This is a genomic window from Methanosarcina mazei S-6 (assembly GCF_000970205.1).
Lineage (GTDB): Archaea > Halobacteriota > Methanosarcinia > Methanosarcinales > Methanosarcinaceae > Methanosarcina > Methanosarcina mazei.
In genome coordinates this window covers 2,362,064-2,477,406 of sequence record NZ_CP009512.1, presented here as the reverse complement: position 1 = coordinate 2,477,406, position 115,343 = coordinate 2,362,064, and the positions used below count along the sequence as shown (strand labels likewise).

Annotated in this window: 95 protein-coding genes and 4 pseudogenes (1 of these 99 cut by a window edge); 45 read left to right on the top strand and 54 right to left on the bottom strand. The window is 41.8% G+C overall.

The window, feature by feature from the left end; genetic code table 11:
* The 11 genes from MSMAS_RS10585 to MSMAS_RS17900 form a co-directional block, all read right to left on the bottom strand.
* A protein-coding gene (locus MSMAS_RS10585) for a hypothetical protein (RefSeq protein WP_011034641.1) crosses the window boundary here: on the bottom strand, positions 1–25 show its start. 599 nt of this gene lie to the left of the window's left edge; the window shows 25 of its 624 coding nt (coding positions 1–25); it begins with the start codon at positions 23–25; its stop codon lies off the left edge, out of view.
* Positions 26–138: 113 nt separating this feature from the next.
* Positions 139–3,345 (bottom strand): type I restriction endonuclease subunit R, encoded by a 3,207-nt coding sequence (locus tag MSMAS_RS10580; RefSeq protein ID WP_011034642.1) that lies wholly within the window; start codon positions 3,343–3,345, stop codon positions 139–141.
* Positions 3,346–3,570: 225 nt separating this feature from the next.
* Complete coding sequence (locus tag MSMAS_RS10575) at positions 3,571–3,873, bottom strand: hypothetical protein (RefSeq protein WP_011034643.1); 303 nt, start codon at positions 3,871–3,873, stop codon at positions 3,571–3,573.
* A 332-nt stretch (positions 3,874–4,205) separates the two neighbouring features.
* On the bottom strand, positions 4,206–4,757 hold the full coding sequence (locus MSMAS_RS10565) for a hypothetical protein (protein WP_011034645.1): 552 nt from the start codon (positions 4,755–4,757) through the stop codon (positions 4,206–4,208).
* A gap of 48 nt (positions 4,758–4,805) precedes the next feature.
* Positions 4,806–4,970, bottom strand: coding sequence for a hypothetical protein (locus tag MSMAS_RS18875; protein ID WP_155395244.1), 165 nt, complete (start codon positions 4,968–4,970; stop codon positions 4,806–4,808).
* Positions 4,960–5,553 (bottom strand): hypothetical protein, encoded by a 594-nt coding sequence (locus MSMAS_RS10560; protein ID WP_011034646.1) that lies wholly within the window; start codon positions 5,551–5,553, stop codon positions 4,960–4,962. Before MSMAS_RS10560 ends, MSMAS_RS18875 begins: the two co-directional genes overlap by 11 nt.
* A gap of 76 nt (positions 5,554–5,629) precedes the next feature.
* Positions 5,630–6,145 (bottom strand): hypothetical protein, encoded by a 516-nt coding sequence (locus MSMAS_RS10555; RefSeq protein WP_011034647.1) that lies wholly within the window; start codon positions 6,143–6,145, stop codon positions 5,630–5,632.
* Positions 6,146–6,167: 22 nt separating this feature from the next.
* Positions 6,168–7,388 carry a restriction endonuclease subunit S gene (locus MSMAS_RS10550; RefSeq protein ID WP_011034648.1) on the bottom strand — a complete coding sequence of 407 codons (1,221 nt, stop codon included), beginning with the start codon at positions 7,386–7,388 and terminating at the stop codon, positions 6,168–6,170.
* Positions 7,388–8,914: a type I restriction-modification system subunit M gene (locus tag MSMAS_RS10545; protein WP_011034649.1), complete on the bottom strand. Its 1,527-nt coding sequence runs from the start codon at positions 8,912–8,914 to the stop codon at positions 7,388–7,390. The genes MSMAS_RS10550 and MSMAS_RS10545 overlap by 1 nt, the downstream gene beginning before the upstream one ends.
* Before the next feature lie 376 nt (positions 8,915–9,290).
* Positions 9,291–10,385: a hypothetical protein gene (locus tag MSMAS_RS10540; protein ID WP_011034650.1), complete on the bottom strand. Its 1,095-nt coding sequence runs from the start codon at positions 10,383–10,385 to the stop codon at positions 9,291–9,293.
* A gap of 25 nt (positions 10,386–10,410) precedes the next feature.
* Positions 10,411–12,717 (bottom strand): PEGA domain-containing protein, encoded by a 2,307-nt coding sequence (locus tag MSMAS_RS17900; RefSeq protein WP_011034651.1) that lies wholly within the window; start codon positions 12,715–12,717, stop codon positions 10,411–10,413.
* Positions 12,718–13,340: 623 nt separating this feature from the next.
* Here MSMAS_RS17900 and MSMAS_RS10530 point away from each other — a divergent pair.
* Positions 13,341–13,715, top strand: coding sequence for an NUDIX domain-containing protein (locus MSMAS_RS10530; protein WP_137726658.1), 375 nt, complete (start codon positions 13,341–13,343; stop codon positions 13,713–13,715).
* Between the two features lie 119 nt (positions 13,716–13,834).
* On the opposite strand, the gene MSMAS_RS10525 is transcribed toward MSMAS_RS10530, so the two are convergent.
* The 3 genes from MSMAS_RS10525 to MSMAS_RS10515 form a co-directional block, all read right to left on the bottom strand.
* Positions 13,835–14,905 (bottom strand): hypothetical protein, encoded by a 1,071-nt coding sequence (locus tag MSMAS_RS10525; protein WP_048036886.1) that lies wholly within the window; start codon positions 14,903–14,905, stop codon positions 13,835–13,837.
* 253 nt (positions 14,906–15,158) lie between these two features.
* Positions 15,159–16,280, bottom strand: a complete 1,122-nt coding sequence (locus MSMAS_RS10520; protein WP_011034654.1) for a hypothetical protein — start codon at positions 16,278–16,280, stop codon at positions 15,159–15,161.
* A gap of 499 nt (positions 16,281–16,779) precedes the next feature.
* Positions 16,780–18,021: a hypothetical protein gene (locus MSMAS_RS10515; protein ID WP_048046547.1), complete on the bottom strand. Its 1,242-nt coding sequence runs from the start codon at positions 18,019–18,021 to the stop codon at positions 16,780–16,782.
* A 527-nt stretch (positions 18,022–18,548) separates the two neighbouring features.
* Here MSMAS_RS10515 and MSMAS_RS10510 point away from each other — a divergent pair.
* The 3 genes from MSMAS_RS10510 (at position 18,549) to pepD (ending at position 25,382) form a co-directional block, all read left to right on the top strand.
* On the top strand, positions 18,549–19,799 hold the full coding sequence (locus MSMAS_RS10510) for a hypothetical protein (RefSeq protein ID WP_048040639.1): 1,251 nt from the start codon (positions 18,549–18,551) through the stop codon (positions 19,797–19,799).
* 958 nt (positions 19,800–20,757) lie between these two features.
* A complete protein-coding gene (locus MSMAS_RS10500) occupies positions 20,758–23,646 on the top strand; it encodes a PocR ligand-binding domain-containing protein (protein WP_011034657.1) in 2,889 nt (962 codons plus the stop codon).
* Between the two features lie 215 nt (positions 23,647–23,861).
* A complete protein-coding gene (gene pepD / locus MSMAS_RS10495) occupies positions 23,862–25,382 on the top strand; it encodes an aminoacyl-histidine dipeptidase (protein ID WP_015412777.1) in 1,521 nt (506 codons plus the stop codon).
* Between the two features lie 82 nt (positions 25,383–25,464).
* Here the strand turns inward: pepD and MSMAS_RS10490 are convergent, their stop codons facing one another.
* From MSMAS_RS10490 to MSMAS_RS10470, 5 genes are all read right to left on the bottom strand, one after another.
* Positions 25,465–26,031 (bottom strand): YqhA family protein, encoded by a 567-nt coding sequence (locus tag MSMAS_RS10490; RefSeq protein ID WP_152558027.1) that lies wholly within the window; start codon positions 26,029–26,031, stop codon positions 25,465–25,467.
* Positions 26,032–26,145: 114 nt separating this feature from the next.
* Complete coding sequence (locus MSMAS_RS10485; protein WP_011034660.1) at positions 26,146–26,634, bottom strand: DUF1269 domain-containing protein; 489 nt, start codon at positions 26,632–26,634, stop codon at positions 26,146–26,148.
* A 401-nt stretch (positions 26,635–27,035) separates the two neighbouring features.
* On the bottom strand, positions 27,036–28,127 hold the full coding sequence (locus tag MSMAS_RS10480) for an AI-2E family transporter (RefSeq protein ID WP_048036664.1): 1,092 nt from the start codon (positions 28,125–28,127) through the stop codon (positions 27,036–27,038).
* A gap of 48 nt (positions 28,128–28,175) precedes the next feature.
* Positions 28,176–28,700 carry an LURP-one-related/scramblase family protein gene (locus tag MSMAS_RS10475; RefSeq protein ID WP_048036662.1) on the bottom strand — a complete coding sequence of 175 codons (525 nt, stop codon included), beginning with the start codon at positions 28,698–28,700 and terminating at the stop codon, positions 28,176–28,178.
* A gap of 260 nt (positions 28,701–28,960) precedes the next feature.
* Positions 28,961–30,121, bottom strand: a complete 1,161-nt coding sequence (locus MSMAS_RS10470) for an iron-containing alcohol dehydrogenase (RefSeq protein ID WP_048036660.1) — start codon at positions 30,119–30,121, stop codon at positions 28,961–28,963.
* Positions 30,122–30,397: 276 nt separating this feature from the next.
* On the opposite strand from MSMAS_RS10470, the gene MSMAS_RS10465 reads away from it, so the two are divergent.
* The 3 genes from MSMAS_RS10465 (at position 30,398) to MSMAS_RS10455 (ending at position 34,046) form a co-directional block, all read left to right on the top strand.
* Positions 30,398–32,377: an amylo-alpha-1,6-glucosidase gene (locus tag MSMAS_RS10465; protein ID WP_015412784.1), complete on the top strand. Its 1,980-nt coding sequence runs from the start codon at positions 30,398–30,400 to the stop codon at positions 32,375–32,377.
* Positions 32,378–32,461: 84 nt separating this feature from the next.
* The gene (locus MSMAS_RS10460) at positions 32,462–33,481 is read left to right on the top strand and encodes a glycoside hydrolase family 130 protein (RefSeq protein WP_011034680.1); all 1,020 of its coding nucleotides are present in this window, start codon (positions 32,462–32,464) and stop codon (positions 33,479–33,481) included.
* Positions 33,482–33,764: 283 nt separating this feature from the next.
* Complete coding sequence (locus MSMAS_RS10455) at positions 33,765–34,046, top strand: MarR family transcriptional regulator (protein ID WP_011034681.1); 282 nt, start codon at positions 33,765–33,767, stop codon at positions 34,044–34,046.
* Between the two features lie 360 nt (positions 34,047–34,406).
* On the opposite strand, the gene MSMAS_RS18310 is transcribed toward MSMAS_RS10455, so the two are convergent.
* Positions 34,407–36,830, bottom strand: a complete 2,424-nt coding sequence (locus MSMAS_RS18310) for a PAS domain-containing sensor histidine kinase (RefSeq protein ID WP_080942078.1) — start codon at positions 36,828–36,830, stop codon at positions 34,407–34,409.
* Between the two features lie 452 nt (positions 36,831–37,282).
* Between MSMAS_RS18310 and MSMAS_RS10445 the strand changes: the two genes are divergently transcribed.
* Entirely contained in the window at positions 37,283–37,768 is a 486-nt protein-coding gene (locus MSMAS_RS10445) for a hypothetical protein (RefSeq protein WP_011034683.1), read from the top strand.
* A gap of 253 nt (positions 37,769–38,021) precedes the next feature.
* Positions 38,022–38,756 (top strand): PrsW family intramembrane metalloprotease, encoded by a 735-nt coding sequence (locus MSMAS_RS10440; RefSeq protein WP_230626407.1) that lies wholly within the window; start codon positions 38,022–38,024, stop codon positions 38,754–38,756.
* Between the two features lie 373 nt (positions 38,757–39,129).
* Here the strand turns inward: MSMAS_RS10440 and MSMAS_RS10435 are convergent, their stop codons facing one another.
* The gene (locus MSMAS_RS10435; protein WP_048046544.1) at positions 39,130–39,342 is read right to left on the bottom strand and encodes a hypothetical protein; all 213 of its coding nucleotides are present in this window, start codon (positions 39,340–39,342) and stop codon (positions 39,130–39,132) included.
* Between the two features lie 404 nt (positions 39,343–39,746).
* Here MSMAS_RS10435 and MSMAS_RS10430 point away from each other — a divergent pair, with 404 nt between their 5' ends.
* Positions 39,747–40,028, top strand: coding sequence for an acylphosphatase (locus tag MSMAS_RS10430; RefSeq protein ID WP_048046543.1), 282 nt, complete (start codon positions 39,747–39,749; stop codon positions 40,026–40,028).
* An 88-nt stretch (positions 40,029–40,116) separates the two neighbouring features.
* On the opposite strand, the gene MSMAS_RS10425 is transcribed toward MSMAS_RS10430, so the two are convergent.
* Positions 40,117–41,115, bottom strand: coding sequence for a cation diffusion facilitator family transporter (locus MSMAS_RS10425; protein ID WP_230633236.1), 999 nt, complete (start codon positions 41,113–41,115; stop codon positions 40,117–40,119).
* A 522-nt stretch (positions 41,116–41,637) separates the two neighbouring features.
* The gene (locus tag MSMAS_RS10420; protein ID WP_048046541.1) at positions 41,638–43,152 is read right to left on the bottom strand and encodes a sulfatase-like hydrolase/transferase; all 1,515 of its coding nucleotides are present in this window, start codon (positions 43,150–43,152) and stop codon (positions 41,638–41,640) included.
* A 245-nt stretch (positions 43,153–43,397) separates the two neighbouring features.
* On the opposite strand from MSMAS_RS10420, the gene MSMAS_RS10415 reads away from it, so the two are divergent.
* From MSMAS_RS10415 to MSMAS_RS10390, 6 genes are all read left to right on the top strand, one after another.
* Positions 43,398–44,279, top strand: a complete 882-nt coding sequence (locus tag MSMAS_RS10415; RefSeq protein WP_011034689.1) for a damage-control phosphatase ARMT1 family protein — start codon at positions 43,398–43,400, stop codon at positions 44,277–44,279.
* A 131-nt stretch (positions 44,280–44,410) separates the two neighbouring features.
* On the top strand, positions 44,411–44,599 hold the full coding sequence (locus MSMAS_RS10410; RefSeq protein ID WP_011034690.1) for a CooT family nickel-binding protein: 189 nt from the start codon (positions 44,411–44,413) through the stop codon (positions 44,597–44,599).
* A 913-nt stretch (positions 44,600–45,512) separates the two neighbouring features.
* Entirely contained in the window at positions 45,513–46,520 is a 1,008-nt protein-coding gene (locus tag MSMAS_RS10405) for a type II glyceraldehyde-3-phosphate dehydrogenase (RefSeq protein WP_011034691.1), read from the top strand.
* Between the two features lie 176 nt (positions 46,521–46,696).
* Entirely contained in the window at positions 46,697–47,500 is an 804-nt protein-coding gene (locus MSMAS_RS10400) for a bifunctional fructose-bisphosphatase/inositol-phosphate phosphatase (protein ID WP_011034692.1), read from the top strand.
* 1 nt (position 47,501) lies between these two features.
* The gene (locus MSMAS_RS10395) at positions 47,502–48,329 is read left to right on the top strand and encodes an NAD(+)/NADH kinase (RefSeq protein ID WP_048040635.1); all 828 of its coding nucleotides are present in this window, start codon (positions 47,502–47,504) and stop codon (positions 48,327–48,329) included.
* 456 nt (positions 48,330–48,785) lie between these two features.
* Positions 48,786–50,003 carry a homocitrate synthase family protein gene (locus MSMAS_RS10390; RefSeq protein WP_048046540.1) on the top strand — a complete coding sequence of 406 codons (1,218 nt, stop codon included), beginning with the start codon at positions 48,786–48,788 and terminating at the stop codon, positions 50,001–50,003.
* Between the two features lie 206 nt (positions 50,004–50,209).
* Here the strand turns inward: MSMAS_RS10390 and MSMAS_RS10385 are convergent, their stop codons facing one another.
* The 8 genes from MSMAS_RS10385 to radC all read right to left on the bottom strand — a co-directional run bounded on the left by MSMAS_RS10385 (position 50,210) and on the right by radC (position 59,089).
* Positions 50,210–50,695, bottom strand: coding sequence for a hypothetical protein (locus MSMAS_RS10385; protein ID WP_048043378.1), 486 nt, complete (start codon positions 50,693–50,695; stop codon positions 50,210–50,212).
* A 35-nt stretch (positions 50,696–50,730) separates the two neighbouring features.
* Positions 50,731–50,883, bottom strand: coding sequence for a hypothetical protein (locus MSMAS_RS19250; protein ID WP_015412794.1), 153 nt, complete (start codon positions 50,881–50,883; stop codon positions 50,731–50,733).
* A gap of 206 nt (positions 50,884–51,089) precedes the next feature.
* Positions 51,090–53,429, bottom strand: a complete 2,340-nt coding sequence (locus tag MSMAS_RS10380) for a DUF3160 domain-containing protein (RefSeq protein ID WP_048046539.1) — start codon at positions 53,427–53,429, stop codon at positions 51,090–51,092.
* Between the two features lie 228 nt (positions 53,430–53,657).
* Positions 53,658–53,822 carry a hypothetical protein gene (locus tag MSMAS_RS18870; protein WP_015412796.1) on the bottom strand — a complete coding sequence of 55 codons (165 nt, stop codon included), beginning with the start codon at positions 53,820–53,822 and terminating at the stop codon, positions 53,658–53,660.
* 498 nt (positions 53,823–54,320) lie between these two features.
* Positions 54,321–56,072, bottom strand: coding sequence for a thiamine pyrophosphate-dependent enzyme (locus MSMAS_RS10375; RefSeq protein WP_011034697.1), 1,752 nt, complete (start codon positions 56,070–56,072; stop codon positions 54,321–54,323).
* A 65-nt stretch (positions 56,073–56,137) separates the two neighbouring features.
* Complete coding sequence (gene mmp11, locus MSMAS_RS10370; RefSeq protein ID WP_011034698.1) at positions 56,138–57,178, bottom strand: methanogenesis marker protein 11; 1,041 nt, start codon at positions 57,176–57,178, stop codon at positions 56,138–56,140.
* A gap of 328 nt (positions 57,179–57,506) precedes the next feature.
* Positions 57,507–58,076, bottom strand: a complete 570-nt coding sequence (locus tag MSMAS_RS10365; RefSeq protein WP_048043375.1) for a flavodoxin family protein — start codon at positions 58,074–58,076, stop codon at positions 57,507–57,509.
* 323 nt (positions 58,077–58,399) lie between these two features.
* Positions 58,400–59,089, bottom strand: a complete 690-nt coding sequence (radC, locus tag MSMAS_RS10360; protein WP_011034700.1) for a RadC family protein — start codon at positions 59,087–59,089, stop codon at positions 58,400–58,402.
* A gap of 328 nt (positions 59,090–59,417) precedes the next feature.
* On the opposite strand from radC, the gene MSMAS_RS10355 reads away from it, so the two are divergent.
* On the top strand, positions 59,418–60,254 hold the full coding sequence (locus tag MSMAS_RS10355; protein WP_011034701.1) for a molybdopterin synthase: 837 nt from the start codon (positions 59,418–59,420) through the stop codon (positions 60,252–60,254).
* A gap of 125 nt (positions 60,255–60,379) precedes the next feature.
* Positions 60,380–61,054 carry a molybdenum cofactor guanylyltransferase gene (locus tag MSMAS_RS10350; RefSeq protein WP_011034702.1) on the top strand — a complete coding sequence of 225 codons (675 nt, stop codon included), beginning with the start codon at positions 60,380–60,382 and terminating at the stop codon, positions 61,052–61,054.
* A 205-nt stretch (positions 61,055–61,259) separates the two neighbouring features.
* Here MSMAS_RS10350 and MSMAS_RS10345 read toward each other — a convergent pair whose 3' ends face one another.
* Complete coding sequence (locus MSMAS_RS10345) at positions 61,260–61,835, bottom strand: hypothetical protein (protein WP_011034703.1); 576 nt, start codon at positions 61,833–61,835, stop codon at positions 61,260–61,262.
* Between the two features lie 82 nt (positions 61,836–61,917).
* On the opposite strand from MSMAS_RS10345, the gene MSMAS_RS10340 reads away from it, so the two are divergent.
* Positions 61,918–62,943 (top strand): DUF7847 domain-containing protein, encoded by a 1,026-nt coding sequence (locus MSMAS_RS10340; RefSeq protein ID WP_015412802.1) that lies wholly within the window; start codon positions 61,918–61,920, stop codon positions 62,941–62,943.
* Between the two features lie 386 nt (positions 62,944–63,329).
* Here MSMAS_RS10340 and MSMAS_RS10335 read toward each other — a convergent pair whose 3' ends face one another.
* Entirely contained in the window at positions 63,330–64,238 is a 909-nt protein-coding gene (locus MSMAS_RS10335) for a TIGR00269 family protein (protein ID WP_048046538.1), read from the bottom strand.
* Positions 64,239–64,717: 479 nt separating this feature from the next.
* Between MSMAS_RS10335 and MSMAS_RS10330 the strand changes: the two genes are divergently transcribed.
* A complete protein-coding gene (locus MSMAS_RS10330; protein ID WP_048046537.1) occupies positions 64,718–65,452 on the top strand; it encodes a pirin family protein in 735 nt (244 codons plus the stop codon).
* 233 nt (positions 65,453–65,685) lie between these two features.
* Positions 65,686–65,859: a hypothetical protein gene (locus MSMAS_RS18865; RefSeq protein WP_155395243.1), complete on the top strand. Its 174-nt coding sequence runs from the start codon at positions 65,686–65,688 to the stop codon at positions 65,857–65,859.
* Between the two features lie 319 nt (positions 65,860–66,178).
* Here MSMAS_RS18865 and MSMAS_RS18860 read toward each other — a convergent pair whose 3' ends face one another.
* Positions 66,179–66,451, bottom strand: a complete 273-nt coding sequence (locus MSMAS_RS18860) for a hypothetical protein (protein ID WP_155395242.1) — start codon at positions 66,449–66,451, stop codon at positions 66,179–66,181.
* Between the two features lie 667 nt (positions 66,452–67,118).
* Here MSMAS_RS18860 and MSMAS_RS10325 point away from each other — a divergent pair.
* The 4 genes from MSMAS_RS10325 (at position 67,119) to MSMAS_RS10305 (ending at position 71,576) form a co-directional block, all read left to right on the top strand.
* A complete protein-coding gene (locus MSMAS_RS10325) occupies positions 67,119–68,528 on the top strand; it encodes a tripartite tricarboxylate transporter permease (RefSeq protein ID WP_011034707.1) in 1,410 nt (469 codons plus the stop codon).
* A gap of 481 nt (positions 68,529–69,009) precedes the next feature.
* On the top strand, positions 69,010–69,519 hold the full coding sequence (locus tag MSMAS_RS10315) for a PASTA domain-containing protein (protein ID WP_048046536.1): 510 nt from the start codon (positions 69,010–69,012) through the stop codon (positions 69,517–69,519).
* Positions 69,520–69,612: 93 nt separating this feature from the next.
* Positions 69,613–70,797, top strand: a complete 1,185-nt coding sequence (locus MSMAS_RS10310; RefSeq protein ID WP_230633234.1) for a tetratricopeptide repeat protein — start codon at positions 69,613–69,615, stop codon at positions 70,795–70,797.
* Between the two features lie 203 nt (positions 70,798–71,000).
* Positions 71,001–71,576, top strand: coding sequence for a tetratricopeptide repeat protein (locus tag MSMAS_RS10305; RefSeq protein WP_011034710.1), 576 nt, complete (start codon positions 71,001–71,003; stop codon positions 71,574–71,576).
* A 124-nt stretch (positions 71,577–71,700) separates the two neighbouring features.
* Here MSMAS_RS10305 and MSMAS_RS10300 read toward each other — a convergent pair whose 3' ends face one another.
* Positions 71,701–72,426 (bottom strand): ATP-binding protein, encoded by a 726-nt coding sequence (locus MSMAS_RS10300; protein WP_226987758.1) that lies wholly within the window; start codon positions 72,424–72,426, stop codon positions 71,701–71,703.
* Here MSMAS_RS10300 and MSMAS_RS19535 point away from each other — a divergent pair.
* Positions 72,365–72,505, top strand: a complete 141-nt coding sequence (locus MSMAS_RS19535) for a hypothetical protein (protein WP_226987613.1) — start codon at positions 72,365–72,367, stop codon at positions 72,503–72,505. The genes MSMAS_RS10300 and MSMAS_RS19535 overlap by 62 nt on opposite strands.
* A gap of 177 nt (positions 72,506–72,682) precedes the next feature.
* On the opposite strand, the gene MSMAS_RS10295 is transcribed toward MSMAS_RS19535, so the two are convergent.
* Positions 72,683–74,779, bottom strand: coding sequence for a disaggregatase related repeat-containing protein (locus MSMAS_RS10295; RefSeq protein WP_052273708.1), 2,097 nt, complete (start codon positions 74,777–74,779; stop codon positions 72,683–72,685).
* 481 nt (positions 74,780–75,260) lie between these two features.
* On the bottom strand, positions 75,261–76,778 hold the full coding sequence (locus MSMAS_RS10290) for an asparagine synthetase B family protein (RefSeq protein ID WP_230625146.1): 1,518 nt from the start codon (positions 76,776–76,778) through the stop codon (positions 75,261–75,263).
* A gap of 559 nt (positions 76,779–77,337) precedes the next feature.
* Here MSMAS_RS10290 and MSMAS_RS10285 point away from each other — a divergent pair.
* From MSMAS_RS10285 to purQ, 3 genes are all read left to right on the top strand, one after another.
* Positions 77,338–77,613 carry a hypothetical protein gene (locus tag MSMAS_RS10285; protein WP_155395241.1) on the top strand — a complete coding sequence of 92 codons (276 nt, stop codon included), beginning with the start codon at positions 77,338–77,340 and terminating at the stop codon, positions 77,611–77,613.
* A 342-nt stretch (positions 77,614–77,955) separates the two neighbouring features.
* Entirely contained in the window at positions 77,956–78,207 is a 252-nt protein-coding gene (gene purS / locus MSMAS_RS10280; RefSeq protein WP_011034714.1) for a phosphoribosylformylglycinamidine synthase subunit PurS, read from the top strand.
* A gap of 85 nt (positions 78,208–78,292) precedes the next feature.
* Positions 78,293–78,991 (top strand): phosphoribosylformylglycinamidine synthase subunit PurQ, encoded by a 699-nt coding sequence (gene purQ, locus MSMAS_RS10275; protein ID WP_011034715.1) that lies wholly within the window; start codon positions 78,293–78,295, stop codon positions 78,989–78,991.
* 614 nt (positions 78,992–79,605) lie between these two features.
* On the opposite strand, the gene MSMAS_RS10270 is transcribed toward purQ, so the two are convergent.
* Both MSMAS_RS10270 and MSMAS_RS19245 read right to left on the bottom strand, forming a co-directional pair.
* Entirely contained in the window at positions 79,606–80,409 is an 804-nt protein-coding gene (locus tag MSMAS_RS10270) for a formylglycine-generating enzyme family protein (RefSeq protein WP_230633232.1), read from the bottom strand.
* 335 nt (positions 80,410–80,744) lie between these two features.
* Positions 80,745–80,897, bottom strand: coding sequence for a hypothetical protein (locus tag MSMAS_RS19245; protein ID WP_015412815.1), 153 nt, complete (start codon positions 80,895–80,897; stop codon positions 80,745–80,747).
* A gap of 118 nt (positions 80,898–81,015) precedes the next feature.
* On the opposite strand from MSMAS_RS19245, the gene MSMAS_RS10265 reads away from it, so the two are divergent.
* On the top strand, positions 81,016–81,864 hold the full coding sequence (locus MSMAS_RS10265; protein ID WP_015412816.1) for a helix-turn-helix transcriptional regulator: 849 nt from the start codon (positions 81,016–81,018) through the stop codon (positions 81,862–81,864).
* A 117-nt stretch (positions 81,865–81,981) separates the two neighbouring features.
* Here MSMAS_RS10265 and MSMAS_RS10260 read toward each other — a convergent pair whose 3' ends face one another.
* Positions 81,982–82,773 carry a DUF429 domain-containing protein gene (locus tag MSMAS_RS10260; protein WP_048046534.1) on the bottom strand — a complete coding sequence of 264 codons (792 nt, stop codon included), beginning with the start codon at positions 82,771–82,773 and terminating at the stop codon, positions 81,982–81,984.
* A gap of 170 nt (positions 82,774–82,943) precedes the next feature.
* Here MSMAS_RS10260 and MSMAS_RS10255 point away from each other — a divergent pair, with 170 nt between their 5' ends.
* Positions 82,944–83,570: a restriction endonuclease gene (locus MSMAS_RS10255; protein WP_011034719.1), complete on the top strand. Its 627-nt coding sequence runs from the start codon at positions 82,944–82,946 to the stop codon at positions 83,568–83,570.
* 52 nt (positions 83,571–83,622) lie between these two features.
* On the opposite strand, the gene pheT is transcribed toward MSMAS_RS10255, so the two are convergent.
* Complete coding sequence (gene pheT / locus MSMAS_RS10250; RefSeq protein WP_048043452.1) at positions 83,623–85,260, bottom strand: phenylalanine--tRNA ligase subunit beta; 1,638 nt, start codon at positions 85,258–85,260, stop codon at positions 83,623–83,625.
* Between the two features lie 203 nt (positions 85,261–85,463).
* Between pheT and MSMAS_RS10245 the strand changes: the two are divergent.
* Both MSMAS_RS10245 and rnhB read left to right on the top strand, forming a co-directional pair.
* Positions 85,464–86,306: pseudogene (locus MSMAS_RS10245) on the top strand (Dph6-related ATP pyrophosphatase).
* 100 nt (positions 86,307–86,406) lie between these two features.
* The gene (gene rnhB / locus MSMAS_RS10240) at positions 86,407–87,069 is read left to right on the top strand and encodes a ribonuclease HII (protein ID WP_011034722.1); all 663 of its coding nucleotides are present in this window, start codon (positions 86,407–86,409) and stop codon (positions 87,067–87,069) included.
* Positions 87,070–87,194: 125 nt separating this feature from the next.
* Here rnhB and MSMAS_RS10235 read toward each other — a convergent pair whose 3' ends face one another.
* A complete protein-coding gene (locus MSMAS_RS10235) occupies positions 87,195–88,037 on the bottom strand; it encodes an MBL fold metallo-hydrolase (RefSeq protein WP_011034723.1) in 843 nt (280 codons plus the stop codon).
* Positions 88,038–88,376: 339 nt separating this feature from the next.
* Here MSMAS_RS10235 and MSMAS_RS10230 point away from each other — a divergent pair, with 339 nt between their 5' ends.
* Positions 88,377–89,123: a hypothetical protein gene (locus MSMAS_RS10230; protein ID WP_011034724.1), complete on the top strand. Its 747-nt coding sequence runs from the start codon at positions 88,377–88,379 to the stop codon at positions 89,121–89,123.
* A 138-nt stretch (positions 89,124–89,261) separates the two neighbouring features.
* Here the strand turns inward: MSMAS_RS10230 and MSMAS_RS10225 are convergent, their stop codons facing one another.
* From MSMAS_RS10225 to MSMAS_RS10195, 7 genes are all read right to left on the bottom strand, one after another.
* The gene (locus MSMAS_RS10225) at positions 89,262–89,864 is read right to left on the bottom strand and encodes an aminodeoxychorismate/anthranilate synthase component II (RefSeq protein ID WP_196296695.1); all 603 of its coding nucleotides are present in this window, start codon (positions 89,862–89,864) and stop codon (positions 89,262–89,264) included.
* 45 nt (positions 89,865–89,909) lie between these two features.
* Positions 89,910–91,748, bottom strand: a complete 1,839-nt coding sequence (gene trpE, locus MSMAS_RS10220; RefSeq protein ID WP_048040631.1) for an anthranilate synthase component I — start codon at positions 91,746–91,748, stop codon at positions 89,910–89,912.
* Positions 91,735–92,439, bottom strand: coding sequence for a phosphoribosylanthranilate isomerase (locus tag MSMAS_RS10215; RefSeq protein WP_011034727.1), 705 nt, complete (start codon positions 92,437–92,439; stop codon positions 91,735–91,737). The genes trpE and MSMAS_RS10215 overlap by 14 nt, the downstream gene beginning before the upstream one ends.
* On the bottom strand, positions 92,436–93,548 hold the full coding sequence (trpD, locus tag MSMAS_RS10210; RefSeq protein ID WP_011034728.1) for an anthranilate phosphoribosyltransferase: 1,113 nt from the start codon (positions 93,546–93,548) through the stop codon (positions 92,436–92,438). The genes MSMAS_RS10215 and trpD overlap by 4 nt, the downstream gene beginning before the upstream one ends.
* Before the next feature lie 32 nt (positions 93,549–93,580).
* Positions 93,581–94,396 carry a tryptophan synthase subunit alpha gene (gene trpA / locus MSMAS_RS10205; protein WP_011034729.1) on the bottom strand — a complete coding sequence of 272 codons (816 nt, stop codon included), beginning with the start codon at positions 94,394–94,396 and terminating at the stop codon, positions 93,581–93,583.
* Between the two features lies 1 nt (position 94,397).
* Entirely contained in the window at positions 94,398–95,609 is a 1,212-nt protein-coding gene (gene trpB, locus MSMAS_RS10200; protein ID WP_011034730.1) for a tryptophan synthase subunit beta, read from the bottom strand.
* A 148-nt stretch (positions 95,610–95,757) separates the two neighbouring features.
* Positions 95,758–96,561, bottom strand: coding sequence for an indole-3-glycerol-phosphate synthase (locus tag MSMAS_RS10195; protein WP_011034731.1), 804 nt, complete (start codon positions 96,559–96,561; stop codon positions 95,758–95,760).
* A gap of 562 nt (positions 96,562–97,123) precedes the next feature.
* On the opposite strand from MSMAS_RS10195, the gene MSMAS_RS10190 reads away from it, so the two are divergent.
* From MSMAS_RS10190 to MSMAS_RS10180, 3 genes are all read left to right on the top strand, one after another.
* Positions 97,124–98,041 carry a TIGR03885 family FMN-dependent LLM class oxidoreductase gene (locus MSMAS_RS10190; protein ID WP_080503077.1) on the top strand — a complete coding sequence of 306 codons (918 nt, stop codon included), beginning with the start codon at positions 97,124–97,126 and terminating at the stop codon, positions 98,039–98,041.
* A gap of 206 nt (positions 98,042–98,247) precedes the next feature.
* Positions 98,248–98,868, top strand: a complete 621-nt coding sequence (locus MSMAS_RS10185; RefSeq protein ID WP_048040630.1) for a cyclase family protein — start codon at positions 98,248–98,250, stop codon at positions 98,866–98,868.
* A 187-nt stretch (positions 98,869–99,055) separates the two neighbouring features.
* Positions 99,056–101,125 carry an amylo-alpha-1,6-glucosidase gene (locus MSMAS_RS10180; RefSeq protein WP_080942077.1) on the top strand — a complete coding sequence of 690 codons (2,070 nt, stop codon included), beginning with the start codon at positions 99,056–99,058 and terminating at the stop codon, positions 101,123–101,125.
* A 149-nt stretch (positions 101,126–101,274) separates the two neighbouring features.
* Here MSMAS_RS10180 and MSMAS_RS10175 read toward each other — a convergent pair whose 3' ends face one another.
* On the bottom strand, positions 101,275–101,841 hold the full coding sequence (locus MSMAS_RS10175) for a hypothetical protein (RefSeq protein WP_011034736.1): 567 nt from the start codon (positions 101,839–101,841) through the stop codon (positions 101,275–101,277).
* A gap of 962 nt (positions 101,842–102,803) precedes the next feature.
* On the opposite strand from MSMAS_RS10175, the gene MSMAS_RS10165 reads away from it, so the two are divergent.
* The 6 genes from MSMAS_RS10165 to MSMAS_RS10140 all read left to right on the top strand — a co-directional run bounded on the left by MSMAS_RS10165 (position 102,804) and on the right by MSMAS_RS10140 (position 109,031).
* Positions 102,804–103,271 carry a peptidylprolyl isomerase gene (locus MSMAS_RS10165; RefSeq protein ID WP_011034737.1) on the top strand — a complete coding sequence of 156 codons (468 nt, stop codon included), beginning with the start codon at positions 102,804–102,806 and terminating at the stop codon, positions 103,269–103,271.
* A gap of 582 nt (positions 103,272–103,853) precedes the next feature.
* The gene (locus tag MSMAS_RS10160) at positions 103,854–105,515 is read left to right on the top strand and encodes an adenosylcobalamin-dependent ribonucleoside-diphosphate reductase (RefSeq protein WP_011034738.1); all 1,662 of its coding nucleotides are present in this window, start codon (positions 103,854–103,856) and stop codon (positions 105,513–105,515) included.
* A 158-nt stretch (positions 105,516–105,673) separates the two neighbouring features.
* Entirely contained in the window at positions 105,674–106,639 is a 966-nt protein-coding gene (locus MSMAS_RS10155; protein ID WP_011034739.1) for a DMT family transporter, read from the top strand.
* 103 nt (positions 106,640–106,742) lie between these two features.
* Positions 106,743–107,660, top strand: coding sequence for a DMT family transporter (locus MSMAS_RS10150; RefSeq protein ID WP_011034740.1), 918 nt, complete (start codon positions 106,743–106,745; stop codon positions 107,658–107,660).
* 222 nt (positions 107,661–107,882) lie between these two features.
* Positions 107,883–108,566 carry an ABC transporter ATP-binding protein gene (locus tag MSMAS_RS10145; RefSeq protein WP_011034741.1) on the top strand — a complete coding sequence of 228 codons (684 nt, stop codon included), beginning with the start codon at positions 107,883–107,885 and terminating at the stop codon, positions 108,564–108,566.
* 9 nt (positions 108,567–108,575) lie between these two features.
* Positions 108,576–109,031: a PPC domain-containing DNA-binding protein gene (locus MSMAS_RS10140; RefSeq protein WP_011034742.1), complete on the top strand. Its 456-nt coding sequence runs from the start codon at positions 108,576–108,578 to the stop codon at positions 109,029–109,031.
* 160 nt (positions 109,032–109,191) lie between these two features.
* Here MSMAS_RS10140 and MSMAS_RS10135 read toward each other — a convergent pair whose 3' ends face one another.
* The gene (locus MSMAS_RS10135; RefSeq protein ID WP_011034743.1) at positions 109,192–109,581 is read right to left on the bottom strand and encodes a transcriptional regulator; all 390 of its coding nucleotides are present in this window, start codon (positions 109,579–109,581) and stop codon (positions 109,192–109,194) included.
* 682 nt (positions 109,582–110,263) lie between these two features.
* On the opposite strand from MSMAS_RS10135, the gene eno reads away from it, so the two are divergent.
* The gene (gene eno, locus MSMAS_RS10125) at positions 110,264–111,550 is read left to right on the top strand and encodes a phosphopyruvate hydratase (protein WP_011034744.1); all 1,287 of its coding nucleotides are present in this window, start codon (positions 110,264–110,266) and stop codon (positions 111,548–111,550) included.
* Between the two features lie 93 nt (positions 111,551–111,643).
* Here eno and MSMAS_RS10120 read toward each other — a convergent pair whose 3' ends face one another.
* Together MSMAS_RS10120 and MSMAS_RS10115 are read right to left on the bottom strand one after the other, a co-directional pair.
* Positions 111,644–111,835, bottom strand: a complete 192-nt coding sequence (locus MSMAS_RS10120) for a hypothetical protein (protein WP_048046533.1) — start codon at positions 111,833–111,835, stop codon at positions 111,644–111,646.
* Positions 111,835–112,670 (bottom strand): annotated as a pseudogene (locus tag MSMAS_RS10115) (IS110-like element ISMma5 family transposase); the annotation flags it as partial. The gene MSMAS_RS10120 and the pseudogene MSMAS_RS10115, both read right to left, overlap by 1 nt.
* Positions 112,671–112,763: 93 nt before the next feature.
* Here MSMAS_RS10115 and MSMAS_RS10105 point away from each other — a divergent pair.
* Positions 112,764–114,221 (top strand): annotated as a pseudogene (locus tag MSMAS_RS10105) (IS66-like element ISMma15 family transposase).
* Positions 114,222–114,226: 5 nt separating this feature from the next.
* Here MSMAS_RS10105 and MSMAS_RS10100 read toward each other — a convergent pair.
* Positions 114,227–114,649, bottom strand: a pseudogene (locus tag MSMAS_RS10100) (IS110 family transposase); the annotation flags it as partial.
* Positions 114,650–115,343 lie beyond the last annotated feature (694 nt).

The window sequence follows — 115,343 nt, the reverse complement described above, 5'->3', positions numbered from 1 at the left end:
GGGATAGAGACCAGGAGGCAGCCATGAAGAATAAATCAGATCCTGGATATAAAAAAATGTTTGTAATTTATGATGGTGTTACTTTTGAAAGAAAAATAATATTTTTTATGGAGCATCCTTTTCTAATCTAAAGGAAGTTCAGGCTGTCGCTTCAAAGATGCTATGGTTATCCTCAGCGTAAGAATCGTAAATATGCTGGAATACTAAATTACATTTTTCGTTATATATTTCAGGAATGTATGAATCAGGCAACTCCTGATCCAGTTTGTCTTCAATTTCTTTTTTAACTGCGGCAACTGCCTGCTGCTTTTTTCTCCAGTCAAGAACAAGTTTTTCAGTCTTTAATGTGCTAAGTAGCTCTTTAGCGACTTTCTTTACCTGCCTTCTTTCTTTTTCGTTCAGGTCAGGTTTTCTAAGCTTATCAAAGAGGGAGAGTTCTTCTTCAGTTAAGTTTTCCATTATTGCTCTCTCATCTTCTTTTTTCAGCTCTTTCGCAAAGTCGATCAATTCTTTATAAGAATGATCTACATTAGCAGAACCTGAATTATACATTTCAATCAGGGTTTCGAATTTCTTCTGGTAGTCAAGGCGGCTGGGGTTTAATTTAATCATTTCTTTTAGCTTGTAAGAAACAAGATTTTTTAACCATTCAAACTCTGTGTTCTTATGCTGTTTATCAAATCTGTCTGCCAGAGCATTGAAGTCAATCTCTTTAAGAGAAATCATTCTGCCTTTCTTTGACTCTTCAATAATGTATTCTCTGGACTTGATCGATTTATCCAGAATTCCCTGTATGCTGTCCATTACTCTCGAAATGTCAATTTCTGGGTCTAAAGAGTGAATTTCGTTTATCAGCTCCTCGTAAAGAGTTATCTGTGAGAGAAACTCTGAAGCCCGCCTGTGGGGGAGTATGGACTTATAGATTTTGAGAGCGGTTCCGGCTTCGGTTAAAAACTTCTTTTTTGTTGATTCGTTTTTGAGAATGGCGTCAGTGGCATTTTTTAAGAGCCTTATTTTCTCAAAACCCGACTTTGTCTTAATGATCTTTTGGGAATCTACACGAAGGCTGGACAGGAATTTATTTATCTCTTTGATTTTCTGTTCGAGGGCATCAAGAAGTTTTTCTTTCGGCTTAATTGGGACTTCAACTCCACCAGATTTGGGAGTGGCATAAATCTTAAGGGCCTGTTCAAGATTTCTGAAAATGCCGGCATAGTCAACAATGAAGCCCCCATCTTTATTTTCAAAGACTCTGTTTGCCCTGGCAATAGTTTGCATGAGACTGTGATCTTTCATGGGCCTGTCAAGGTAAATAGTGGTAAGCGAGGGAACGTCGAATCCTTCTCTCCATTTACTGCATACGAAAACAATTTTGAGCCTGCTCTTTGAGTCTTTGAAAATCTCTTCTAAATTTTCCTCATTCACTCTTTTTCTGTGAGGCTTTATATCCAGCCTATTTTTCTCAAATTTCCTTACTTCATCCTGTCCTTCACTTATGACAACAGCCATGTCCACGTTTTCAAATTCCGAGATCAATTTTTCAAGATCTTTTGCTTCTTCGCTTTCTGTTATAGCTTTTCTTTGCTCTTTTAGCTCTTCGATATACTGGTTCCAGTATTTCTGCACTTTATCGTGCATTTTTACCGTTGTGAGCTTATCTATTGATACAACAAGGGCTTTTCCTGAATAACCTCTTGTGACATAGTGTTCTACAATGTCTTTTGCAATTGTTTCCAGGCGTTTTTCTCTTACAATGATATGATATTCCTTAGAAAACTCCGTGGCAAGCCTTGTTTCTTCTTCATCGTTCAGGCCTGCTTTTTCGATTTCTCTATAAATATCATCGTTAAGGCTCTCGTTGTGTAACTGGACTTCAGGCACACGATTTTCATAATAGAGAGGAACGGTTGCCCCGTCTTCGATTGATTGTATAAAATTATATATGCTTACGTAATCCCCGAATGTGTCTCTGGTTTTTTCTTCACCTTCCATTAACGGTGTACCTGTAAAACCTATAAAGCTTGCATTTGGTAGGGCATCTCTCATGTTTTGTGCCAGGGTGTCATACTGCGTCCTGTGAGCTTCGTCCGCAATTACTATGATATCGTCTCGATCCGAAAGCAGAGGATGTTTTACTCCTTTGTTGGTCCCGAATTTATGGATCAGAGTAAAAACCAGCCTGTGGTCTTCTGTAAGCAGTTGTTTGAGATGCCTGCCACTTCTGGCTCGCACACCTATTTCTGTTACCACACCTGCGTTCTGGAAGTTTTTATGGATCTGCTCATCCAGCTCATCCCTGTCGGTTACGATCACAAAGGTATAATTGCCCGAAAATTTCCGCAGGATCTTTTGTGCAAAAAAGATCATCGAATAGCTTTTCCCAGAGCCCGGAGTGTGCCAGAAGACTCCGATCTTTCCATCATTTTCTTTGCGATTCTTGAAGGATTCTATTGAATTGTTGACTCCGAGGTACTGGTGGTTTCTAGCAATAATCTTTACAGGGTGACCTTCCGTGCTTGAGAAAAGAGTGAAATTTTCCAGAATATCGAGAAGGCGGCTTTTTTCGCAGGCCCCTTTTATCATCGTATCCAGAATGGTGTCCCCGGTTTCATCCTCATCTTCAATCCTTTTCCATTCTCCAAAGTGTTCAAACCCGCTCGTAACAGTCCCTATTTTTGATTCCCTGCCATTGGAGAGTATTATGAAGGCATTATACCAGAAAAGCTGGGTAGCCGCTTTTCGATAATCTGTTATGTTCTTATCAAAAGCCTCTTTCACCCTTTTTCCAGGAGCTTTTAATTCAATGAGGACCAGGGGAATTCCATTTACAAATCCTAATAAATCGGTTCGTATAGGATGTATCTCTCCGGTTATCCAGAACTGCGAAGCCAGAAAGAAGTCGTTATTTTTTGGATTCTCAAAATCGATGATTTTTATAGTCTGGTCTTCAATTTCCCCTTTTTCATTCCTGACTTTGACCTTGACTCCGTTTTTGATTAGCGAATAAACTTCCTGATTTGCTTTTACAGAGCTCAGCCTGCTCCTGTCCTTTGCCAGTTCTTGGATTGCCTGCTCTTCAGCCTCGTCGCAAATGTCAGGGTTGAGCTTTTTGATTGCTTCTCTCAGTTTTTGGAAAAGCAGCACTTCTGATTTCGTTTTTCTCCCGAGAGTCCCTTTACCGTCAAGCTCTACTTTTTCATTGAAACAGTTCAGGTGAATGTAACCCAGCTTTTTGAATTCAAGAATTGCAGACTTTTCTACAAGAGAGTCTTCGCTGTAATCGGAATATATTTCAAAACTTTCTTCCTGAGTTGTTATCCGGTCTGCTAGAGTTACTTTTTGCATCTTATCATCTTTTTTTCCAGCCAGGGTCCAAACAGGTTTTACGCTGGAGAGTATAAATATCGAAAAATATGTTCAGGTCTGTTAACACTTTTTAGATTACTCTATTATTTAAATGAGATTGATTTGAAGCTTCAAATCTGAAAAAAAGGAAAAAATATGAAATCTGAGTATGAAACATGAAGAATGAAGCTTAAACAAGTATCAAAAAAAGGTAAGAGCTGACGATCAATTGTCCTGCAGGTCTTCTTCGAAAAAGTTGTCATCAGGATTAGAGATATCGTCAACCAGATTGGAGATATAATATCGTAAATTGTCTCCAATCCCGTAAGGGCTATCTTCCGAATCACGGTATAGTTTATGAAGCCTCTCCCTGAAGTATGGGTAAAATTTTTGGCCTTCTTCAGTCCTGCCCAGTTCACAAAACTTTTCCATCATGTCAGATCCACCAACGCGAGACGCTTCGTCAATGCCTGAGAACTTGCGGATATACTTCATCACGTTTTCTACAAGGGTAAGTGCCAGGTCCATTGTCCCCTTAATATCTCCGGAAGCCGCAGAATAGTCGTTGATAGTTTTTTTGCTACTGAATAACGAGGCATGCTAGCCGCTCCCCGCGGGTGATAGTAAACATTTATGACTTTTTTCCGGTAGGCCTCAAGGATTTTGTTCTCGTCTCCTGCCTTTACGTATCTGGCAGTAATGAACCTGCGGTTTTCAACGGAATTTTTATACAGATCGTGGAGCAGGTTGATAAGTTCTTTCTGATCTGTTTCTTGAAACAATTTCTTCAATTCAGACCATTTTTAAGTTGCTTCTTCTGCCATGCTTTTACCACAATTCGTTCTCATTACTTCTGTTCTTCAAAAAAAATCTTCAACATCTTCCACAAAAATAGCGATATCGTCCCCAAACCCATAACCGAAATCGTCCGATTCACTGCGGAGTTTGAGCAGCCGTGTTTTAAAATGGGGGTAGAAGCTTTGTCCGTCCGGGGTTTTGATAAGTTCACAGAACTTCCTAAGCATTTCATACGCTACATCATAGAATTCCTCGTCAATATCCCCGTATTCATTGATGAACTCAACGACGTTTTCTACAAAAAAAAGCATCAGTTCCATTGTCCCTGCGAGATCTCCCGAGCCTTCTGAATAATCCAGGACCGCTTTCCTCACCACGTCCGACTGAAGCCCTCCATATCCTTTGTCAGAGAAAAACTCATTCCTGATTACCCGCTGGAAACTCTCCAGGACCCAGTCGCTCTTTTTCCCCTTAGCGTGCCTGGAAATGATTATCTGGCGGTTCTCAGCCGAGTGCCTGTAAAGTTCCCGGATGAGGACGATGAGATCTTTTTTGTCAGTATCCTGAAGGGTTTTCTCCACTTCTGCCCATTTTACGGAATCTTCTTTTGCCATATCTATTCCCTCATTCTTCAAGGTGCCTGCTAAGCTCATAAGAATATCTCAAAACTTTACCCCGAATTTCTTTTCAAATTCGCTTCCCGAAATAGTCCCCTCTTTTTTGATCTCATCCAGTCTCTCAAGGTATTCTTTTCTTACAGGATGCAGTTCGCTGTCAATTAGCTCAAGTCTTTCCTCTATTTCGAGATTTTTGGTGTTATGTGTCATTCTTATCTTCTTCAAAACGCTCTTCAAAAAACTCTTCAATATCTGCTACGAGGATGCAAATTGCATCTTCGAAACCCCATCCGATGTTTTCCAAGCCCGTGCCGGCCTTAAGCAGCCGTTCCCTGAAAAGAGGATAATATTTCTGTCCTTCCTTAGTTTTTAATTGTTCACAGAGCCTATCTAGCATCCCTTCAATGCTGTCATAGAACTCATCGCCTATGACTCCAAAAATCCTGGCAAATTGGACCCCTTCTTCAACATATGTGAGCATCAGGTCAAGCGTCCCCACAAAGTCTCCTGAAGCATTAGAATAGTCACTGATAGCCCTTTCCGCTACGGAGTAATGGATTTTTGCTAACTTCTTTTCCGTCAGGAACTCTTCCTTAATGATTTTCCGGTACTTCTCCAGCATCGTATTCATTTCCTGCTTTGCTCCCTCTCCAAGGTATCTGGAATTTATGAGCATACGGTCTCCAACCGAGTGTTTGTACAGTTCCTGAATAAGACCAATGAGTTCCTTTTTCTCGGCCTTCTGCAGGATTTCCTCCACTTTTGTCCACTTTGCGGATTCTTCTTTTTCCATGAAAAATCACCTGAACTTTGTTATGAATCCTTCTGCTCTTCCTCAAAAAACTCCTCAATTTCTTTCACACGCAGCTTTATCCCGTCTCCAAACCCCCATCCCATTCCTCTTGTTTTCCTGCGGATCTCAAAAAGCCTTTCCCTGAAATGGGCATAAAGTGTTTGCCTTCAGGTGTTTTTAACTGGGTGCAGAACTTTTCTAACATACCATAAATTTTGAGATAGAACTCCTCATCTATGTCCCCGTATTTACTGGTAAATTCCACCCCATTTTCCACATAAAAAAACATCAATTCCATCGTCCCTGCAAAATCCCCTGAAGCTTCCGAATAGTCGTTAATAGCCTTTTCCGCTACAGAATATCGAAGTTCTCCATAACCCCTTTTCGGGAAAAACTCATTTTTAATTATATCCCGGTACTCTTCCATAACTCCGGCAGCCTCTTCCCTATCAATGCACCTGGCAAGCAGATACCTGCGGTTGTCCTCAGAATACCTGTAGAGTTTCTGGATGATGTTGATAAGCCCCTCCGTGTCTGATTTCTGAAGTGATTTTTTCAGGTCGGACCACTTTAAATCTGAATCCTTTTTCATCTTATGGCTCCCGAAGGTTGAATTACGATTCCTGAACCCCGTTTCTTATGTGAATATCCAGATCAGAAACATCTATTTCCCCTGAGATAAGTTTTGGAAGAAGGAGGTCGCGGGTCTTGCGGAGATTTTGATTTTTGTGTTCAAGTAAAGTTATTTGTTTAAACAAAGGGTTTACTACATTTACAAAGTCCATTGCTAGGGGAACATCAGGCAAAACAACTCTTTTAGCTTGTAACTCATTCCAATGCCTTTTGTATTCTTTCGTCTGAACCAAGTTTTTAATCAGGAAAAATACAAATATCTCAGGGTAATCTTCAGATCTAAAAGGTATAACGTTCGGTCCTACTGAAAAAGGTTCAATAAGTATTTTTATCTTACAGGTGTGATCTCCGAATATCATTATTGGATTTTTTAAACTGGCACTATGATCCGCAATATCATTATGAAATCCTAATATTTCTTTTTCAGACTGGTCAATTACCGGAATCAAACCTTCTTCTAAAACATTATCTTGTGTGTACTTTTTACCAGCTTTAAATCTTTTCAGAATTTCGGAGACTTCTCTAACCTTCCATCTCTTCGGAATCTCCCCCAAATCTGAAGGAACCATTTTTACATTTTCATGCCCCGGAAACCTGAACTTAACAAACCATTCCTCATAAACAAGCTTTGCCATCTGTTCAAGGATTTCTATTCGCCGGGTGTTGTTTTCGATTAGGTCGTCGTAGCTGGAGAGAATATAGGCTATTTTTTTTTGTGTAGTTAAAGAAGGATAAGTGATCGGGATACTACGGATTATGCTTGTATTCAAGTTTGGCATCGTCGCTCCGATTGCCTGATTGTATATCCATGATACAATCTCTGGTTGTCCTAAATAATAATATAGAAATGAAGGCTCAAGTATACTAGCGTTCTTCAGGCTGATTTTAATGCAACCTGTTCCACATAGCCATCCAGCCTGTTCTCCTTTTATAAGAGCTCGACGACCAATATCACCTCTACGCCCGTAAACAATATCTCCTTTTTGAAGTTTATGCTGAGAAAGACGTTCAACATCTTTTTTTCCAATTCGAGCAATTTCTTCAATTGAGATCTTATCTTCAATAATGTTCTTTGGCATCACAACTGGAATTCCTTCATCCTTGTAGTCGGACTTATGTAACTGTGAACCAAAGGGACCTGTTTGAACAATTCCTTTAACCTCATCACAAATATCGCCAAGAGTACGCTTTGTGAATTCCATTAAATCGATCCCCTTAAAAGTCTAGTCACATTTTCAGAAATCTGTTCTTCTAGTTCCTTTGCCTCAACATTTAGCCCTTCAAGCTCCTCATTCAACTCTTCCAGCCTCTCGATAAAATCAAAATCTTCTTGAACGGTTTCAGCAACCCCAACATATCTTCCCGGATTCAGAGAATATCCCTGCTCTCTGACCTCATCAAGAGTTGCAACCTTACACAAACCCTTGACATCCTCATAAGGTTCACTTCCTTCTTCTTCGCGGTAGCTCCTGACGATTCCAGCGATTTTTTCAATCTGCTCGGCTGTAAACTCTCTGTGCGCCCTGTCGACCTGCGTGAAAATTTCCCTGGCGTCAATGAAGAGAATCTTATCTTTTCTGTCGGTGCTGGCTTTGCTTTTGTCCAGGAACCAGAGAGCGCAGGGGAGGGTGACGGTGTAGAAAAAGTTTGAGCCGATAGAAACCATTATGTCAACTGCATTGCTTTCGATAAGCTGTTTTCTGATTTCGGCTTCTGTGCCTCTGGCATCCGAGGCTGAGTTTGCCATAACGAAGCCTGCTCTGCCTTTTTCGTTTAAGGCTGACCAGAAGTGCTGGATCCAGAGGTAGTTTGCGTTATCAGTCGAAGGGGTGCCAAGTGGAAGCCTTTTGTCTCCTTTGACCTTTTCAAAATCGACTTTTTTCACGTTGAAAGGGGGATTTGCCATTACGAAATCAAAAGCATCTACCGAATTGTGAATGTTTTCATAATAGGTGTTGCCTTCTTTAATGTCCCCTGAGAGGCCGTGGACTGCAAGGTTCATTTTGCAGAGCCGGACGGTATCGGCTACCTTTTCCTGGCCGTAGACTGAGATTTCGGAACTGGCTTTTCGGTGGTGATTTTCCACAAAATGGGCGCTCTGGACGAACATGCCGCCTGACCCGCAGGCAGGGTCAAGGATTTTTCCGTGGTAGGGCTCGATGATTTCAACTATCAGCTTGACAAGGGATATAGGGGTAAAGAATTCCCCGCCTTTCTGGCCTTCGGCCATCGCGAATTTGCCGAGGAAGTATTCGTAGATCTTGCCGAAAGCGTCTCCCTGAATGTCCGTGGGCAGTTTAAAGGCTTTTAAAAGGGCAATGAGCAGGTCATTTTCAAAAGATGTGTAGTTTTTTGGCAGGATGTCGGTCAGTTCCGGATTTTCGGCTTCAATTGCTTCCATTGCCTCATTGACGGCTTTTCCTGTGTTTTCACTTTCCGGCAGATCCAGTAAATAGGAGTATCTGGCTTTTTCAGGAAGGTAGAGGACTCCTTTTGCCTGATAATCCACTTTTGAGATTTCATTTTTTCTTCTCCGGCTGGATGAGTTATTTTCCAGTTCCAGCTTTAGTTCCTGTTCTGCCTGAGCGAATTTGAATTCAGCATACCTTAGAAAAATAAGTCCGAGCACGGGGACAGAATATTCCGAGGCTTTCAAGCCGGAATTTGCCCGGAGTTCATTAGCCACGTCCCATAACCTTTTTTCAGTTTCGTTATTGTTGCCTGCCATTTTTCATCATCTTTTGAACTTGTTTTTAGTTCTCATCACTGAATTAGAATATATAGGTTGCTAAAATTGGTGAAAGTTGAATAAGTAAATCTGCTGGTAAATGTTTAGAGGTTTGGACTACAGTTCTGAGTTATTTATATATTTTTTATCAGATTAGTAAATAAAATTAAAGAGCTTGGGGAATTAATATGAAAACTGATTTTATTCAAAAAGTAGTTGTCTACGAGGATAAATGTTGAAGAGGATCTTAAAGAGTGATTGAAAAAACCTATTAACTAACTGGCACGAAGGTCTGAAATTTTTATTTGATCATTCTTCAGATAATATAAAATAGTTCTAAAACTTTACTAATTTTTTGTGGTAAATTTGCTTGAGATCATTGATTCATTATTTCATTTATTTCCTTAATTAAAGTAATTATTGATGGCAGAGTAGTTATGATAAAGACGCTTATCGTTTTGGGATCAAATTCTTTGCTTAATATTTCCTTTATCCTTATTTCTTTTTTTTCAAAAAAGTTCATCTTTATATTTAAGTTTTCGAGTTCTCTTTTGTTCTCATCGTCATTTAAATTCGAATTAATTTCAAGTATTTTATCATAAATTTCTTTATAGTTCCTGTATATTTCATTTAACTCATAATTTACATTTTTATCAATCAAGTGGCTTATTAATTTTTGCTCCTTTAAGAAAATAATCAAACCTATCAGAATCATTAGGCTCAGTATGATGATCTCACATGGAATTATTGCTTTGTGACGTAACATAACGTTGGAAAACATGGACTCAATTAGTGATTCATACGAGATTATAACTAATGTTAAAGTTATGAAGTAACGGCTCACGATCGATAGGACAAAATTTCTCAGAGGCTTAAGTCCTCCTATCTCACGGCTGTCAAATACATTGATACATATTGAATATTTTTTATCCAGTTCATTTAAAATTGTAGCTAACTCTATCATTATCCAGATAATTACTGCCAAAAAGAGAAGCAACGAATATTGAATTATAGTATTAATTATATCAAGCGAAAAGGACCAAAATGTTTTTTCAAATAAATAAAAGTAAGGGGGTGTAGATCCATTAAAGAATTTATACTTCAATATATCGGTTAACTCCAATGCTAGAAATGGGAGCACGACAACAGTTATCGTCAAGTAAAACTGCCAGGATCTGTGTAGTTTTTTCTTCAGATCATGTGAAAATATCTGATATTGTTTTTCTGGAAATGAAGGCTCAAGTTCTCTAAATATCAGATATATGTTTGAAAAAAAATATTTTATTGTTGCATATTCATATCCTATCAAAATGCTCACTGCTGCTGTAATAAGTAAGGAAGTAAAATCATAATTATAAGATTCTATTTTAGATATCAAAAATGAAAATGTTAAAAAAATTACTCCAGATAATAAAAGAGAAGTAAGCCAATAGTTTGTTGTAAATTTATTGTATATTTCTCTGATCTCCAATTTCTCACAAACTCCAATTATGATCTTATTTTTTTCTCAAAATTAAGTATCCGCAAATTAAAGCCAACAAAGCTGGAATTGTCAGAAAGTTTGGGCCTTCCTCTTCTGTTAGAGTTGGTGTTATTTTTTCTTGTTTAGATGGAGTCAGAGATGTAGGAATAGGCTGTAATTCATATTTCATTTCTTTTTTGTTCTCTCCTGAAAGAAAAAAGTCGTCTTTATAATCATTGTATCCTTCTTTTTTTAGGCAGAGTGAATGTTCATTTATATTTTCGATTGGAATTTGTGCCGGGGTTCTTCCAATGTATCTTCCATCAATCAATATCTCTGCCCCTTCTGGAATTGAAGAGATATTGATGTAACGAGATTCGGAGGCAGGAGAAGTAATTGTTGTGGGTATAGGCTGTTTTTCAGTCAAGAGAGCTTCTACTTGCACTTCGGATTTATTGGATGCCTGAACTTCACTTTTTTGTTCCCATCTCTCATATCCTTCCAGTTCTAAACAGATTAAATATGTTCTCAAATCGGTTATTTTAGTTTCCTTTGGAGTTTTACCTATGTATTCTCCATCAAGTAATATATTCGCTCCTTCGGGAATAGAAGTAATTCTTAGTTTTTTAAATGGATTTGGTCCTCCTATTGCAAATTTTAAATGTGGAGGTGTAATACAAATATTTATGTAGTTGCCATCAGAATCCTGGGATATATCTTCGATAATTATATCAAGCCAACTAGGTTTGCCACTCTCATTTACTGAATAGCTTATTTTATAAAACATAACTATATCGTGTTTTTTCACTCTCATTTCATTAACTGTACGTTCGTCTAACTTTATTTCCATCAAAGTTTCGTTGTTTGCGGGATCTATTTGCTTTATTAATAGTATATATCCATCTCCAAAATCAATACTATCTGCAGATCTCTTTTTTAGTGAATAATTCCCAGAGAAAGTGATTTTATTTCCTGCGGTCAGATTTTTAGTTTCAAAAACAGGTGTTTCATATCCATTTACTGGCTCATAATTTATCATATATGTGCCTGCAGATGCATTAAATTTAGTCCAGTCTGACCCATTTCCTATATACGTCTCATCTGGCCCTGATATGGCAAAAGTCGCATTATCTAAAGGAACTGCTGAGTCAGGATTCCAGGACATACTTATATCTACATTTATTTCACTAATCTGAGATGATTGATTGGTAGTGATCGGGATTTCTTTGGAATTTGTGATATTGTACATGTAGATGTCAGATAAATTTCGAGAATCCATCCATACTATTCTATCCGAGTAGAGAAAAGGAAAATCCTGATCTAATTCATTAGTGGTTATCTGGATTTCTGTGGAAGTGGAAAGATCGTACATGTAGATGTCGGAGTTACTATTCATGTAGAATTCGCCACTTTTATCACTATTGCGCTCATCCACCCATACTATCCTATCACCGTAAATTTCAGGTCTAAACTGATTAGATTTGTTGCTGGTAATTTGAGTTTCTGTAGAAGTTGACAGATCATACATGTAGATATCGGAGTTACTATTCATGTAGAAGGTGCTACTTTCTTTACTATTGCGATAATCTGTCCATACTATTCTGTTGCCGTAGATAGCCGGGTCCTCTTGACTTGATTCATTGATTGTAATCCGCGTTTCTTTTTCAGTAGAGAGGTTGTACATGTAGATATCAGAATTTCCATCCCTCTCGTCCTGCCACACTATCCTATCACCATAAATTGCAGGAGAACCATACTCGCTTGCGGATCCATTGGTAGTAATCTGAGTTTCCTTGGTAGTGGAGATATTATACACGTAAATATCCTGTTTTCCGTTGCGATCATCAATCCATATTATCCTATCACCATAGATTTCAGGACCCGACTTGATTGATTCGTTGGTTGTAATCTGAGTCTCTCTTTCAGCAGAGAGATTATACATGTATATATGGTTGTTTTCATTACGATAATCAGTCCAGACTACTTTATCCTCGTAAATAGCAGGATAATTAGCTTTTCCACTTGTGGTGATCTGAGTTTCCTTAGAAGTAGAGACATTGTACATGTAGATATCGTTATTAGACCCCTCATTGCGAATAATTTCCCACACTACTCTATCACCGTAGATTGCAGGAGAGCATCGACTCGCAATCTGACTTGAGTTATTATTGATGCTCAGGATTTCAGCAATCGGAGATTGACTATCTTTGGGTTGAGTTTGCTGAAAATCAACATTCGAATTATTTTCTGTAGTAGTCCCCCCTGCAGATGCAAGATCGTAAACATCAAAAATGAGAAAGATTGCAGCCGCTAAAAGAATGATTGTTCTGTTTATCAGCATTTGCTACTTCTCCCCTCTTACTCAGAAAAAATTAATAGGATCCTATGCAAGACCATATATAAGGATTAATAGATTTTATTTATGGGATTATATATAATTTTATTGCTTATTTAATAAAAATAGAATTAGTTAGTAATTATTAATTAATTTAAAAGATTAAAAATTTCTAATTTTAATTTTCAAGACTTTTTATTTCTTAGTTTAACTTAGTTTCTATTTCAGATATTTCTGACTCTTCATTTTTTTGGAAGTTGAGAGTAGTGTTCTCATTTAGAAGAATATATTACAAAAAGCATCGACTTGTGGATCAAGAGAGTTGCATATAAAGCTGGAATTTTAAATGATGAAATGAAAAAAATGAAGAATTGATAAGAAATAATATTGTTGAAGCCTGTTTGGGGTCAGGAGTTTCAGCAATAAAATTCAATCAGGGAGCCTGGCACTTATGGTATAATTCGTTCAATATTCTCATGGAAAAATTAAAAGAAAAATAAAAAATTTCATTAGTCGTGAACAAAGAAAGTAGTCAGCCGGATTGTGGAAGTTTTAAGTAATTCAGGAAACAAACTCCTGTTAACAATAGAAACCTGTAGTAAACACAACCTTTTCAAGGGGGTAAAAATATTCCAAGCGCATACGACAACCGCAGAGGCTCGGTAATTGTTGAAACCGAAGAAGGAGTCCTGCTCGTGAGCAGTTCGGGGTCTTATTATCGGCTTCCCGGAGGAAAACCGGAAAAAGGGGAAGCGAGCATCGAAGCTGCAATTCGGGAGCTCAGGGAAGAGACCGGGCTTCGGGCTTACGACGTCAGGTACCTTTTCAAGTTTCATGCGTCCAAGATCTTCAGGATTAAGGCGAAGGGCGAACCAGAGCCGGGAAGCGAGATTCACCATTTTGCGTATTTCAGGCCAGGCAAGGATATGGAAGTACAGGTTTCTGAGAATACGCTCAAAATACTGGATAAGTATTATGAGCTGAAGGAGAAGGAGAGTAAGTAAAAAGTTATGTTTTAGTTCGTGAGCAGCCTTTTCTGTATCTTTATGATTTTTACTTATCTGAAAAAGGGCTGAATTTCTTTCTTAACGGCTTCAATTTTTCTGTCCTGCTTTTTCAAAAATCACTTTTTATTATTGTAACTCCAGATATGCGTGCGCCTGTACCTGTCATAAAGGGTGACGTTAAGGGTAAGGAGGAGGACAAAAAATAGGGTGTCTAACAGGTCGATCGAACCATTGAGTGAGGGTAGCAGGAAATCGAAGAGCAGGATCAGGCCGAAATTTACAACTGACATTACGACAAATTCCTGAATAATAGACCTCCACTGCCTCCCGCGCCTGACAAGCCACTGGCTCAATGCTGTATTAATCACTATGAGGATGGATAAGCCGGCTGCCACCTGGAGACTGCCTGCCCTAACACCTGGGAGCACTTCGGCAAAGATTATGCTCAGAAGGGAGATAAGCACAATCTTTTCGGCCAGTTCGCGGGTTACAAGCTTTTCGGATAACAACTTATGGACCATTTTCATCCGCTTACGCTCCTCGCGAGTTCTGGCACCCTCTGCACCGTCAGACAGAAAAGACGGGATAGGATCTGCAGCAAATGAAAAACCCGGCCGGGCAGGGGGGAGGTCCTTCAAGAGCCACCAGGTCATAAAAAGCAGGACCGAAGCCCAGGCAATCAAAAAGAGTGTGTTTGCGGGATTTTCCATGATCCAATCGGTTGTGCTCATTTCAGCGATATGTATCCAGTATTCCTGCGGTACTTTGACGAAAATCCATATCAGGGCTGCAGTGATAATCAACTTGTTTTTTGTAAGCACCTGAGGGTCCCATTTCAGGCGGACTGCCTCATAAAAAATGAAGAAATATTCAAAGACATTGGGAAAGATAAACAGCAGTGCTCGCAGATGTGTTATCCCGAAAAGGGCTGCGCCTACCAGCCTGTAGTAGAAGAGGAAACGGCTCAGCCTGAAGGCAAAAAGGTTCGACCAGTCTCTAAGGGTTGAAAGATATGTGATTGTCAGGTAATAAATGTCAAGAGCTTTGTCATAGCCCTGGTAGTCATCCAGAGGCAGGTCCGTAAACAGCTGGAAAATTGTCTTGTCAATAGCATCAAGGACCAGAGAAGCTATTATCCCTGGCAGGGGGTATTTTGGAATAGAGAGCGGTATAAGGAAACGGGCCATAACTAAAGCCCAGAAGATCAACAGATCTGATGTATCCGGCGCTATGAAATTTGCCCCCTTCTTAACAACTAAATCCCCAATTTTGCTTCATGGTCCAGATCAAAATTTATGGATAGATCTACTAGAAGACTTAAAAAGTGATCGGCCTCCATTTCTCATAAAACTTTACTGTCTTACCTTTTTTTTGCATTTGATTTTTCAATTTTTTCACTCTCAGTTTTACTCTCATTTTTTACTCTCAATCTTTTCACTCTCAGTTTTTTCGTTTTGGCCACGCAAGATTAGTTATTGCGATATGACTCCAGATATGCACCCGCCGGTATCTGTCATAGAGAGTTACATTCAGGGTAAGGAGAAGAATGAAGAATAGAGTGTTAAGAAGGTCGATCGAACCTTCGTATCTTGCCAGAAAGAAATCAAAGAGCAGGACAAGGATGAGGTTTACAATAGACATTACGATGAACTCCCTCACAATTGACCTCCACTGTGTCCCGCGTCTGGCAAGCCACTGGCTCAGTTCCGTATTTATTATGTTAAGAATAGATACACCTATTGCAAGCTGGAAGTCATTTGCCCGGACATCAGGAAGAATCTGCGCGAAAATTATGCTCAGAAGAGAGACCAGCACAATCTTCTCGATCAATTCGTGGTGTATGAAGTCATCAAAAAATCTCTTACTCGTGTAATTATCCCTCACACGGGCAGCCTGAGGGCCGTCAAAGTTGAAAGTTGCATGGTGAGCAGCAACTGAGAAGCCGGGTCTCATTGGAGGCAGGTCCCGTAAGAGCCACCATGCCATGCCAAGCATGACTGCAGCCCAGGCGATCAGAATAACTGCGTTTGCAGGATTTTCTATGATCCAGTCGGTTGTATCCATTTCTGCTATATGTATCCAGTATTCATGCGGTATTTTGACGAAAATCCATATCACGGCTGCAGTGATAATTAATTTGTCTTTTGTAAGTACTCTCGGGTTCCATTTCATGCGGACTGCCTCGTAAAAAATAAAGAAATACTCAAAAACATTGGGAAAGACAAACAGCAGCAGGCGCAGGTTCGTCAGCTCGAAGAGAGCTACTCCAACAAGCCTGTAGTAGAAGAGAAAACGGTTTAGCTTGAAGGCAAAGAGGTTTGACCAGTTCCGCATGGTTGAAAGGTATGTGATAGCCAGGTAATAGATATCAAGAGCCTTGTCATAGCCCTGATAGCCCTCAAGAGGCAGGTCCGTAAACAGTTGGAAAATTGTCTGGTCAACAGCGTCAAGGAGCAGAGAAGCTATTATGCCGGGAAGAGGGTATTTTGGAATAGAAAGAGGTACAAAAAAACGGGCCATGACTACAGCCCAGAATATCAGTATATCTGACGTGTTCTGCATTTTTCATTTGCTCCCTTTTTTAGGCATCCTGCACGACAGATCCTGTTTTCATTTCCAGCATCATCCAAATTGCTCTAAGTATCCGTACCTAACTTTATACTATTTCCTGATTAATTTTATACTACTTCTTAGTAAACTCTATACTATTTCTATATTTATATTCCCCATAAAACCCGGATATTCTCTGCATATAAATTGAGACATCGGATTACAGTACCGGGGTTGTGACCGGAAACTCGAGAGGATTTTGAAAAGTTGTACCCGACTACCCGAGAGAATTTTGAATAAATTTTCTCCTGTCAGTTTGCTTTATTAACAATGTAAAAATTAGTTAACAATGTAAAAATTAGTTAACAATGTAAAAATTAGTTAACAATGTAAAAATTAGTTAACAATGTAAAAATTAATTTTCAGCTCCGGGTAAAACTCTACTGACTTATTGTATCGACTCAGGCATTGCATCTTTTCAGGCAGGTACCTGAGTTATTTTTTCCTGCAATCAACTGCCTTTATTATTATTATTATTATTATTATTATTATTATTATTATTATTATTATTACTATTACTATTATTACTATTATTATTATTATTATTATTATTATTATTATTATTATTATTATTATTGTTATTATTGTTGCTATTATTGTTATTATTGTTATTAGTATTTCTGGCATGCAACACCCGGTACCTGTCGTACAGGGTTATGTTGAGTGTCAGGAGGAGGATGAAAAATAGAGTGTTAAAAAGGTTTATTGAGCCGTTGTATCTGGGAAGCAGAAAATCAAATGCAAGTACTATGCCGAGGTTGACCAGGGACATTACTATGAATTCCCGAATAATGGATTTCCAGTGAGTGCCGCGTCTGGCAAGCCAGTGGCTCAATGCAGTATTTATTATTATGATGATTGCCGTACCTATCGCCAGCTGGAAATTGCTCGACCTTACATCCGGAAGCACCTGCGCAAAGATTATGCCGAGGAGAGAAACCAGCAATATCTTCTCAACCAGGGCGTTGTTAAAGAAACGTTCTGAGGAATCAATCACCGGGAAATTAATTTTTGTTTTCTTTCCCGGAAGTTTTTCAGAGGCTGGCTGGAAAGGATCAGCTGAAATTTCGAGCCCTGGCCTCATAGGAGGCAGGTCTCTGACAAGCCACCACGCCATCCCGAGCAGAAATATTGCATAGGCAATAAGGATGAATGCATTTGATGGGTTGGCTCTTATCCAGTCTGTAGTGTCAAGCTGGGCAACATGTATCCAGTATTCCTGAGGAATCTTAATAAAAACCCATATCAGGGCTGCAGCCGTTATAAGTTTGCTTTTTGTCAGCACTTCAGGGTCCCATTTCAGGCGGATGGCTTCATAGAAGATGAAAAAGTATTCGAATGTATTGGGAAAAACGAGCAGCATAGAACGCAGTTGTGTGAATTCGAAAATTGCCACTCCAACCAGCCGGTAATAGAAAAGAAATCGGTCCAGTTTGAAGGCGTAGAGGTTCGACCAGTTTCTCAGGGTCGAAAGGTACGTAATGGTCAGGTAATATATATCTAGGGATTTATCATAGCTCTGGTATCCTTCAAGGGGTAGGTTCGTAAAAAGCTGAAAGATCGTCTGGTCTATGCCGTCGAGGATCAGGCACGCCAGTACTCCAGGGAGTGGGTAGCGCGGAATGGTAAGGGGTATCAAGAAGCGAGCTATAACTACAGCCCAGAAAACCAGCATGTCTGAAGTATCTACCATTGTAAATTACTTCTCCTGCTTCTCCTTAAATCTACATTTCAATCTTTAACTAATTCTCCCTGATCATTTTAATCCGGAAAGATAGAATGGTTATTATAAAATCATCAATTAATTTATAGAAATTCGACTATTATACTCATGTCGAAACTAATGTACTCATTTTTTATCATAACGGTGAAAATCAGCAGCTGTTTACTCATATGAGAATTAATATATGATGGATTTTATATAGATCAAAATTATACATATATTATTAGCCAATTTAGCTACACTAGTAGAATCAAAATAATTAAAATAAAAGACCAGTTATGTGCCAATCGCCTTGCCTGTAGCGAGGGTCAGTGAAGCTTAAGGCGAGAATATCGCAGATATGTGGGGTACTCTGCTTAGAAATGACGGCAAAAGGTCATGGTTTTGCTCTTTCACAGGTTTTTATTCGGCAACTGAAATCTTGATCAATTTAAATTATCTCAGTTGCAGCTGCCTGCAAAGAGCCGTGCTGGTGAAGAATTCTGGAGGATATTGTAATGGCACAGTTTAGACCATTTGAAATGGACAGCATCCCGATAGAAGAGCAGTTTATGAACTGGAAAGAGATTGTCAAAGCTCCATATGATCGAAAATCTGTAGACGCTTATACACGGACGCGTGTAATTCTAATGAACGGGATTGAGAACGCTTCAGTCCTCATGTCCCATGCAATAGAACGAATGACTGTCGATCCGGAGATCAAACGCCAGATGGCAGCGATGAGGCGCGCGGATTCCATGCAGCAGCAAACGATCAACTGGCTGAATCCGGCAAACCAGACTATCATAGAAACCACACTTGGCTATGAACAGGTGGCTGTCGACCTTACTGCAAACCTTGCCAGAAACGAGCCAGATCCATATGTAAAACAGACTCTGGACTTCGCCCTGCTTGAGGACTTCGACCACCTCTACCGCTACAGCTGCCTTTACGATTACATGGAACAGGGTGACCCTGAGCTTATTGTTCAGGGAAATACCGAGGTAAAACCGGGAAGACCGACAGTTGGCCATCACCGCCATCCTGACGACACCATGCGCAAGCATTACGATAAGGACACAGCCGACATTAAAACCAAAATGAATTATCTTACCATTGTCGCAGGCGAACAGCAGACCGAGCTTTACTACAAATCCCACGGTTTCATGTATTCTGATGAACTTGCAAGGCAGATTTATTCCGAGATTGCCGATGTTGAAGAAGAACATGTGACCCAGTACGGACTGCTCGGCGACCCGCGAGAAACAATGCTCGAAAAATCTGCGCTCATGCAGCTCTGTGAAGCATATATTTACTTCTCCTGCGCGCAGACTGAAACCGATCCCAGGATAAAGAGTATCTGGGAAAACTTCGCAAAGATGGAAATCTCACATTTCGAAGGCTGCGCCCGCCTTCTTGAAAAATATGAAGGAAGGGATATCAGGGATGTTGTAAGGGCTGATGTTATCGAACCTCTTGTCGTTTTCGAGCCGAATAAAGATTATGTAAATAAAGTAATTGATGAGCAGCTTGACCTCATGCCTTCTGGAATGGAATATAAACGGCTCAGTGAACTGGCTGATACATGGTCCAGCTTTAAGTTCCAGTGGAAGGTAAATAGAGATGGCGTGCCAAGTGAAGAAACAACCAGAAAAGCAAGAGATGAACTGGTTCAGCGGGATCAGGCTAAAAATATCAAGGAGTTTAAGAGTCAGCTAGCAAAACGCACAGAGGATGTTATGGCTGGGAGACCTGCTCCGCCTATGTGAATTTAACAGAGATTTTTAATTAAGGAATCTGGCGTTACCCGGCGCCAGTTTAATTTTCCTTTTTTCAGTTAAAATGGTCAGACTTTATAGATCTATTAATTTCCAAACTTAATCCCCGGGATTTAACAAATTTCTGATCATTCAGGCCCTGAATTAAGTGTCGATTGTATTTCAGTTTTTTAAATTTTTTGCTATTCAGGTAAAAAGTTATGAATTTTTATTCAAAGAATGCATAATATATAAAAAAATAGGTTTTTCAAGTCATTGTAACATTTTGAAAAAGTTCATGGATATATCAGGCATATCCCTGAACTTTTAAGGATTTCAGAGCTGGATAAATTTAGAGCTGGATAAATTTAGAGCTGGATAAATTTAGAGCTGGATAAATTTAGAGCTGGATAAATTTAGAGCTGGATAAATTTAGAGCTGGATAAATTTAGAGCTGGATAAATTTAGAGCTGGATAAATTTAGAGCTGGATAAATTTAGAGCTGGATAGGTTACTGCTATTATTTATTAATAACAAATATATTTTATAAATTCAATCTTATTATATGGGACTATAATTTATTGCAGTAACCTGAAATAAACAGGATCAAATTCAGAGCATAATTGAGGCGAACCTGATTTATGCTAATTATTTTAAAATGCACATGAAGCAAGTGCAGAAATTTGTAATATAACAGAAAGTAAAAGAGTACGGAAATTAAAACATTTATTAATTCATTCATTAATTTATTTGTTAATATATTTATTAATTTATTTGTTAATATATTTATTAATTTATTTGTTAATATATTTATTAATTTATTTATCTGCATATCCATTTGCATGTTCATCTGTATATTTATTAGATCTATGATTGTTGAAGGTCAGGAATTTTCGTGTCCAACTAAAGGACATTTGAGGGAGAAATGAAAGTGAAAACAGGTCAACCTCCAGAAATAAACCTGAACCCGGTGCATATCAGTAAGGCTGATGGTACTGCTATAGAACTTGCCAGTATTATTGATACCGAAGCAGTCCAGTCCCTTATTAATGATTTTTACAGGCTTGTCCATATTCCCATGGCATTATTCGACCTTAAGGGCAATGTTCTGGTAAGTGCTGGATGGCAGGATATCTGCACAAAATTTCACAGGGTTAATCCTGAAACCTGCAAGTACTGTATAGAAAGCGACCAGAAGCTATCTCTGAATGTAGCTCCTGGAAAATATAAGCTGTACAAATGCAGGAACAATATCTGGGATGTGGTAACCCCGATTATGGTTGAGGGGCAACACATAGGCAATATTTTCTCAGGACAGTTTCTTTTTGAGGATGAGCCCCTGGATTATGAGCTTTTCCGGTCTCAGGCAAGAAAATACGGTTTCAATGAAGAGGAATATATAAAAGCACTTGAAAAAATTCCCAGACTGAGCAGGGAAGATATAGATACAGGCATGGCTTTCTTCATGACCTTCGCCAATATGATCTCGCAACTGAGCTACAGCAACATCAAGCTGTCTCAATCCCTGGCTGAACGTGATGCTGTGGTGGAAGCATTGCAGGAAAGCGAGAAACGTGAGAAAGCCCGTTCGAATGAGTTAGCAGCAGTACTGGATGCCGTACCTGTTGCTGTTTATACGACACATGACCCTCAGGCGCTTAAGATAACCGGTAACCGCCTCTCCTGCGAATGGCTGCGAATACCTCCAGGTACAAACCTGTCCAAGTCTGCTCATGAAGGGGAAAGACCGGAGTTTTTCAAGTTATTCAAAGATGGTGTGGAGATACCACCTGAAAAAATGCCTTCGCAGTTGTCAGCTGCCGGTATAGAGGTAAATGACTGTGAACTGGATATCGTATCTGCTGACGGCAGGATACGGCATGTACTGGGCAATGCAAGGCCCCTTCGCGACGAGAATGGAAACCTGCGCGGATCCATTTCTGCATTTATTGACATTACCGAACGCAAGCGGGTGGAAGAGGCTCTTCGTAAAAGTGAGGAGCATCTGCGCCTCCTGAGTGATAACCTGCCAGACAGCGCCGTATATCAGTATACCCTTGACCCCGACGGCAGTGGTTGTTTCCAGTACGTAAGCGCGGGCATTGAAAGGCTAATCGGTTTAAATTCCCGGGATATATTGAACGATCCCTCCATATTGTACAGGATAATCCCTTCGCAGTATATGGGAGAGCTTATCGAAGCCGGGGTTCGCAGTGCACATGAACTGTCGGATTTTGATATGGAGTTGCCTGTAGAGTTACCGGACGGCAGGTTGAAGTGGATAAGATTGAACTCCCGCCCTCGAAGGCTTCCTGAAGGGAGTACAATCTGGGACGGCGTATTGACCGACATTACCAGGCTTAAACGGGCTGAAGAGGTCCTGCGTGAGAGCGAATCACGCCGTAAGGTTGCCGAAGCGGTCGATACTGAAAGGCGGCGTTTCTTTGATGTGCTGGAGACGCTGCCGGTAATGATAGCCCTGCTAACACCTGACCACCAAATTGCCTTTGCCAACCGCCCCTTCCGTGAGATGTTTGGAAATTCCGGTAATAGACACTGCTTTGAGCATTGTTTCAGAAACAACGAGCAATTTGATTCCTGTAAAGCATATAAAATCCTTGAAACCGGCCAGCCTTACCACTGGGAAATCACCACTCCAGAGGGAAGAGTATTTGATACGTATAACCTTCCGTTCATTGATGTTGACGGTTCACGCATGACTCTTGAAATGGACATTGACATTACCGAGAGGAAAGCAGCAGAGGAAATGCTTCGGGATAGTGAGGAGAAATACCGGAATATCGTTGAGACAGCAAATGAAATTATACTTATCACTGACAGTGAAGCCGTAATCAATTATGCTAACTCTAAAGTAGTGGATATGCTGGAATACCCTCTGGACGAAGTTATTGGTAAACCGATCTGGGGTTTCATCAGTAAGGAATGTATACCTGCTGTCAGGCAGAATCTGGAAAAAAGAAGGCAGGGAATAAGCGAAAGCTATGAACTGAAATTAATACGTAAAGATGGTTCCCCGGTCTGGACATTTTTAAATGCCAAACCTCTTTTTGACAGGAACGGCAGTTTTACGGGCGTAATGAGCATGTTAACTGACATCTCAAAACGAAAGGAAGCAGAAGAAGCCCTGGCAAATATTGAAACTGCCCGTAAGAAGGAAATCCACCACAGGATAAAGAATAATCTTCAGGTAATTTCTTCCCTTCTTGATCTTCAGGCTGATCAGTTTAAAAACCGGGAGGACATTAAAGACCTGGAAGTTCTCTCCGCCTTCAGGGAAAGCCAGGACAGAGTAATATCAATGGCTTTGATACACGAGGAACTGTATAGAGGCAGCGGGTTCGAAACATTAAATTTTTCTCCGTATATTCAGGAACTTACCGAGAATCTTTTCAATACATACAGCCTTGGAGATACCAGGATAACTTTAAGCATGGACCTGGAAGAGGACCTCTTCTTTAATATGGATACTGCGGTCCCGCTAGGAATGATTGTCAACGAACTTGTTTCCAATTCCCTCAAGCATGCGTTCGGAGGAAGAGATAAAGGGGAAATTTGTATACAACTTTACAGGGAAAAGCTCACAAAATTTAAAAGTGAAGAGTCTGAAGGTACCGTTTTTGTCCTGAAAATTTCAGATAACGGCCTTGGAATTCCTGAGATTGATGTTGAAAATCTTGACAGCCTTGGAATGCAGCTTGTAACTTCCCTTGTCGACCAGCTGGATGGCAAACTCGAACTGAAAAGAAACAATGGGACTGAATTCATTATCAGGTTTAAAGTAACGGATAAAGAAAATAAGGTTCAATTTGCCCTGAAATCAAGTCATACGAGTAAATAACATACGAGTAGCAGGATATCTGACCTTAATGCATGAGTTTCTGAGGTAACAGGTTTTTAACCCGGTACATCTGCCTGGCTAAATTCTCGCATATTAACCTCTTATTTATAATATATAATTCTATATGTTAATCTACAAAAATTCCAGAAACCTCATTTCCTGCAACTGGCCCAGCCTTCATCATTTTCATAACCCAATGTCCAGAGTTGATCTTTATGCACCCCAAAACCCTAGAAATCCTTAAAATGTTTGAAGAAATAAATAAAATCCCTCGACGTTCTAAAAATGAAGAAAAACTTGCCCTCTGGCTGATGGAATGGGCAAAAAATCATAATTTTGAAGCAAAAACCGACGCTTTAAACAATGTCCTGATTAAAGTCCCCCCCACGCCGGGGTATGAGAATTCTCCTGCGATTGTTCTTCAGGGTCATATGGACATGGTATGTGAAAAGTGCAGAGATTCAGGCCATGATTTTTCTAAAGACCCTATCATATGTATTTATGAAGGGGACTGGCTGAGAGGGGATGGGACCTCAATTGGGGCAGACAATGGGATTGCCCTTGCGATAGGGCTTGTGCTGGCGGAGTCAGGCATAAAAGGAGAGATAGAGCATCCTCCTCTCGAGCTCCTTTTTACTGTTGATGAGGAGACAGGGCTGACAGGAGCCAGCGGGCTCGAAGAGGATTTCTTTGAAGGCAGGATTCTTCTGAACCTGGACTCGGAAGATGAAGGAATTTTTATACTGGGGTGTGCCGGGGGTCAGAACTCCCGGATTTTCCTGCCCCTGCAATGGGAAAGTTTTGACTACGGAAAGGGAAGTGGGTTCGGGCTTTTCAGGATCTCGGCAGAAGGGCTTGAAGGTGGGCACTCAGGAGTCGAGATCCACAGGCAGAGGGCAAATGGTATCCAGCTTCTTGCCAGGATGCTTTCAGCCCTTAAGGAAAAAGTCGGAAAAGAAAATCTCAGGCTGGTCTTTTTCAGCGGGGGGAGTGTCCACAATGCCATTCCAAACTACGCAGAGGCATTTATTGTCCTCTCCAGAAATAACGAAAAACAGGCAGAAGACTTCGTTTCCGGGCTTCAGAAGAGTTTTAGAGGCGAGTATGCGGTATCTGACCCTGAAATAACCCTTCAGCTTAAAGAGGTTGAGAACGGGATTATTTTCGAAGCGTCGGGAGGGAAAATTACCCGAAAAGAAGTGCCTTCGGACAGGGTTTTTTCAGTCGAAACGGAAGAAAAGCTTTACGGGGTCCTCCTCGGGATGCCTCACGGGGTACACAGGGTTTCGGATACTATTCCGGGGCTTGTTGAGACCTCGAACAACCTTGCAACCGTAAGGACAGGAGAAAAAGAAGTGAGGATCGTATCAAGCCAGCGCAGTTCTGTCATGTCAAGGCTTGCTGAAGTCACGGAAAAGGTGGAAACCGTTGCAAAACTGGCAGGAGCACGGGTTGAGCATGAATGCGGATATCCTGCATGGGAGCCTGACCTTCAATCAGGTCTGCTTATGAAATGCAGGCATGCGTATTCAGGGACTTTCGGGAAAGAGCCGGAAATCAAAGTAGTGCATGCAGGGCTTGAGTGCGGGGTGATAGGCTCGAAATGCGAATGCATTGAAATGATCTCCTTCGGGCCGACAATCAAAGACCCTCATTCCCCAGCTGAGAGAGTATATATCCCCTCAATTGAAAAAGTCTGGGTTTTCCTGGAAAACCTGATGAAGAGCTATCGTTAATAACTAATTGTCAATATTTGATTAAGAAACCTGTGAAGTGCAATCAGCAGGAATTGGAGCCGGATAGTTAAGGGATCCGGCTTCAATCCTTTTTTTCTTTCGATAACCAGCTAGATTCACTGTTCGAGGAAATCGCCTCTCCTATCTCTTTAAGGCACTCTTCTTCCCTGCTGCTCTGTTTAGTTACACGTGAACGCACACCCATAAAATAAGACAGAGCTGCGATTGGTAAGGCATAACCTATTCCATAAATAGCGAGATTTTCTCCCTCAGGTTCAAAAATCACGCTCAGGAAATTAACTCCCAGTACAACAATGGTTAGTCCAACAAGGTTTAACTCCAGCTCCTCAATATTATTTACTTTTAACCATCCCGGCAAAGGAAGCGGCTGGATGAACAACTGGTAGAGCCCAAAAGAAGTAAGGAAAAGGACTGTACCGACCAGGAATAGATGGACAGTTTCCACAAGTTCAACAATAACATTTTCTCCCTCAGGATATGTTTCTGTCATTCCTGTAATCAGTTCCCAGATGAAATGAACAATATCAACGCCTCCTTTAATAAACAGAATGCAGGCAGCAATTGCCAGCCCTATAACCGGAATGAGTACGAAGAAATGCATACCTGCAATAAATCTCACTATTTTCACTGGAAGTCCCCTCATTGCTTTTCTGCCAGCCCATGAAGTCGGGTCTGGTGGATCCGGGATAAGTAAAATAGTCTCCAGAGAGCTTACCCTCTGGAAAACCTAATCTAAGGTCGTTTACTCTTCGGCGAAAACTGCACGCAGCTTATCCTCTTCTTCCCTGGAAAGGTTGGAAGCGATAAGTTCAAATTTCATTCCTTTGGAGACTTCAGCGACTCTGTCCTGTACGGCATCACTTGTCATTAAAAAGAGGGCTGAAGTTCCTTCGGTTACTTTGCTTCGGATTGAACGGATGAAATCATCATCGATTCCAATATCTGCCATGGAACCTGTGAGGGCTCCGACTGTAGCCCCTACGGCAAGGCCCAGTATAGGAACAAAAAAGATCAGCCCGAAAAGCATCCCCCAGAAAGCACCGCTCAATGTCCCCGCACCGGTTAAACTGGTCAGCTGTTCTGTTTTTGGCTTCTTCTTCCCCTGAGGCCAGGTGACTATGGCGGCATCATGAAGGTTTATCAGATGCTGCTTGCTCAAATCCTTTACAACATCAAGAGCTTTTTCCGCTCCATCTGCGGTTTCAAACTTCAGAACGGTTATTGTTGCCATTCCTTGAATCTCCTCCTCTGCTTACAGGTTCAATTTACCGGTTGTTTTTCATACCAGCCTGTAACAGCCTGACAGCTAATTGAGAACGGACAGAAACGTTTTCAGGAACTTTTTCTCAGGGTGACAAGTTTTTCTCACCGGATGTCCCTCTACAGGTCAGATAAAACAGGCATATACTGCCGGATATCTGACCTGGTCAAGAACAGTGTGTAATCTTTGTTTACTGATTTTAATTGTTCCCCTTTCCCCCGTTCTGGAACCTTGAATCCAGGGCATGCTGCAGGCTCTGCTTAGCAATGCTGTAATATATAACTGTTTTTATGTATATTACTTTATACATGCTTAGATATTTTTACCGGGAATGCCTGCCAGAACCGTGTTATTTCGGACGCAATACATGATCACTCAGAGATATTCTCTTCTGTGCTTTTTTCATCCAGATCTCTGGTCCCGCTTGATTCCATCAACTTTGCTATCATGCGTGTCTCTTCCGAGCTCTCCAGAATTATCTTCACAACTATCGTAAGAGGTACTGCAATAAGCGCGCCCGCAGCTCCCAGTACGAAGGACCAGTAAAACAGAGACAGAAATACGAGTGTGGGAGATAGTTTAAGGCCTTTTCCTGCAAGAGACGGGAAAATGACATTTTCTACGAGCGCGTTGATAATAGTGATGCCGACAAGGACACCAACTGCCCCTATAAGCCCGTATTCGAACAGACCAAGAAGCATGGGTGGAATGGCTGCCAGATAAAAGCCCAGGTAAGGTATATACCCGAACAGGAAGAAAAGGAGGCCCCAGAGAACAGCAAAATCTATGCCCCCGGCAAGAAGAAGTATGGCAGTTCCGATGCCTCCAAGCAAATTGGTCTCGGTTCTCAAGAGCATGTAATTTATGACGGTTCTGCTCAATTCGGTATACTGTGAAATATGGACTGGCTGGTTTTCCCCTTCTTTTTGGATTTTCACGGGCGCACCTGCAGAATCCAGAAGTAAGAACGTTGTCGTGATAACAATGAGCGCAATTGTTGATCCTGCATTCAGAGCTCCTGAAATAATATCCCCGGATACGTTGAACGCAAAAGCTGCAATATCGCGCAGGACCGATTCTACGGAAACTCCGGCTTCAGGCAAATATATTGAAATACTGTTCAGGATACTTGTCAGCTGGTTCTCATAGTTTGGAATCCTGCCACTGAGCTGGAGTAAAGAGTTCGCAAACAGAAGTGTGGTTCCGACAAAAACAAAAATGAAAACAAGGATAACCAGAACTACGCTTATCTTTCCGGGGACTCTTTTCCTCATAAGCCAGCGGACCAGAGGGGCAAAGATTAGATAAGAAAATATCGAGAAAAAAATCGGCATGAGTATGCTTGAAATAGCCTTCATGCCAATTGTAAGGAGAACCGCAGCAGTGCTGTAAATCAGAACTCTGGCTGGTGTTGAAATGGCATTTGTATTTATGTTTACATCTCCTGAACGTCCCTTCACCATAAACCGGTACCTGACCTTTCCCGCCTTTCGGATTCTATCGCGAATTTATCAATCATGTGCCATCTGGTCAAGAGAGGCGGCAATTGCCAGGATAAGTGCATTGTCCTGCCCGGGCTCAATCTCTACTCCATACGAGTCCCGGATGCGGAACCATTTTTTTGAAACTTCTGCGATTTTTCTTCCTTCAGACTCAATTTCATACTCGTGGTCCAGGATATTGCCTTTTATTTCCATATCAGGCTCCTCTGGAATTTCAACTTTCCATTTGTCTCGCAGAATATTAATGAGGTCTTTTTTAACTGTTGCAGCAAGGCTGTCATCCGCATTCTTGATATTCATCGTATCCCTGATACGGAGTAATTTTTCCTGAATTTTATAAAGTTCATTTCCACGCAGATCTTTGAGAATGAGGGTGTTGCGGATGCGTAGTGCCTTTCCATCAACATGGTACGCCCGCTCTCCAGTTTCATCCTCTATCCAGTAATCGTCTCCTATGGAAACAAGCTTTTCATGCATTTTATAGATGTGTCCTTTCTCCCCTTCAGAGCCTCCACGGCTCCCAAATAATCTCATCAAAATCACTCCCTTTATTTATTCAACCCTTTATTTATTCAGTTTTGGTACTTTACTTTGAAGAAGTAACGTATTAATCCGATCATAAAACCTGGAAAACTAATATTGATTCAATTTCAGCAATGGAAATTAAATTACTTAGCTGGCTGCGAAAATAAATTATTACTTTTAATAATTATTTTTATATTACTATATACTATATGCGCATCAGCTATCAGTAATTTAAGTTTTTGACTGCAGTTACTCTTTCAAGATATTCTTCACAGGGCTTTTCTGTAAATCTCGATGATATCTTCTTTTGAGAGTTCTCTTGGATTTGTAAGGCGGCAGACGTCCTGCATGGCATTTTCAGCCAGAAGTTCAAGGTCTTCTTCTCTTGCCCCGAGCTCTTTCAGGCCTGAAGGAATTCCGATTTCTGCTGCAAGCTTTTTGATTGCATCTATTGCTTTATCCGCTGCCTCGTCCGGGCTCAATCCCTCAACTTTTTCTCCCATTGCCTTTGCGATGTCTGCAAAACGTTCAGGGCAAACCTGCTTGTTATACATCTCCACATAAGGCAGGAGGATGGCATTGCAGACCCCATGCGGGAGGTCATAAAAGCCTCCGAGCTGATGAGCCATGGAATGAACATACCCAAGACTTGCATTGTTGAAAGCAATGCCTGCAAGATATTCTGCGTGTGCCATCATGTCCCTGGCCCGTATATCTTCCCCGTGGAGGACGGCTTCGGGCAGGTATTTTGATATAAGCTCTATTGCTTTTATGGCAGCCGCATCGGTAGTCGGGGTAGCCATGGTAGAAACATAAGCTTCTACAGCATGGGTCAGAGCATCCATCCCTGTTGCAGCCGTAAGTGCTGGCGGCATGCTGACCATCAGTTCGGGGTCGTTAACCGCCACATCAGGTGTGATCCGGGGGTCGACGATAGCCATTTTGATGTGCCTTTCAGTATCAGTAATAATTGTAAAACTGGTCATCTCGCTCGCAGTGCCCGCTGTCGTGTTTACCGTGATAAGAGGAGGAATTCCTCTGGTAACTTTACCCACTCCTTCGTAATCATTTATCCTTCCTCCATTATATACCACAATGCCGATTGCCTTTGCACAGTCCATAGGGCTCCCGCCTCCGACAGCAACTATCATGTTACAGTTTTCTTTCCTGTAAATGTCTGCCCCTTCCATAACTGAAGTATCGGTAGGGTTCGGGTCTGCTCCCGGAAAGATTGCTGCTTCTATCCCCGCACGTTCAAGAATTCTGCGAATATCCGCTGCAAGCTCTTTCCCATGCCTGCTCTTGCCTGAAACTATCAGGGCTTTCGTACCCCCCAGGTCTTTTGCATGCGTGCCGATCCCGTTTACACATCCAGGTCCCATCAGGGCTATCTTTGGGTTCAGGTAAGTGTATGTCATCTTTTCTATCATGCCTTCTACTCCCCTCGATAAGTTCTGTTCAAATCTTCCCGGTGCTATTATAAAAATACAAAATATTAATAGAACTGATTTTTTCCCTGCAAGTAATAAAGTTTTGCTCTGCAAAGGGTTTTGAAAACAATGAATGAATATTACGTGAAAAGAGGAAAGATGTTTGAAAAGATAATATTTCAGGCAGGGATTTTTGGCAGTGGACTGAAGTTCACAGCTGCAAATTGTTTTTTCCAATGTACAGCTATTTAATAAATTAGCTCAAATAAAATATACATGAGCGGGGGCAGATTTGGAGCAGATTTTCTTTCAACGTATGAAGAAGGAATAAAAAAAGAATGGGTTATAGGAAACGGGCTTGGAGGATATGCTTCATCTACAATCATTGGAGCAGGGACGAGGACTTACCACGGTCTGCTTGTAGCAACTCCTGAGAACTCTCCTGGAAGGCTCCTGCTGCTTTCTTCCCTTGATGAGGAAATATCTGTCAACGAAGAAGTTTACAAACTTGCAGTCCATAAATATCCGGACACTATCAGTCCCACAGGTTTCCAACATCTTTCCAAATTCATTCGCTACCCTTTTCCTCTCTGGGTTTACAGGCCCGGGGATTTTATCATTAAGAAAAAAGTCTTTATGATCCATAACAGTAACACGACCTGCGTCCTTTATGACATCACATCCAGAAGAGAAGGGGCTGTGCTGAAAATTTTCCCTCTTGTAAGTTCAAGAGATTTTAATCTTACTGCTCGCGCAGGATACCTGTCTTTCTTCCAGAGAGCCGGGCTTTCGGGAGTGAAACTGGCAAGTTCTACCGGTTTTACTTTCTCCATTTCATCCAATCTTCAGTATCACCCCGAGCCAGTATGGTATTTTAACCTGGAGTACGATACTGAAATGCAGAGGGGGCTTAATTTTCAGGAGGACAATTTCAATCCGGGATGGTTTGAGGGCGAACTCAAAGAAGGGACATCCCGTTTTTTTGTTGCTGCTTCAACAGAAGATGTTTCTTCCTTTACTCTCGAGAAGGTCGATAAACTCTATTTAAGGGAAGCAAACAGGCAAAATCTTCTGGCTCTTGACTCAAAACTTATCGAGCCTTTTGCCCTTAAACTTCTCAAGGCAACTGACCCTTTTGTAGTGAAAAACCGCTCTTCAGGCGAAAACACTGTGATTGCGGGGTATCACTGGTACTCTGATTGGGGAAGAGACACCATGATTTCTCTTCCCGGACTGCTTCTAATTCCTTACCGTTTTGAAGAGGCAAGGTCTGTTCTCAACAATTTTTCTAAATATTGCAGGCGCGGCCTGGTCCCCAATACTTTTCCTGCTTTCGGTGGAGACCCTGTTTACAATACTGTCGATGCGTCGCTATGGTTTATCCATGCTCTTAACCGTTATTTTGCATATACGCAGGACTTTCTTTTCCTTACCGATGTCTGGGACACAGTGGACGAGATCATAAATTTCTATTGTGACGGTACGGACTTCGGGATAGGAATGGACTCTGACTACCTTATCAGGCAGGGTCCTCAATTGACATGGATGGACGCTAAAGTGGGGGAATGGGCGGTGACCCCCAGAGAAGGTAAAGCCTGTGAGGTAAACGCTCTCTGGTATAGCTCCCTTAAAACAGCTTCTTATCTCGGGATACTCCTTGGAGAGGATGTCTCTTCATATGAAACCCTTGCAGCCGGGGTAGCTTCGAATTTTGAGGAAGCTTTTTGGAATCCTGAGGATGACTGCCTCTTTGACCTCATATACGAGGACGAAACCGGAAGCCTGATCAAAGACCCTGCAATCCGCCCCAACCAGATCTTTGCAGTCTCGCTCCCCTATACAATGCTTTCACCAGAAAAAGAAAAAGCGATCGTGGACAGGGTCGAAAAAGACCTTCTCACTCCTTTCGGGCTCAGAAGCCTGTCAACAGATCACTTCCTGTATAAAGGACAGTATCTCGGAGACGCCTTAACCAGGGACACAGCCTATCATAACGGGACAGTCTGGCCCTGGCTCCTCGGGGCTTTTGTAAAAGCTTACCTGAAGACCCACGGCTATGAGGACAGTAACGTAGAATACATGAAGTCTATTCTCGAAGGTTTTGACGGACACCTTGAATCGGCAGGTATAGGCGGCATTTCCGAGGTATTTGATGGGGACTACCCGCATGCTCCGGGAGGAACAATTGCCCAGGCGTGGAGTGTTGCAGAAATTCTAAGGGCATATGTGGAGGATGTACTCGGGATAAAGCCCTGAAATAAACAGCCTGTTTTTAGCAGGTCCGGAAAAATAGGAATAACATAATTCGTATCACATAATTTAGAGGATGAGGGGGATAATATGACCTGGAAAGATCGTGGAGAACTTTTTGTAAGGTATAATAGAAATCCTATACTTACTGTTGATGACCTGTCATACCGGGCGAATTCTGTTTTTAACCCTGCGGCTGCTATAGTTGACGGTAAAACTCTACTTCTTTTGAGAGTTGAAGACCACAGGGGCTTTTCCCACTTTACAGTAGCCAGGAGTAAAAACGGGATAGACGACTGGGAAATTGACGGCAAACCAACATTTTTTCCTGAGCCTTCAAAGTATCCTGAAGAGATATACGGCATTGAAGACCCTCGTATAACCTACATGGACGAGCTGAAAATGTGGGCTATAGTGTATACGGCTTTTTCGGATTCCGGTCCCCTGCCAGCTCTTGCCCTTACAGAGGATTTCCAGACCTTTGAACGAATAGGACCTGTTGCGCCTCCTGATAATAAGGATGCAGCTATCTTTCCGGTGAGCTTTAACGGGAAGTGGGCAATGCTGCACAGGCCTGCCGCGACCGGGCATACTTTGAAATCCAATATCTGGATCTCGTTTTCTCCGGATATGAAAGCCTGGGGGTGGCATCAGGTTCTTTTCTATGCCCGGGAAGGGGGATGGTGGGATGCCTATAAAATAGGCCTATCCCCGCAGCCGATGTATACACCTGAAGGGTGGCTGATTATGTACCACGGAGTGCGCCAGACAACATCTAAAATCAGTTACCGCCTGGGGCTGGCTCTTCTCGATCTCAAAGACCCGAGAAAAGTTCTACGAAGATCAGAAGGCTGGGTTTTCGGACCTCATGAATGGTATGAACGCAGCGGGGACGTTAATGATGTTGTTTTTCCCTGCGGTTGGGTTGTGGTGGACGGGGAACTCCGCATCTACTATGGAGGCGCGGACACTTCTGTATCCCTTGCAAGTGCAAAAATGGATGATATAATGAAATATATCCTTGAGTGCCCTGAGGAGCAGTGTCCTGTGGAGCACTGCAGATTTTTTGAGGGGCACAGGGACAGACACTCCAACCCTAAAAAAGGATGAATACTGTCCGGGCAGGAGTTGCTGGCCTAAGAACAGCGCGCAGAAGAGCAATATTCAAGGACAATTTCGGAATTAAACAACTCAGAAGGTTTTTTAACTAAAATAGCCGGGAACCTTGAGAAGAAAATCTGATACTAACTTAAAAAGTTAAGGTAAAATATTTTGGCGATTAATGGGCTACATATCTCTAATCTATTCAAAAAAGAGATAAGTTTATAAACCGTTGGTAGTTATTGGGACTGAATAATCATTTACGTATAATACCACCTCTGAGATGATACAAATGGATGCAATAGAAAAAATATTTGGAAAAACCGCACAGATGACAGTCCTTAAGAACCTGATCGAAAACCAGAACGAACCTACTTACCTTTCAGGAATAGCTGAGGCAACCGGGTTGTCCCATTCCAGCGTATCAAGGGTTATCACTCCTCTGGTCGCGTCTGGTGTTGTCCTCGAAAAACCTCTTGGAAAACAGATCCGAACTTTCCAGCTAAACACGGAAAGCGAAGCAGCGAATCTGATAGTAGATTTTTACAAAAAAATCAACCAGTTAATGGATTAAATTTGAAAAGGAAAGCATGGAAAATTGTATTTTAAGACCGGACAGATCTATTGACCTGCCCTTCTATGTTTTTCATAGATATCGGACCTGCGCATTGCAGGTTCGGAATATCTTTTTATTACTTTTTCTTTTATGATTTTGCCTCAAAATTTGAGATCTGATTTTGCTCTATCGGAAGTTTTTCCATTAACCTGTGTTCTCTTTCTCCGGTTTTGGAATCACTTTGGCATGAAAGTACTTCCAGATACTTTCATATTTTGGGCATGTTATTCGAAGAATATCATGTGCGTTTTTTGTTTTCCTTAACCTTAAATGTTCGATAAATGTTTTCATAAAAGGATCAACTTGTTTTTAAAAAAACTATCCTTTTGTTATTGGAATTGCGAAAGCAAAGGTGCTGCCTTTTCCTTGCTCGCTTTTGAACCAGACATAACCTCCGTGAAGGTTAACAATCTGCTTAACAAGTGAGAGTCCAAGCCCTGTGCCCTGGAATTTTTTTGAAGAAAAAGAGTTAACCTGGCTGAAAGGCTTGAAAAGTTTATTCTGGTCTTCAGTTTTTATCCCTATTCCGGTATCTTCAACTGTTATTTCTACAAGCTCTCCTTTTTTTCTTGTCCCTATTTTAACAAGGCTATTTTCAAAAGAGAACTTTATAGCGTTGTCTACAAGGTTAAACATTATCCGGATAAATCTGTCCTCATCTGCACAGATTTTCGAAATGCTGCTGTCTACGCCGGTTTCAATTTCAATATTTTTTTTATCTGCTATGGGAGACAGAATGTTCCGTATAAGGTCAAGACTGGAAGCAAGCTCAAATTCTTTATAATCAAGCTCCATTTTGTTTGCTTCTATTTTGGAAAGATCCAGGATGCCATTGATAAGGTTCAGAAGATGCTTTCCACTGTTGGATATATTACTTATGGCTCTCAACTGTTTCTGATTCAACTCCCCGTATGCCTGTTCGTAAAGCATGTCAGAGAAACCTATTATTGAATTGAGAGGAGTTCTGAGTTCGTGGCTCATATTTGCAAGAAATTCGCTCTTGGTGCGGTTTGCAAATTCAGCCATTTGTTTTTCATGGAGCAGATTTTCTGTAATTTTCTTTTCCGTAATATCTCTGGCAATACCACTGAAGGCAACAGGATTTCCTGATACATCAAAAATCGGGGAAAGAGTTACTGAAACATTTACTGCTATACCGTCTTTTTTCAAACGTAATGTTTCATAGCGTTTGACTTTTTTTCCCTGTTTAATCTTGTCAAATAATTGCTTTATTTCCCCTTTAAGGTTGTCTGGTTCAAGTATGGACACGTTTTTCCCCATAACTTCTTCAGCCAGATAACCATAAATCTGCTCTGCCCCTTTATTCCAGCTGGTAATTGTACCATCAAGGGTTCCAGTTATTATAGCATCGTTTGACGATTCAACAGCATTTGCAAGTGCCTTAATTTTTTCTTCTGCTTTTTTTAGCTCAGTAATATCACGGGCTGCAGCAAAAACCCCGGTAACCCTTCCATTTTCATCCCGGTATATGGATGCGTTATACAGAACAGGGGTTATATGCCCATGTTTATGGCGAATCTCCAGCTGATAGTCCCGGACAAGTCCTTTCTGAAACACATATTGATATCCTTCTTTTGCCTTCTCAGGCTCTGTAAAATAATCCGAGAAATCAGTTCCTATCAATTCGCTCCTGAAATAACCTGTGACAATTTCGGTGGCTCTGTTTACATCAGTTATTTTTCCGTCAGGGCCGATAGTGACAAGAGGATCGAGGCTGACTTCAATCAGGCTGCGGTTATACGCATTTGCCATCCCCAGGGCTTTTTCAATTTTTTTCCTCTCAGTGATGTCCTGAACAATTCCAGCCATCCTGACAGGGACATTCCCGTTTTCAAAAATAACCTCACCCTGTTCATGGACTATCCGTTCTTCTCCACCTTTCAGGATAATCCTGTGGTCAATGCTGTAAGGTTTTCCTTCCAGTGCCCCCTTAACGGCGTTGTTCACGCAATCCCGATCTTCCGGGTGCACATAACTCAAAAATGCATCGTAAGTTGCCCCAAATTCCTGGGGACTGAGCCCGAAAATCCGGTAAATTTCATCAGACCAGTAGAGCTCATTGCTCACGATATTCCAGTTCCAGCTCCCAAGGTGGGCTATTTTTTGAGCCTCAGCGAGGCATTTTTCACTCTCTTTTAATGACCTGTAAGCCTTTTCAATCTCTTCAGTACGTTTTTTGATCATTTCTTCCAGATTATCAAGAGTTTCTTTTAAAGTTGATTCTGTTTTTTTTACGTCCGTAACATTACGGGAAATGGTGAGAACAGAGGCAACTTCGTCGTTAACAAACTCAGGTACTATCAGTGTATTAAAATAGTATTTTTTTCTTTGAGGTAATATACAGTCGAATTCCATGGTTTCGGTTTTTCCTGTAGAAAAAACTTTTTCATTATGTTCTTTCCAGAATTTTGCTTTCTCAGGGTCAGATCCCAGTTCATTATGGGTCTTTCCTTTAATTTCTTCCTGAGAATAGCTATAGATATCCACAGCTGCCTGTCTGAAGTATAACTGGCGGCTCTGTATGTCAAAGCGGACAATTATATCAGGAGAATTTTCGGCCAATATCCGGAATTTTTCTTCCGAGTTGAGAAAATCTTCTTCGGGTTGTGTGCTTTCCGAAATTTCGGCACTTATACCTTTATCAAATTTTTTCAGTTCGGTAGTTTGTTTTTTCAATCGAATTTCCAGCTCGTCGACAGCTACGCTTTCAGAAGTAATCATACATCCCCAACCCTGCTTTTAATTAAGCATTAACACCTAAATTAAACACTTTTATGTCTGATCTTTTTGCTTCAGATAACTGATAAATATGACCACGAAAGTCCCCTGTGAAACCATGCCAGAATTCCCTCCAGACAGGTTTTTCTTGCATCGTTAATTTTCTTCCAGGTACAATTTATGATACTCATCATATATTAATTTTTAAGCTAGTGCTCTGAAATTTATAGTAATAAATGATACACATCTTCTCTATTATTCTTAAAAAATTTTAAATGTTCTCCTGAAATTATGTATTTTGACAAAGTATAATTGAAAATTCCTTAAAAAAGATATCTTCAGTATCCCTGTATAATCTCTATTTTGCTCCCCTGAAGCCGGCAGCGCCTGAATATGGCTTTTTTGATCAGAATATAGGTAAATTATATTATTAATCAGGGAAAAATAATAACATAATGGTCAACATACTGGGTACGGGTGAAAGGGGGAGAGGGCCTTTACAGCTGGATATAGGTATAGTTGTGTCAGGCCTTGGGGGAAATTCCAATGAAGAAAGAAGCCAGTTAAACGGTCTAGTTTCTTTTTTCGGTGTTGATTTCGGACTCTATATAGGTCCATCGTATAACCCATTTCGGACTGTGGGGCCAAGCATCGGAATTGGTGTGGTCATAGGGTCAAATGGTTTTCTGGCTGCAAAACTGGGCATCCATTTCAGGAGGGCGTTTGGTCTGGCTATGCTCTTTCCTATAGTTCCCATTTATGGTGTTACCGGAGCAGGCTTTTTAGCCGCATTGCCTGTTTCGGAAGGGGTTAAAGTTGCAGCAACTGTACCGTTACTGTTAGTGCCGGCAGCAGCTGTATATCGGGAAGATATCCATAAAATGCATATACGTGGAATGGATGCCTTAATGAAATTGAAATCTCACATCCGGGGGAAATAAGCACCTGAAGCCGTTGATTTTTAGTATCGGAAAATCAGGCTTATTTTTTCAATATTGTCACCAGCATTTCAACTGAGCAGGCAGATTGGGGGAATCCGGCTTAACGAATGAAATAGACGAATTGCATGAGGAAGTAACTGCTGTCAGTGCTCCTGGAGTACAGCCGCTTGCACCGTCCGGTCGGCGGAATATCTGGCTAAAAGTCCTGATCTCCGCAACAGCTTTCTATATTCTCTTACTTGTGGCGTTGCTGATGACGGGCAATCCAAACCTGTTTCCCAGTCTGGTTATGGTAGGCAATTTTACAGTCCCGGTTGCATACGTGGCATTCTTATATGAGCGCAAGAATTTCAGCCGCCTGAAAATGCCAATAGTCTCCCTGGCTTTTCTATATGGGGGGCTGGTAGGTATCATCGCTACTTCTTTTATAGGGCCATTATTTATTACCCAGTTTAATCCTGGGGACATTTTAGCAGTGGGACTCGTTGAGGAATTCGCCAAAATCCTGGGTGTGGTGGTGATAGCACGCCGCAGGCGGCATGTCTCGGAAATGGACGGGCTTATTCTGGGCGCGGCAGTAGGAATGGGGTTTGCTGCGCTGGAAAGCACCGGTTATGCCTTTACCGCCTTCCTGATGAGTAACGGAAGCATTTCGGCAGTACTGGAAGTAACGCTGTTCCGCGGCCTTCTTGCCCCATTGGGACACGGGACCTGGACAGCTATTTTAGCCAGTGTGCTGTTCCGTGAAAGCAAGGACTGCTGCTTCCGGGTTAACCTGCGAGTAATTGGTGCATACCTGCTCGTTTCCATTCTTCACGCAATGTGGAACGGTTTGTCCCTGGTTCTCGCCCCCTTTACTGGTCTGGGATTGGGTGCGATCATTACCTGGGCTTTAGTTGGTTTCATCGGACTGTATGTGCTCTGGCGGCGCTGGAGAGAAGCAGTCAGGTTAAAGCCTGTTTTGCTGCCGGAAAGAGAGAATGTATAACACTTTAAAGAGATAAAGCCCGGACCGGTCTGAAAAGAAAAAAACCAGAGAAGTATCATTAAAGAGAAGTATCATTAAAGAGAAGTATTATTAAAGAGAAGTATCATTAAAAGACAAATATCATTAAGGAATAAAGAAGATATAATCTTATTATTTTTGTTCTCGATATCGTCTTCAGCAATGGCTGTGAAGTCATTACTAAAGTAAATATTAGAAATTATATTTTTACCATTCCTAAAAGAGAAATATCATTAAAAGAGAAATATCATTGGGTAATATAAATTTATAATGTTTCTATTTTGATCATAGTCTCTTAATCTTCTCCGGTTCAGTCCCGGTTTTGGCTGACCTTTCCAGTTAAGTCCCACGATGTTTAGTCCAGTTCGATCAAATTATTGACTAATAATAAGGCTGCAACCTCATTTAACGTTAATCTGAGTTCTGCCTTTCCCTGAAATAACTTATCATGGATTTCAATTAAATATCTTTTATTCGGCGGGATATACCAGTAAGGATGTGATAAGACCCCGTTTTCATAGATTAAAGATAATTCATCTATTTTAGCCAAGACAGTATTTCGGTCCATAATGCCTTCAAATAATGGTTTTTAAAGTTATATTTTTTAAATAGATTTTTATACTCTCGCTATATTTCTATTTATATATATTTATCTTTTTATCATATTTCTATTGATTTTCTATTTTATTTCTATTAATTTCATTATATGCCTGTTTTATTTCTATCAATCTTTTACAACCTTATATGTCTTTTGACTTTAGAATTCCTGTTCAATTGACATGTTTTTTTCATCATATCCTTTCATCAGCTCCTTTATATAGTCTTCTAAACTGTTGTGACTTTTTAGATCAATTCTGATAAATAATCTGGCAGAAGATTCTCTATTCTGTCAAATTTCCTTAAAATTTCCTTTTCATTTTACTTCCCGGAGTAACCATAGATATATATGAGAGTTTTTCAAAATAGCCATTTGTGAGCTCTGGAGAAACTGTACGTGCGGAAATACTTGTATCTGGTCGGGTGCAGGGAGTGGGTTTTCGGAGATTTGCAAGAAACGCAGCCGAACGCTTTGGAGTGGAGTGTAACCCCATAAATCTCAGGGACGGAAGGGTTTTTGTTCTCGCTGAGGGAAGGCTCGAAGCTCTTGAACTCCTGATAAATGAACTAAGGAAAGGACCCACTTTTGCACACATAGAAGATGTGGATGTTACTTTTACTGAAGCCCTGGGAAATGTGTATGAGCTTTCCACATAAGTTTATGCGTTTTCATGATATGATATTATATGATATGACTTTCCTGATATCCATTTTCAAAAAAAGTTATTTCCTGGTTCTACCCGGTTTAGTTGGAGTGGTTTCTGAGGCAGACCTTATTTTTTTCCGGATTTACAGGGTGCTCCCAGGCTTTTTCGTCTTCAGGGTTTCCCCAAGGCTCGCGTTCATAGGGCTCTGCTTTCACGAGGACGTAAGTGTAGGGACCAAAGGCTTTTTTCAGGTTATGTTCAACATGAATCGAAATCCTGTTTGCTTCGCCAATGTCAAGGGCGTTATCAACTTTAATGCGGATATCTACAGCTATATTGTTTCCTATTCTCCGGGTCTTGAGGTTTGAGAGAGCTTTCACCCCTTCTGTTTTCTGGATAATCTGCCTGATCTCACCTTCGGTTTTTTCATCAAGGGACGCTTCTACAAGTTCATTTATGCTGCTGTGAAATATCTTCAATGAAACTTTGAGGATGATGAAACTCAGAAAAACCGCCATCAGAGGATCGAGCACAACCCATTTCCCTCCAAGGAAAACCGCAGCTCCTATTCCTATCATGGTGCAGAATGAGGAAAAAGCGTCCGAGCGGTGATGCCAGGCGTTAGCGGTCAGAGCCATGCTGTTTATTTTCTGGGCTTTCAGAATCGTGTACTGGTACATGATCTCCTTTGAAATTACGGAAGCCAGGGCTGCATAAAGTGCAATAATGGCAGGCTGTTCAAGGGTTCCTGCTTCGATGAACATCAGAGTTTTCTGGACACCGTAATACAGGATCTGCCCTGCCACAAGTAAGAGCATAAGCCCTACAAGGCTTGCAGAAAGTGTTTCAATTTTTCCATGTCCGTAGTTATGACTTTCATCCACCGGCTTTTTCGCGATTTTGAAGCCGAAAATCACCACAACATCAGTAAGAAAATCCGAAAGGGAATGGACAGCATCCGCTACCATTGCAGTACTGTTTCCCAGGATACCTGCAAGTAATTTAAAAATAGTGAGCCCGAGGTTCACGAAAAGCCCGACCCCTGTAACGCGGACAGCCTGATCAAACCTTTCTTCGTATTCCATTTTTCTGGTCACTTCCGTTAAAGGAAATAAGTTTCCAGGACTTTTATCTGCCTTATATTCATGACCTGAAGCAAAGACCTGCCTAAAGACCGGAAATTTTTATCCATTAAAAAAATCTTATCCGGGGCTAATGAAGTAGGATCAACAAAATGACTAATAAATATATAATAAATATGTATCTATAATCTATATTAAACGTTTCTTTATAACGTAATTATATCTATCTGTCTTTATATTACTCAATTCCCATGACTGTGCGAAAAACAGGCAACAGGTAAAAATAAATATGGCAAAAAAGATTGAAGGTAAAAATTCACTGAATACAAATAATGAGTGAATCCGTTTCAATATTTATCAGATCCGCAGTTTTATAAGTTTTATTAGATACTGGAACGCTTGATAGCGAAACGTTGATTCTGAAACTTTTGATACTGCAGCCCTGATACTGAAACCCTTGATACTTAAATGCTTTAATCTCCTTCATGTTTTGCTTTAATCCCCCTTCGCGTTTTGCTTTAATCTCCTTCGTTTTTTTCAGTCTTTTTTCATAATTTTCATGATGAAGAATAGCCCTGCAAGGTTCATTGTTCCAATCAGAAGATATCCTATGAGGTGTTTTGAGCTCCTGTCAAAAATTGATCCTCCTGCCAGAATGCTTGCCGAGCTGGTTTTTTCTTTTGCTCCAGCCGGAGAGTATTCGCTTTCATCTGTTTTTGCCTCTTTATTTGAGAAATCTAGTACAGAATCGGCCCTGAGATAAACCTCTTTTTCCTTTTCTTCAGGGCTGTTTCCGGAGTTCAGGACTGCTTTGACAATATAGGAATCCGGGTCAAGCCCGAGGAAAAGAAACTGGTCATCATTTCCTGAAGATGAGATCAGTTGTCCATTTCTCCTTAGCTCCACAGACCCTTTTTTTGGAAGTTCAACTTTCAGGTTTACGTGCCCTGTAAGCAGGATCTGCTCTCCTTTGACAAACCTGGGCCTTTCAGGGATGTCGAGTATCCCGAGCAGTGTAGGAGCAAAATCCTCCTGCCCGAACTCCCCTCTTATGACCCCACTTTTAATGTCCTTCGCGTGTGCGATGAAGGGTACCATCTGTGCCTCGTCCGAAACCGAATATTTTTCGGACTGGTGTCCTCCTTTGGAACCGTCAGCCGAAAAAGCCATTCCATGGTCTGCTGTCAGGATAAAAGCAAGGTTGTTTTCTTTACAGAGGTTATAGAGAGGCAGAAGTTCGGAGTCGAGGCTTTCAACACAGTCTATATACCCGTAATTATCCCTGTAATGCCCGCTCATATCAATTGCCCCCACATTGACAGTAAGCAGATATTTCTGGTCAGGACAATTTTTTGCCATATAGTTCACCACATCACAGGCTGTTTCTATGCCCCATCTGTTATATCCGTTATACCTGTCTCTTGTCTCTTTCGAAGAAACATATGCAGGAGCCATGTCAGCTCTACTCCGCATTACCTGTAAAAGCCCGGATGGAACCCTGATATCCTGAGAATATTCGTACTGCTCAAGCATTATCTCTATATTTTTTATAGAGTTGTTCTTGTCTCTCAGGACAGCGTCCTGCTCTGCACAGATTGACCACGAGTCTCCTTTTTCCATTACTGCGATGCAAAGGTAGCCCTGAGCGTGTAAAATATCAAAAATATTTGCATCTTTAAAACTGACAAACTCGCTGTCTGCATCAGGATTCCCGGTAACAAGGACGGAGTGTCCTCCCTCGGTAAAAGTCTGAGGGGCGCGGAAGTCGAGAATCTGTGCACTGTTTTTACTAATTTCAGGGATGTTCTCAAGCCTTGCTTTTTCAAGGACTGCACCGTCAAGTGAATGTGGTGTAAGCTCGGGATAGATAAAAGGGGCACTTAAACCGTCCACGATCAATACTACAGCCCCTGCCGGAGTATTCACAGGATTTACCTCTACTTCGGTAAGAGCGGAGGATGTAACTGGCAAAGCTGCAAGGAGAATTAATAAACCTGCCGTAAGTAAAATAAAAATAAAAAATGGTTTGAAATTTCGGGCACTATCTGTCATTGTAAATAATTTTACACATTTCGGCTATAAAGAATTTACCTTTTTAAGAAGTTATGGCAGCAAATTCTGGTATCCGGATTATATTAACACAATTTCTAATTTTATCTCTGTTTCAGGTTACTTATTTAAAGGTTTATTTTTTAGGATTCATTACATGTGAATAAGTAAATGTATAACATTTGCTGCCATATCAGTAATATTCCTAAATTCCTTATCCATAATCCAAAAAAACAGGAAGAATTCCCATGAAGATGAATCCACGCTGTACTTACTGCCTTCTTTCCCGAGTGCATTTTCAATCAAAGCTTTCTACCGATGATGAAGATCTGATAAGCAGGACTATCCACGAATGCCTTGGGGTCATGAACAAACATTATAGCCCTGAGGCTGTATCATCCCGTGTGGCCACAAAAGTCCACAGGAAATGCTATGAAGTACTCCGAGACAGTGACCCTTATGAGGTTACGAAAAAGCTGATCAATCAGGCTGCTTTAAAAGTCCTGCCCGCAGCAAAAGAAAAAATTTACGAAAATTCTCCTGATGATGGAGAACTCTTCAAGCGGGCAGTACTGGCATCTGTTATTGCTAATTATTTTGACTTCGGGATTATGGGTTTTGATGCCAGCGAAGATAAATTTGAAGCTGCTTTTCTGAAATATTACGAGCAGGGACTTGATGTTGACGACACTCCTGAAATGCTCGGTCTGCTTCAGGACGTCGTATATATCGCTGATAACTGTGGAGAGATCCTTTTTGATGCTATTGTTTTTGACGTGATTAAGAAGCTGGGTGGAAATATAACCCTGGTTGTGCGTGGAGGCCCCATTCTTACAGATGTGACTCTGGAAGAAATAAAAGAGTTTGAAATTGATAAAAAGGTCGACAGGGTAATGACCACAGGTTCAAATGCAGTTGGAGTCCTTGTAGAAGAAGCCCCTGCCGAACTTCTTGATGCCATGAAGAATGCTACCCTGATAATTAGCAAGGGCATGGCAAACTACGAGACCCTCTCAGAGCACAACTTCGGACCCATAGCCTATATGCTTCTTACAAAATGCGAATGCGTGGCTGAAGACCTGGGGCTTGAGACGGGATTATCTGTTGCAAAACTTATGAATTTCCCCTGAAAGTTACTGCATTCCGGATTTTTTCGGCAACTATTTATTGAGCAGAAAAACAAATTATATGTATTAATGAAAATATTTTAAAGTCAGTGCAGAATTCCGTATAAAAATAACATTTAAAGGAGAGATTTATGATGTGTGAAATTAATGTAATTCTGCTCAGTGGAGAAAACCGGGAGAGGATTATGGACTCCGTAGCAAGGATTCTGGTCGAAGGGGACACAATTCAGCTTACCGGAATCCTCGGAGATAAAATGACGGTTGAAGGTTCGGTAAAAGAGATCAATTTCTCGCGCGGGGAAGCGATTATTTTATCCAGATAACTTTTTACTTTTTTGTCTTACTGATTTTCACTGCCTTCAGGAGGGGTTAATCCCGAAAAATAGAAACGAACTTAATAAAGGGCACTTTGCCGTGAAGCAGCTGCTAATCTAAAGACTTGCCGGCTTCTTTTGATTTGCCGGCTTTTTTTGACTTGCTGGCTTCTTTTATCGCCCTCCTTCTAATGAGGAAGGTCACGCAGGCCCTGCCTGCAGTTTCTGAGGTGACAAGTTATTTAAGTCCAGAGGTTTGTCCTGTTAACTCTCACTCTGTTTTCGTACTGGAGGCAGCTATATGGGTCAGCACTATACTATTAATAGAAAGTAATAATAGAAAGTAATTATAGCTTAAAAGAATTAGCAAAGGTTAAATGTCTGGAAGCTGAAGCTTATATCTCCTGAGCTCAAAACTCAGGGGTTCTATGCTTCGTTATATAAAAATTCAGGATATCTTTCTGCCCGGAAGCTTTCTGGAAGGGTCTGAAAGCCTGAATCTCTCTTCTACTTTCTTTAATAATATTTAATTTCTGAGAAAAGCATTTATCTGTTTTTAATCTATAACCACAATGTAATCTAAGATACCCGCCATAAATAAAATATTTGGGGCACTTTCCAGTTAACTTCAATATCTTAGATTCAAATCTGTAGTTTGCAGCGACTCTTTAATGTAGACTTACATTATAAATACGGACGTACATTATAAATGTATGAAAAACTTTAAATTTATGTCTCGATTTCGGATCTGTGAAACCTGTCGACAGAGGAACGTAAACCCAGGAAAAGTAAACTCACAGCGTCTAATGCTATTGATTTAAAATATTATTTATCGTGATAGAACTATAATATAACTCTAATTAAAATCTAATTTAAATCTATCTCCCGATTAATAAAAGAAACAAACAGGACGGGATAATAAATGGTCAAAGCAAAGATTGCAGTAAACGGTTACGGAACTATAGGGAAAAGAGTTGCAGACGCAGTACAGGCTCAGGATGACATGGAGATCATAGGGGTTTCAAAAACCAAGCCCAATTATGAAGCTGCAGTAGCACACCAGAAAGGGTATGATCTATTTGCCCCGGCTTCAAACTCCGGAGCCTTTGAGAAAGCAGGTATTCCACTCGCCGGAACCATTGAAGAAATGGTAGAAAAAGCAGATCTGGTAGTTGACTGTACTCCTGGGGGAATTGGGGAAGCAAATAAACCAATGTATGAAAAAGCCGGAGTAAAAGCAATCTGGCAGGGCGGTGAAGATCATGAACTTGCAGGTTTTTCCTTTAATGCTGCAAGCAACTACGAAGGAGCTCTCGGGCGTGACCTGGTGAGGGTAGTTTCCTGTAACACAACAGGGCTTTGCAGGGTCATTTACCCTATTGACAGGGAACTGGGGGTAAAAAAGGTAAGGGTTACCCTTGCAAGAAGGGCTACGGATCCCAATGATATAAAGAAAGGTCCTATTAATGCAATCGTGCCTGATCCGATAAAACTTCCGTCCCACCACGGGCCTGACATAAAGAGTGTACTCCCTCACATCAACATTACAACTGCAGCCCTGAAAATTCCGACAACACTTATGCACCTGCATACCGTAAATATGGAAGTCAACACCGACTGCACTGCTGAGGATATTAACAGGATTTTCAGCTCTCAGTCAAGAATCCGTTTCATGAGTCAGGGAATTAATTCTACTGCTGAGATTATCGAATTAGCAAGAGACATGGGGCGCCCCAGAAACGACATGTGGGAGAACTGCATCTGGCCTGAATCCATTACCGTGCACGAAAGGGAATTCTATTTCTTCCAGGCAATCCATCAGGAATCAATTGTGGTCCCGGAAACTGTGGATGCTATCCGTGCAATGATGGAGCTTGAGAGCGACGGCGCAAAATCAATCCAGAAAACAAACAAAGCTATCGGGCTCTGAGCCCTGCATGGTTTATTAGTCTCAGAGTTAGACTCAGAGATCAGGACTCCCGGGTGAATTTTTGGAAAAAATATTCGGTGGGCTGCCCTGGTCCTGATTTTAAAGCCTTTGTTTCCAGAACCCCTAAATCCGAATTATGGAAAAGGGGATTTGAGATAGAATAATCCGATCTTTACATGACCTCTAATTCAAACTTTTTAAAACTGTGTCAGGAGGCTTTTAAAGCTGCATACGATGCAACTTTTGAGCTTGTGGGCACTGATTCGGCAAGCAGCTTCGTAGGCATGGGAGCTGACGGAACGCCCACTACCAGCATAGACCAGGTAGCAGAAGATGCTATAGTTGAGGCGCTTAAAGCCGACGGCAGATCCATGAGGATACTCAGTGAAGAGCTTGGAGAGCTTATTATCGGGAAATCTCCTGAGTTCTCTGTTGTGCTCGACCCCCTGGACGGGACATACAATGCTTCTTCAGGCATTCCTTTTTACAGTGTTTCAATTGCGTTTGCTTCTCATGACCTTTCAGACCTGAGATTTGGGTATGTAAGCAACCTTGCATTAAAAGAGGAATTTCACGCGGAAGCTGGAAAAGGAGCTTACCTTAACGGAAAAACAATAAGACCATCTCACAATTCGGACCTTAAGAGCCTCTGTGCCAGCGTATACGGCTACAGGCAGAACGTGGAAAGGACACGGAAGATATACAGCAATATCAGGCGAGTAAGGCTTTTTGGGAGCGTTGCGCTTGAATTGTGTTATGTAGCATCAGGCAGGCTTGATGCCTTTGTGGATGTCAGAAGAGCCTTACGCGTAACCGATGTTGCAGCAGGGCAGCTTATCCTTGAGGAAGCCGGCGGACGTGTGACTGACGGGTATGGAAATCTCCTGAGGCTTCCAGATAATGTTACTGCCAGAGTGGACATGGTCGCGTCCAACGGGCATGTGCATGAGAAGATTTTACATTTGCTCTCAGGGGGATAATTTGGCTATAAAGAGGATAGGGATTGCATCGCGTTGCGACAGGCCTGAAGTTCTTGACATGGTAAGGGAGATCCTTGCTCGTTTCAGTTCCCAGGTGCAGATTTTCGTCTCAACCGCCACGGCTGAAGTCCTGGGTATAGAAGGGACTCCGGTAGAAAGGATGAGGGATGAAGGAGTCGAACTCGTTATAAGTGTGGGAGGAGACGGGACAGTCCTTCGGAATATTGCCAAAATGAAAGATCCTCTTCCTATTCTGGGAATTAATATGGGCACTCTCGGTTTTCTCGTGGATGTGGAACCTGAAGATGCGATTGAAACCATAGAAGAAGTCCTCTACGGCTTTTCGTATCTCGAAAGGATGCGTGTGGATGTTTTTCTCAATGGGGAAATGCTTGAAACCGCCACAAACGAGATTGCTGTAATGTCTGCAAAGCCCGCGAAAATTATCCAGTTTGAAGTCCATGTAAACGACTGCCTTCTTGATGAGATGCGCGCGGATGGTGTGGTTTTTGCAACACCTACGGGCTCGACTGCATATGCAATGAGTGCAGGGGGTCCCATTATAAACCCGAGGGTAAATGCAATTGTTGTTGTTCCTGTTGCCCCTTTCAAACTCTCCTCAAGGCCCTGGGTTATCCCCGCAGACAGCGAAATTACAGTAAAACTGTTGGAGCACAAAAAAGATGCTGTAATTGCAATCGACGGACAGAAGTCTTACAGGATCAGGCCTGAAGATATCGTCAAATTAAAAAAATCGAAATTTCCTGCACGTTTTGTCAGGATTTCAGATACATGTTTTTATGAAAGGGTCCAGAGAAAACTCTCTTAAAACATCCTTTTTTTATATCAGGGCTTTATCCGGGCTCTCTAATTATCAAATGCTGGCTACATTTGTATAACTGGTTACATTTGTATAACTGGTTACATTTGTATAACTGGCTACATTTGTATAACCGGTTATATTTCTATATTTTAGGTAAATTTTAGGTAAATTGATTCAGGGACCGGCTTGTAAAAACCGGATAACGTACAGCGAGCTTTCTTTACGAATAAATATAGAAACAATGCCTCGGAAACCCTTTTCCTCCAAGGAAAACATTTATACATATGTAGGTAAAGCTAATGCTAATCTTGCTAAACATAAGGTTTTTTGACTTTTACCGGGGTTTTAACCTCACAATTTCTTATTCAGGCCTCTGAGTTATTTTTCAGGGCAGTCAATACAAATATCATTAAAAATAATCATAAATTTCTCAAACCGAAAAAATCACGGGAAACAGCAACCATGTCAGAGAGCGAGCAGTACTCCAGAAACACACTTATGGATTTCATCGATTATCGCCCCCTTGATATCGAAATCTGTGATGTAACCCTTCGCGATGGGGAACAGACCCCTGGCGTTGTGTTCTCCAAAGAACAGAAGCTGGCAGTAGCCAGTGAACTTGACTCCATGGGTATTGAGGTTATAGAAGCCGGGTTTCCGGTAGTTTCCGCAGATGAAAAAGAAATTGTAAAGGAAATTGCAAACCAGGGCTTTAATTCAAGGATCTGCTGTCTCTCAAGAGCAGTAAAGGGGGATGTTGACGCTGCCCTTGAATGTGACGTTGATATAGTGAGCATTTTCATTGCAATGTCAGACATGCACCTCAAGTACAAGTATCATCGAAGCCTTGAGGATATGCTCGGCTGCGCCAAGGAAGCCATAGAATATGCAACTGACCACGGTTTAAAAGTGCGTTTTGCAGCTGAAGATGCAAGCCGTACTCCGGTTGAACGCCTCAAGCAGGCTTTTAAGGAAGTTGAAAATGAGTATAAAGTGCAGTATGTAAGCCTTGCAGATACCGTTGGGATACTGAACCCCACCACAACAAATTATCTTGTAAGTGAGATCTTCAAGTCCGTAAATACTGCGATATGTATCCACTGCCACGATGACCTCGGCATGGCTACAGCCAACACCCTTGCAGCCGCCGAAGCCGGGGCAAAACAGCTCCACACAACGGTTAACGCTATCGGGGAAAGGGCAGGAAACGCCTCCCTGGAAGAAGTTCTGGTCGCCCTCAGAGTTCAGTATGGGATAGAGCGTTATGATACTACCAAACTTAATTCTCTCTCAGGGATGGTTTCGGAATATTCAGGCATTACCCCTTCGGTAAACAAGGCTGTTGTCGGGAAGAACGCTTTCACGCACGAATCCGGGATCCATGTGGCTGCAATTCTGGAAGAGCCGCGCACTTACGAACTTTTCCTCCCGGAGATGGTCGGTGGAAAACGCAACCTTGTTGTAGGAAAGCACACAGGCAAAAAAGCCCTGAAAGGCATCATTAATAGCATTGGCTTCTGTCTTGAGCGGGAAGAGCTCTGTGCCCTTATTGAAAAAGTCAAGGTATGCACTGAAGAAAAGCACAAAAGCATCTCACGGGACCAGCTTGAAAGGCTGATCACTCAGGTAAAACAGGAACAGAAATCTTCAGGCAGTGAAAAAGAGAAGTTTTCTATCTGAAAACTCTAGCCTGGAATTATAACATAAATTAGAATGTTTCTGAAGATTCATTCTAATTTTTATGAATATTCATTTTAATTTTCTGCTGTCCATTAATATAATCTTTTTTCCAATAATCTAATTTCTATTTCTTTATGGGTACTTTTTATATCTTGAAAAAATGAGTCTTCAGATAGTTTTTCTGATAATGTGAAGAATATTAATGATCAGATATCAAAGTTAACCTTCAATACCTCACACTGCGGCATATTTTCAATATGCACGCCCTCAGTTGTTCCTGTTATCTCCAGATTATTAAAGTCATTTGCGCCGCACAGAACATCCTGATTCGGATGAGTTCCGGGCGTGATATTGCAGCTCAAGACAGTCTTTTTACCAGCCGACACGACTATTGGAAGCCTTGGTGATGCTGGATGGTTTTTTGGAAGGACTATTAACGGTGACCGGATTTCCCGGATCATGAAGAGAACGCATTTAAGCCCCTTCTCGGTTTTTTCCCCCACAGAAAATGAAGAGGCTACAATCAGGTCATGAGGTTCCAGTCCGAGTACAATTTCTTCTTTTTCAGTTTCCAGAAAGAACTGTCCATTAGGACCTGCTTTCACAATAGCCACTATCCCTGCACTACCGCGCAGGAGAAGCATTTCACTTTCTTTCAGTGAAATGTCTTTAAAAGAGGTCGGTTTTTTCATGTTAAAAATAAGTATCTAAAAAATCCAGTTGATTCTCAGGACTCTGCTACATTTGTGGACTGACAGGAAGGACACTTCACATTTTTGCCAATGCCTTTGAATTTATTTCCACATTCTTTGCATACATAGTTTTTAACCGGCAGTTTTCCTTCCATATTGAAATCAAAAGGGTCTCCAACACTACACATTGTTACTACCTCACGATTTTGCCAGATGGCTTTATTGATTATACACCCACATATTATTACTCATACTTCTCCAATTAATACCTTTCCATGTCTGCCCGAGTATTAATTCTGGTAATAGTAAGCAAATTCTGGTACGCCAATCCCTGCCCGTACTCTCCTGAAATATTTTTGATTACGCCGATTTTTCTTCCTGGAAAAACTAAAAATTAAGAAATGTAGGTGGAGGTCCACTCCGGCTTTTCCGGCGGGTTTTTCTCCAGCATTTCTCTCCATTTTTCATCTGTCAGGCGGTCTGAAATGGGCTGTTTGAACTCGTAATAACTCATTACGGGTCCGGCCCCTATAAGGACCCTGCCGTCGGGAAGTTTATATGCGACTACAATCATGTCCACGTATCCCACCCCTTCTTCGAGAGCGGCTTCAGTATTTGCATCGGTATGAACATCAGCCACTACCGTAGTTTTTCTCGCTTTTTCATCCACATCGGCTATGATCCCTTCAAGCTGAGCTCCGAAGTCCCTGATAAACTCGTAGTCTTCTTCTGTCATCTCTTCATTTTCGAGTTCCTTTTCCGAGATTGCCTGAAGCCTTGAAAGGATAGTTTCAAGCTCCGTGAGCCTAGATTTTGAAACGGGGTCAAGGACACCCATTTCGTCCAGCCCCTGATTTGTCATTTTAGTCAGGGCAAACAGCCTGGCATAAAAGTCCGGGACAGGCTCCACATATCCCACAACCGGTTTTTCTTCAGGCGGCATTGGCATTGCGGTTTCAACTATCGTGTAACTCTGTTTTGCGTACAGTATTGTGTCGTGCCTCAGTTCAGTCCAGGAAGAAAGAGAGGTGCTCAGTTCCTTGTCCTGCCAGGCATCCGTCTGCATAAAGGTAGGGTATCCTTCCCCGTAGTCTTTCAGGAGGGGCTGGAGGGAATAGAGCCAGGACCAGTAAAGGTTCCTGTTCCACTCAGCTGCGCTGAAGTTCGAGAATTCGGAGTCCATGGCTACATACTGAACACTGTAATTTTCGTAACTGGAATCATTCAGTTCGTCGAGCCAGTAAACAGCCCTTTCCGAGCCCAGGAGAGCCATTATGTCAAGACCGCGCGGGAAACCGCGGATGGGCCTTCCCGCCCCTGAGATCACAAAAGTGAAAGGTTCTTCCTTTTCACCCCTGTATTCCCCTGTATAGGCTCCTACCATATTTGAAAAAACGTAAGAGTCAGGGATAAAGCGCTGTCCCATGAAACGGAAGCCTGTTGTGTTTTCAAGGCATTCGTCAGCCTGTTCCGGAGTGAAGGGTGGTTCAAGAGCACAGTTCCCAGTGCCTCCGTAAATTTGAGGGCCCTGGTTTTGAGCAAGTATGGATTTTAATTCCTCCACTGCAGTTTCGTTGAATTTCCTTTCCTCGTTGCCAAAGACCCTGTCCATTGCTTCCATATATTCGTAAGGCCCAAGATCATCGGAGAAGCCTACATAAAAAGCCGTAACCCCGTAGATCCTGTCCCACTTTTCAAGAAGTTCTGGCGAGTTTTCAAGCTGTGAAGCGATCAGGCATGCCTGGATAGTCTGGATGCGGGCATCTTTTTCAGGGTCTTCGGACTCTATCAGTCTGTCCTTCAGGAGCATGCTCATCCTGCCGTGCCACATAAAAGCCTTAAAGTAATTCTGCAATTTTTCGGAGCGTGTGTAATGCCCTCTTGGTACGTACTGGGAATAGTCTTCTTTATAGAGGAAAATCGGAGAAACTGTGAAACCTTCATGGGCTTCTATCAAAGCGAGTTCTGCTTCTACTTCTTTCTTTACAAATGAAGGTACCTCAAACTGATATTTTTCTCCTGAGCCTGCAGGGAAAAGAGCTTCGTCAACAAAGTAGTAAGAGTCTTCTGCTGCCTGTTCCTGTGAAGGTTTAGGCTGAAGCAGGCTCAGAGCAACTGCAAAATAGGCTGCATCTCTCCTTGCGGCTTCTTTTTCTTCTCCTGATGCGCTGCTGTACTCCTGGACCGACGCATTCAGGAGGTCAAGGTCGGTTTCCCAGAGAGTATCGTAAAACTCTTTTTCCTCTATCTGCCTGAGTGTTTCATCAAACTGGATATGGTAAAGGTGCAGCAGAGAATCCGTTGTGATAAAAACAGGAACTTCCTCTTCCTTGAGGGTCACATACATTGAGGTTATACCCTCTTCTTCAGGGTTGTAAGGGTTCTTTATTACCACAAAACCGTTGCTTTCCAGAACTTTAAGGTCAGACTCATTCAGAGGAATTTTGTCAGAAAAGTTTGCATAATTGGATATTTTATCCCTCTGGAGTGGCAGATCATAAGAAGGAGCTTTTAATTTGACATCTACGGCTTCCAGGCTGTAGTTTATGGGCAGGGATGCGCCCTGGCCCAGAAGACCGGAGTAAGTTACGGCTTCTGTTTTGAGTATATCTGCTGCATAGCCCTGTTCGTCCTGTTCTGTATTCTGACCGGAGCAGCCTGCAGAAAAAACAAAGATCAAAATAAAGGTCAAAAGCGTCAGGTAAACTGTTGCTAATCTTATTCTTCGGTCCATTATCCATGCCTCGTGCAAAACCAGTAAAAAATAATTTAATGTAAAATAATAACGTCAAATGTACAGTAATAATAACTTCAAATGTATCGTAATATAATAACGTCAAATGTACAGTAATCAGGGACTCCAATATAATAGCGTCAAATTTACAGTAATGAATTTAAAAACAAAATAGTTGTTTTTTAAGTGTTTTTCCTCAAATAAAAAAGAGAAATCTCCTTTTTCCTGTTATTCATGAGGGCTAAGGGGGTCTATTCTGAAAAGCAAAATCATGAATAGTGCAGCTACAGCTCCTGAACTTAATAGAAGCGGATCTCTGGTAATACAAAGAAGTACACCTGCAACAAGCAAGAGAACTCCTAAAATAAGTAAAATCTGAAGTTTTCTGTCCAAATTTATTCACCCCTTTACTGCCCTTTTCTGGTTTCTGTCATTGTTTCAATTATTCGTTCAAGACACTGAGGTGTACCCTGATTCCCCATCATTAATTGTTTCTCTTTGGTTATTTATTTTTCCACATACCATTTATTTTTTTGTTAAACTTCGAATCATTTTGAAGTTATATTTTTAGCAAAAACAGGCTTTTAACTATGAAAATGTACATATAATCCTGATTTCCGAAGATCGGACAGCGAAAAATAATCTTTGAAAATCTAAATGATTATTTCCGGTTTTATTTAGAAAAAGATAAATAATTCTTGAAAGCCGGAATTGACATTTCAATCTTTATATTAAATCATAACTTTTCATGACTTTATTATTATTTTTCAATTTTTTCCGATTTTTCCTGTACTAAAAAGGGAAAAGCTGTGAACTGAAAACAAAAGAGAAAGAATAGAGGATGAAAAACAATAAACAGCAGGGAATAAGTTTGAAAAAAAGCCCTGCATCTCAATATTTTCTGCATACTCCTTTTATAAAAATAACTGAAATGCCCGGAAGAGCGAGTTTCTCTGTTATAAGGTCAGAAAGTTCTGAGCCGGATGCCTGTTCTTTTTCCTTCCTGCCGTCCATATCGAATACTGATACATCAGGAACTATCGCTTCTATCACTTTCCTGAGGTCAGGGACTTTCTGCCCTCCTGTCATGGCTGCTACTTCGTTCTGGAGTACGAGCACAAGTACTTCATGGCCTTCGCTTACAGCGTTTAAGAGTCCGAGGATGCCGGAATGGGCAAGGGCAAAGTCCCCTATTACAGCTATTCCTTTTCTCTCAAACCCACAGGCAACAGAAATTGCCGAACCCAGGGCGAAGCTGACATCAACCGCAGAAAGTGGTTCCGGAGCGCTCCGGACGGAACAGCCCATATCCCCTGCAACCCGGACACCGGATATGCGGAGAAAATTGTAAAGGGGGAGATAGGGGCAGTCCTCACAGATTGAAGCCCTGCTTTTTTTTCTGGATTCTATAAGCCCGGGGTCTGCTGGTCTCGAGACTTTTTCTTCTTCGATGTGTTCAAGGGCAAAGTCAATGTCTTTAGAGGTCACCTGACCGTATGGGAGATGTCCTGTTTTTTTGCCGTAAACATTACCCTCAATGCGTATCTGCTCTTCTATAAAGGGTTCGGACTCTTCAACCACCAGCACTTTCTGTTTGTCTTTCAGAAAAACTCCTATCTTCTTCAGGGGAAGAGGGTTTACAAGGTTAAGGACAAAATGAGAAATTTTCTTATGTTTTCCTGATTTTACCAATACTTCTTCGACAAGAGAGGACGCGAAACCGGAAGATATGACTCCAAAGCTTTTTTCTCCTTCAGTCCGCTCGGCATCTTCTCTTTTAACCTTCTCCCTTATTTCGTTCAGGTCAGTATTTTCAGATTCGTATTCAAGCATAGGATAAACTTTGGAGTGAAAATGCTCGTGTTTTTCCACCATCCGGAGTTTCCAGATTGAGCGGTCAAATTCGGGGTGGAGGACTGAAGGTGCTGGGAAGCGCTTGATTTTTCCTTTGCTCTTCTCCAGACCAGCAGTTACCCTGATTATAACCGGAATATGCCTTTCTTCAGAAAGCTCATAAGCCCTTCTTAGAGACCTGTAGGCAGTTTCGGGACTACTTGGGTCGAATACAGCGACTTCGGCTATTTTGCCATACCAGCGAGAGTCCTGCTCATTTTGAGAGCCTTTTACACCGGGGTCGTCTCCTGCAATGATTATCAGACCTGCTCCGATGGTATGCGTAACCGAGGTTATGAGGGGGTCGGAAAGGAGATTCATGCCAACGTGCTTTACAAGCACAAGAGCCCTTCTGCCTGATACGGAGGCTCCAAGAGCTACTTCCAGGGCAACTTTCTCATTCGTAAGCCAGCTGGCTCTGTAAGCTGGACAGTTTACTTCAGGTAAACAGCTTTTATTTGATCTGCTTATATTCGAACTGTTTATATCTGAACCGTTTATATCTGAACCGTTTATATCTGAACCGTTTATATCTGAACCGTTTCCTGTACGGCTTATATCTGGACTGCTTATAATTGAACTTCCGGTTTCAGTTTCAGTTGAACCGCATGTTTTCAAAAAAAGCTCCATCAGGGAGGTGACAGGGTACCCGGGGACTCCTGTTATAAGTGCGACATCACTGTCAAGGACAGCAAAATAAAGGGCTTCAAACCCATTGCATGCGGTTTCATGTATTGTTTCTTCTTTCAAGCTGACCCCGTCCGGGAATTATAGGAGTTTTGAGTATACCTGCACAATTCGGGATCCGACATATTTCAGCTGGTTTTTTCCATACACATCGGCTTTATTTCGGTCCCCGGGATAATAGATTCTTCGGGTCTTCCGAACCAGGGGAGGGAGGCAAGAGCACCTATTACCCCATTGCCGTCAAGCAGGACTTCCACATTGTTTTCTTCAGCACAGCGCAGGGAATCCTCTTTTAAAACTCTTTCAGTACGGCAGCGGTTGCTGTAAGAGTAAAGCCCTTTTGCATAAAAATCAGATAATACTACAAGCCCTGTTTCTTTTGATGCACTGTACTTTTCAAGTGCTTTTTTAAAAGAACTGAGCAGCTTTGACTTTGCCTTATCATCGACACATCCGAACTCCAGAACCGTTGACATGCAGTTCTGGGTTTTTTCAGGTACAGGGAAGAGCTGGACAAGGGAATGTGAAAGATAAACAGATTCCTGGCAGTCGAGCTGTCTTGCAATATTATGTGTCAGGGTCCAGGTAGCTCCCACATCCTTTGAATCCGTATCATCTATGCCGATAAGGATACGGTCCCTTCGTGGAACTACAACGGTCCCTTTTGCACAGCGCTCTCCTCCGGATTCTGATATCCTGTAATGTAGAACTCCGTCTGCAAATGCCCTGCAGCGAGTTGCGCCGACGCCTCCGCCCCCCAGCCCTGCATAGGTGATCTCAACTTCGTCCCCCTGAACGATTACGGATTCAATGCCTGCGGCTGCAACCGAGGGTTTGAGTTCGAGATTTGAGGTTCCGGTTTTCATAAAATAACGGATCATATTTCCCGTTGAACGGGCTTTCAGGATAAGTGGAGATTTTGCATAGTGGTAAAGTGACCATGCTGCCCCGCTATAGCAGTTGGAGTGTTCAATAATTTCCGCGTATTCGTTTTTCGCGTCACAGACCGCATAAATGCCCCGGTAAGGCACGGTGTAAGGATCATCAAGATTTACTTCCTCAGTCTGTCTGTTGTCCAGTGCACAGGCGTTTATATGTTTTGTAATGCCGAAGACCTCCTTTTTAAAGGGGATAGAAAGTGGGAGGATAATTGTTTGTCGAAAGCCCATTTCCTGTAGATATATATAAGTATCGTAGATTTAGCAGGTTAAACAAAAAGTTGATAATATAGGGTTTACCGGGCGAACCGGGGTCGAGTATAAGAATCTAACAGTACAAGTATCTAACTGTATTAACCTCATTATCTAACTGTATTAACCAGTATCTATCTGTATTAATTTCGTTTATCTAGCTGTATTAATTTCATTCATTTAACTGTGTAAATTTTATTTTCTGACTAAATTAATCTTAACTACTTGACCACATCTTAACTATTGTGATTCTATCATCTAATCTCAAATATCTAACTGTAATAGCCTTAATAATCTAACTTTAATCTCAACTACTATGGATTTTCTTCAAAATCCATGCCATATTTTGTCCGAGATTTTTCATATTTTCAATGCCTTCTTTATCCTGTTCGACTTCTCCTATGGCGTTTCCGTAAACCATATTCCAGTAACTTGAGCCTGTAAGGATCATCTCTTTACTGTACAGGAAGTTATTCAGGGTATCAAAAGCACTGATAGCTCCGCCGCGGCGAGCAGCTATAACGGATGCTCCAACTTTATGTTTAAGTAACCCTTTATTTCCTGCCAGTACCATACTTGCTCTGTCAACTAAGGCTTTCATTTGAGAAGTCACACCGGCAGAATATACCGGAGAACCAAGAATAATCCCATCTGAAGCTATCATTTTTGCAAGGCATTCATTGAAAAAATCATCTGTAATTACACATTGCTTATCCTTATTTTTATGACAGGCTCTGCAGCCTTCTATTCTGTTTTCTGAAAGCTGAATGAGTTCGGTTTCAATCCCTTCTTTCATGAGCTCATCAAATACCGTTTTAATCAGGATTGCGGTATTACCGTCTTTTCTCGCGCTTCCGTTAATACCTAAAACTTTCATAAATTTCAACTCATATTTTATTTATCTAGCTTTTCAGCATTTTAGACCGGCAGAAGAATCAGGCTATAAGGGGTTTATACTTCAAATAAATGTATTTAGAATCTTTTTCTTCTTCTTCGGGCCCGATGAATTATTAGAAATAAGGAATTAGAAGTAAGGGAAATTTGAACAGGTAGAGAAGTTTAAAACTACAGGGCGTGTTAGAAGAATAGGTAATAATTTTTCAGATTCTTTTAGACGTTACAGGATGATTTCAAGTATTCTGATGGAAGCTTCATTTATGGCTTCTGTTACTATTCTTCACAGCTCTTCTATTAGAGTTCTCATTTAACAAACCCTTCGTCTTTAAGGCTTACGTACCTGCCATCCCCTATAATTATGTGGTCAAGGATGTCGATTCCAAGGAGTTTTCCTCCTTCTACCAGTTTTTCAGTAACCATTATATCTTCCCTGCTCGGGCTCGGGTCTCCAGAGGGATGGTTATGGACCATGATTACGGACGCCGAGGATTCCATAAGTGCAGATTTAAAAACCTCTCGCGGATGAACGATACTGGCATTCAGGCTGCCTATGGATACCACTTCTTCTTTAAGTATCTGGTTTTTTGTATCAAGATAGAGCGTTATAAATTTTTCTTTTTTTTGTTCACGCATTTTAGGATACATCAGGGTATAGACGTCCTTTGGGGAAGATATTTTTCTTTTTGGCTCTTCCACAAAGGTTTCAAGCCGCCTTGCGAGTTCAAAAACCGCAGCTATCTGTGCAGCTTTTGCCTTTCCTATCCCATTGACCTGCATAAGCTTTGAAACGTTTGCAAGGCTGAGCTGCTTGATATTATACTCCATGAGTATCCGGCTGCACAGGCTGATAACATTTTCTTCCCTTGAGCCTGTCCTCAGGACTATCCCGAGAAGCTCAGCATTTGAAAGGGATTCAGGCCCGTTCTTAATGAGCCGTTCCCTCGGTCGTTCTTCTTCAGGAAGGTCATGAATCCTTATTTTACTTACTTCCATATTCCATCCCCACTTTTCACTTTTACTGCCAATTAACAGGTATCCGGTGCCCATCAGCCCTGCTGTGTTTAGAGAAAACTGAGCTGCATCCCTGATTACGATTCTTTTCGGGCGGACTGTGATTAATACTATTAATAGTTTGGATATTTGAATCTTTCTAAAAATAATCAAATAAGTCTAAAATATATGAAAAAAGAATTTATTTGTTATCAATTTTGTGTTTATTCTATCCTTATTATAATTCTAGACCTTCAAATGGTCCTATTTAAAGGAAACCGCAGAAATGTGCCGGCCTTTACTTATACCGGGAAATCCATAAGGCTCTTTGATGAAAGTCGTTTCCGTTGTCGGGTATAAGAAATCAGGAAAAACAGCCCTTGTCTCAGCTCTTGTAAGGCAGCTTTCAGGGTTCGGGACAGTGGGTACTGTTAAACACATGGGAGAGCAGCGCCTGAACCCTGCAGAAACTGATACTGGAAGGCATTTTGATGCGGGAGCGGATATGGTAGTGGGGATTACAGGCACCGAACTCGTCAGCTTCGCCAGGGACTCGGGCCTTGAAGATGCCCTTGATATGCTCTGTGACAGAGGCCTTGATTTCGCTGTCGTGGAAGGGTTTAAGGCGAGCAACCTTCCGAAAATAGCCCTTGGAGACATTGAAGGCGTTTCCAACATCATTTTCAGGGTACCGGAAAACATTGACCCTCATGAGGAACTTACAGCGTCCTTAGTAGGAATCGCCCTCGCCCAGCCAGACCGCTATACCCTGGAAGCCCTTGTCAAAAAAGTCCGCAAGAATCCTGATATAAGGAAAGCAGGAGCAATAGGTACCTTTACTGGCATTGTACGCGAGCTTGCGGGAGAAGAAAAAACATCAAGGCTCGAGTTCGAAAAATACGAACCGGAAGCCTCAAAAGTCCTCGACCGTATCCGGGACGAAATAAAGAAAAAAGAAGGTATACTTGAAGTCCTTATCCACCACAAAACAGGCTTAATAGAAGCCGGAGAGGACATTGTTTACATTGTGATCGCATCCGCCCACAGGACCGAACTCTTCCCTGCCCTCAGTGAAGCTATTGAAAGGATAAAAACAGAAGCTCCGATCTGGAAAAAGGAATTCACCGAAAAAGAGCATTTCTGGGTCCATGATAGGGAACATGCCTGAAAAAGGTTAAGAAAGAAAAGAATAGAAAGAAAAAAAGGAAAATGTATATGATATAAAAATAGGGTTTAGTAAACATACTGGGCAGGCTCAAGTTAAAAAGAAATTCAATGTCCGGATGCGGTTAGATGAATAAAAAAACGGAATCTAAAGAGCAAAAAAGGAGCTTTCGAAGCGCGATTGTACTGGCAGGCGGAAGAGGACGCAGGATGGGTATGGTCGAAAAAGCCCTTCTCGAATTCGAACGAAAAACCATTCTCGAGAGACTGCTTGAAAACCTGTTCCGGGTTGTTGATGAGGTTATCCTTTCGGTCCGTGATAACTCACAGAAAGAAAAGCTCTTTCCCGTGCTTGATAAATTTCCTGATAGGGAAATTCGTTTCTGCTTTGATTCTCTGGAAGACGCCGGCCCTCTTGAAGGCATTCGGGCGGGGCTGCTTGAATCCAGATCCGAAAACTCTTTCGTCTGCGCCGGAGATATGCCTTTTGTAAACCCTGAAATTGTAGACCTGCTGTTTGAGAAAGCAAGCGGTCACGATGCTGCTATCCCGAGGTGGGAAGAGAGAATGTTTGAGCCTCTTCATGCGGTCTACTCAAAAAAAATGCTGCCGGAAATCGAAAAAGCTTTTGAGAGGGGGAAACACTCAGTTCTTGCGCCGGTTTTTCAGATGCAGGATGTCGTTTTCGTTGAGGTTTCGGAAATAAGGGAATTTGATCCGGAACTGAGGACTTTTGTGAATATCAATACGGTTGAAGACCTTGAAAACATGATCGGGCATGCGAAGGAAAAAGTGGGATTATAATATAATGAATAATTTGCAGTTTGTTAGCGTGCTGATCCTGCAGCTCAAAACTACTCCTCTAAATCATGAATTTGGGATAATCAATCGAGTTAACTTATTCACTATACCTAACTGTTCTCGTCCCGGCAGAGTTGCGGCTCTGCAGTGCGCTGTCCTTTTCGCTACGCTCAAGAGAACTAACTAATTGAAATCGTACATAGAGGTCTCATTGCGTGCTGGCGTCCTCAATCTCAAAACTGACCCTGCGCCTTTCAAGTTCCTTCATAATCTCTTCCATAAACACGCCGGGCTCCTGTGAATGGATATGGTGGAACTCCTTCGATTTTCCTGGCTCGCCGCCTACGCTTGTTATTCTGACACCGCAGGAAGGGCTTTTAGGGACGCCGATAATCCTTATGCTTACGCCATTTATTGCGAGGTCTTCGAGCATATCCGCAAACGGGGTGAAGATTTCTCTGCAAAAGCGCCTGTAGGCTGGGTGGTCGAGCTGGTCTTTGGTGATTTCCCTGCGCCTTATTCCAAGGTACATTGATTCCGGACAGGGGAGCTGGATTACGTTTGCTCCTTTTGCATCAATAGGGATAACCGGTTTTGCTCCTTTTACTCTTGCAATGGGGTTGAGAAGGCAGTGCCCGAGTACAACTACTTCTTTTTGAGGATTGTCTGTTTCAGGTTTGTCCGGGACTGTGAATCTTTTTGGATTTGCAGGTCCTGAAGGTTTTTCGCGCGCGGAAGGGTTATCCGGGACTGAAAAAGGTATGTAATTTTCCAGCTTTTTCATGTGATCGCCTTTTGCTTTCGTTATTGATCGTCACTGTTCTTATCTGTACTTGAATAAGAGATTATATATTTATCTTCTGCATATGTATCCGAAAATAGGGCATGTGAGCCTGCACAAGAGTCTCATTTTTGCAGTCAGTCAGGACATTGCTGCAAAGAGGGGGTGCAGAGCTGCTGCCTTAAAAACTGGAAGGTCGTGTCACATGTATGAAGATTTTGGAACAATATTGAATAGAGGGTTCAAGACCTGGGTTAGAAATCTGAATATTTGTATTCCATATGTCCTGAATTTTTTTATCAATTTAATCCTTTTTGTCTTTTTCTTTGTCTTAATAGGTGCCCTGCTCTACGTTTCGGGGTCTATGAATGTGGTAGATCCTGCTGTCCTCACCAATGAAGAAATTTACTCCATGATATGGGACGGGTTTAAGAATAATATACCGGTCTCGGTAGCCCTGGTTCTTGCTTTTTTCCTGCTTAGCATGATTCTGCAGGCCTTTTTCACAGCAGGGGCAATAGGAATGGCAAAGAAAGCCTCAGAGACCGGAGATACTGTGTTTTCTGACATGTTCAGATCAGGCTGGAAAAACAGCTTCAGGCTTTTTCTCACGAGCCTTCTTCTCGCTCTGATGGTTCTCGCAGGCATTGTATTTATCGTGCCCGGAGCTCTCACAATAGGAGACCTGAACAGTCTTGTTCACAATCCCGGGCTGCCTGTAAAAGGAATGGGAGTGCTGGGAGCGGGAGTCATGCTCTGGACAGTTTATCTGCTGGTCATAAGTATTTTATTTTCCCTTGCCCCTTATGCTCTAGTAATTGATGAGCTCGACCCCCTTGACGCTCTGAAAGCCGGATACGGTTTTTTCATGAGCAATAAACTTGATGTTTTCTTTCTCTGGACATTTTCAGTCGGACTTGCTTTCGTCAATGGTTTTATCGGCGAGCTCCTGGGTTCGGAAATTCTTCTGGTCTCAATCATAACATATTTCGTGCCGATGATCATACTGCAGCCGTTCACTGCTGTCCTGTGGACCCGGCTTTATCTTCTGGGAGAGGAAAGGAAACTCTATAACCCTGATGACCTGCTTTCCGGTCCTGATGGGTTATAAAAGTCCGAAACTTCATGAAATCTACAAATACTTTTCTTTCTTAACTTTCCCTTTTTCTTAATTTTTTTCTCTCTTAGTTTCTCTTTTTCATAATTTTTTTCTTTCTTGGCTTTCCCTTTTCTCTTGATTTTGGAGCTCGAGCTTACTGGCTGATAGTGTTCCTGAATGTCTTAAATCGAATCTCAATTCATCCTGTTCACGCGTTGTTCTCCGGCTGAACCCGGCTGCTTACAGAAAATAAAAATAAAAATAAAAATAAAAATAAAAATAAAAATAAAAATAAAAATAAAAAATACAAATGAAAATGAAAGCTTTAACTGTTCTGGAAATCTGATTCAGAATACCGGCTATTTAGCCAGAAAATGCCTGATTTCAGTTCTGCTCTCTTACGTCCTGCCGAGCAGTTTGCATGCCTGGCATATATTTTCCGTGCAGGTATCTCCGCAGATCCTGCATTTTTCAATTTTTGCAGGAGGAAGTTCCTTTGCCAGTGCCCCAACAAGCTTGTCAAATCCCCGGAGCAGAGAGTACTTGGTTCCGGGGTGGTTTGTCTCAAAACCGTTTAACAGTTCCCTTATTTCTCCTCGCAGGGCTTCCCCTGCATACGGGCATTCACTGAAATCCACTGGCAGGGAATTTACGAGGGCATAGAGTGCAACCTCCTTTTCAGGAATATTCCGCAGAGGCTTTGCACGCATAACAAGCCCTTCAACAGCTACAGGAGGGGCAAGCCTGACCATGCGTTCCATGTCTCCTCTGAAGTGGTTAAGGAGAATGGTCTGGGCTTCATCGTCCAGGTTGTGTCCTGTGACCAGTTTCGTTGCGCCTATCTCGATAGCCACCCTGTTAAGAATGCTCTTCCTGAGAACTCCACAGTAGCTGCATGTGCCTTTTTCGCGGTCCATTACAGCCAGCTCGTCCATTGTTGCGCCATGTTCATCTTTAAAAGATTTTATAATATGGCGAACACCAAGCGTTTCAGTAAGCTGTTTTGCAAGCTCAAGGGATTGCGGGCGGTATCCGTTAATACCCTCATCAACTGAAATTGCCACAATCTGAATATCAGGCCTGTTCCCCAGGATCTTATGCATGATATAAAGAGCGACCGAGCTGTCCTTTCCTCCACTCAGAGCAACGGCTATTACATCATTTTTCTGTATGCTGTAATCTCTCCGGACAGTCAGCTTAATTTTCCTTTCAACGTCCTCTATAAAATGCCTTTTACACAGGTGCATTCCTGAGTATTTTTGAAAAATAATAGCATCATGGTTACATTTTTTACATTTAATTGTCATTTGAAATCCTTTTAAAGTCCTTTTTTACTTTGCACTGGTAATCTGAAAAAAACGAAAATTTGATTGTAACAGGCTCCTTTAGGAAAGGGAGCACTCGTATATATTGTTTTTTACGTGTCTTTTGCAAAGAAGACTGATCTTTTTAACCTGTCAAAGAAAGCCTGGTGATCATTCATTAAATTATATTTCTTAACTATTTCCTAACTACATTTCTTAACTATATTTTCCAACTATATTTCTCAACTTTTTCCAACTACATTTCTCAACTATATTTCTTAACTGTCTTTCTTAATATTTTACTGAAATACATTTCCGAACTATGTCGCTGAACAATGTTACTGAATACTATTGCTAAACTCTGTTTCCAAAGGTATATTCTATTCATCCATCAAACCTTACTTATTATTCAAATATTCAAATATTCAAATATTCAAATATTCAAATATTCGAATAATTACATGGGAAGAAAGGGATCTTATATGCTCAGAATAATTCCGGCGGGAGCCAGGCATTTTGAGGATTCAGGCTGGCTAAAAAGCTACATGCTTTTTTCTTTTTCAAACTATTATGATCCTGACAACGTCCAGTTTGGAAACCTGCGCGCCTTTAATGATGATACCGTCCAGCCGGGAAAGGGGTTTTCGGCTCACAGGCACTCCGAGATGGAAATTATATCCGTTGTTCTTGACGGGGAAATAACGCATGAAGACAGTATGGGGAACAGGGGAACCCTTGGAAAAGAAGAAGTACAGAGCATTACCGCAGGTACAGGGATACTTCATTCAGAGTTTAACAGGGATAAGGAAGTCCTGCACTTTTATCAGATCTGGATTTTACCGTCCAGAAGTGGCCTCGAACCTTCTTATTCTCAAAAAAAGTTTGAATGCATGGAATGGAGAAATCAGCTGCATCCGGTCGCTTCTGGACAGGATTTTAAGGACGCCCTGAAGATAAACGCCGATGCAACAGTTTACCGGTGCAGCCTCGAAAAGGGACATGTTATCCATTTTTACACACAGGATAACCGCCGAACTTTCATTTACACGTCTGTCGGCGAGCTCACCGTTAATGGACAGAGAATAGAGCAGGGAGATCAGGCTCGCATTGACCTTGAGCAGGTAATCCACATGGAATCTGTTTGTGCAGGTCAGCCTGCAGAATTTATCCTGATTGATGTTTCCACTCAGGGAGCGGAAATCCATAACAGGAACTGAGCACGGAATAAGTGTTTTTGAGGCTCATTTTTGAGACAAAAAACCAATCTCAATTTCATTGCCAACAAACCAATCTCAACATCGTGGTCGAATAAAACCAATCCTGTCATTACTGGCTGACAACAAGAATATTATCTTGATAGACTGTATTCTTATAAACCAGGTCTGACAGAGAAAGTCCTGATAAAAAAATTAAAAAAACACATGAAAAGTAAAAAACTCTAAAAAAGGAGATGAGAAGAGGCATACTCAACTGGGAAGAGGAAGTGACAGAAAAGAAAAACTGCCAGGGAGAGGGAGTGATACGATACAGGATCAGCCAGGCAGAGGCGAATCTGACGAGGCTGGAGTTCTCCGGGAGAGAAGCCTGGAAGAACATGAAGATTCTGGCAAGGAGGAATCTTTAGAGGCTGAAGTAACTGAAAAAGAGAATAATTCAGAGAAAAGCCTTCCTGAAAGAGGAAGTGATAAAAAGAAAGGGCATTCAGGGAGAGGAAATGATTGACGGAAGACCAGCCGGAATGGGGAGGGTCTTAAAGGGCAGAAGTTCGGGAAGCCAGATAAAAGTTGAGAGGTTAAGGAAGAAGTAAAGAAGCAGAAGATTGCGGCACAGCCCACTTTGTATATGAAGGATTAATCTTATTTTTATAATAAAGGAACAATGAAACAGTTACTGAATTTAGATGTTTGAGTTGTTAATGGCAAATTCAAAACAGAGTCCCAGTTTTATTGAATATAACAGAGGATAAAACTGGACAGCATAGAGAATAGAGTTGAAGTGGGGGGTAAAAATAGTTTAGAGAGGGATTTGCCCCCGCACTTCTCTATTGCTTCTGATATCTGAGAGACCGGGTGAGGAATGGCGAACCTCACTTCGGACCTCTTTTCCCGATACCTCTCCCTGAGCTTAAACCGAGGAATGGCAAAAAACCTCGATTTTGCCTCAAGAGGGCGGGGTTCCGGGTTGCCCAGAGCAGACTGAGGAATGGCGAACCTCAATTGCCCTGCTGTTTTTTGCTAAATGCTCTCATGAACCCCATTCAATATTAGCATTTAGGACTACAAGCTATAGTATAACTGTTACATATAAAACATAAATGGAAATGATTTTTTTTTTACTTTGTTGTAATAAAGAACCTTCAAATTTTTCAAGCGGCTTATCAGATCGGTAAACTAAAAATGTTTGACTTTTCGAATTTTGCTTTTATACTTTCTGCCGAAAACCCCTCTATTTATTAGAAGGGTATTATTTTCAACGGAAATTTATTTATACTAACAGGTTTGAAATTTCTCATCTTAATTAAAAATCCTGATAGATCGCTTTGTTTTTTCTGATTTAAATACTCTTTTATGCATTTTTTCTTTCATTTTCTTTTTCTTTTATCTTCGTTTCTTTCTTATCTCTTTTCTTTTATCTTCGTTCTTTTCTTATTTTTCTTATTTTATCTTCGTTCTTTTTTTATTTTTCTTATTTTATCTTCGTTCCTTTATGATCTCTCCTGAAATGTGTCTCCCCTATCTTAAATAATATATTTTAGAATTTTATTTTTTTCCAAGAGAAATAAAAATGCGTTTCCCATAGCAGAGCTAAGTATTAATACTTAGTATGTGAAATATTTTACTAAGTTCAAGAGGTTATGTGCCAATAACATAGGGAGTTTTTTGAATGGAAGAGATTTCTCTGTTCCTGATATTTCTTTCTGTTCTTGCAGGCTACCTGCTGGGAATAGTTTCAGGGTTATTGCCCGGAGTACATACAAATAATTTCGCACTTGCACTCGTAGCTTTTTCCCCCTTTCTGGCTGAAAAAGGGGTCGCTCCGTTTTATATTGCTCTCATAATCCTCTCAAATGCGGTGTCTCACACGTTTCACGACATAATCCCGTCCGTGTTTTTAGGCGCACCTGACGGAGACACAGCCCTTGCAGTCCTCCCAGGCCACAGGCTTCTGCTTGAAGGTGCAGGTGCAGAAGCAATAAGGCTCTCTGCCCTGGGGAGTGCGGGCTCTGTGTTTACATCCATGCTTTTTTTATTGCCTTTCTCTCTTTTTTTCGGGGCGTTTTATCCCTACATTCAAGATAGTATGGTATGGATCCTGCTCACGATTGTATTTATTACGATTGCGAGCGAGAAAAACGGGGAGGTGGAGGGAAAGAAAGGCTTGGGTTTGCTTGCAAAATATAAGTATAAAGCTATGGCTCTTCTCCTGTTCCTTATCACAGGAATTCTGGGCCTTTTTGCTTTTTCCAGAGAGGACCTCCTCACTCCCATCATAAACTTCGGGGAAGCTTCCATGCTCCTTCCTCTCCTTAGCGGGCTTTTCGGGGCATCCCAGTTAATAATAAGTCTTTTTACAGGCTCCGAGATCCCTGAAAAATCCATTTCCAAATTTGAGCTTTCCAGAAAAAGAATCCTGAGAGGAGTCTTTACCGGCAGTGCTGCAGGCTCCCTTGTAGCCTGGCTTCCGGGTGTTTCCTCTTCTATTGCCGCTCTTCTGGTAGGGCTTTTTGTTCGCTCGGACTTTGACAGAAGACCAATTAAAAAAGAAGACTCAGAACCTGTACCTGGAGAGCGAAAGTCCTCCCTTTTTTCTGATTCACGCGCAGACCACCAGACTCTTGAAAGCTCAAAGGAGTTTATAGTATCCATCTCAGGAGTAAACACCTCAAATGCAATCTTCGGGCTCGTAGCTCTTCTTATCATAGGAAAGACCAGAAGCGGCGCAATGGTTGCTATAAATGACATACTGGGTATAGAATCACTTGGTTTTCAGATAATTATGCTCTTTTTCGCTGCCATACTCCTTTCTGCCCTGTTTTCATACTTTTCCACAGTATGGATAGGGAATAATGCCCATCATATGCTCCGAAAAATTGACTACACCAAGCTCTGCACAGGTGTCCTTATAGGACTTGCGGTAATGGTATATCTTTTTACAGGTCTTTTCGGTTTATTCATTTTCATTATTTCTACCCCTATAGGCATGCTCCCTTCTTTTATGAACATCAGAAAATCCCATGCAATGGGGGTCATTTTACTGCCTGTTATCAGTTACTTCTTACAGTATAGCTTTTAAACAAAAATCTAATTTTGAACAAAGATCCATTTGAACAAAGATCCATTTGAACAATGATCTAAAAACGATTCCTCTGACTATCTTTGACTATTATACTATTAATCAGTATCCGGAAACTTTACCTGTAATTTCGTTCAGATCTTTGCCTGTTTATTTAGTCTTTCCACAAATTCCGGTTGCAGTATCTCCAGCAGTTCGAGAGGAAAAGTTTGAGCGGAAAAGCCTGGAATACCTGAGTTTTCAAAATTAGCTAAACTTTCCAATGCTACTTTACTAATAAGTAAAAATATAAAACTTAAAATGTATTGGGCTGAAATTGTAGAGGGAGCAAAATACAAAGGCTAAATAAAAAATAAATTCCTTAATTTAAAAGTGGCTGGATATTAAAGAAATTAATATGAAATAAAGGGATTTAAATAAAGTCCAAAGCCTTATTTTGATTTGACTGTAGTAATAATTAATGAAAAGGGGTTTACAGGATATGAAAGCACAACTCGAAAAGCGTCTGGCAGAGCTCAGGGCTGAGTATGAGACCGGTCAGAAAATCTTCAAAGATATTGAAGCAAAAATTGTAGAGCTTGAAAAAAGGAAAAATAATCTGAATGAAACACTCCTCAGGATCAGCGGGGCAATAGAGCTTCTGGAAGAGGTTCTGGGAGAAGATAGTAAAAACGAAGTTACAGAAGTATCAGATACAGATTCTCAGGATACGGAATCACAGAATAAAAATGTTGAGGTTCCTTTTGTCGTAAGATTACCTCTGGAGAAGGCTGTTAAAAAGCTGGAAGAATCGGGATTGCTTGCCGGCAATATCGGAGAGAAAAGTATCTTTGTAGCAGGCGTCCATTTTGGAGACGTTATCCAGCAGGAACCAAAAGGGGGAATGCTTGCAGACAGAGGGTCGACCGTGGACCTGATTGTGGCAACCAAGGGAAAGCTTAAACCTAATCTGGGCAGGGATTCGCCTTTATGCCAATTTTCAAAGCATTGAGGTCAGGAGTTAAGGATCAGGAGAAGAAACCTGACTCAGAGAAGTCTGAATTTTAAAAACAAAAGGAAAGCATATTGTATACAGGACCTGGTAATGATGAGAGGACTTGAATCCGAATACGGTGTAATTCTTCCGGAACTCCGCGGGCACTGCAAGGCCGCAATCAGGAATTTCGGCAATTTAAATAGTTCTGGGGATGTGGATCTGCATTCTTCTTTTAAGGATTTCTGGACGGAATGCAGCCGGGTTTCAGCCATTCTCTGGTGCAAAAGTGACAAAAAATACCGGCAACGCCTGAGATCGGTCCTTTCTATAGCAGATAATTCTCCTCTCTCCCCGAGGCTCATGTCCATAACGGAGACAGAGCTTAAAAAAATGGAAAATCTCCCGGGAGAGAGTCAAGGGGGAGAGAGTCAAGGTATCCAGAAAGCAGCTCCCTTTTCTTATGACTCTGCTCAGGAAGTTCTAAAGATTAAGGATAAAAGGCTTGAAATCCTGCCCCTATTTATGGCTGTAAGGGATCTTTACTCTTCTCTCCCTTTTTTTGATGAACTCAAATCCTGTACTGAAATGCTTGAAAAGGATCCCTGGGACGCCACAGCACTCTTTCAGAAATCCTTACTTCTTTATAAGGCGGGAAGGTTTGAAAATTCCCTGAAATTTATAGAGCAGGTGCTTGAAATCGTACCTGATGACTTCAGAGTCTGGTATAATAAAGGTGTAATTCTTTCGGATATGGGTCTGCTTAAAGAGGCACTGGATGCTTATGACAGGGCAATTGAGCTTGAACCTTCTTTTGAGATCGTATGGGACAATAAGGGAGTAGTGCTCGCAGGGCTAGGCAGGCTTGAGGAAGCACTTGAAACATATGAAAAAGTGCTCCTGAGAGACCCGAAATATGCAGAGGCCTGGGCAGGAAAAGGCTCGGTTCTTTCTGCACTTGACAGGAAAGAAGAAGCTCTTGAGGCATACAGCTCAGCTCTGAAAATCAGACCCGACTATCCTGAAGCCCTGAAAGCTGCCGGAAACCTTCTTTTCAAGCTCGGCAGGTATGAGAAAGCTCTATCAACATATGATATGGCTCTTCAGGCTTCACCGGAAGATCCCGGGCTCTGGGCTGGAAGGGGGCTTGTCCTTTCCGAACTGAACAAACAGGAAGAAGCCCTGCAGAACTGTAACCGAGCCCTTGAACTGAAGCCGGGATTTAATCCAGCTCTTGAGATCAAGGTCGAAATCCTTTCGAGAATTAGCCGCCAGAAAGCCGAAAAATCCCGATAATTTTTTCTTTACTGGCTATATTTTACACAAACCCTTTATTCCGCTTATTCAGTAAAATTCGAATCAGAAAAAGTATATCTTATTTGAAATAAAAAGTCCTCAATACAGGCTTGCTCCGGTTTCATGCATAAAACCGGAAAACAAGGCATGGAAAATGTTTCCTGAAGGGGCCCGAATAATCTCCATTAAAAGAGGATTTCGAAATGAACGAGCAAAAGAACACTGCAGAAAACACCGTAAATAAGCAAAAGGATCTGGAAACGGCAGGAAAAACCAGAGAAAAAGAGGACCCCAAACAGCTCCTTCTAACAGCCAGTGAAACCGACAATTATGAGGACAAGCTCAGGATCTACGACAAAGCCTTGGGTCTGGACCCTCTGTACTTTGATGCCTGGCTCCAGAAAGGTTTTGTCCTTGACAGGCTGGGGAGGTCGAATGAAGCTCTTGACTGTTATAACAAAGCTCTCGAAATCGTGCCTGATCACCTGGGAATAAAATGCCTCAAGGGTTTTGCTTACAGCAATCTGAAGGATTATGAAAAAGCTATAGAATGTTATGATGAGGTCCTTAAAGTCAATTCTGAAGATGTCTTTTCCCTGTTCCAAAAAGGTTCTGTTCTGGAAAACCTTGGGAGGTACGGAGAAGCCATGGAAGCTTACGACAGAGCTCTTGAGATCGACCCTGCTGATATCCTTATCAGAGAAAAAAAGATGAGACTTCTCGGGCTTATTTATAAAAAGGGAACTCTGGTCGATTCTCCGGACAGCGACTTCAACTGAACTTCAATGCCCGAAAAATCTTATTTAAAACCGGAATTTAAAAGCCAGAATATAAAAACCAGAATATAACAGCCAGAATATAAAAACCAGAATATAAAAAATAGTACAGGCTGTTTTCCAGCCTTTACTTTTTACTCTGCTCGTTTTCCTTTCTTACCTCTTCAACTGTTTCCATAAGTTTTTCTTTGATTTTGATGATCGCGTTAACAGCTTCACCGCCTTCATCAATAGGGGCCCTCTTTTCCAGGTCAGCCTTCATTAACTGCTGGTCAAAAGGTATTTCTCCAAGTACGGGGATGCCAAGCTCTTCAAGCCTGTCATTGACCTTTCCTGCGCCCCCTTTGTTGATTACTGCAGCGATATGTTTTACCCCTATCTCGGAGGAGAGCTTTTTTATCCTCTCGGCTGTTTCAAGAGACCTTGCTCCAGGCTCCACAACCACGATCATAAGGTCCATCCCGCGCGTGGTGCCCCTGCCCAGGTGCTCTATACCGGCTTCCATGTCAAGGATAACCGCGCTCTTCTCCTTAAGCATAAGGTGTCTTAGAAGGGCCCTGAGGAAGGCTGATGCGGGACACATGCACCCGCTTCCTCCTTTATCCACTGTACCCATGACAAGCATCCTGACTCCATCGGGTCCTATAACCCCGTATTTGCCTGCAATGTCGTCAACTTTCGGGTTATAGATAAAAGCCCCGCCTTCGGCACCTGCCCTTTCCTGAATAAGGTCTTTGAAATCGGTAAGGGGTTTTGGGGGATTTTCTATACCCAGAGAAGATGCAAGGTTCATGTCCGGGTCTGCATCTATTGCCAGGACTTCGTATCCGTCTCTTGCAAGCAGTCTTGCCAGAGTGCCTGAGAGAGTAGTCTTTCCAACGCCGCCTTTTCCGGTGATTGCTATTTTTATTCGAATTCCCCCTGGGATTTAATATAATTCAAATGGAATATTTTCTACTTGGATATGACCATCAAACTGTTTATACTTATTGATTTATATCTGGTTTTCTGGAAAAAATCCGGAGAACTTCAATATTTTTATTCTGCTCTCCGGAATCTATTTTCAGGGGGGCTTTAGCCTTAATTTTTATCTGTACGTAGCCTTAATTTTATCTGTACGTTATATCCAGTTTTGGCTCAAAGTCTCCTTCATCACATTCGAGGCTATAGAAGGCTACATAGTCGGAGTTTTCATAGCGCGTTTTTATCAGGAAACCCGTATTTTCATATTTGCCGCTTACGTATTCTTTTACGAGATCGGTTACGTCCAGCTCATAATATCTGAAGTCAGGAAGCGTCCCGCTTTTAATTGTAAATGTAGCATAAGGAGTTTTTCCCTGGGCTGCTCCCTTCTTATCGTACCAGTCTCCTCCGGCATTTTTCCACTTAACACCTCTATCTTTTTTATTCCAGCTTACATGGTCAGGATCCCACGAATCGGCAGGTCTGTAAAGATCAACAACAGTATCTCTGGTCTTTGGAACAGTCGGATAGTACCAGTAAAGAGAAAGAACTGCACTGCTTATTTTTTCAGCATCTGCGTATCCGCTCAGGTCAAACCAAATTATATCCCTGTCGTTTCCAACTCCGGGGCTGTTTCCAAGATCGAGGCAGGGCTTGCTCGGATAGGTGTATTCAGGAGATTTTTCACGCAGTCTGTTATCATACATCTCAGATATCTGTGGACCTGCTGTGGGTGCGGAAGTCTGGAGCCCCGGAGATGCAGGTATTTTTGAGTCTGTTACAGGAGTTGCCCCTTTCAGGGATGCATAATTAGTATTTCCGTACCTTCCGATATTAATCCTGTTTCCATTGTCTTCAGGCTCATTTGAATAGTCCGAGGATGGATTTCCGGCGTCAATGCACGGGGAACTTACACTATCCTTTACCCATGCTGAGCCTGTCCAGCGCCCGGCTGTTGATTTAAGATGATAGTCACCATTTTTACTATCTGCGAAAAGAGGGTCAGCATTTATGTCAGTTGGATGATTTACGTTTTTATAATTGCCGGCTGCATTATTGTAGACGCAGTTGTATTCCAGAACCATATTATGTGACTTGGGGAGGCAATTAACCACACCATACCCGGTGTTGGTTCCTTTTGTTTTTCTGGGGACTGTATTAACAATTATGTTATTTCTTACAGTTGTCGTATATCCTTTTCCTGAAGGTCCGGCATTGTCGTCGGTCTTGTACATATTTACAACTGCCGCATTATGAACCCCGTCAAAGACGTTGTTTTCGACCAGTACATTATGGAATCCGCTGCCAAGAACCCCTCCAACCCACTGAATATTTTTGTTCGTACCCGAACCGCTGAAAATATTGTGGTGGATGTGGCAGCTTGTTAAGCTTTTATCATATGCACCGGCAGTCCCGATAACCCATATTCCAGGCCCGTAAGTGTTTGTGATCAGGTTATCATAGATCTCTACATCCATACTGCCTGATGACCTGTGGATCTGGATACCCGGACCCGCGTTCGGATAAGAATCAATGAAGTTATCATGGAACTTTACGTTATCAGAATTCCAGACTCTGAGCCCGCTATTTATCCGGCAGGTAATCCTGTTGTTCCAGGCTTCCACATTCCTGGACTCAACAGCATAAAACCCATCATGCCCGGGTAAATTTACTGTATTGTCATGGAACTGGATATTTTCGCAATCGTATATTCGCAATCCGTCGCCATGCCCATCGTGCATGTACATATCATATACAAAGAGATTTTTTACGTGAAGGAAGCAGATGCAATTGTAATATCCTTCTCCAACCGGAGTTTCGGTATTCCCGTCATGGTTTGCATCGATTTCAAACCCTCTTATGGTTATATTGCTTAGCGAACCCTTGTTACCGATTAAGGGGACCATGGGCTCATTGGCCCATCCTGCATGATTAACCAGTTTGACAACAGCGTCGGAATCCCCCTCAAGAATCGTATTGCTGCCTATCAGGAGAGTGTCATCAATTACATATGTAAAAGGCCCTTTGAGGTGAACAGTTGTATATTTAGAGTTTTCTGCAACGAATTTAAGAGCCTGGTTAATCTGTAAGTTATCGTCTTGTCCATCACAGTTGAAATCTCCACTGCCGTCTCCTGCAACATAAACAACCGGACCTGAAGACATGCATAAAACAACAGGAACGTGTGCAAAAAAGAGGAGGCAGCCTGCCAGAAATATAATTCCTGATTTTCCTTTCAACATTTTTTCCACCTGGATAAAATTAATATAATATTTCTTAATGTATACTGAACAAAAATTTATATTGTAATGTATCAATTTTTTCAAGGAAACTCTACCTGCAGGTAAAGTGACTCTCCCCAGGTTTTTAGTTTCTCTATGATACAAGCAACAATATTTTGCAGGTTGTATACACTATTCCGGGATTCACGCTTTAGAATAAGCCCAGGCGGATTCCCCTGCCAGAGGTCATTAATTTTTGTAAAAATCGATTATACAATGGCAGGGTTCAGACTTGATTCTGATGCGTATAACTGTCTAACTTCCTATTGTAGTTAATGAAGCCATCATATAAAAAATATTGCAAATAAACCCATGAAACTTTCAATTTTATTTAAAAAAAGATTTGGATATCATTATAAACTATTGTATAATTAAGTACCTGATGAATTAACTGATAGATGAATTAAATGATAACAGGTCAATTGCCCCTGAATGCTTCTTTTTACATCTCATTTATGAAATCAAATCCTTTTTCCGAAGCAATCTGTGAAAGGTATTTTTCTATATGCCCACCCTGCTTTTTAGAAAAGCCAGAATCTCTGGCAAGCCTGTCAAGTGTTTTCTGGACTCCGGTTCCGTACTGCACTGCTTTTTTCTCTTTCCAGAGAATTTTCGGAGGGAGAAGGCCTTCCGCAGCTTTCCTGAGGATGTATTTTCGTATATAAACGCCTTCTTTTTTCCTGACTTTAAGTTCTGGACTTATTGCAAGCCCGGTTTTTATTACTTCTTTATCCAGAAAAGGCACCCTGAGTTCAACGGAATTTGCCATGGCAACCATGTCGTCTCTTTCAAGGTTGATTGCTGAGATGTTCTCAAGGTCAGAGTAAATCTCCCTATCAAGAACATCAGCTCCCTGCTCGAAAAATCCTTCATGCCTGCTGTACCCTCCAAAGAGTTCGTCTGCTCCCTGCCCTGTCAGAAGGACTCGTTTTCCCTCTTCTCTTGCGGTTTTTGCGACTATGTGAAGAGGAAGCCCTATGGCAACCTTCATGGGGTCGGTAGATTCGGTTGCGTAGATTACTTCAGGGACCGCTGCTTCGATTTCTTCGGGAGAAAGGAAATGAGTCTTGAGATTCCTTTTCATGCCTATGGCTTCGGCTGCATACTCTGCCTGGGCAATGTCATGGGAATCAGGAAGCCCAACAGCATAAAGGGAGACATACGGGTCTATTCTTTTTGCAAGGGCTGCCAGAAAAGTGCTGTCAATGCCTCCTGAAAATGCTATTCCTGAAATAGGGGTAAGCCTGAGTTCCACAGCCTTTTCAAGAGCTGCCTTCAGGTAAATTATGGCTTCTTTTTCTGCGGAAATTCTCTTCTCAGGCTGTGTTATTTTAAGTGATTTTTCCGTAAATTTTTCTGCTATTTTTCCGTTTTCTGTACTGAAGCCCATAATCCCTCCCTGAGGAAATGGTTTTACTTCTCTCCCGGTGAACGCAAGGGCTTTTTTTTCTGAGGCAAAAGCTAATCCTGGTTTTACCATACTTTTTTCATAAAAATAAAAAAGAGGCTTTACTCCCGACGGGTCCCTGGCAAGGACAAGCTCTGTCCCGCAGGCATATGCAAGGGCGTAATCCCCATTTACTTTCGAAAGCACGGAAAAGACGGCATTTGTCGGCTTAATCCCTTTCCTAACCTTGCGTTCTATAAGTGTAAAAAGAAGCTCGGTATCAGAATCGGTTTTTAACCCGATTTCGGCTGCAAGCTCTCGAAAATTGTATATCTCTCCGTTAAGTACGAGGGACCCTGTTCCGGTAAGCGGCTGGGGCATGTCTCCTGTTATCTTTAGCAGTGTATTTCCTATGCTCAGTTTTCCTTCAGTATGGATTCCACAGGCATCAGGTCCTCTGTGCCCGAGGATTGCAAGCATTTTTTTTACTTTCGTATTGCTGTCAGGAGTTCCGAACATTCCCGCTATTCCGCACATAATTACACCTTTTTCTGTCCTCTGTTCGGTATACACAACTCCGCCCTGTATTTATTGCTTTGCCATCCCCGTAAATGGAAGTGCATCTGTGAATATCCCGAAAAACCGCTGCATTCAGGTAAACAGATTTTCAAAAAACTGCTTGCAATGCAGGCTGAAATACGCAGTTTAAAATACGACAAGTCATTAAAATATGATTGCTAAAATAATGTTATTAAAATTAAGGTCACTAAAATTAAGGTCATTAAAATTAATTGTTAAGCTGTATGGGTCAGAGAGATCTTTATAATTAAACTCGTAGGCGAAGCGAAAAAGACCTTGTGCTATTTCACTCGCAGTTCACCTTCCGGAAGATCTTGGATTTCCTGTGACCCGCACAGAATTCCGGATGGCGCGACAGGAGGAGAAATCATGTCTTTTTGTCTGCAGTCCTTAAATCCGCAGTCCTTAAAAAGAAGAGCTCTAAAATTAGCATAAAACAAAATTGGGAGAAGATTATTTTCCAGAATACCCGTTTTGCCTGAATCTTTTCAGTTTTTCTTTTTCATCCGGGCGGCTCCTCCCTAAGAACTTCCACAGCGAACACGGGATCCCCTTGCAGTGCAGCAAAGGGATTTCTTGCGCTTTTTTCATCCCCTATCCAGATGGAGTGAGTGCAGAAAAAGCAACAGCAGCGTGTGGTGTACAGGTCATTTTTTGGCACGTAAGCTCTGCAGCAATTGCTGCCTCTAAGAACTCCATGTTTGCAGAGAACAAGCTGCCTGGTCAGGTGCAGGTCCTATTCCAGTCTGAACTGTTCACTGCCCCAACTATCAGGTCCATTGAAGTTCAGTATTTCACCCAATTTATATTGGGTTATATATACATTTAAAACTTCCCTGATCTGTCGAATATTTTTATAACAAAGATTTTATAATTATTAATGGTATCTAGACAAAATTCGGACAAAAAGAAAAATTTAATTTCCCAGAACTTTGACAGAGAATTCTGATCTTTGTGAAGGAAGTTTTTTATCGCCGTCCTCCAATATACGCAACGTTTTTAAGCATCTTACAATTATTATGTGCAGACCGGAAATTGTTTACCTTTAAATTTGCTTACCTTTAACCCTATATAGTATTCGGGATACTGAAAAAAGGCAAAGTCCGATTAATCCAAATATTTAATTTAAAGATTCAAAAAATTTAAAGATTCAAAATTGAGGCTTATAAAGATGCAGTACCAGGCAACAGTAACCATTGAACAGAAAGCAGGCATGCTTGATCCTGAAGGCACCACAGCCAAGAGGGCTCTCGGACACCTTGGATACGCAGTCGAAAGCGTAAAGACTGCAAAACTGTATGAAATCGTGCTTGAAGCCGAATCTGCCGAAGTTGCAAAGCAGAAAGTTGATGAGATGTGCCAGAAACTTATTGCAAACCCAATCATTCACAACTACACAATAGAGCTCAGGGAATTCAACTAAGGGTTCGCTGCGGGAATAAATGATTGAAAAGCAAATCCAGAAAACTAAATGCTTTGTAAATTTGAAGGAAGATTGAGGGAAAAAGATGAAAATTGCCATTATTCAGTTCGGAGGCACAAACTGCGACATGGACGTTCTTCATGTCCTTAAAGACGTGGTTGGTGTGGATGCCGAAACTGTCTGGTACAAAGAAGAAAGCCTGACAGGTTTTGACGGAGTTGTTGTCCCCGGAGGCTTTTCCTATGGTGATTATCTCAGGGCGGGAGCTATAGCAGCCAGAACTCCTATTATGGATTCCATAAAGAAAATTGCATCCGAAGGAAAACCTGTCCTGGGTATCTGCAATGGTTTCCAGATCCTGACCGAAGCCCGGCTTCTCGAAGGGGCTCTTACTACAAATGAGTATCCCAAATTCAGGTGTCACTGGACCAACCTCAGAGTAGAAACAGCAAATACCCCCTTTACCTCAAAGTTCAGGAAAGGAGAGGTTATCAAGCTGCCGATAGCCCATATGGAAGGCAAATTCTACGCTGAAGAAGCAACCCTTGCAGAGCTTGACGAGAATGAACAGGTTGTTTTCCGTTATGTGGACGAAAAAGGAAGGCTAACTGATAAAGCCAATCCCAACGGTTCCCTGGAAAATATTGCAGGAATAGTGAACTCTTCAAGAAACGTTCTCGGGCTCATGCCTCATCCTGAAAGGGCATCTGAATCAATCCTTGGTTCTGATGAAGGCAGGAAGGTTTTCGAGTCCATGGCGGATTATATTACAGAAAATTTCTAATCCGCTTTTTACTTCTTTTTTAGTTATTTCTTTCTAAACTATCTCTTTTCAAATTACTTCTTTTTTATTTATCTCTTTTTTATTTATCTCTTTTTTATTTATCTCTTTTTTATTTATCTTTTCTCAAGCTACATCTTTTTATGCTACTTCTTTTCAGATTATTTTTTAACTCTAAGGTTGAAATTTCCCTCTCTCGAAGCGAAGCGACAGGTGGGGGACGAAAGCCTCTGCCAGAATGAGCCTGGAACATACCTTAAAGGGCTCTCCGCCAACACTATCTATCAAATTATATTTTTCAAGTATGTGATATCCTGTATTTCCGGTATTTTCTGTCGTCCTGGCGGTTTTAACAGTAAATATTATGGATCTTCAAAAAAATGTGCTTTTATCTTGGTAATATTATGGTTAATATACTTAATATCAAGTAGCAAATAAGATAACAAAAGTATTAAATACCAATTGGTACTATAGAAGAGTGTCTCTACCCGACAGACACAAATTTAGTCGCCTCCTAAATCGTCGAAAGCACCTTGAACTCTTTTTTGCCCCCGCCTGAGAAAAACGGGCAGGGGTCAGGGGTGCTGAAACCGGGGATAATGATAAAAATAGTAAAATTATATCTGAAAATTATATTCTCTGACTATTCTGAACCCCAGGCTATTGAGCTTTTTATCCTGGGCAGCAAAAAGCCTTTCAGCCGACCTGCAGCAACCTGCGTTCCCATTCCACCCGCCGCCTCTCCTTATCCTTACAGGGACAGATACGCTGGGAAAAAGGCTTTCCCATGCTCTCCCGTCTGAAGGCGCCCCTTTGTAGCTTATGTGGTATTCATCCTGCATCCATTCCCCCACGTTTCCGTAAAGGTCGTAAAATCCCCAGGGGTTAGGATTTTTCAGGCCCACTGGATGAGTCTCAAGTCCGGAGTTCTCAAGAAACCAGGCATATTCTTTAAGTTTCGATTCATCATCGCCGAAAAAATAGCTGCCTGAATTTCCTGCCCTTGCGGCATATTCCCACTCGGCTTCCGTAGGGAGTCTGTAGACCGGACTTTTTTCCCCAGTATCTTCTAACGCATTGAGTTTCCGGACAAACTCCTGAGCTTCTTTCCAGGAGACATTTTCAACCGGATGTTTCTCATCCCTGAAATATGAGGGGTTATTTCCCATTACTCTACACCATTGTTCCTGGGTAACCGGATATTTACCAAGATAAAAAGGCTTTTTAATGGTTACTTCATGCACAGGGCTTTCCCAGAGCTTTCTGCGTTTCTCGTTTAATGGAGAGCCCATTAAAAATTCTCCTGCAGGTACCAGGACAAACTCTATCCCTATTGCGTTTCTGATCTGACGTTCTGCAGTGACATTATTTTTTACATGAACTGGAATTTCGATTAAGTTCTGAGACAAACTTTTAACCATGTCCTCTACTGCGCTAGATGAATTTCTGGCTGGATTTCTACTTAAATCTTCAGTTACTTCTTCAGTTAAATGCCCTTTCATACCCTCAATTGAATCTTCAGTAAAAAATCTAGCCGAGTTTTCAGTTAAACCTTCTTTAAAATTGTTAACAATGGAATTGGAATCTTCAAAGCTAATACATTCTCCGTAAAAATATATGTTTGAATCCAGCGGTCTCACATCTCCATATGAATCAATATTCTGCAGATAATATTCTAAAGCTTTCTGTTTCTGTTATATATTTTTTGTTCTTTCCTGTTTGGTATTCCGTTTACTTTTTTCCCTCTTCTTTTCGTTTATTTTCTTTCGTTTTCTTTTGTTTCTTTCGTTTCTTTCGTTTTCTTTTCATTTATTCTCTTCTTTCCTTTTCTCTTTTCATTTATTCTCTTCTCTTCTTTTCCTTCCCTTCTCTTTCTCTCCTTTCCTTTTTTCTCTCTTTTCTCGCTCAATTTTTAATTCTGGATGTCTAAGAACTTGAAAACTAACTGAGAGAAATAACCGCGCTCAAAAATCAAAAAGTTTTTAGGGCATTGTTGTAGAAATTAGAGGGCAACTGAAGGTGAGCGCGTGAAACAGTCACTTATCAATCTTATCTTCTTTTCTGACAGGAGAAAAGAGCTTTTGTTTCTTCTCAGGGAAGGGCCAAGAGATATTGATGCAATCAAAGAATTGCTCAATGTAGATGCCGGCACGATCCAGCCCCATATAAAAAAAATGAAGGATGCTCACCTGCTTGTCGAGGAAAAAAAGGTCTACAGCCTGTCTGAAATCGGAAAAGTAATAGTCGAAAATCTGGCTCCTTTCCTGAATACGATTGAGGTTTTTGAAGTCAATGAAGATTACTGGAAAACGCATGACTTAACCTCGGTTCCAGATTTTCTTCTGGACAGGATTGATGAGCTCGGGCATTGCGAACTTCTTGAGCCCGATGTGGAACATATGCTTGAAACGCCAAAAGCTTTCATAGAAAATATAGCTAGTTCTAATGAGATACTTACTTTTGTATCTTATTTTCATCCTGAAGCCCCTTCCCTGTACGCAGACCTTGCGGAAAAAGGGACTAAAATAACACTCTGTATGGCAGAAAACGTAATATTGCGCCTGTTCTCCAGTTTTCCGGAAGAAGCTGAAAGGCTTTCCATAAGTGAAAATTCAAAAATATTTGTCTGCCAGAAGCCCGCGCCAATCCCTTCAATTGTTGTAACTGACAGGTTCCTTTCACTCAAACTCTTCGAAAACGGAGGAAAATTGAGGGATCAGATACTTATATCCACTGAGAAAAAAGCTCTGGACTGGGGAAGGGATCTTTTCTGGCACTGCATGGAAGTGGTCGAACCGGTAGAAGGAAAAACATTCTTCCAGCTTCTTGCGAAGCGTCAGCCTGTCTGCAACAGGCATTCCGTAAATGTGGACTAAATGCGGCATGGGCAGGCTCAGGCAGGTAATCTTCATTCAGAGCCCATGATTTTTATCAGGATAATTTTGAGCTGTTAACAGATTTTTTTCAGATTATTTAGAGCAGTTAACAGATTTCTAATCAGTATTGGAGCTGAAGTATAACATCTGCATTTTCAGTCCCATGCTGTCGATTTCAGGTTTGTCGGGCACATACACAAACCCGTATTTGTTCCCCATCAGTGCAGTAAGAGCAGCTACAAGCGCATCCAGAACATCATCTTTTGCAAGATCCTTTCTTCTGTATTTTGAAAGGGAGTATTCTATTATTTTGCATGCAGCTATTTCACCTGAAGATTTGCAGACCCTGCCCAGGGCTTTTTTTCTCTCAAGAAAACCTTCGGCTTTCTTTTTTGAGAATTTCATGGGGGAGCCTTCAAAAGCCTGGAAACAGATTTCAGGTCCCACTTCCCTGACCTTTTCCCTGTAATTTTCATTTTTTACCAGAAAACTGTCCACATCCCGGATTTTAGGGACTATATTCCATGCCTGCTTTGAGATCCGTTTTCCAGTGAGCTTCTCATTTACCTCGCAGGCTTTCTCATAACTTTCCGCATAAACCGCTTCCCTGCATGGCACAGGGAAAATACTTGACTTTCGAGATTTCAGGATTTTTCTGGCTTCAGTATCGGCAAGTCGTTCTCCGGCACCCCCGTTTTTCAGGCCAACAGGAATGTCGATAAGGACTAAAGGCTCTGCCTGAGTATAATTATTTTCCAGAAAATCCATCAGTAACGAAAATTCAGGGAACAGGGCAACTTCCCATTTGCAGTCATTTTCTTTTTCTCTTTCATCTTTTTCTTCTTCAAGGAACACCGCAAACCAGCCTGCTCTGCAGCCGTCGACCCCGACAAAGACCTTTTTGCCCATACCTGTACTGAGAGCATAAACTTAAAGAATTTTTCCTGCGGAGATAATAGCTGCTGGAAACCGTTAATTAGCTGCAATATATACGAGTAGCTGCAATGTATACAAATAGCTGCAATATATACGAATAATACTACGATCAGTGGGATACATTATAAAATCGGAGACAGGTTATGAAGTTCTGGTTGCTCAAAGCCGCAGGCACTCTGGAAGACGAAGAGATAATCCTTGAGAACAGCGTGATTACCATCGGGGGGGCGGAATTTCCGGATTTATCCGGCATTAAAGAGAAAGAACAGGTAGAAAAGGTCATAATTGAGAAATATCCCGGCATGAAGGGTAAGCTTTCTGATAAATGGGCAGGGGAAATCTTCTTTTTCATTACAAATATCAAAAAAGGTGACCTCGTTGCAGTCCCGCTAAAGACCAGAAACGAAGTGCTTATCGGAAAGGTCACCGGAGATTACGAATACCGCCAGCTCAGCGATTTTATCAGCCATACCAGAAAAGTAAGGTGGCTTAAAACAATCTCCAAAGGAGAATTTGAAGAAGAATATGATGTTGACCTTAATTCTCCTGAAGCCCTTTCCCTTATAAATACAGACTTTCAAAAACTTTCCGAACTTGTTGAAGTAAAAAGCCTGGAAACCATTACACAGGAGCTTTTCTTAGCTCTTGAAGACCTTAACTTGACCAGGGAGAAATTGCTTGAGCTTACCAGTAGGCTGGCTGAAACCGAAGAAATATCCGAAATCAGGAGAATTGCAGAGGAAATGGAAAAAATATTGGAAGAGAATTGAAGGAAAGGAAAAATTAAGTAAAGGAGAGGAAAAAACCTCTTCTTAACCAGAATTAAATATTTTTACCTATGAGGTCATTCAGGTCAAGTTCGAATCCTACAACGGCATACCCGAGTGAAAACTTGCTTATTACCTCAGGGTGTAATTCTCCGAAAACTCCAAGCTTTTTACCGTTGACGTAAACATCTGCCCGCCTGCCTTCAAGGAATGCGGGGTCTTTTGACTCTTTTACTTCATAAGAGAGCATCATCTCCCTCATAAAGGCGTCAACTACCTCATATACTTCGGTGAAGTTTGCCTGTGGGTGGATGGAGACCGCAGCAACGTGCTGACCTGTTGTTTCATTGCTTACCACCTCTCCGAACTCAAATATCTTCTGTGGAAGTTCCCTGTGCTGGTTTAAGGCAAGGATTTCAAGAAGATTGGGGAGCACGGTTGTCCTGAGCATGGTCTGGTCTTCGCTTATCGGGTGAAGCACGTAGGTAACATCATCAGTCTTTTCTCTGCACATGTTTTCAAAGTTGACCTTTTCGCTGGTAAGCGTGAAGGGCATAACCTCATAATAACCGAGCCCGACCATTATTTCGTTTACCGGAGCCCGCATAAGGGAAATCGGGTGGGACTTGCCTGCGGTATAGGTCTCAGGGATCTTTACCTTGATATTCTCGTAACCATAGCCTTTGGCAATGTCCTCCACAAGGTCATAATTGTGCAGGATATCTGCCCTGTAAGCCGGAACCCTTACCTCAACAGTTTCCTTATCCAGGGCGCATGCCCCAAAGCGCATCCTTTCAAGCTGTTTTACTATCTCTTCAACCGGGAGTTCCATGCCTATCAGGGACTTTACCTCGCCTGTTGTAAGCAGCCTTTCTTCTGGCTCAAGGTCAGGCAGGACAAGCTCTTCGCCTCCGGGGCGGATTACCCTTACAAACTCAATTTCTCCGCCTCTTTCGGCAAGGGCTGTGACAACGATGTTTAAAGCCGTATACACAGCTTCCCCAAGCCCTGTAACGTCAATGAAAAGGTCTGTTGTCTCTTCGGTCACAGATGTGAGTGTGCCGTTGATAATTGGAGGGAAGGACAGCACATTGTCGTCTGCGTCCAGGATGATCGGGTATTTTTCAAAACCGCTAACGAGATGGGCAAACCTTGTGCCTTTGGGATGTTTTTCAAGGATTTCTGTCATGCTCATCTTTTCCGTGTAGTCAAGAGGCACGAACTCGAACCCCGGGTCCACTGCCATATACCTGAAAGGCGGCTTCACATTTTTGAGGTCGTGGACTCCTATAGAAACTTTTTTCCTGTTTCTACCGAGGCCCCAGTGAAGGTCTTCCTGAAGGTCCATGAGGGACTTTATGGAAGAGGAAGTGAACTTAACTCCCCTTACGACCGCGCACCCAAGGAAAGGCCTGATTTTCAGGATATCCTCACTTACGGATATGGACACCTTATAGGGCTTTATCTCGTATTCGGGAAGTCCGGTCTCAAGGTCCAGAAAACCCCGCATTGCCCTGGCTGCCCCTTCCACACTGTAGAGGTCAGGCCTGTCAGGGAAGAACTCGATGTCAACGTATTCGTCTTCAACCCTTTCAATATCGGCCCCTATCATGGGCACTCTTTTTATGATGGTTTCCTTGTCTGTTCCCGTGAGTTTCTCGAGGTCTTCATAATGCAAGGTGATTACTGGCATAGGGATTTCATCTCATCTGTTGCTGGCTAACTTAACCCCAAAAATAATCTACTTTAGATTTAATGCTTTTGTTAGGGGATTGTTAGAAAAGTTTCAGAGTAAACAGTATCTCTTAATATTATATGGCTTTTTTGAGGGGCATTCTGGCAGAGAGCCGGTAAAAAACAAAATCTTTTTTTTCAAATTGTGCATGTGTACAGGAGATGAACACAGAGCCCGTTTTAATCAGGAGTGATGGAATCAAAAAAGATGACGATAAAAGTGATAACTGCAAGATCGATAAAGGAAAGGTGGATAAAGAAAAGATCGATAAGGGAAATCTCGATGAAGAAGATGTCGATGAAGAAGAAGTCGATGAAAAAAAGGTCGATGAAGAAAAGGCAGATAAAGGAAGGGTGGTTGTTTCCTGGACCGGAGGTAAGGACGGTTGCCTCGCGTGTTATGGGGCAATCTTGGAAGGTTTTGAGGTGACCCACCTCCTGAACTTCAGAGAAATCCGGAGGCGCGGCTCCCATGACATCAATCCTGCTCTTCTTTATGCACAGGCTGAAGCTCTCGGGATTCCCCTTATCCATAAGGACTTTATTTCATATGAACAGGAATTCAAAAAAGCGGTCCGTAATTTAAGAAATAATGGAGAGAAAATCGATGGGGCAGTTTTCGGGCATATCGAGACTCACAGGAAACTTGTAGACAGGATCTGCGGAGAACTGTGCCTCGAGTTGATAATGCCGCTCTGGCAGAAGAATTCCAGGTAGATTATAAATAGCCTCATAGATTCGGGGTTTGAGGTGATACTTATCAGTGTCAAAGCCGATTTGCTGGGAAAAGAGTGGCTTGGCAGAAAGATCGATGAAAATTTCATATGCGACCTGAAAAAGCACAATCCTTCAATCGATCCATGCGGTGAAAACGGGGAGTTCCATACTTTTGTCACCGACTGTCCGCTGTTCAAAAATAAAATAAAGGTGACGGAGAGTGAAATGGTTTTGAGGGGAGGCTACTGGTTCCTGGAAATTTCAAAGTTAGAAGCCGGGAAAAAATAAGCCTGCATTATTAAGACTATTTAATACTTTTAAAAATGTACCTGTACCTACTTTTATAAAGTAAAAAAGCTCTCTTCCTTCAGCAGGAGATAACCATAGAATGATGATCGCAGGAATTGATGAAGCCGGAAAAGGTCCGGTAATCGGGCCCATGTGCATAGGAGGCGTAAAAATCGATGAATCCAAAGCCCACATACTCAAAGTTCTGGGAGTTGCGGACTCCAAAAAGCTGACGCCGAAAAAGAGGGAGCAGCTTGCATCCCAGATAAAAAAGCATGCTGACGGCTATTTTATTTTTGAGGTCAGCCCTTCTCAGATTGACGAGCTCCGGAAAATAATGAGCATGAACGAGATCATGGTTGTCTGCTTTGCAAAAGTGCTTGAGCAGCTTAAGCCGGATATCGTGTATGCAGATGCCGCTGATGTAAAAGCTGAACGCTTTGCCGAAAACCTGCTCAGGCAGTACGCAAAAACCAGCCCTGACCATGCAAAGAAAATAAAGGTAGTCTCCATGCACCAGGCAGATGCGATTTATCCTGTGGTGTCGGCAGCCTCTATCATTGCAAAGGTGCGCAGGGACGAGCTGATAGAAGAGCTCAAAAGAGAATGGTGCATAGATTTCGGAAGCGGCTATCCTTCGGACCCCAAGACCAGAGGGTTCCTGCTGAAATGGGGAAAAGAGCACGGAGGAGATTTTCCCGATATCGTCAGGCAGTCCTGGCAGACTGTGGAAAATATCCGTGAAGAATTGAAAAAAAGCTGAATAACAAGGCTGAATAAAAAAATAAATAAAGGGCTGGAAGAAAAGGCTGGAGGAAAAAATTCCCAGTAATTTTCAGAACTGCTCCGTTCTCCTTTAAATCAAGCCTGTGGAAAAAGAAAAAATAGTTAAAGGTACTCAATTTGCAGCCCGGCTCCCACTTCTTCAAGCCTGCAAACCTTTGAAAGCTCGATTTTTGAATTCAGGTCAGTACAGTGGCACGCATGGACACAGGCAGGGTTAAGTTTTTTAAGGTATTCGAGAGTTCCCCGCATCCGTTCTTCCGAGGGTTTCAGGAGATGAAAGCCACCTATTATATCAAGGACCCTGCTGTCTCCGCAGACCTCTTTTGCATACTCCGTGATATTACAGATCCCTGAATGGGAACAGCCCGTGATGATTACAAGCCCTGCCCTAGTCCTGTACGCAAGAGCGGTGTCGTCCGGAAGGAGGTCGGGAACTTTATTTCCTTTGCTGTCCTGCACATATCCGACAGCTGCCTCTTTCTCAAAGGAGAAGTTCCTGGGAATCTCTCCAAGGAAAACCAGATTCTCGCTCAACCAGACAGGAATGCTTGAAAGCTGCATCCTGAAATGTCCCGAGAGTTTTTTAGGAGTTAGCAGGCTTCCGATTTCTCCAATATCTTCAATTTTTTTGCTTTCGAAGGCAAGGGGATGGGCTATAAGAACTGGAGACCTGAAAGGAAGTTTTTCTATCCCTGCTTCAAGGAATAAGCGGACCAGGGGCTCAAGTCCCCAGCTGTGGTCCAGGTGCCCGTGGGAGAGTACCACGTAATCAAGGTCCAGAAGTGAAAGCCCCATTTTCCGGGCGTTTTTGAGGAAAATATCCGAGTATCCGGTATCAAAAAGCACTCTGGTGCCAGAGTCCTCCAGCAGGAAGGACAGACCGGGTTCGGCAAGGAAATACCTGTCAATAAGGGTGTTATTGTCAACAAGGACCGTGAGTTTCATGAAGAGTTAAATTTGCCTGAAGCGTATATAAGTGTATTATAGCAATGTTACTAAACCTGTAAAATAACAATGTTACTAAACATGTAAAATAGCAATGTTACTAAACCTGTAAAATAACAATGTTACTAAACCTGTAAAATAACAATGTTACTAAACCTGTAAAACATCATCCAGTTTTTCCTTTTTGCACTGTCTTCTTTTATTCTTAAAATTGTAACCTGAAACTCTTTACAAATTTCCAAAAATATAGGAAGACTAATATCTGAGTATTCCTATATAAATAACTAAATTCTTAAAACTGGTATTTTTTACAGGATTTTACTTGAAAGGGGTTTAAATATGTTCTCAATAAACGAACAAAAAGCTATTGAACTTGGAGAATCTGGAGAAAAAGCAGTAAGGGAACAGAATGAATATGACGCTCTTCAATATGTTGAGTACCTCCGGGAGTTCGGAGAAGAACTGCTCAGCGCAGACTTTGAAACAGATTTAAAAAGAGTCGCCATTTCCCTCAGGAACATAGGTAATAAAGCTGTCCAGAAGAATTTTGGATCGGTTGCATCCGGTGCTGTGGAGGTAGTTGATTCTCTTGCGGGTTCTCTGGTAGAAAAAGGATACTCCAATGCTCTCTGGTCTTTCTCAAAAGCCGCACAGGAAATTGGAAAAGGAGCCGCACAGGCTGAAATGCCCGAAACTGCAGAAAATGCCGTGAAGGCTCTTGAGAAGATAGGAAGAGGGGCTGTTGAAAAAAGGATGGAAGTTGTAACCCTCTGGACAACCATGTCGCTTGAAGAAATAGGCTATCTTGCAGGCAAGAAACAGCTTGAAGACCTGAGCAATTCAGCAAAAGATGCGAGGGAAAGAGTTATACAATTTTCAGAGGATAGCGGATTCATTCCAAGAGAACAAATTGTGAAATACCCTCAACTTATCTCCCAGACCTTAAGCGAATTCTCAGACCTGCAGAACCTTCAGCCTGCAGGCTATGGTGAGAACAGACCAAATGAGGAATTCACGGAAGAAGAATTCTTCGAAGAAGAGGCTGAGGAAGAGCCTGAAACGGAGGCTTCTGGAAAAGAAAAATAATACTCACAAGCTGGTAACAGATATAAAGTGAATTAATTTAAGTTAGATTAAGTTCAGTTAAATTCAGCTAAGCTCAGTTAAGTTAGATTCAGTTAAGTTAAATTAATGTAGTTCAGGCAGAAAAAAAGACCCGGCTGTTTAAACAGCCGGCTGCCTTTTTTTAAAGTCCCTTGAGATTTCAAGAAATCTTTCTATTATTTTTAACCCATCCGGGGTAAGTACGGATTCCGGGTGGAACTGCAGTCCGTAGATAGGGAATTCTGAATGTTCAACTGCCATAATGGTTCCGTCTTCTGCAAGGGCAGTAACTTTTATTCCGGGAGCCGGATCTCCAATCTCAAGCGAATGGTAACGGCCTGCTTCAAACTTTTCTTCAAGTGTTGTAAAGAGAGCCGACTCCGCATGCCTGATCCTTGAACTTTTACCGTGCACAGGCCCAACCTTACATCTCCGTACAGGTCCGCCAAATGCCACATTAATTGCCTGGTGACCCAGGCAAACCCCCAGGAGTGGAGTTTCCCTACCCAGTTCCCTGATTATCTCCAGGCAATTCCCTATATCCTTCGGGTCGGAAGGATTTCCTGGACCTGGAGAAATCACAAGTGCATCAGGTTTTATTTCTTTCAATTCTTCCAGAGTAACCGTGTTAGGAAGAACCAGAGTATCTTTTTCGAAATATGAGATGTAATCTACAAGATTCCATACGAAAGAATCTTTATTGTTTATGAAAACTATTTTCATCTGAAAATCCCTTCTGGAGCTTTTATCCGAAGTTTTTTGTTTCACTCAGAGCTCAGTTTCTCCACCTATAGCCGTAAGCATTGCTGCCATTTTCCTTTCTGTTTCCCTGAACTCATATGCAGGATCGGAATCCGCAACAATCCCTGCCCCTGACTGTAATGAAACCTTTTTCCCCTGTATAAGCAGGGTTCTTATCACTATTGCAAAATCAGCGTCCCCGTTCCAGCTGTAATACCCTACCCCACCGCCGTAAATCCCCCTGGGGGCTGTTTCAAGTTCGGAAATGATCTCCATTGCCCGGATTTTCGGAGCTCCTGAAAGGGTCCCTGCAGGAAAGATTGCCCTGAAGGCATCGAACTGGTCGCATTCAGGCCTCAGGGTTCCCGAAACCGTACTTTCTATGTGCTGCACATGAGAATACTTGAGGACTTTCATAAATCCTGAAACTTTTACGGAGCCGCTTTCGCAAACCATGCGGACATCGTTTCTCCCCAGGTCAACCAGCATTACATGTTCTGCCCTTTCTTTTTCGTCATTGAGCATATGGGAAGCCAGTGCTTCGTCCTCAGCTTTAGACTTTCCCCGGGGGCAGGTGCCTGCTATGGGATTTATCATAACTTTACGCTTATGTACAGTCATCAGGGTTTCAGGGCTTGCCCCCACTATTGCCAGGTCTCCGAACTCGAAAATATACATATAAGGACTGGGGTTTATCGCCCTGAGCTGTGCATAAAGCTCAAATGGAGGCTGTTCAAGCCTGAACTCACATTTTCTGGACAGGACAGCCTGGAAGATATCCCCTGCAAAAATGTGTTCTTTTGCCCTGAGTACAGAAATTTCAAACTCAGATCTGTCAGAACTGCAGACCTGTAAAGGTGAACCTGACCCTTCTAACTGTAATCCTGTTGAGTTTGACGCTGTTGACTTTAATTCTGCTGACTGTAATTTCGTTGGCTGTAATTCTGTTGATTGTGGTCCTGCTAACCGATTCAGAAATGCTGCTTTTCCTGTACTTTCATACAGGGAAACTTCCCTGATAGCTGAATAAAGTTTTTCTGCCTCTGAAAGGGCTTCTTCATATATTTTTCCTGTATCCGAGTCTGGATTTATAAAGGGAGTGACCACGATATAGACCTCTTCGGTCAGGTGGTCGAAAACATAACTTTTCGTGACCAGAAGGTACTGAAGTTCCGGGATTTCGGATTCAAAGCCCTTATCAGCCCCAAGCCAGCTGTCATAAACTGCATCATAAGCCGTGTACCCGATAGCTCCTCCGAGAAAAGTCTGCCTTTCAAAGCGCTTTTCATTGAGGAACTCAATCCCGTTTGCCGGAGGAAAAACCAGGCGAAGTGCATCAAAAGAGTCTTTTCCTTCCGGGATAGAGGCCGTGAATTTTCGGAGTTTTCGCACTTCAGTATTCTCTTCTGCATTATCCTCTTCTGCATTATTTTCTTCTCCACGTTTTTTGTTTTTGTTTTTGTTTTCTTTCTCTTTTTCTTTAGCTACTTCTTCTACTTCTTCTCCTGTTCCGGCTGAGCATACTTTTTTCACTTTTGAGACTATTTCTTCAAAAAAATCAGAGGCATTCGGGTTAAGGAGTTCAAGGGAAAGCTTCCTGTCGTTAATTGTCAGGAGAGAATCCGGGGAATTTCCAACAAAAGAATACCTTGCTTTGCTCGCCTGTTTTTCCACGGATTCGAGAAGGTAGGAGTATCCTGAACCTCCTGAACATCCAGATTTTTTCAGTATTTGATAAAGATCGAGAGGAGAACAGGAACGAGAAAAATTTGAATCCACTTTTGCAAGGAGCTGGATAAGACCCGGTTTTTCAAGTCCTGATACAAGTTTCTTAAACTCTTCTTCCCCAATGTCAAAGGAAAGCATTGGCACACCTCACTTCTTCAATAAAACTTCTTATTTTTACGGCATCTTTTTTTCCGAGGATTTCTACTCCAGAAGCCGCATCCACAGCATAGGGGGAAACAATCCTTATTGCCTCCTGTACATTTTCCGGCTTGAGCCCGCCTGCAAGGATTAAAGGAAGTTCAGTCTCGTCAGCGATCCTTCTGCTCAGGTCCCAATCATGAACGTAGCCAGTACCGCCGGTTTTTCCTGCAATCCCGGAATCCAGAAGAATACTGTCCACAACTCCGCTTTCTTCCAGCCTGCGGACCTCATCAAGAAGGCGTTTTACAGGGCTCTGGACTCTGGAAGCTCCCATTCCGGCAGGTACAGAAAGTGTTTTTATAATGGGGATGTCTGTTTTTTCTCTTATTACCTCAAGTTCAACAGAAGGCAGATTTGAGTGGATCTGAACAATATCGGGCCTTACTTTCTCGATGAGTTCCAGAGCCCTCGAAGAGTTTTCAGGCATTATGACCATTACGGAATCAAGACATTCAGGAAGCTTTGAGATCAGGGAAGCTGCAGTGTCAGAATCAAGTTTTCTCGGGCTTTCGATAGGGACTTCGGTTATGAATCCAACTGCATCGGCTCCATAGAGGGCTGCCATTTCCATATCTTCAGGGCTGCACATCCCGCAGATTTTTATTCTGGTTTTCAGTCTTTTTCTCATGCCTGTTCCCCGGAAGCCGGGCTTAACATGGAAACCCTGGAAGGTGACAAAGCTGTTTTTCCCGGGATGAAGCCCTGTTTTTTATCTATTTGATAAAATTCGCCGGTAAAAGTCCTGAACTGGTTGAATTTTACCATTACCTTGCCGCTGTCTATTGCGTCTTCCGCAATAGGAATTGCCTGCCTGATAGACCCCACAATCCCGCTTACGTAAAGGGCTGCAGCTGCATTGAGGATAATAAGGTCCCTTTTAGGCCCTTTTTGCCCCTTAAAAATGCACAGCAGGTCTCTTGCGTTTTCTTTTGGGCTACCTCCCTTTGTGTCTCCCGGGCTTGCCCGCAGCATGCCAAGGGATTCCGGGGTAAGTGTATACGTTGAAACCTTTCCGTTTTTTAATTCCGCAACATAGGTCTCCCCTGTGTTTGTAATTTCATCCATTCCATCCCCGTGCACAACAAGTGCATGTTCTGTTCCGAGTTCTGCAAGAGCATATGCTATGGGTTCGCAGAGGTTTTTATCAAAAACCCCAACAACCTGCCCTTTTGCTCCTGCAGGATTCGTCAGCGGACCAAGGATATTGAAAACCGTTCTCACCCCCAGCTTTTTTCTCACCCCTGCAACCCTCTTCATTGCAGGGTGGAAAACAGGTGCAAACATGAAGCCTATACCTATCTTTTCTATTGTTTTCCTGACATATTCCGGGGAAAGATCCACTTTAATTCCCAGAGCCTCAAGCACGTCGGAACTTCCTGTCATGGAAGTGGCTGCCCTGTTTCCGTGCTTTGCTACGGGAACGCCGGCTGCTGCAGTTACGATTGCAGCTGCAGTTGATACATTGATGGTGTTGAGCCCGTCCCCTCCTGTCCCGCAGGTGTCCACGATCCTGAAGGGGGTGTTTGGTTTGATCATATTTCCAGCTTTTTTCATTCCTCTTACAAAACCGACTATTTCCTGCGGCTTCTCGCCTTTAGCCTTTAGAGCGAGCAGAAATGTCTCTATTTCCCCGTCTTCGGCTGTGCTCAGAACCTCTTCAAGTGCAGCTTCGGCTTCCTCTGAACTCAGATCACAGCCTTCTTCAAGCTTTTTAATATATTCCTTTATTTTCTGCATTTTCCTCTCTCCCATATCCACCTGTTATGCCTTCAGTTCGCTTCAAGCATACCGGATTTGAGTTCCCTTGCAAGGGTTTCCAGTCTTTCGTTTACGTCTGTTCCTTCCTCAATTATCCTCACAAATGCCGAGCCTACAATTACACCATCCGCTCCGGCTTTTCTAACCTCGGCAGCCTGCTCCCCCGTAGAAATCCCGAAGCCAACTGCTTTTGGAATGTCGGTATTTACTCTGGACAGCAGTTCTTTTGTTGAACCTGCAACATCGTCTCTTGCTCCCGTAACTCCGAGCCTTGATACAAGGTAGATGAAACCTGACCCCCTCTGCAGGATTTTTCGGATTCTTGCTTCTGTTGTGGTGGGTGCGACCAGAAATATAAGGTCAAGTCCATGGGCATCGCAGCCTGTTTTCAGGTCAGCTGCTTCCTCTACCGGGATATCGGGTATTATAAGTCCGCTAATTCCTGCCTCTGCGGCATTTTCTACAAATTTCTCTACTCCATACCTGAAAACAGGGTTATAGTAAGTCATGCACACAAGAGGGACATCAACCTCAAGGGCTCTGGCAAACGCGAAGTAGCGTTCAATATCCATGCCTTCTGCAAGTGCTCTCTGTCCTGCTACCTGGATAGTAGGTCCGTCGGCTACAGGGTCTGAGAACGGGAACCCGAGTTCGATTATATCTGCTCCCCCTTTTGCCAGGGCTTTTACAACCTCTGAGCTTGCCTCAAAAGTGGGATCACCTGCCATCACATAACCTATAAGAGCTCCTTCTTTTTTCTCCCTGAGTTCATCGAATTTTTCGGAAATTTTTGGTCTTTTAAGAACCGCCTTAAGTTCAGTTTTCATTTCATATCCCTCTCTTCAGGCTCAGTACGGTTTCCAGGTCTTTGTCCCCTCGTCCTGAAAGGTTTACAACCACAAATTCCCCGAGTTCTCCTGATTCAGCAGCCTTTTTAAGGTATGCAAGGGCATGGGAGGATTCAAGGGCAGGAATAATCCCTTCAAGCCTGCTCAGCTCGTTAAAAGCTTCAACTGCTTCGTCGTCTGTCACGTAACGGGCTGTAACCCTGCCGCTTTCTGCCAGGGAAGCCAGTTCAGGTCCCACTCCTGAATAGTCAAGCCCGGCAGACACGGATTCTGACTCAAGGATCTGCCCGTTTTTGTCCTGCAGAACCTTTGTCCTTGCCCCATGCAGGATTCCTTCTTCTCCTGCGCAGAGGGAAGCTGAGTGAAGAGCTGCTTTTTCCGTGCATCTCAAAGCTTTTCCTCCGGCTTCCACAGCAATCAGCCTGACATCCCGGTCTTCGATAAACGGATAGAAAGTCCCCATTGCATTGCTCCCTCCTCCTGCGCAGGCGATTATTGTGTCGGGAAGCCTGCCTTCTTTTTCCATTGCCTGCTCCTTTACTTCCCGCCCTATTACGCTCTGGAAGTCCCTTACGATCATGGGATAGGGATGGGGACCCACAACCGAGCCTATAAGGTAATGTGTGTTTCCTATGTTCGTAACCCAGTCCCTGAAAGCCTCGTTGATCGCGTCCTTGAGTGTTTTTGAGCCAGTCTTTACGGGTTTTACCTCGGTTCCCATGAGTTCCATTCTGTATGCATTCATCTGCTGTCGTTTGACATCTTTTGCCCCCATGTAGACGACAGTTTCAAACCCCAGGTTTGCCCCTGCCATTGCAGTTGCAGTCCCGTGCTGTCCTGCTCCGGTTTCGGCAATCAGCCTGGTTTTTCCCATATATTTCGCAAGGAGGGCCTGCCCTATGGCGTTGTTTAACTTGTGGGCTCCTCCGTGCACAAGGTCTTCCCTCTTGAGGTAGATCTTTGTCCCATATTTCTTGCTGAGGTTCCGGGCAAGATAAAGAGGAGTTTCTCTGCCCGCAAAATCCCTGAGATAGTGGTCGAGTTCTGCAAGGAATTCAGGATCGTTTTTGTATCTCTCATAACCTTCCTCAAGCTCTTCCAGAGCCGGCATGAGGACTTCTGGCACGTACTGCCCTCCATATTTCCCGTACTTTCCTTTTACCTGTAATTCTGAAATTATAGCTGCTGCCAATTTGATTACTCCTTTATTTTCCTGATTTATGGTTTATTTAGTCGTGATTTTATGAAAAAGAATTATTTACCTGGTTTTGAAGTGAAAAAGGATTTTTTAGCCTTATTTTCGCAGGCTAAAACTCCTGAAAATCGAAAAAAAGCAGTTATTAACGCCAGCAAAAGCCCTGGACGAATTCTTTAGTTTTGTCGAAAACCGAGTCACTTTCCATAAGTGCAGACCCTATAAGCACAGCGTCTGCCCCTGCCAGCATCAATCGCCTGACATCTGAGGGACTGTTCATCCCGCTCTCGCTTATGATAAGATGGCTGGTCCCGTGTTCAAGGTCGTATTCCCGGATGAGGGGTGCAAGCTCTTCCGTGGTAGCCAGGTCGATTTTAAGGGTCTCGAAATTCCGGTTGTTGACCCCTATTATTTTTGTATCCGTTTCCAGGGCAAGTTCAAGCTCTTCCCTGCTGTGCACCTCTACAAGGGGCTCAAATCCTTTTTCAATGGCAAGCTCGACAAATGCTCCAAGCTCTTTTCCAAGGATTCCTGCTATCAGGAGCACGAGATCGCTTCCCTCTTCTTCAAGCTGCACTCTATCAATAATGAAGTCCTTCCTGAGTACAGGCAGGCACACAGTTTTCCTTACTTCTTTCAGGTTTTCTAGCGAACCCCGAAACACTCCCGGCTCTGTAAGGACAGAGATTGCAACAGCACCTGCTTCCTCCATTTCCAGTGCAAGATCAGCAGCCACGGACGGCGGAACTTCCCTGAAACTCTTTCCAGGGGACGCAGGCTTGACCTCTGCAATTACAGGAACCCTGCCTTCTGCCTGTGCGGCTGCCACAGCGGCAATAAAGTCTCTTTTCCGGAACTGCGGCTGCGATCTCTTTTTGTAAGCATCAGGCCCAAAAGTTTGGATTCGGGTCTTTGTTGTGTTAAGGATATGGAGAATTGAATCGTGCATTATGAATCACTGACGTATAGTTGTGTACAACAATGTCTAATGCTGTACTTGATATAAAAAGATTTCGGATGATGACAGGAGTTTAAAAAGTAACCACTTAGAAGTGACGGATTAAGAGTTCTGCGGATTTTGAGTAAATTTATCAGTTCTGCCGGGGTACAGGCTGAAGAAATCGCTGACAGTTCATTTCTACACAGAAACGCTGTCGTGCCATGCAGTTTGAGAAAAACTGATAGACTCTGATGAACATTCCCTCAAGTATGGGAAACACTTCTTTTGATCTTCAGGTGTTTGATGAATTTTAAAGGCAAAAATTGAAATTACAAAAAATCTGTATTAAATTTTTCCAGTAGAAATAAAGGGGTAAAAAATGGACCCGTATAACAATGCCTGACCAATTATCCAGCAAAAAGGTTGTGACTTGAATGATTCTTTAGTCAGGTTATTGCTTTCCTCAATTACCTTTATCTGCAATTGGGAATAAAGGGTTTTTATGGTGGGGTTATCATATCATGTTTCTCATGAGCAGTTCAAGCCCGGGGAGCTTTTAAACTGGGTTTAGCTGGCTGAAAGAGCCGGATTTACCGGGGCTTTATCTTCGGATCACTTTAAGCCCTGGAGCAGCAGGCAGGCTGAACAGGGAGGAACCGGTTTTGCATGGTCATGGCTTGGAGCGGCTATGCAGGCTACTTCACTTGAATTTGGAGTCGTAAACGCTCCCGGCCAGAGGTACCACCCTGCAATTATCGCTCAGGCTGCAGCAACCCTGGCTGAAATGTTTCCAGGCAGGTTCTGGATGGCACTCGGGAGCGGTCAGGCTTTAAACGAGAGAATAACAGGGGAGCTGTACCCTCCCAAGTTTGAAAGAAATGAAAGGCTGCGGGAGTGTGTGGAAGTAATAAGGGCGCTGTTTTCAGGAGAGACGGTATCTTATTACGGGTCTTATATAACTGTAGAAGAAGCCAGGCTTTATGTTAAGCCTGAAACTATGCCAAAAATTATCGGGGCAGCACTCACCCCTGAGACCGCAAAATGGGCAGGTGGCTGGGCAGATGGAATGGTGACAGTATCACAGCCATACAATAAACTCAGAAAAATGGTGGGTGCTTTTCATGAAGGTGGAGGAGAAGGAAAACCTATGTACCTTCAGGTCCACCTTTCATATTCCAACACCGATGAAAAGGCTCGCCAGGGGGCTTATGAGCAGTGGAAAAACAACACTATCGAAAGTATTGTTGAAGAGGAGATTTACACTCCAGAACAGTTTGATTCGGCTTCAAAATATATAAGACCCGACGACCTGGACGAACATATAAGGATTTCTTGCGAGCCTGAGAAACACATCGAATGGATTCAAAAAGATATCGAGCTTGGTTTCAGTAATATCATTTTGCATAATGCCAATTCTGAACAGGAGAAATTCATCAGGGATTTTGGAGAAAAGGTTCTTCCTGTACTTAAAAAAGAATCCATTCCATAAATGGTCCAATTTATTAATTTACTTAATAGCTCAGTTTATTAATTTACTTAATAGTTCAGTTTATTAATTTACTTAATAGTCCAGTTTATTAATTTACTTAATAGTCCAGTTTATTAATTTACTGAATATTTCAGATTATTCGCTTAATTTTATTATCTTTTGTCGGTATCTGTATTTATTGTGGAGTATCTGTGGGGGCATCACGGATGACAGAGATTATTGATATAAGCCTTGATATAACTGAAGATACGGTTGTAATGCCCGAGAACCCTGAATTCGATAAGGAAAGACTGGCTTCAATCGGGAAAGAAGGGTATGAACTGTATAAAATATGTATGAGTAACCATATAGGTACGCATATTGATGCACCAGCTCATTTTGTTTCGGAAGGGGCCCTAATAAATCAGCTGGATCTGGACACTTTAATGGGAAAGGCACTGGTTGTAGAGATAAAGGACGAGCACAAAATATCTGTTGATGAGCTTAAAAGAGTGAATTTAAAAGACAATATCCGGCTGTTGTTTAAAACAAGGAATTCGGAACTCATAGCCGAAAATAAGCTCACTAAAGACTTTGTTTATATAGAAGAGCAGGCTGCCGGCCATCTTGTAAAAAATGGAGTAAAGCTGATCGGGCTTGACTATTTTACTATCGACCGTATCGAAGATCAGGATAAGCCTGCTCATAAAGAATTTGCAGGAAACGGTGTTGTGGTTATTGAAGGGGTGAATCTCCTGAATGTAGAGCCGGGAGAGTATGAACTTGTTGCACTGCCCATAAAGATAAATGCTGATGGGGCTCCTGCAAGAGTTATTTTAAGGAGATAATTATGTCCTTTTACTTATTTTAAGGAGATTTTATTTTTTTAATTAAATTCAAAATAGAGAAGAGAAACCTGAACGGAAAGAAAAACTGCCCTCAAACTTCAGTAAAGGTTGAAAACTAGCAACTGCTCTTCGGTATTCGGAAAGACGGAATGGGGCAGATAGACCGAGGTTATACGGAGAGAGAAATGTGACCTATCAAACAAAATCTGAAATACGAATCGTCAACGGAGAAACATTCATCATATCAGATCCTGTTGGAAATATACATCAGAAGGGTAATCGCAGTCTTGGCTTTTTCTTCAGGGATACACGTTTTTTATCTGAGCTGATTTTGAAAATAAATGATCAGGATCTATCTATATTGAGCGCAAAGGAAGTGAATTATTTCTGGTCAACTCATTATGCTACTCTTCCTTTTGAATCCATATTTGAGTCCCACCCCATTACGATTATTAGAAGACGTGCAGCAGGCAACGGAGCCAGAGAAGAAATTATAATACATAATTATAAAACTGAACCTGTGGATTTAACCTTATCAGTACAGCTTGATGCTGACTTTGTGGACATCATAGAATTAAAAAGTTCTCAGGATCCGGAAGCAAAACCTGTTATTGAGATTAATCCGGAAGAATATCAGCATATTTTTGTATATCGGGCTAACGGGATATGCAGGAAAACTATAATTCAATGTGAATCCGGAGCGCAAATTGAAAATAAAAAAATAAGTTTCAATATTAATATTCCTGCAAAAGAGGTCTGGAGGACCTGTTTGACGATTCGTCCTGTCTGGGAAGATGACATCATAGAGCCTGAATATTTATGTAAAGATCTTGATGAAAATAAAATATTTTTACATAAATCCCTGCAGGAATGGCTGGACAGGGTCCCCAGGTTAACCGGGCATTGCAGCATTTTATCCAGGACATATGGGCACAGCTTGATGGATTTAGCTGCACTCAGATTTTACATAGCCCCGGGAAAAAAACCTGTAATAGCAGCAGGCATGCCGTGGTACATGGCTTTATTCGGCCGTGATAGTTTAATCACATCTTACCAGTGCTGTTTTATTGCTCCGGATATCGCGTTCAATACATTGAGAAATTTAGCAAATCTTCAGGGAAAAGAATATAATTATTTTAAGGATGAAGAACCAGGAAAGATTCTTCATGAACTAAGGTTTGGAGAAAAAACGCTACTGGGAAAGAAACCTTATAGCCCGTATTTCGGATCTGCTGACACCTGTCAGTTGTTCCTTATCCTGCTCCACGAGGTATTTAAATGGACAGGCAATAAAGAATTTGTTAATGAGTTTAAGGAACCAGCGCTAAAAGCCCTTTACTGGATTGACAATTTTGGGGATATGGACGGCGACGGGTATGTAGAATATAAGAAAAGATCAAAAGAAGGGCTTGATAACCACTGCTGGAAAGATTCTGGCACCAGTATGATTTTCAGTGATTCAAGGCTTGCCGAAGCTCCCATAGCTACGGTTGAGTTTCAGGGTTATATCTATGACGCGAAGATCAGGCTTGCCGAACTGGCGGAGGAAGTCTGGGATGACCCCTCTTTTGCAGAAGAATTGAGAAATCAGGCAAAAGAGTTAAAAAGGCGTTTTAACAGAGATTTCTGGATAGAGGACAGGGGAGGGTATTTTGCTCTTGGGCTGGACAAAAACAAGGAAAAAATTGATTCAATGACATCAAATATGGGGCATCTTCTCTGGAGCGGAATAGTTGAAGATGACAGGGCTGGTATTATCGTCAAACAACTGATGAGCAGGGACCTTTATAACGGCTGGGGAATTCGCACGCTATCCAGTCACGACAGGGGATATAATCCTATTGAGTATCATAACGGGACGGTATGGCCCCATGATAACAGTTTAATCGCAGAGGGATTTATAAAATATGGGTACAGGGATGAAGCAAACCGGATAATAACAAACCTTCTGGAAGCTTCTCAATATTTTGACAGCAGGTTCCCTGAGGTATTTGCAGGCTACCAGAGGACTGAAGTTGATTTCCCAGTGTCGTATCCGACTTCATCCATACCTCAGGCGTGGGCTGCTGGTGCAAGCATGCTATTTTTACGGCTTATTTTAGGACTTGAACCTGACCGCAAAAGCCAGAGTATAAAAATAGATCCTTATTTGCCTCAGGTGATTGAGGATATTTGCGTGGAAAACATCAGGCTGTTCAATAAAAAATTTTCAGTATTTGCAGGAAAAGGTCGTTCAGAAATAAAATTGTCAGAATGAAGGCAAGAGCCAGGGACCTGTCCCTCTTTTATCCTGCAAAGATATATTTCATGATTAAATGGTGTATTTAATTCATCAGACATGCCGTTATGTTTTTGAGCTTTTTTAACAGTTGTGGATTCCTATTTTAAAATTTTTTTGAATATTTATTAATTTTCCATGTGGTCGTAAACAGTGATCATTGCCCTGGTTATTCTGTACATGTCTTCAAGTATCGGTGTTGTGGCTTCAGGGCTCCCCAGGGTTGCATTTGCAGCATCAAGCATATCCTGTGGATATACGAGGCTTGCGTTCAGGTCTTCAATGGCGCTGTCAAACGTATGCATGGTGGCATTTGCTTTACTCATGTTTGTCGGATCATCCACAAAATCAATAGTTGAGTTAACAGCATTTATCCCTGTAGATGTTCCTTCTATTGTGGGCTGCAGGAAAGGATATTCTTCAGAGCGTTCACTGAGAGTTTCATTTATAAGATTCAGGTTAAGGTGAAGCAGGCTAAGCATGGATTTCAGAAATTTGAAGCCCAGCCCCAGCTCAGTCTCAATACTTTCGGTTTCATTATAAGAATTCGCTGAGTATTCTGTTAAGTTTATTTTTCCTTCTTCATATTCAGGACTTGTCCCATCCGTAACCGTTTCAGCTGAAGCCGGATACACAGCCAGAAGGATGAAGAAGCCTGCGGCTAACCACAGGCTAAAAACCTGACCTCTGCTCATAAAAATCTACCCCACTGCGTTCATCAGAACTTTTAGACCGATTTATGTGGCATGTATCAAATCTTAACAATTTTTGAAGAATTTTGACAAAATTTACCTGCTTTCTTCCCATTATAATATAATCTGATCACTCTATAAAAATGTAAGTATTTGAATAAAATAATCGAAGAAGTGTAAATCCTGGAAAAATGTCAAAAAATCCTGGAAAAATGTCAAAAAATCCTGGAAAAATGTCAAAAAATCCCGAAAAAAGGTCAAAATAACCTGAAGTCCATATAGATTTTTTAAAATCTAGTAAAATCCAGTAAAATCAAGCCATCTGTTATACTGAAAGTTTGGAAAATAAAATGTCAGGTTGTACTGTATGAGAGTAAAATGTACTGTATGAGAGTAAAATCTCCTCCTCTCACTCAAAAACTTTAAATAATCGCAAAAATTGGAATTATAATTTTATTCTTATATTAACAACGAACGAATTTTTATTGAATTTTTATACAGGCTTTTCAGTTCCCCCTCAGATACGCTATTAACCGGGCATTCGGGCGCCTTAAATCATGAGTAATAATCAGGAATTTAAACACTATGTACAACTGGCTTTTTTCTCCTGAAGTGCCCGAAGTAAGGAAATCTCTTCTGCCTGAGACTCCCGCCTGAGACTCTTTAAAGACCCGGTCCAGCAACATAAACATGGCAAAAACTAATAAATGGAATGCTGTGAAGTCCTGAATTAGCCTTCAGGGGAAGCTCACTTCGATGATTCGTAAATTAATCCTTTTGCTTTCAGATGCGAGTTATACCTCGCAGAAAAAGTCGCTTGAGAGTAGCGAAAAGGACGTCTTACTCCCGAGGCGAAACTCGAGGAGCGCAGGATTTACATGTAAGGCGAGCATAGAGTGCAAAGAAGCCGGCAAAAAGACAGGCACACATATAAATCTAATTAAAAGACCGAAAGAGGAACAGAAATGGCTGTATGGAAGGGAAAGAAAGTGGTTTTTCATACCACTATGGGTGACATCACTATCGAACTTTTTGAAGATATGCCGATCACGGCAGGAAACTTTGCAAAACTTGTGGACCAGGGCTTCTATGATGGCGTAATTTTCCACAGGATAATTGACAAGTTCATGATACAGGGCGGAGACCCGACTGGAACGGGCACTGGAGGGCCAGGTTATGAGATCCCTGACGAATTCACAAAGCACAACAGGAACGACAAGGGCACTATTTCCATGGCAAACGCAGGACCAAACACTGGCGGGAGCCAGTTCTTCATCAACCTCGTAAATAATAACTACCTTGATAAAATGCACCCTGTATTTGGAAAGGTGGTGGAAGGCATGGATGTCGTCGATGCCATGGGAAAAGTAAAGACTGACCGTCAGGACCGTCCGAAAACTGAAGTAAAAATCATAAAAGCTGAACTGGTCTGAAGTTTTGAGTAACCGGACCATTCAACACTTCTTTTAAATTTTTATTTTTTTATTTGTTATTTTTTACTTTGTTTTTTGTGCCTTTTTTAACTTTCATTTTTATACTTTTTTTAACTTTCATTTTTTGTACCTGCTATAGGAGAATTCCAGGTTTATATTATAGTGGGTTGCAGCCCTTCCCACGACGAAAAAGAAGAAAAATAACCGATTTAAATAATTGCCAAAATATGAAAAAATTGAATGAAAACAATTGAAGACAGAATGGAAACTATAATCAAGAACTGCGAAAACCAAGTACTGCAAAAATATTAGTCGGTTCAAATGAAACTTATTGTTGTTTCTGATTATACGTTCTAACCGGATTTTCGGATATACTGATAAAAAATACCGTCCAATAAGAAATATAAGATGTTTTTAGAAAACAACGGTAACGTGTAACAGGAATGCGTAACAAGTCACGCATAACAGGATATGTATAACAAGTTACGCGTAACAGGAAATGTATAATAATTCACGCATAACAGGAAATTCCATTAAAAACTGTGAGTAAAAACTGCTGAATATGCGGGAGAAGCGATTTTTGTGTCTGAAACCGGAGAAGAATTTGATCTTCTTGCAATTGAGACTCTTAAATCCAGGTACCTTCAGGAAGGAGAGAAAGATTGGGAGGACGTCTGTAAGAGGGTAGCGAAAGCAATTGCATTAAACCGGGGAGAGTATACCGAGTTTCTTGACATTATTCTCAGTAAAGCCTTCATTCCAAGCTCTCCAACTCTTATGAATGCGGGGACACCTTCAGGCCAGCTTTCAGCCTGTTTTGTCATACCTGTTGAGGACGGAATAGAAAAAATATTTGATTCTGTCAAGACTGCTGCCCTTATACAGAAGACAGGAGGAGGTACGGGTTTTAATTTCTCAAAGATCAGGCCCGACGGCTCTGTTACTGTCTCAGGTGTGGGTACTGCGAGCGGACCTGTAGCTTTAATGCGGCTCTTTAATGAGGCTACCGAGATTGTAAAACATTTTGGGAAAAGAAGAGGCGCCAATATGGGGATTCTCGATATTTCCCATAATGACATTATTTCTTTTATAAGGGCAAAACGTACTGAAGGAGTTCTGAGTAATTTCAATATCTCTGTCATGCTTACCGATTCTTTCATGAGCCTGGCTGACGAAGGAAGGATGGATGAGGTCTGGAATACAGAAACAGGCACAAAAATAGGAGAAATATTTTCCGAAATCGTCGAGGGGATCTGGAGAAATGGAGAGCCGGGGGTTCTTTTCTATGACCACATAAACAGGGACAATTTCACACCTGCACTTGGAGACATTTCAGCGACAAACCCCTGCGGAGAAGAACCTCTCCTGCCTTTTGAGTCCTGCAACCTGGGAAGCATTAACCTTTCCATACTTGTTGAGGAAGGAAAAGTTAACCGGGACTCACTCAGGGAAGCAGTCCGAAAAGCTGTCCGTTTCCTGGATAATGAAATCGATGTAAATGTTTATCCTGTCCCGGAGATTGAAAAGGCAACAAAAAAGACACGAAAAATCGGGCTTGGAGTCATGGGCTTTCATGATATGCTTTTGAAACTCGGGCTGCCCTATGACTCGGAAGAAGCTCTCAGGCTTGCAGAAAAACTTATGGGCCAGATTAACCGGGCTGCTATCCGGGAGTCAGAAAAACTTGCAGCCGAAAAAGGGCCTTTTCCGGAATACGAAAACTCAATATGGGAATTTCCAGTAAGAAATGCAACATTAACTGCAATTGCCCCTACTGGCACTATAAGCATCCTCGCCGGCTGCTCGGCAGGAATTGAGCCTGTTTTCAGCTGGGTTTACAGGCGGGCCAGGATAGCTGGAAAGGAATTCATGCTTGTGCATCCCCTTTTTGAAACGCATTTCAAGCAAAAGCTTTCGAAACCTGATTACAATCGGCTGCTTGAGCATGTATATGCTCACGGAACTCTGCAGGACATAACAGATTCAAAAATAGTGAGCGAGGAAGAAAAAGGGCTCTTCAGGTCAGCCCTTGATATTAACTGGAAAACTCATATAGATATACAGGCAGCCTTTCAGAGACACTGCCATGCAGGGATCTCAAAAACCATAAACATGCCTGTAGATGCTGGAAAAGAGGATATAGGGAAAGCTCTGATTTATGCCTGGAAACAGGGATTGAAAGGGCTTACAATCTACAGGACAGGAAGCAGACAACATGTTGTTCTCAATTTAAAAAAGCGCTGAAATATATCTCCGAAATGAATATGCTAAGTGTTAACCTGCGCTGAAATATAATAATATTTTTCATACCAAATATATAAATTTTTTTACAAAGTGTTATACTACTGGAATTGTTGTTATCTTACTAAAAATATATATACATTCGTATCCCCTCATATAGCATGATTGCTGCCTCTAAACATCACCTTGAATTGCTCACCGCATGTGTTATTTATGGTACCGTCGGAATTTTTATGGAATATCTTAAGGACATGTCTGTTGGCTCCATTATTTTCTATAGAGTCCTCTTCGGGCTGTCAGCCATACTGTGCTATCTTGCAATTACCGGAAACCTCAGTCAACTTGCGTTAAAAAAGAAGAAAAAATATCTTCTTCTTTTAGGAATCTTATATGTTTCACAGATGTTTTCCTACTATTCTGCAATCCGGTATCTCGGGGCTTCTTCTGCCGTTCTTCTTCTTTATACTGACCCCATATACCTGACTTTCCTTGCTCCTGCTCTTCTTGGAGAAAAGAATACTGAGAAAACTATTTTTGCCCTTTTCCTTGGCCTCATAGGTGTATTTTACGTAACAAGACCTGAAGGCGGCTTTGAACAGATTGCATTCGGAAGCGACTATCTCAAAGGTGTGGTTTTCGGGCTCGTAGGCGGCCTTTTCAGCAGCGGTGTCATTATCTCCGTCCGCTACCTGAGGAACGAATACAACGGGCTTACCCAGCTGGTCTGGCAGAGTGTGATCAGTCTGGTCTTCCTGTCTCCTTTTGCAGTCACCCTGCCAGGACAGGTTCTTGTAGAAAACCTTTATACCCTCATGCTTTTCGGAGTAATGATTACAGGTATAGGTGCAGTGTTTTACATAAGAGGGGTTGCAGGAGTAAGTGCCATCACAGGCAGTATCCTGACCCTTCTTGAGCCTGTTTCCTGCATATTCTTCGATTACACTGTGCTGGGGAGCGATGTACACAGTGGAATGCTTATCGGATGCTTCTTTATCCTTGCAGCAGCAATTGTGATAAGCCTTGATAACTGTGTGTTTCTCAGAAAATTTATCTTTGGGGAAAAACTGGCCTCCAGTATAAAATTGCCTTTCTGGAAAAAAGAACTCTTAAGACCTCAGGGAAAATAAATTCCCTTCTTTCTTTTTATATTTCTGAGTTCAGGAAAAAATCCCGCTGAAAACCCGGTCTTACTCCAAAAAATATATATCCACAGTGTTTTATTTCTCGAATGTGCCAGTTCAGGAAAATTCTTTCAAGTCATATTCAGAAGTCATAACAGGCAGCATCATTTACGGTACCATTGGGGTTTTTCTGGACCGGGTTCAGGATATGTCTGTAGGGTCCGTTTTATTCTGCAGGCTTTTATTCGGCGTATTCATGATTTTCTTTTACCTGCTGCTGAGCGGAAGCCTGGAACAGCTCAGACTTCGCAGGAACAGAAAATATCTTTTACTGCTGGGTTTCCTTAATGCTGTAACAGGAATATGCTATCTATCTGCTATAAGGCACAGCGGGATTTCCACTGCCGTCCTTCTCCTTTATACGGCTCCGGTATATGTCAATCTGCTTGCTCCGGCAATTCTCGGCGAGAAGGGCAGCAGTAAAAGTTTCCTGCCTCTCATCCTTTCGGTTTTGGGGGTATTGCTTATTACGCGTCCCGGTGAAATTCTGTTTAACATTAATGCAGGCTCCGAGTTCATAAAGGGCCTGTTATACGGCATACTTTCAGGAATCTCTTTCGGTACGACAATAATTCTGATCCGTTACCTGAGGCATGACTATACAGGGATCTCCCAGACTTTCTGGTTGACCGGAGTAAGCCTTCTTTTTATGTTGCCGTCAGCACTTTTAACTCCTGCCTCAGTATTCTTAAAGAATTTCGATACTCTGTTTCTCTTTGGTATAACTATAACCTTCGCTGCCATCCTCTACCTCAGGGGAATTTCAGGCATAAAAGCTCAGACTGGCAGCATTCTTGCCCTTCTGGAACCCGTATCAGGAATCTTCTTTGACACGGTTGTCCTGAGAAGCCCGTTTTATATTTCGACTCTCCTGGGCTGCGTGTTAATTCTTACAGCAGCTTATCTCGTGAGTAGAAATGGAACCGGAGACCAGAGTCTAAAAACCGATAACCAGCCAGTACTCTGATAGGTTTATGGTCTGTGCAATTCGATAATGGTGATATATTAATGGGCACAACAAAAATGATCAGCGATATTACGATAGGTGCTCCAGGGTCCAGGCTTTAAAATAGAATTTGCCGGACACAGGCAGTTAATTTTTAATATGCTTCCTATCCCGTTCCCAAAAGCTCTTTACTTAAGAACTCCTCTATTTTTAAGACTGAAGTTTTGAAATCGCAGGAAAAGCATGACAGACGAAATCCCAATTATAGAGCTTAAGAACCTGACCAAAACTTACAAAAACGGGGTTGAATTTCGCGCTCTTGACAGCGCAAACCTGATAATTCAAAAAGGGGAATTTGTTGCAATTGTAGGTCCTTCTGGTTCAGGCAAAAGCACACTTATGCATCTCATAGGTCTGCTGGACACGCCCAGCTCAGGAACTCTTCTTATAGACGGCAGGGACGTAACAAAGATGTCGGATAAGGAACGTTCCGCAGTGAGAAACAGGATGCTTGGCTTTATTTTCCAGTACCACCATCTTCTTCCCGATTTTACTGCTCTCGAAAACGTAATGATGCCGCTCCTGATTGCGGGAAAGAGCAGGGATGAAGCAAAGTCTGTTGCAGAAAAACTCCTTAAAGAGGTCGGGCTCGCAGACAGAATAGACCACAGGCCAGGAGAACTTTCAGGCGGGCAAAACCAGAGGGTTGCTGTAGCCCGGGCTCTCAGCTGTTCCCCGGCAATCGTGCTCGGAGACGAGCCAACAGGCAACCTTGATACGAAAACAGGGGATTTAATCTATGAACTTCTCCGCAGACTGAACAGGGAGTATAATCAGACATTTATTGTGGTAACCCATAATGAAGAGCTGGCTGGAAAAGCCGACAGGGTTATCAAAATTGTGGACGGAAAAATAACGGATCAGTGAGGGGGAATAATGGAGTACGCAAAAGGAAGGATAGGAAGGGTTTTTACCGTAAGGATTGACCACGGGGATGACCTGATTCTTGAACTTATCAAACTTGCAGAACTTGAGAAGATCGAGTCTGCTGTGTTTATGCTGTTGGGTGCATTGAAGGAAGGAAAACTTGTTGCAGGTCCGAAAGAAAACAGAAGGCCTCCTGAACCTGTCTGGACCGGCTTCAGTGACGCCCGTGAGATTCTCGGGATCGGGGACATTTTTCAGGAGGACGGGGAGCCCAAAATTCACCTTCATGCAGGGACAGCCCGGGGTGATGACATTAAACTGGGTTGCCTGCGAGGGGAAAGTGAAGTTTTCATGGTTGTAGAAGTATTTATTTTCGAGTTAGAAGGAATTTCTGCCAGAAGGATAATGGATCCGGAGCAGGGGTTTGCCCCCGTGAGCTTTATACAGATCCCTGATAACGAATAATATTTTCCAATTGATATAAATATAGTATTGTTCTGGAACCGGCCAGTTTAAGCTGAAAATGATGGAAAACAGATCTAGCAAATTGTCCCATTTCCATTTTTAAGAAACTTATTTTTCAGTTATTCAAACTTAATTGTTCCGAATTAGAACTGCAGTAAGGCTAGTTTTGCATTATGATTTCCAGTTCCCGTAATCTTTTTAGTGCAATCATCTTCTCGGTATTATCTCTTAAAAATTCCTCTTCCAGAGTCTGTACTATTTTCGGGAATGGAACAGTTAACTGGTAATATTTTACAGGTCTGCCTTTTCCTTTATTCTTCTTTTCGGACCTTTCATCCACCCAGCCCCTATCCCTTAGAGGGCGCATGGCTACACTCACTTCCGGTTGTCTGAGTCCGGAAACGAGTTCGATGTGAAGGGATCTGAGCTCTTTACAGTCTTTTAAACATACGATTGCGGTGGCCTCTGTCCTCGGGAGTCCCAGGCTCTGGAGCATATCAATGATTGAATACTCTTTTTCGGTTAAATTAACTGGAGAATCTTCGGTCATCGAGAATGAATAATACTTTCAGGTTTATATATTTTATGTAGATAAAATTATTTTTTTAAATAAATTGGGTACTGTAACCAGATAAAAAAGGTATCTAACCCTAGTAGTTCCTTTTTCATGGAGTTTGTGTATAAAAGACTTGAAGAACAAATCTCCAGAAAAAAATAGACTTTGTAGTTCTAACCAAAACCTTTAAAGCATGGGTTTGCAGGAATAAACATCTCTTAAGCAGAAAATAGACATTCAGGAAACAAAAAAAGAGGTTCTGTTGTTCCGGGAGATAGATGTCCTTGAAAGCTGGAAATAAATACTTCAGATAAATAAATAATCGGCTTTAGGCGCATTAATCTCTTCTATCCTTTAAATGGGGAAGATTTGCTCTGAAAAGATATGTGTGAATTCTCAAAACAGGATTCCTTAAAATGAGATTCCTTACATACTGCTGCCCTGAGATAGAATTGTTGTAGAAGAATAAAAAAGGAATGTCTCCTCTGAAAAAGAATATCTCTTCCGGAAAATGCAGGCACATCACTCAGTTAAATTATTCGTCCGAACCGGATAAAGAATTAAATACAATTCGGACATGTAACGCTTAGATTAACTGACGCATAGATCAACTAAAAGTCAAGTTCAAATAACAGAATATATGTATAGATAGTCAGAGATTAGAAAGGGTGAAATGATGTCGTATATCGGTTTACAGCAGGATTCTGGAGAATATAAGATCCAAAAGATACATGCTCGGGAGATCCTGGACTCAAGGGGAAATCCCACAGTTGAAGTTGATGTGTTTACACCTAAAGGATTTGGCAGGGCAAGTGTTCCTTCAGGAGCTTCCACGGGTACTAACGAAGCCCTTGAACTGCGTGATGCAGATCCTAACAGGTACGGAGGAAAAGGAGTCCTGACCGCAGTCAAGAACGTAAATACCATTATCCAGAAGGAACTGCTTGGACTTGATGTGCGAAACCAGCGGGAAATCGACGAGCTTATGATAGAGCTCGATGAGACCGAAAACAAATCTAACCTTGGAGCAAATGCCATTCTTGGCGTATCCATGGCAGTTGCAAAAGCTGCAGCTGACTCTCTTAATATACCGCTTTACCGTTATTTCGGCGGCTCCAACGCTTTTACCCTCCCAGTGCCCACAATGAATGTCCTGAATGGAGGAAAACATGCAGGAAACGAGCTTGCAATTCAGGAATTCATGATTCAGCCGAAAGGCGCAGAGACCTTCTACGAAGCTCTTCAGATCGGGGCTGAGATTTACCAGACCCTCGGGAAGTTCCTGGAGAATAAATACGGACGCTCTTCTACTAACGTGGGTTACGAAGGCGGGTACGCTCCAAAAATGGGCGAGTCCACAGAAGCCCTTGATGCGCTCGTACACGCAATTGAAGAAGCAGGCTATACCGAGTCTGAGGTCACAATAGGTCTTGATGCCGCAGCAACCGAGTTTTATGAAGAGGAATTCTATAACATTGACGGGAAGAAACTGGCTGCTCCTGAACTGCTTGACTATTATGTGGAGCTTGTAAACTCTTACCCGATCCTTTCTATTGAAGACCCCTTCTATGAGGAAGCCTTCGAAGACTTTGAAGCGCTTACCAATGAACTCTGGGACACAATCATTGTAGGTGACGACCTCTTTGTCACAAACATTGAAAGGCTGTCAAAAGGAGTGGACATGGGAGCAGCAAATGCCCTCCTTCTCAAAGTTAACCAGATTGGCTCAATCTCGGAAGCTTTTGATGCCGCAAGCATGGCTTCCAGAAACGGCTACACAGTAATTGTAAGCCATCGCTCTGCAGAAACTGAAGATACGACCATTTCAGACCTCGCGGTTGCAATAGGAGCTGAAATGATAAAGACCGGTGCACCGGCACGCGGCGAGAGAACTGCAAAATACAACCAGCTTCTCAGAATAGAAGAAGACCTTGGCGAAGTTGCACATTATGTGCAGCTCTAACCCTTTTTAATGCAGTTTTCTAATTTTTTACCTTTTTTATTTTCATTCTTTTCGGCTTTTTACTTATTTTCAGTTTTTTACTTATTTCCTTATTTACATTTCCCTATTCTTATTTCCATTTCCATTTTCATTTTCATTTTCTTCTTTACATTTGGCATGAAAGTCCATGATGAGAAAACTCATCACGTACTCTCTCCTTCCTTTGGCATGAAAGTCCATGATGAGAAAACTCATCACGTACTCTCTCCTTCCTTTGGCATGAAAGTCCATGATGAGAAAACTCATCACGTACTCTCTCCTTCCTTTTTTCCCATAATTGCGATAATTCCACTAATTATTGTTATCCTTTCATCAACCGAGAATATGTCTGCCTCAACAATCTTTCTCTTTTTAACTTCTCCCTTTTGGTATCCTGTTTCATCTTCGTACATCTCATCGTTTGTGATCAAATGCCATATTATTGTTGCAATTTTCCTTGCTAAGGCAATAATTGCCTTAGCATATCCAATTGTCTTCTTTTTCCTGTTAAAAAACTCCTTTAATCTGCTATTTTTCTTTCTTGCTGCTGCTTGAGCAATCTGAGTTAGAATCCACCTTGCTACTTTTGATCCTCTCTTAGTGATTCTTCCGTTATGGTATTTATCTGCAGATTGATACACATTAGGAACTATTCCAAGCCATGAAGCAAGTTTATCTCCCGTTGGAAAATCCCTGAAATCTCCTATTTCAGCAATTAGAGTTGCCGCACCAAGCTCTCCAATACCTGGAACTGACATCAAAATTTCCATTTCCCTTTTATGCTTTTGATAAGCATAATTGAAAATTTCTCTTTCAAGAACTTCAATTTCTTCATCTAAATGTTTTATAAGGATTTCAGACATATCTGAAGCCTTATTGCAGCACTCTGTGATACTTCTCTATCCAGAATTTCCCTTATCTGAACACTCTTTTTCCGAACATTTGGAGAAAGCGACTCTATAATTTGATCAATATTTTTACCTGAAGAGATTCCTGCTAGAATTGCTCTACCATTTTTTCCAAAAATGTCAGTCAGAACATCACCCAGATGTAACATTTCGGAGGAAAGAATTGCATGAGCTTCATTTTTAATGTCCGTTCGTAACTATTCAGGTAGAGCCTTTGAAAGGCTACAATTTTTCCTCTTTTCGAGGAAAAATTGCATATAAATTGAATCCTATTTCCTTTCGTTATTATGCTTACACGTGAAGAGATTCTTATCATTTATGACGCTGGTCCTGAAGCTGTAATTTCTGTAATCCAGAGGCTTGAGACTATCATAGAAGAACAATCTATTCGTATTGCTGAACTCGAAGAACGTGTAAAGGTATTAGAATCTCGTTTAAACCAAAACAGTCGTAACAGCAGTCGCCCTCCTTCTACTGATTTTTTTATCAAGGAGAAACCTAACCCCAAGAGTCTCCGTAAAAAGAGTGGCAAAAAACCTGGAGGTCAAGATGGTCATCCAGGAACAACTCTTGAAATGGTTGATCATCCTGAGTAGGTAATAGAACATTCTTTGAGTTGCTGCAAAGAATGTGGCCATACTCTTGAGAATGTTGAAGTTGAAGCCTATGAGAAAAGACAGGTCTTTGATATTCCTCCTGTAAATCTGATTGTTACAGAACACAAAAGTCAGATAAAGACCTGCCCTTACTGTGGAAAAATAAATAAAGCTGTTTTTCCTGAATCAGTTAAATATCCAGTTCAGTATGGTCCAAATATTTTAGCTTCAGCTATTTACTGTAAAAATCACCATTTTATCCCCTATGAAAGAATTTCCGAATTTTTTGAGGACATAATGGGAATAAAAATCTGTCCTGCTACGATAATTAGAGCAGAAAGAGAATGTTTCCAGAATTTAGAGGAATTTGAAAACGTTATTAGAGAGAAGTTATTAGCCTCGCCTGTAATCAATTTTGATGAAACTGGTATGAAGATTGAAGGAAAAAGACACTGGCTTCATGTAGCTTCTAATGAGAAATACACCTGTTATTTACCTCACTCAAAAAGAGGAGCAGAAGCAATAGACGCTATGGGTATTCTTCCGGAGTTTAAGGGAGTAGCAGTTCACGACGGATGGAAACCTTACAACGTTTATGACTGTGATCATGCTCTCTGTAATGCTCATTTACAGAGAGAACTTACTGGAATTGAAGAGAACTATAAACAGCAGTGGGCTAAAGAAATGAATGAATTGCTCACTGAGATGAAAAAGTATACCGACGAATGCAAGGATCAAGTCAAAGAACTGGATTTTGAGCAAATTAAAGCATTGGAAGAAAGGTTCGATGCTATCATAATTAAAGGAATTGAAGAAAATCCACAATCTCTAAATCCTGAAAAGAAAGGAAAACGTGGAAAAAATCCAAAAACAAAAGCAAGGAATCTGCTAGATAGGTTTATAGAACACAAAGAAAATATTCTGAGATTCCTGACAGATTTGAAAGTTCCGTTTGAGAATAATCAAGCAGAAAGAGATATCAGGATGATGAAATTACAGCAGAAAATATCAGGAACTTTCAGAACTATACAAGGAGCGGAAGCTTTCTGCAGAATTAGAGCTTACATCTCTACAATTAGAAAGAACGGATTACCTGTTTTGGAGGGTATTATAGCGGCGCTCAAGAGAGCGCCGTTAACTATACCCTGAATAGTTACGTCCGTTCTTTTTCTTACAAGAGTTAGGCGAAGCCTGACGTATGACCTGAATTCTCTATGTTTCTTCGGAAAAACTCTTGATGGTTGAACCATCTTATTCAACGCAAGTTTTGCAATTACTTCGGAATCTATTTTATCTGTTTTTTTATGTGTAAATGCTTTCATATCTCGAGCATTTCCAACTATAACAGGCAAATGATCTATCAATGCCTCATAAATCGGAACCCAGAAATCACTTGTTGATTCACAGGCAACAACATCACATTTTTCAGAGGTTACCAAATTTTTAAGATCTAAAATCCCATCATCATCTCTGGCAAAACGATGTTGTTGTTTTTCACCGGATCTACTGAGGATAGTAGCAATAACAAAACGTTTGTGAATGTCTAAACCACAAGATTTGTTTATTTCTCCGTCCAATTTACATTACTCCATCATTTCCAGGACAGTAGAATTGCTTCAAAGGCAATTTGGCATCCGTGATCAAGGTCACATCTGGGCCTTCGATGGCAATTCAATGGTTAGTTTTTTGACGGCTTCGGAGAACCAAAGTAAAAACAACCTTCCTGTCCAAAGGTAATGATGGAGTTCTATTATCAAAAAAGCTAAGTGAAAAAGACTTTCATTTTTTGGGCATGTTATTCCAAGAATATCATGTGTGTTTTTTATTTTTTTCTTTACATTTTCATTTTCATTTTCTTCTTTACATTTGACCACGTTACATATGACCACGAGCAAAAATCTTCTGCATCTTTTCTTATGGCCCTGCCTTGGGCATGGAGTATGAGATTTTACGGCAAATGATTATAATTTATCCATTTTTTAGTCCTTTTTATCAAAGCATAGTGAGAGAAATGTACAGAGAGCTGTTGTACTGTACAGCGAGCTGTTGTACTTGCAGTCCGACTCCGGAAAACTCAGGATTTTCTGTGAAATGAGGCGTGATACTGGCAGGAGAAAGAAAATTGCAAGATTTAAAATAGGATCAGGCTAAAGACTTAGAAAAAAGACTGAAAACAGCTTTCGAAAACTCTTTTATCCAGCGTTACCTCATTATGGAATTATCTTATCAATAAAATTATTTCATAACCACACTACCATACTGTTGTACTAC

Excerpts from the sequence above, each read along its gene's own strand:
- MSMAS_RS10510 (WP_048040639.1), top strand. The coding sequence starts at position 18,549 with ATGGCACAGTTTAGACCATTTGAAATGGACAGCATCCCGATAGAAGAG.
- MSMAS_RS10305 (WP_011034710.1), top strand. The coding sequence starts at position 71,001 with ATGAACGAGCAAAAGAACACTGCAGAAAACACCGTAAATAAGCAAAAG.
- MSMAS_RS10550 (WP_011034648.1), bottom strand. The coding sequence starts at position 7,388 with ATGGAATTCACAAAGCGTACTCTTGGCGATATTTGTGATGAGGTTAAA.
- MSMAS_RS10560 (WP_011034646.1), bottom strand. The coding sequence starts at position 5,553 with ATGGAAAAAGAAGAATCCGCAAAGTGGACAAAAGTGGAGGAAATCCTG.
- MSMAS_RS10230 (WP_011034724.1), top strand. The coding sequence starts at position 88,377 with ATGTTCTCAATAAACGAACAAAAAGCTATTGAACTTGGAGAATCTGGA.
- trpD (WP_011034728.1), bottom strand. The coding sequence starts at position 93,548 with ATGCAGAAAATAAAGGAATATATTAAAAAGCTTGAAGAAGGCTGTGAT.
- MSMAS_RS10525 (WP_048036886.1), bottom strand. The coding sequence starts at position 14,905 with ATGGCCCGTTTCCTTATACCGCTCTCTATTCCAAAATACCCCCTGCCA.
- MSMAS_RS10350 (WP_011034702.1), top strand. The coding sequence starts at position 60,380 with ATGAATAAAAAAACGGAATCTAAAGAGCAAAAAAGGAGCTTTCGAAGC.
- MSMAS_RS10315 (WP_048046536.1), top strand. The coding sequence starts at position 69,010 with ATGAAAGCACAACTCGAAAAGCGTCTGGCAGAGCTCAGGGCTGAGTAT.
- MSMAS_RS10405 (WP_011034691.1), top strand. The coding sequence starts at position 45,513 with ATGGTCAAAGCAAAGATTGCAGTAAACGGTTACGGAACTATAGGGAAA.
- MSMAS_RS10580 (WP_011034642.1), bottom strand. The coding sequence starts at position 3,345 with ATGCAAAAAGTAACTCTAGCAGACCGGATAACAACTCAGGAAGAAAGT.
- trpA (WP_011034729.1), bottom strand. The coding sequence starts at position 94,396 with ATGAAAACTGAACTTAAGGCGGTTCTTAAAAGACCAAAAATTTCCGAA.
- MSMAS_RS10195 (WP_011034731.1), bottom strand. The coding sequence starts at position 96,561 with ATGCACGATTCAATTCTCCATATCCTTAACACAACAAAGACCCGAATC.
- MSMAS_RS10385 (WP_048043378.1), bottom strand. The coding sequence starts at position 50,695 with ATGAAAAAACCGACCTCTTTTAAAGACATTTCACTGAAAGAAAGTGAA.
- MSMAS_RS10310 (WP_230633234.1), top strand. The coding sequence starts at position 69,613 with ATGATGAGAGGACTTGAATCCGAATACGGTGTAATTCTTCCGGAACTC.
- purS (WP_011034714.1), top strand. The coding sequence starts at position 77,956 with ATGCAGTACCAGGCAACAGTAACCATTGAACAGAAAGCAGGCATGCTT.
- MSMAS_RS10355 (WP_011034701.1), top strand. The coding sequence starts at position 59,418 with ATGAAAGTCGTTTCCGTTGTCGGGTATAAGAAATCAGGAAAAACAGCC.
- mmp11 (WP_011034698.1), bottom strand. The coding sequence starts at position 57,178 with ATGGGCTTTCGACAAACAATTATCCTCCCACTTTCTATCCCCTTTAAA.
- MSMAS_RS10225 (WP_196296695.1), bottom strand. The coding sequence starts at position 89,864 with ATGAAAATAGTTTTCATAAACAATAAAGATTCTTTCGTATGGAATCTT.
- radC (WP_011034700.1), bottom strand. The coding sequence starts at position 59,089 with ATGGAAGTAAGTAAAATAAGGATTCATGACCTTCCTGAAGAAGAACGA.
- eno (WP_011034744.1), top strand. The coding sequence starts at position 110,264 with ATGTCGTATATCGGTTTACAGCAGGATTCTGGAGAATATAAGATCCAA.
- MSMAS_RS10165 (WP_011034737.1), top strand. The coding sequence starts at position 102,804 with ATGGCTGTATGGAAGGGAAAGAAAGTGGTTTTTCATACCACTATGGGT.
- MSMAS_RS10465 (WP_015412784.1), top strand. The coding sequence starts at position 30,398 with ATGAGCGGGGGCAGATTTGGAGCAGATTTTCTTTCAACGTATGAAGAA.
- pepD (WP_015412777.1), top strand. The coding sequence starts at position 23,862 with ATGCACCCCAAAACCCTAGAAATCCTTAAAATGTTTGAAGAAATAAAT.
- MSMAS_RS10135 (WP_011034743.1), bottom strand. The coding sequence starts at position 109,581 with ATGACCGAAGATTCTCCAGTTAATTTAACCGAAAAAGAGTATTCAATC.
- MSMAS_RS10140 (WP_011034742.1), top strand. The coding sequence starts at position 108,576 with ATGGAGTACGCAAAAGGAAGGATAGGAAGGGTTTTTACCGTAAGGATT.
- MSMAS_RS18310 (WP_080942078.1), bottom strand. The coding sequence starts at position 36,830 with ATGATTACTTCTGAAAGCGTAGCTGTCGACGAGCTGGAAATTCGATTG.
- MSMAS_RS10295 (WP_052273708.1), bottom strand. The coding sequence starts at position 74,779 with ATGTTGAAAGGAAAATCAGGAATTATATTTCTGGCAGGCTGCCTCCTC.
- MSMAS_RS10545 (WP_011034649.1), bottom strand. The coding sequence starts at position 8,914 with ATGGCAGGCAACAATAACGAAACTGAAAAAAGGTTATGGGACGTGGCT.
- MSMAS_RS10380 (WP_048046539.1), bottom strand. The coding sequence starts at position 53,429 with ATGGACCGAAGAATAAGATTAGCAACAGTTTACCTGACGCTTTTGACC.
- MSMAS_RS10415 (WP_011034689.1), top strand. The coding sequence starts at position 43,398 with ATGAAGATGAATCCACGCTGTACTTACTGCCTTCTTTCCCGAGTGCAT.
- MSMAS_RS10575 (WP_011034643.1), bottom strand. The coding sequence starts at position 3,873 with ATGGACCTGGCACTTACCCTTGTAGAAAACGTGATGAAGTATATCCGC.
- purQ (WP_011034715.1), top strand. The coding sequence starts at position 78,293 with ATGAAAATTGCCATTATTCAGTTCGGAGGCACAAACTGCGACATGGAC.
- MSMAS_RS10120 (WP_048046533.1), bottom strand. The coding sequence starts at position 111,835 with ATGAGTTTTCTCATCATGGACTTTCATGCCAAAGGAAGGAGAGAGTAC.
- MSMAS_RS10145 (WP_011034741.1), top strand. The coding sequence starts at position 107,883 with ATGACAGACGAAATCCCAATTATAGAGCTTAAGAACCTGACCAAAACT.
- MSMAS_RS10470 (WP_048036660.1), bottom strand. The coding sequence starts at position 30,121 with ATGATAGAAAAGATGACATACACTTACCTGAACCCAAAGATAGCCCTG.
- MSMAS_RS17900 (WP_011034651.1), bottom strand. The coding sequence starts at position 12,717 with ATGCTGATAAACAGAACAATCATTCTTTTAGCGGCTGCAATCTTTCTC.
- MSMAS_RS10260 (WP_048046534.1), bottom strand. The coding sequence starts at position 82,773 with ATGGGCAAAAAGGTCTTTGTCGGGGTCGACGGCTGCAGAGCAGGCTGG.
- pheT (WP_048043452.1), bottom strand. The coding sequence starts at position 85,260 with ATGCCAGTAATCACCTTGCATTATGAAGACCTCGAGAAACTCACGGGA.
- MSMAS_RS10215 (WP_011034727.1), bottom strand. The coding sequence starts at position 92,439 with ATGAGAAAAAGACTGAAAACCAGAATAAAAATCTGCGGGATGTGCAGC.
- MSMAS_RS10175 (WP_011034736.1), bottom strand. The coding sequence starts at position 101,841 with ATGAGCAGAGGTCAGGTTTTTAGCCTGTGGTTAGCCGCAGGCTTCTTC.
- MSMAS_RS10255 (WP_011034719.1), top strand. The coding sequence starts at position 82,944 with ATGAAGTTCTGGTTGCTCAAAGCCGCAGGCACTCTGGAAGACGAAGAG.
- MSMAS_RS10455 (WP_011034681.1), top strand. The coding sequence starts at position 33,765 with ATGGATGCAATAGAAAAAATATTTGGAAAAACCGCACAGATGACAGTC.
- MSMAS_RS10270 (WP_230633232.1), bottom strand. The coding sequence starts at position 80,409 with ATGGTTAAAAGTTTGTCTCAGAACTTAATCGAAATTCCAGTTCATGTA.
- MSMAS_RS19535 (WP_226987613.1), top strand. The coding sequence starts at position 72,365 with ATGTCCGGGTCTGCATCTATTGCCAGGACTTCGTATCCGTCTCTTGCA.
- MSMAS_RS10340 (WP_015412802.1), top strand. The coding sequence starts at position 61,918 with ATGTATCCGAAAATAGGGCATGTGAGCCTGCACAAGAGTCTCATTTTT.
- MSMAS_RS10515 (WP_048046547.1), bottom strand. The coding sequence starts at position 18,021 with ATGGTAGATACTTCAGACATGCTGGTTTTCTGGGCTGTAGTTATAGCT.
- MSMAS_RS10460 (WP_011034680.1), top strand. The coding sequence starts at position 32,462 with ATGACCTGGAAAGATCGTGGAGAACTTTTTGTAAGGTATAATAGAAAT.
- MSMAS_RS10565 (WP_011034645.1), bottom strand. The coding sequence starts at position 4,757 with ATGGCAAAAGAAGATTCCGTAAAATGGGCAGAAGTGGAGAAAACCCTT.
- MSMAS_RS10185 (WP_048040630.1), top strand. The coding sequence starts at position 98,248 with ATGACAGAGATTATTGATATAAGCCTTGATATAACTGAAGATACGGTT.
- MSMAS_RS18875 (WP_155395244.1), bottom strand. The coding sequence starts at position 4,970 with ATGACACATAACACCAAAAATCTCGAAATAGAGGAAAGACTTGAGCTA.
- MSMAS_RS10235 (WP_011034723.1), bottom strand. The coding sequence starts at position 88,037 with ATGAAACTCACGGTCCTTGTTGACAATAACACCCTTATTGACAGGTAT.
- MSMAS_RS10475 (WP_048036662.1), bottom strand. The coding sequence starts at position 28,700 with ATGAGATTATTTGGGAGCCGTGGAGGCTCTGAAGGGGAGAAAGGACAC.
- MSMAS_RS10155 (WP_011034739.1), top strand. The coding sequence starts at position 105,674 with ATGATTGCTGCCTCTAAACATCACCTTGAATTGCTCACCGCATGTGTT.
- MSMAS_RS10410 (WP_011034690.1), top strand. The coding sequence starts at position 44,411 with ATGTGTGAAATTAATGTAATTCTGCTCAGTGGAGAAAACCGGGAGAGG.
- MSMAS_RS10335 (WP_048046538.1), bottom strand. The coding sequence starts at position 64,238 with ATGACAATTAAATGTAAAAAATGTAACCATGATGCTATTATTTTTCAA.
- MSMAS_RS10365 (WP_048043375.1), bottom strand. The coding sequence starts at position 58,076 with ATGAAAGTTTTAGGTATTAACGGAAGCGCGAGAAAAGACGGTAATACC.
- MSMAS_RS10330 (WP_048046537.1), top strand. The coding sequence starts at position 64,718 with ATGCTCAGAATAATTCCGGCGGGAGCCAGGCATTTTGAGGATTCAGGC.
- MSMAS_RS10420 (WP_048046541.1), bottom strand. The coding sequence starts at position 43,152 with ATGACAGATAGTGCCCGAAATTTCAAACCATTTTTTATTTTTATTTTA.
- MSMAS_RS10345 (WP_011034703.1), bottom strand. The coding sequence starts at position 61,835 with ATGAAAAAGCTGGAAAATTACATACCTTTTTCAGTCCCGGATAACCCT.
- MSMAS_RS10435 (WP_048046544.1), bottom strand. The coding sequence starts at position 39,342 with ATGGACCGAAATACTGTCTTGGCTAAAATAGATGAATTATCTTTAATC.
- MSMAS_RS10390 (WP_048046540.1), top strand. The coding sequence starts at position 48,786 with ATGTCAGAGAGCGAGCAGTACTCCAGAAACACACTTATGGATTTCATC.
- MSMAS_RS19250 (WP_015412794.1), bottom strand. The coding sequence starts at position 50,883 with ATGTGTAGTGTTGGAGACCCTTTTGATTTCAATATGGAAGGAAAACTG.
- MSMAS_RS18865 (WP_155395243.1), top strand. The coding sequence starts at position 65,686 with ATGAGAAGAGGCATACTCAACTGGGAAGAGGAAGTGACAGAAAAGAAA.
- MSMAS_RS10520 (WP_011034654.1), bottom strand. The coding sequence starts at position 16,280 with ATGCAGAACACGTCAGATATACTGATATTCTGGGCTGTAGTCATGGCC.
- MSMAS_RS10480 (WP_048036664.1), bottom strand. The coding sequence starts at position 28,127 with ATGGTGAAGGGACGTTCAGGAGATGTAAACATAAATACAAATGCCATT.
- rnhB (WP_011034722.1), top strand. The coding sequence starts at position 86,407 with ATGATGATCGCAGGAATTGATGAAGCCGGAAAAGGTCCGGTAATCGGG.
- trpE (WP_048040631.1), bottom strand. The coding sequence starts at position 91,748 with ATGCTTTCCTTTGACATTGGGGAAGAAGAGTTTAAGAAACTTGTATCA.
- MSMAS_RS10485 (WP_011034660.1), bottom strand. The coding sequence starts at position 26,634 with ATGGCAACAATAACCGTTCTGAAGTTTGAAACCGCAGATGGAGCGGAA.
- MSMAS_RS10325 (WP_011034707.1), top strand. The coding sequence starts at position 67,119 with ATGGAAGAGATTTCTCTGTTCCTGATATTTCTTTCTGTTCTTGCAGGC.
- MSMAS_RS10445 (WP_011034683.1), top strand. The coding sequence starts at position 37,283 with ATGGTCAACATACTGGGTACGGGTGAAAGGGGGAGAGGGCCTTTACAG.
- MSMAS_RS10400 (WP_011034692.1), top strand. The coding sequence starts at position 46,697 with ATGACCTCTAATTCAAACTTTTTAAAACTGTGTCAGGAGGCTTTTAAA.
- MSMAS_RS10555 (WP_011034647.1), bottom strand. The coding sequence starts at position 6,145 with ATGAAAAAGGATTCAGATTTAAAGTGGTCCGACCTGAAAAAATCACTT.
- MSMAS_RS10440 (WP_230626407.1), top strand. The coding sequence starts at position 38,022 with ATGACGGGCAATCCAAACCTGTTTCCCAGTCTGGTTATGGTAGGCAAT.